Annotated in this window: 95 protein-coding genes and 1 tRNA gene (1 of these 96 running past the window's edge); 63 read left to right on the top strand and 33 right to left on the bottom strand. The window is 40.8% G+C overall.

Going from position 1 to position 115343, the window contains the following annotated elements:
• The 3 genes from nadE to B2O97_RS23600 all read left to right on the top strand — a co-directional run.
• Positions 1–210, top strand: the 3' portion of a protein-coding gene (nadE, locus tag B2O97_RS23610) for an NAD(+) synthase (RefSeq protein WP_070569592.1). Its footprint begins 573 nt before the window's first position; 210 of the gene's 783 nt are visible here — the last part of the coding sequence; its start codon lies beyond the left edge, outside the window; the stop codon is at positions 208–210.
• Between the two features lie 154 nt (positions 211–364).
• Positions 365–1291, top strand: coding sequence for a hypothetical protein (locus tag B2O97_RS23605; RefSeq protein WP_201303504.1), 927 nt, complete (start codon positions 365–367; stop codon positions 1289–1291).
• Positions 1292–1294: 3 nt separating this feature from the next.
• A complete protein-coding gene (locus tag B2O97_RS23600) occupies positions 1295–1999 on the top strand; it encodes an NUDIX hydrolase (RefSeq protein WP_070569595.1) in 705 nt (234 codons plus the stop codon).
• Between the two features lie 136 nt (positions 2000–2135).
• On the opposite strand, the gene B2O97_RS23595 is transcribed toward B2O97_RS23600, so the two are convergent.
• Both B2O97_RS23595 and B2O97_RS23590 read right to left on the bottom strand, forming a co-directional pair.
• Complete coding sequence (locus tag B2O97_RS23595; RefSeq protein WP_139145084.1) at positions 2136–2696, bottom strand: hypothetical protein; 561 nt, start codon at positions 2694–2696, stop codon at positions 2136–2138.
• A 60-nt stretch (positions 2697–2756) separates the two neighbouring features.
• On the bottom strand, positions 2757–3314 hold the full coding sequence (locus B2O97_RS23590; protein WP_070569602.1) for a hypothetical protein: 558 nt from the start codon (positions 3312–3314) through the stop codon (positions 2757–2759).
• A 174-nt stretch (positions 3315–3488) separates the two neighbouring features.
• On the opposite strand from B2O97_RS23590, the gene B2O97_RS23585 reads away from it, so the two are divergent.
• Genes B2O97_RS23585 through B2O97_RS23570 form a run of 4 tightly spaced genes read left to right on the top strand, consistent with a single transcriptional unit; the run spans position 3489 to position 8766 of the window.
• Positions 3489–5966, top strand: a complete 2478-nt coding sequence (locus B2O97_RS23585) for an SEL1-like repeat protein (protein WP_070569605.1) — start codon at positions 3489–3491, stop codon at positions 5964–5966.
• A 19-nt stretch (positions 5967–5985) separates the two neighbouring features.
• The gene (locus tag B2O97_RS23580; RefSeq protein ID WP_070569609.1) at positions 5986–7164 is read left to right on the top strand and encodes a WG repeat-containing protein; all 1179 of its coding nucleotides are present in this window, start codon (positions 5986–5988) and stop codon (positions 7162–7164) included.
• Positions 7165–7200: 36 nt separating this feature from the next.
• Positions 7201–8535, top strand: coding sequence for a tetratricopeptide repeat protein (locus B2O97_RS23575; RefSeq protein ID WP_286768269.1), 1335 nt, complete (start codon positions 7201–7203; stop codon positions 8533–8535).
• A gap of 3 nt (positions 8536–8538) precedes the next feature.
• Positions 8539–8766, top strand: a complete 228-nt coding sequence (locus tag B2O97_RS23570) for a hypothetical protein (RefSeq protein WP_070569618.1) — start codon at positions 8539–8541, stop codon at positions 8764–8766.
• 78 nt (positions 8767–8844) lie between these two features.
• Here B2O97_RS23570 and B2O97_RS23565 read toward each other — a convergent pair whose 3' ends face one another.
• Positions 8845–9375: a YfiT family bacillithiol transferase gene (locus tag B2O97_RS23565; RefSeq protein ID WP_070569622.1), complete on the bottom strand. Its 531-nt coding sequence runs from the start codon at positions 9373–9375 to the stop codon at positions 8845–8847.
• A 201-nt stretch (positions 9376–9576) separates the two neighbouring features.
• Here B2O97_RS23565 and B2O97_RS23560 point away from each other — a divergent pair, with 201 nt between their 5' ends.
• Positions 9577–10242: a DUF2625 domain-containing protein gene (locus B2O97_RS23560; protein ID WP_070569625.1), complete on the top strand. Its 666-nt coding sequence runs from the start codon at positions 9577–9579 to the stop codon at positions 10240–10242.
• A 110-nt stretch (positions 10243–10352) separates the two neighbouring features.
• Here B2O97_RS23560 and B2O97_RS23555 read toward each other — a convergent pair whose 3' ends face one another.
• Together B2O97_RS23555 and B2O97_RS23550 are read right to left on the bottom strand one after the other, a co-directional pair.
• Positions 10353–11675 (bottom strand): NYN domain-containing protein, encoded by a 1323-nt coding sequence (locus B2O97_RS23555; RefSeq protein WP_070569629.1) that lies wholly within the window; start codon positions 11673–11675, stop codon positions 10353–10355.
• Positions 11676–12092: 417 nt separating this feature from the next.
• Positions 12093–12887 carry an AraC family transcriptional regulator gene (locus B2O97_RS23550; RefSeq protein ID WP_070569631.1) on the bottom strand — a complete coding sequence of 265 codons (795 nt, stop codon included), beginning with the start codon at positions 12885–12887 and terminating at the stop codon, positions 12093–12095.
• A 104-nt stretch (positions 12888–12991) separates the two neighbouring features.
• Here B2O97_RS23550 and B2O97_RS23545 point away from each other — a divergent pair, with 104 nt between their 5' ends.
• Complete coding sequence (locus B2O97_RS23545; RefSeq protein WP_201303505.1) at positions 12992–14203, top strand: CynX/NimT family MFS transporter; 1212 nt, start codon at positions 12992–12994, stop codon at positions 14201–14203.
• An 84-nt stretch (positions 14204–14287) separates the two neighbouring features.
• Here B2O97_RS23545 and B2O97_RS23540 read toward each other — a convergent pair whose 3' ends face one another.
• On the bottom strand, positions 14288–16147 hold the full coding sequence (locus B2O97_RS23540; protein WP_070569635.1) for a CocE/NonD family hydrolase: 1860 nt from the start codon (positions 16145–16147) through the stop codon (positions 14288–14290).
• A gap of 637 nt (positions 16148–16784) precedes the next feature.
• On the opposite strand from B2O97_RS23540, the gene B2O97_RS23535 reads away from it, so the two are divergent.
• The 6 genes from B2O97_RS23535 (at position 16785) to B2O97_RS23510 (ending at position 22526) form a co-directional block, all read left to right on the top strand.
• Positions 16785–18113, top strand: a complete 1329-nt coding sequence (locus B2O97_RS23535; RefSeq protein ID WP_070569637.1) for an inositol-3-phosphate synthase — start codon at positions 16785–16787, stop codon at positions 18111–18113.
• A gap of 167 nt (positions 18114–18280) precedes the next feature.
• Positions 18281–19006, top strand: a complete 726-nt coding sequence (locus B2O97_RS23530; RefSeq protein ID WP_236560164.1) for a nucleotidyltransferase family protein — start codon at positions 18281–18283, stop codon at positions 19004–19006.
• 13 nt (positions 19007–19019) lie between these two features.
• Positions 19020–19904 carry a hypothetical protein gene (locus B2O97_RS23525; RefSeq protein ID WP_231585333.1) on the top strand — a complete coding sequence of 295 codons (885 nt, stop codon included), beginning with the start codon at positions 19020–19022 and terminating at the stop codon, positions 19902–19904.
• Positions 19885–20835 carry a CDP-alcohol phosphatidyltransferase family protein gene (locus B2O97_RS23520; RefSeq protein WP_070569641.1) on the top strand — a complete coding sequence of 317 codons (951 nt, stop codon included), beginning with the start codon at positions 19885–19887 and terminating at the stop codon, positions 20833–20835. Before B2O97_RS23525 ends, B2O97_RS23520 begins: the two co-directional genes overlap by 20 nt.
• The gene (locus tag B2O97_RS23515; RefSeq protein WP_070569644.1) at positions 20828–21817 is read left to right on the top strand and encodes a lysylphosphatidylglycerol synthase transmembrane domain-containing protein; all 990 of its coding nucleotides are present in this window, start codon (positions 20828–20830) and stop codon (positions 21815–21817) included. Before B2O97_RS23520 ends, B2O97_RS23515 begins: the two co-directional genes overlap by 8 nt.
• A 1-nt stretch (position 21818) precedes the next feature.
• Positions 21819–22526, top strand: coding sequence for an HAD family hydrolase (locus tag B2O97_RS23510; protein WP_070569646.1), 708 nt, complete (start codon positions 21819–21821; stop codon positions 22524–22526).
• On the opposite strand, the gene B2O97_RS23505 is transcribed toward B2O97_RS23510, so the two are convergent.
• From B2O97_RS23505 to B2O97_RS23475, 7 genes are all read right to left on the bottom strand, one after another.
• Positions 22509–23399 (bottom strand): helix-turn-helix domain-containing protein, encoded by an 891-nt coding sequence (locus B2O97_RS23505; RefSeq protein WP_070569648.1) that lies wholly within the window; start codon positions 23397–23399, stop codon positions 22509–22511. The two genes, B2O97_RS23510 and B2O97_RS23505, sit on opposite strands and share 18 nt — an antisense overlap.
• A gap of 2 nt (positions 23400–23401) precedes the next feature.
• Positions 23402–24082, bottom strand: coding sequence for a M15 family metallopeptidase (locus B2O97_RS23500; protein ID WP_201303506.1), 681 nt, complete (start codon positions 24080–24082; stop codon positions 23402–23404).
• Positions 24083–24206: 124 nt separating this feature from the next.
• Positions 24207–26276 carry a polyphosphate kinase 1 gene (gene ppk1, locus B2O97_RS23495; RefSeq protein WP_046675796.1) on the bottom strand — a complete coding sequence of 690 codons (2070 nt, stop codon included), beginning with the start codon at positions 26274–26276 and terminating at the stop codon, positions 24207–24209.
• Between the two features lie 245 nt (positions 26277–26521).
• Entirely contained in the window at positions 26522–26899 is a 378-nt protein-coding gene (locus B2O97_RS23490) for a hypothetical protein (protein ID WP_070569650.1), read from the bottom strand.
• 10 nt (positions 26900–26909) lie between these two features.
• On the bottom strand, positions 26910–27488 hold the full coding sequence (locus tag B2O97_RS23485; RefSeq protein WP_070569652.1) for a DJ-1/PfpI family protein: 579 nt from the start codon (positions 27486–27488) through the stop codon (positions 26910–26912).
• A gap of 78 nt (positions 27489–27566) precedes the next feature.
• Positions 27567–28130, bottom strand: a complete 564-nt coding sequence (locus tag B2O97_RS23480) for an NADPH-dependent FMN reductase (protein ID WP_046675799.1) — start codon at positions 28128–28130, stop codon at positions 27567–27569.
• A gap of 188 nt (positions 28131–28318) precedes the next feature.
• Positions 28319–29266, bottom strand: a complete 948-nt coding sequence (locus tag B2O97_RS23475) for a 1-aminocyclopropane-1-carboxylate deaminase/D-cysteine desulfhydrase (protein ID WP_053003927.1) — start codon at positions 29264–29266, stop codon at positions 28319–28321.
• Between the two features lie 18 nt (positions 29267–29284).
• Between B2O97_RS23475 and B2O97_RS23470 the strand changes: the two genes are divergently transcribed.
• Together B2O97_RS23470 and B2O97_RS23465 are read left to right on the top strand one after the other, a co-directional pair.
• On the top strand, positions 29285–30331 hold the full coding sequence (locus B2O97_RS23470) for an RluA family pseudouridine synthase (protein WP_046675800.1): 1047 nt from the start codon (positions 29285–29287) through the stop codon (positions 30329–30331).
• 19 nt (positions 30332–30350) lie between these two features.
• Positions 30351–31217, top strand: coding sequence for an aminotransferase class IV (locus B2O97_RS23465; protein WP_046675801.1), 867 nt, complete (start codon positions 30351–30353; stop codon positions 31215–31217).
• Positions 31218–31250: 33 nt separating this feature from the next.
• Here B2O97_RS23465 and B2O97_RS23460 read toward each other — a convergent pair whose 3' ends face one another.
• Complete coding sequence (locus B2O97_RS23460) at positions 31251–31826, bottom strand: NADPH-dependent FMN reductase (RefSeq protein WP_070569655.1); 576 nt, start codon at positions 31824–31826, stop codon at positions 31251–31253.
• A gap of 209 nt (positions 31827–32035) precedes the next feature.
• On the opposite strand from B2O97_RS23460, the gene B2O97_RS23455 reads away from it, so the two are divergent.
• Together B2O97_RS23455 and B2O97_RS23450 are read left to right on the top strand one after the other, a co-directional pair.
• Positions 32036–32599 (top strand): hypothetical protein, encoded by a 564-nt coding sequence (locus B2O97_RS23455; protein ID WP_070569657.1) that lies wholly within the window; start codon positions 32036–32038, stop codon positions 32597–32599.
• A 268-nt stretch (positions 32600–32867) separates the two neighbouring features.
• A complete protein-coding gene (locus B2O97_RS23450) occupies positions 32868–33794 on the top strand; it encodes a polysaccharide deacetylase family protein (protein ID WP_070569659.1) in 927 nt (308 codons plus the stop codon).
• A gap of 85 nt (positions 33795–33879) precedes the next feature.
• Here the strand turns inward: B2O97_RS23450 and B2O97_RS23445 are convergent, their stop codons facing one another.
• On the bottom strand, positions 33880–34461 hold the full coding sequence (locus B2O97_RS23445; RefSeq protein WP_046675805.1) for a PhnA domain-containing protein: 582 nt from the start codon (positions 34459–34461) through the stop codon (positions 33880–33882).
• A gap of 279 nt (positions 34462–34740) precedes the next feature.
• Here B2O97_RS23445 and B2O97_RS23440 point away from each other — a divergent pair, with 279 nt between their 5' ends.
• Entirely contained in the window at positions 34741–35610 is an 870-nt protein-coding gene (locus B2O97_RS23440; protein WP_070569662.1) for a KPN_02809 family neutral zinc metallopeptidase, read from the top strand.
• Positions 35611–35759: 149 nt separating this feature from the next.
• Here the strand turns inward: B2O97_RS23440 and B2O97_RS23435 are convergent, their stop codons facing one another.
• Both B2O97_RS23435 and fabG read right to left on the bottom strand, forming a co-directional pair.
• Positions 35760–36740, bottom strand: a complete 981-nt coding sequence (locus tag B2O97_RS23435) for an acyl transferase (protein WP_070569664.1) — start codon at positions 36738–36740, stop codon at positions 35760–35762.
• Positions 36741–37014: 274 nt separating this feature from the next.
• Positions 37015–37758, bottom strand: a complete 744-nt coding sequence (fabG, locus tag B2O97_RS23430) for a 3-oxoacyl-[acyl-carrier-protein] reductase (protein ID WP_046675808.1) — start codon at positions 37756–37758, stop codon at positions 37015–37017.
• Between the two features lie 513 nt (positions 37759–38271).
• On the opposite strand from fabG, the gene B2O97_RS23425 reads away from it, so the two are divergent.
• The 3 genes from B2O97_RS23425 (at position 38272) to B2O97_RS23415 (ending at position 41670) form a co-directional block, all read left to right on the top strand.
• A complete protein-coding gene (locus B2O97_RS23425) occupies positions 38272–39771 on the top strand; it encodes a malate:quinone oxidoreductase (protein ID WP_070569666.1) in 1500 nt (499 codons plus the stop codon).
• 215 nt (positions 39772–39986) lie between these two features.
• A complete protein-coding gene (pnuC, locus tag B2O97_RS23420; RefSeq protein ID WP_070569668.1) occupies positions 39987–40604 on the top strand; it encodes a nicotinamide riboside transporter PnuC in 618 nt (205 codons plus the stop codon).
• Entirely contained in the window at positions 40591–41670 is a 1080-nt protein-coding gene (locus tag B2O97_RS23415) for a hypothetical protein (RefSeq protein ID WP_070569670.1), read from the top strand. The genes pnuC and B2O97_RS23415 overlap by 14 nt, the downstream gene beginning before the upstream one ends.
• A 45-nt stretch (positions 41671–41715) precedes the next feature.
• Here the strand turns inward: B2O97_RS23415 and B2O97_RS23410 are convergent.
• Both B2O97_RS23410 and xerD read right to left on the bottom strand, forming a co-directional pair.
• A tRNA-Arg gene (locus B2O97_RS23410) sits at positions 41716–41787 on the bottom strand.
• Positions 41788–42065: 278 nt separating this feature from the next.
• Complete coding sequence (xerD, locus tag B2O97_RS23405) at positions 42066–42968, bottom strand: site-specific tyrosine recombinase XerD (protein ID WP_070569672.1); 903 nt, start codon at positions 42966–42968, stop codon at positions 42066–42068.
• A gap of 244 nt (positions 42969–43212) precedes the next feature.
• Between xerD and B2O97_RS23400 the strand changes: the two genes are divergently transcribed.
• Positions 43213–46068 (top strand): M16 family metallopeptidase, encoded by a 2856-nt coding sequence (locus B2O97_RS23400; RefSeq protein WP_070569674.1) that lies wholly within the window; start codon positions 43213–43215, stop codon positions 46066–46068.
• A gap of 130 nt (positions 46069–46198) precedes the next feature.
• Here B2O97_RS23400 and B2O97_RS23395 read toward each other — a convergent pair whose 3' ends face one another.
• The gene (locus B2O97_RS23395) at positions 46199–47059 is read right to left on the bottom strand and encodes a sigma-70 family RNA polymerase sigma factor (protein WP_028068906.1); all 861 of its coding nucleotides are present in this window, start codon (positions 47057–47059) and stop codon (positions 46199–46201) included.
• A gap of 390 nt (positions 47060–47449) precedes the next feature.
• On the opposite strand from B2O97_RS23395, the gene B2O97_RS23390 reads away from it, so the two are divergent.
• Positions 47450–47671 carry a helix-turn-helix domain-containing protein gene (locus B2O97_RS23390; RefSeq protein WP_046675813.1) on the top strand — a complete coding sequence of 74 codons (222 nt, stop codon included), beginning with the start codon at positions 47450–47452 and terminating at the stop codon, positions 47669–47671.
• On the opposite strand, the gene fmt is transcribed toward B2O97_RS23390, so the two are convergent.
• Positions 47668–48585: a methionyl-tRNA formyltransferase gene (gene fmt, locus B2O97_RS23385; RefSeq protein ID WP_070569676.1), complete on the bottom strand. Its 918-nt coding sequence runs from the start codon at positions 48583–48585 to the stop codon at positions 47668–47670. The two genes, B2O97_RS23390 and fmt, sit on opposite strands and share 4 nt — an antisense overlap.
• 151 nt (positions 48586–48736) lie before the next feature.
• Here fmt and B2O97_RS23380 point away from each other — a divergent pair, with 151 nt between their 5' ends.
• The 12 genes from B2O97_RS23380 (at position 48737) to B2O97_RS23325 (ending at position 63777) form a co-directional block, all read left to right on the top strand.
• On the top strand, positions 48737–49954 hold the full coding sequence (locus B2O97_RS23380) for an ABC transporter permease (RefSeq protein WP_070569678.1): 1218 nt from the start codon (positions 48737–48739) through the stop codon (positions 49952–49954).
• 115 nt (positions 49955–50069) lie between these two features.
• Positions 50070–52193 carry a cation:proton antiporter gene (locus B2O97_RS23375; protein ID WP_070569680.1) on the top strand — a complete coding sequence of 708 codons (2124 nt, stop codon included), beginning with the start codon at positions 50070–50072 and terminating at the stop codon, positions 52191–52193.
• Between the two features lie 25 nt (positions 52194–52218).
• Positions 52219–53481, top strand: a complete 1263-nt coding sequence (gene icd, locus B2O97_RS23370; RefSeq protein ID WP_070569683.1) for an NADP-dependent isocitrate dehydrogenase — start codon at positions 52219–52221, stop codon at positions 53479–53481.
• Positions 53482–53536: 55 nt separating this feature from the next.
• Positions 53537–53794, top strand: a complete 258-nt coding sequence (locus B2O97_RS23365) for a hypothetical protein (protein WP_070569685.1) — start codon at positions 53537–53539, stop codon at positions 53792–53794.
• 186 nt (positions 53795–53980) lie between these two features.
• Positions 53981–55051: a 3-phosphoserine/phosphohydroxythreonine transaminase gene (serC, locus tag B2O97_RS23360; RefSeq protein WP_070569687.1), complete on the top strand. Its 1071-nt coding sequence runs from the start codon at positions 53981–53983 to the stop codon at positions 55049–55051.
• A 144-nt stretch (positions 55052–55195) separates the two neighbouring features.
• On the top strand, positions 55196–56143 hold the full coding sequence (locus B2O97_RS23355) for a D-2-hydroxyacid dehydrogenase (protein WP_286768268.1): 948 nt from the start codon (positions 55196–55198) through the stop codon (positions 56141–56143).
• A 124-nt stretch (positions 56144–56267) separates the two neighbouring features.
• Positions 56268–57581 (top strand): aspartate kinase, encoded by a 1314-nt coding sequence (locus B2O97_RS23350; RefSeq protein ID WP_046675821.1) that lies wholly within the window; start codon positions 56268–56270, stop codon positions 57579–57581.
• Positions 57582–57596: 15 nt separating this feature from the next.
• On the top strand, positions 57597–58757 hold the full coding sequence (gene lysA, locus B2O97_RS23345) for a diaminopimelate decarboxylase (RefSeq protein ID WP_070569692.1): 1161 nt from the start codon (positions 57597–57599) through the stop codon (positions 58755–58757).
• Positions 58758–58894: 137 nt separating this feature from the next.
• Positions 58895–59653, top strand: a complete 759-nt coding sequence (locus B2O97_RS23340; RefSeq protein WP_070569694.1) for a prolipoprotein diacylglyceryl transferase — start codon at positions 58895–58897, stop codon at positions 59651–59653.
• Positions 59654–59658: 5 nt separating this feature from the next.
• Positions 59659–59898, top strand: coding sequence for a hypothetical protein (locus B2O97_RS23335; protein WP_070569697.1), 240 nt, complete (start codon positions 59659–59661; stop codon positions 59896–59898).
• An 11-nt stretch (positions 59899–59909) separates the two neighbouring features.
• Entirely contained in the window at positions 59910–61313 is a 1404-nt protein-coding gene (locus B2O97_RS23330) for a radical SAM protein (protein ID WP_070569699.1), read from the top strand.
• A gap of 64 nt (positions 61314–61377) precedes the next feature.
• Entirely contained in the window at positions 61378–63777 is a 2400-nt protein-coding gene (locus B2O97_RS23325; RefSeq protein ID WP_070569701.1) for a mechanosensitive ion channel family protein, read from the top strand.
• A gap of 54 nt (positions 63778–63831) precedes the next feature.
• Here B2O97_RS23325 and B2O97_RS23320 read toward each other — a convergent pair whose 3' ends face one another.
• Positions 63832–64662, bottom strand: a complete 831-nt coding sequence (locus tag B2O97_RS23320) for a helix-turn-helix domain-containing protein (RefSeq protein ID WP_159332891.1) — start codon at positions 64660–64662, stop codon at positions 63832–63834.
• A gap of 108 nt (positions 64663–64770) precedes the next feature.
• Here B2O97_RS23320 and B2O97_RS23315 point away from each other — a divergent pair, with 108 nt between their 5' ends.
• Together B2O97_RS23315 and B2O97_RS23310 are read left to right on the top strand one after the other, a co-directional pair.
• A complete protein-coding gene (locus B2O97_RS23315) occupies positions 64771–65685 on the top strand; it encodes an AEC family transporter (protein WP_070569706.1) in 915 nt (304 codons plus the stop codon).
• A gap of 234 nt (positions 65686–65919) precedes the next feature.
• Positions 65920–66366 (top strand): DoxX family protein, encoded by a 447-nt coding sequence (locus B2O97_RS23310; RefSeq protein WP_070569708.1) that lies wholly within the window; start codon positions 65920–65922, stop codon positions 66364–66366.
• Between the two features lie 37 nt (positions 66367–66403).
• Here the strand turns inward: B2O97_RS23310 and purL are convergent, their stop codons facing one another.
• A complete protein-coding gene (gene purL / locus B2O97_RS23305) occupies positions 66404–70135 on the bottom strand; it encodes a phosphoribosylformylglycinamidine synthase (protein ID WP_070569710.1) in 3732 nt (1243 codons plus the stop codon).
• A gap of 150 nt (positions 70136–70285) precedes the next feature.
• Here purL and B2O97_RS23300 point away from each other — a divergent pair, with 150 nt between their 5' ends.
• The 5 genes from B2O97_RS23300 to rny all read left to right on the top strand — a co-directional run bounded on the left by B2O97_RS23300 (position 70286) and on the right by rny (position 75839).
• A complete protein-coding gene (locus B2O97_RS23300; RefSeq protein WP_139145085.1) occupies positions 70286–70630 on the top strand; it encodes a hypothetical protein in 345 nt (114 codons plus the stop codon).
• Positions 70631–70849: 219 nt separating this feature from the next.
• Positions 70850–73246 carry a phenylalanine--tRNA ligase subunit beta gene (gene pheT / locus B2O97_RS23295; protein WP_070569976.1) on the top strand — a complete coding sequence of 799 codons (2397 nt, stop codon included), beginning with the start codon at positions 70850–70852 and terminating at the stop codon, positions 73244–73246.
• Between the two features lie 40 nt (positions 73247–73286).
• Complete coding sequence (locus tag B2O97_RS23290) at positions 73287–73592, top strand: hypothetical protein (protein WP_046675830.1); 306 nt, start codon at positions 73287–73289, stop codon at positions 73590–73592.
• A gap of 54 nt (positions 73593–73646) precedes the next feature.
• Positions 73647–73937, top strand: a complete 291-nt coding sequence (locus B2O97_RS23285; protein WP_046675831.1) for a cell division protein ZapA — start codon at positions 73647–73649, stop codon at positions 73935–73937.
• Positions 73938–74285: 348 nt separating this feature from the next.
• Positions 74286–75839, top strand: a complete 1554-nt coding sequence (gene rny, locus B2O97_RS23280) for a ribonuclease Y (RefSeq protein ID WP_070569714.1) — start codon at positions 74286–74288, stop codon at positions 75837–75839.
• A 335-nt stretch (positions 75840–76174) separates the two neighbouring features.
• On the opposite strand, the gene B2O97_RS23275 is transcribed toward rny, so the two are convergent.
• Positions 76175–76825, bottom strand: a complete 651-nt coding sequence (locus B2O97_RS23275) for an HAD-IA family hydrolase (RefSeq protein ID WP_070569715.1) — start codon at positions 76823–76825, stop codon at positions 76175–76177.
• Between the two features lie 141 nt (positions 76826–76966).
• On the opposite strand from B2O97_RS23275, the gene B2O97_RS23270 reads away from it, so the two are divergent.
• Positions 76967–77494 carry an Mpo1-like protein gene (locus B2O97_RS23270; RefSeq protein WP_046675834.1) on the top strand — a complete coding sequence of 176 codons (528 nt, stop codon included), beginning with the start codon at positions 76967–76969 and terminating at the stop codon, positions 77492–77494.
• 164 nt (positions 77495–77658) lie between these two features.
• Here the strand turns inward: B2O97_RS23270 and B2O97_RS23265 are convergent, their stop codons facing one another.
• On the bottom strand, positions 77659–78984 hold the full coding sequence (locus B2O97_RS23265) for an ABC transporter permease (RefSeq protein WP_046675835.1): 1326 nt from the start codon (positions 78982–78984) through the stop codon (positions 77659–77661).
• A complete protein-coding gene (locus B2O97_RS23260; protein WP_070569720.1) occupies positions 78977–79912 on the bottom strand; it encodes an ABC transporter ATP-binding protein in 936 nt (311 codons plus the stop codon). Before B2O97_RS23260 ends, B2O97_RS23265 begins: the two co-directional genes overlap by 8 nt.
• A gap of 413 nt (positions 79913–80325) precedes the next feature.
• Between B2O97_RS23260 and yihA the strand changes: the two genes are divergently transcribed.
• The 3 genes from yihA to B2O97_RS23245 all read left to right on the top strand — a co-directional run bounded on the left by yihA (position 80326) and on the right by B2O97_RS23245 (position 83584).
• The gene (gene yihA, locus B2O97_RS23255) at positions 80326–80955 is read left to right on the top strand and encodes a ribosome biogenesis GTP-binding protein YihA/YsxC (RefSeq protein ID WP_046676372.1); all 630 of its coding nucleotides are present in this window, start codon (positions 80326–80328) and stop codon (positions 80953–80955) included.
• Positions 80956–80972: 17 nt separating this feature from the next.
• A complete protein-coding gene (locus B2O97_RS23250; protein WP_070569725.1) occupies positions 80973–81827 on the top strand; it encodes a UbiA-like polyprenyltransferase in 855 nt (284 codons plus the stop codon).
• A gap of 80 nt (positions 81828–81907) precedes the next feature.
• Positions 81908–83584, top strand: a complete 1677-nt coding sequence (locus B2O97_RS23245) for a PNGase F N-terminal domain-containing protein (RefSeq protein ID WP_070569727.1) — start codon at positions 81908–81910, stop codon at positions 83582–83584.
• A gap of 77 nt (positions 83585–83661) precedes the next feature.
• Here B2O97_RS23245 and B2O97_RS23240 read toward each other — a convergent pair whose 3' ends face one another.
• Positions 83662–84120: an Lrp/AsnC family transcriptional regulator gene (locus B2O97_RS23240; protein WP_046675839.1), complete on the bottom strand. Its 459-nt coding sequence runs from the start codon at positions 84118–84120 to the stop codon at positions 83662–83664.
• A gap of 160 nt (positions 84121–84280) precedes the next feature.
• Between B2O97_RS23240 and B2O97_RS23235 the strand changes: the two genes are divergently transcribed.
• Both B2O97_RS23235 and B2O97_RS23230 read left to right on the top strand, forming a co-directional pair.
• Positions 84281–85348 (top strand): PLP-dependent cysteine synthase family protein, encoded by a 1068-nt coding sequence (locus tag B2O97_RS23235; RefSeq protein WP_070569729.1) that lies wholly within the window; start codon positions 84281–84283, stop codon positions 85346–85348.
• Between the two features lie 99 nt (positions 85349–85447).
• Positions 85448–87130: a protein-disulfide reductase DsbD family protein gene (locus B2O97_RS23230; protein ID WP_286768267.1), complete on the top strand. Its 1683-nt coding sequence runs from the start codon at positions 85448–85450 to the stop codon at positions 87128–87130.
• 395 nt (positions 87131–87525) lie between these two features.
• Here the strand turns inward: B2O97_RS23230 and B2O97_RS23225 are convergent, their stop codons facing one another.
• Both B2O97_RS23225 and B2O97_RS23220 read right to left on the bottom strand, forming a co-directional pair.
• The gene (locus B2O97_RS23225) at positions 87526–90123 is read right to left on the bottom strand and encodes a DUF5686 and carboxypeptidase-like regulatory domain-containing protein (protein ID WP_286754418.1); all 2598 of its coding nucleotides are present in this window, start codon (positions 90121–90123) and stop codon (positions 87526–87528) included.
• Between the two features lie 301 nt (positions 90124–90424).
• The gene (locus tag B2O97_RS23220) at positions 90425–92104 is read right to left on the bottom strand and encodes an RluA family pseudouridine synthase (protein WP_286768266.1); all 1680 of its coding nucleotides are present in this window, start codon (positions 92102–92104) and stop codon (positions 90425–90427) included.
• Between the two features lie 335 nt (positions 92105–92439).
• Between B2O97_RS23220 and B2O97_RS23215 the strand changes: the two genes are divergently transcribed.
• The 9 genes from B2O97_RS23215 to B2O97_RS23175 all read left to right on the top strand — a co-directional run bounded on the left by B2O97_RS23215 (position 92440) and on the right by B2O97_RS23175 (position 105878).
• Positions 92440–92913, top strand: a complete 474-nt coding sequence (locus tag B2O97_RS23215) for a Dps family protein (protein WP_070569738.1) — start codon at positions 92440–92442, stop codon at positions 92911–92913.
• A 148-nt stretch (positions 92914–93061) separates the two neighbouring features.
• Positions 93062–95521, top strand: a complete 2460-nt coding sequence (locus tag B2O97_RS23210; protein WP_286768265.1) for a glycoside hydrolase family 31 protein — start codon at positions 93062–93064, stop codon at positions 95519–95521.
• 3 nt (positions 95522–95524) lie between these two features.
• On the top strand, positions 95525–97483 hold the full coding sequence (gene glgB, locus B2O97_RS23205; protein ID WP_286768264.1) for a 1,4-alpha-glucan branching protein GlgB: 1959 nt from the start codon (positions 95525–95527) through the stop codon (positions 97481–97483).
• Positions 97484–97518: 35 nt separating this feature from the next.
• Positions 97519–98931, top strand: coding sequence for a glycogen synthase (locus B2O97_RS23200; protein ID WP_286768263.1), 1413 nt, complete (start codon positions 97519–97521; stop codon positions 98929–98931).
• 6 nt (positions 98932–98937) lie between these two features.
• On the top strand, positions 98938–100221 hold the full coding sequence (locus tag B2O97_RS23195) for a glucose-1-phosphate adenylyltransferase (RefSeq protein ID WP_070569746.1): 1284 nt from the start codon (positions 98938–98940) through the stop codon (positions 100219–100221).
• Positions 100222–100385: 164 nt separating this feature from the next.
• Positions 100386–101147, top strand: coding sequence for a hypothetical protein (locus B2O97_RS23190; protein WP_139145087.1), 762 nt, complete (start codon positions 100386–100388; stop codon positions 101145–101147).
• A gap of 1 nt (position 101148) precedes the next feature.
• The gene (locus B2O97_RS23185; RefSeq protein ID WP_286768262.1) at positions 101149–101931 is read left to right on the top strand and encodes a zinc-dependent peptidase; all 783 of its coding nucleotides are present in this window, start codon (positions 101149–101151) and stop codon (positions 101929–101931) included.
• A gap of 129 nt (positions 101932–102060) precedes the next feature.
• Positions 102061–103842: a DUF4091 domain-containing protein gene (locus B2O97_RS23180; protein WP_286768261.1), complete on the top strand. Its 1782-nt coding sequence runs from the start codon at positions 102061–102063 to the stop codon at positions 103840–103842.
• 302 nt (positions 103843–104144) lie between these two features.
• Entirely contained in the window at positions 104145–105878 is a 1734-nt protein-coding gene (locus tag B2O97_RS23175; protein ID WP_070569752.1) for a thiamine pyrophosphate-dependent enzyme, read from the top strand.
• A 153-nt stretch (positions 105879–106031) separates the two neighbouring features.
• On the opposite strand, the gene B2O97_RS23170 is transcribed toward B2O97_RS23175, so the two are convergent.
• On the bottom strand, positions 106032–106220 hold the full coding sequence (locus B2O97_RS23170) for a hypothetical protein (RefSeq protein ID WP_112374468.1): 189 nt from the start codon (positions 106218–106220) through the stop codon (positions 106032–106034).
• Between the two features lie 266 nt (positions 106221–106486).
• On the opposite strand from B2O97_RS23170, the gene B2O97_RS23165 reads away from it, so the two are divergent.
• Positions 106487–106975 carry a hypothetical protein gene (locus tag B2O97_RS23165; protein ID WP_286768260.1) on the top strand — a complete coding sequence of 163 codons (489 nt, stop codon included), beginning with the start codon at positions 106487–106489 and terminating at the stop codon, positions 106973–106975.
• On the opposite strand, the gene B2O97_RS23160 is transcribed toward B2O97_RS23165, so the two are convergent.
• A complete protein-coding gene (locus B2O97_RS23160) occupies positions 106949–107341 on the bottom strand; it encodes a diacylglycerol kinase family protein (RefSeq protein WP_286768259.1) in 393 nt (130 codons plus the stop codon). The genes B2O97_RS23165 and B2O97_RS23160 overlap by 27 nt on opposite strands.
• Positions 107342–107545: 204 nt before the next feature.
• Here B2O97_RS23160 and B2O97_RS23155 point away from each other — a divergent pair, with 204 nt between their 5' ends.
• The gene (locus B2O97_RS23155; protein ID WP_286768258.1) at positions 107546–108724 is read left to right on the top strand and encodes a MalY/PatB family protein; all 1179 of its coding nucleotides are present in this window, start codon (positions 107546–107548) and stop codon (positions 108722–108724) included.
• 161 nt (positions 108725–108885) lie between these two features.
• On the opposite strand, the gene B2O97_RS23150 is transcribed toward B2O97_RS23155, so the two are convergent.
• Entirely contained in the window at positions 108886–111048 is a 2163-nt protein-coding gene (locus B2O97_RS23150; RefSeq protein ID WP_286768257.1) for a S46 family peptidase, read from the bottom strand.
• A gap of 226 nt (positions 111049–111274) precedes the next feature.
• Here B2O97_RS23150 and B2O97_RS23145 point away from each other — a divergent pair, with 226 nt between their 5' ends.
• Positions 111275–112213 carry a hydrogen peroxide-inducible genes activator gene (locus B2O97_RS23145; RefSeq protein WP_046675858.1) on the top strand — a complete coding sequence of 313 codons (939 nt, stop codon included), beginning with the start codon at positions 111275–111277 and terminating at the stop codon, positions 112211–112213.
• Positions 112214–112219: 6 nt separating this feature from the next.
• On the top strand, positions 112220–114019 hold the full coding sequence (locus B2O97_RS23140; RefSeq protein WP_201639395.1) for a chloride channel protein: 1800 nt from the start codon (positions 112220–112222) through the stop codon (positions 114017–114019).
• An 89-nt stretch (positions 114020–114108) separates the two neighbouring features.
• Here the strand turns inward: B2O97_RS23140 and B2O97_RS23135 are convergent, their stop codons facing one another.
• On the bottom strand, positions 114109–114699 hold the full coding sequence (locus tag B2O97_RS23135) for a riboflavin synthase (RefSeq protein ID WP_046675860.1): 591 nt from the start codon (positions 114697–114699) through the stop codon (positions 114109–114111).
• Positions 114700–115343: the final 644 nt, after the last annotated feature.

Here is a 115343-nt window from a genome sequence, read left to right as displayed (position 1 = left end):
GGGGTGCCCGAATCTATTCAGTATAAAAGTCCATCTGCTGGTCTTTGGGAGGGGCAGACCGATGAAGAGGAATTGGGTATGACCTATGCGCAAATCGATGGGTTTATTTTAAAAGGTACATCGGGCGATCCGGTTATAGACGAAATTATTCGTAAACGTATACAACAATCTGCCCACAAGTTTGCAGCGGTGCCTACATTCAAAGGTTAATTTTAAATGGTTCGAGAAGTCGACGCAAGCACTTCATAACAGGCAACAAGGGACAAAAAAGTACTATAGTGAAGATGATTTTTCACTGGAAGAAGGCTTTAATGGCTTCATCGTTCTGCGAAATGAAGGCTGCGTTGAAATAAATATAGATGTTATGAAACTGAATAACATAAAAACACAATTTGATCAGATTGTAGATGTCCAACAGATTGCCAGCGGCAAAAAGGATAATATTCCAAACATGTTGATGTTGGCACAGGAAGAAAATATACAGCCAGCAGCCTTGGATAAAAAACGAACCTTGCTATTGGCGATCGATGTCCAAAATGATTTTATGGAATCCATCGGTAGTCTTGCCGTCAACGGTTCAAAGGCCGATGTACAACGTCTGACGCAGTGGATGTACCGTAATATTGAGGCCTTAACGCAAGTCATGTGTAGTCTCGATTGTCACTCGATAAGGCAGATTTTCCATCCCGCTTGGTGGCTTGACAGTGCGGGAAATCATCCGGAGCGATTCACCGTTATTCGCCATGCCGATGTCCGCGATGGTATCTGGCGTGCTGCGAATGACCATACAGCCTTAGCGCTGGATTATCTCCAGCATTTGGAAGCTGAGGGAAAAAAACAATTGTGTATCTGGCCATACCATTGTCTGGAAGGGACTTCGGGGGCGCAGCTGGAGAGTCAATTTACCAATATGCTTTATTTTCACAGTGCAGCACGTCAGGTCAAACCGATATTGGTTTATAAGGGGCAAGATCCAAATACGGAAATGTACGGTATTATCAAAGCGGAATATGACGATAATAAATTCGTAAATCATGCTGTGCTCGATGCAATTCGCGATTACGATGCGATATACATCGCCGGTGAAGCTTCCAGTCATTGTGTTTTAGCATCAACCGTGCAGATTTTGGAATATTTTGAACAAGATCGAGCGATTACGTCACGAATCACCTTATTGATCGACTGTATGTCGCCCATCGCTGGATTTGAAGCGCAGACTTTACAGCAGTTTGAGGCTTTAAAGGAGAAGTATGGAATCCAGATCAAATTGTCAACCGAAGTAACTTTGTAGCAGATGACAGCCTCAGAAAAAAAATACACATATGATTACCCAAGACCTGCTGTTACGGTTGACTGTGTAATCTTCGGCTTTGATAAAAACCAGCTTAAGGTATTATTGACCAAACGGGCAATAGAGCCTTTCTTGGGAAAATGGGCATTTCCTGGCGGTTTTATTCAGGAAGATGAGAACGCCGACGACTGTGCGATTCGTAAACTGCAGGAGGAGGCCGGTCTCAAAGATATTTTCCTCGAACAGCTTTATACATTTTCAAACTTAGCTCGTGATCCGCGCGGAAGAGTCATTAGTATTGCCTATTATGCACTTGTCAGGCCCGATGCTTATACGTTGGAAGCAGGGGTTGATATCGATGCGGTGCAATGGTTTGGTATTGACGAAAAGTTGGATCTCGCTTTTGACCATAAACAGATCTTGAACACCGCCATACAACGGCTCAGGGGTAAAATTCGTTATCAACCAATCGGTTTTGAGCTCTTGCCCAAACAGTTTACGTTGCCCGATTTACACAATTTGTATGAAACCGTTCTGCAGCGGTCAATTGACCGTGGGAATTTTCGAAAAAAAATTCTCAGCATGGGTTTATTGATCGACCACAGCGATAAGCAAAAAGACCGGCGTGCCAGGGCTGCAAAGATCTATAGTTTTGACAGGGTAAAATATAAAGAACTTACTGAATCGGGGTTTTATTTTGAAGTATAGGTCTAAAGAACGGAGCAGGCAACCATGAAATTGGCTTCTGCCTGCTTTCATTGCTGTCTGGTCTTTTTAAGATCTTACGTTAATGTCCGGTGCAGCGCTGTCTTAATACACTAATTCAAGCTGAGTCGCGTTTGGGCTAACCCTGAAAATCACCACAATCATGGACTTCGAACTGATCGACTAAAGCTTTCTGTGTATAGTATTTTGCGACACGTTTATTTTTTAACAAAAGAGAATCCCCCTTAATTTTTAATTCGAAAATGGGCTCTTTCTCTATTTTCTTGAAGTAAAACTCATTATTTTTAGTCTTCATCGTGAGGCCGCTGTCACGAAAATTATAGGTGAAATCTTTGATTTGATAGATTTCATTGGAATCACAGACATTGACCAAAAGCAGTTGTTTTTTATTCATTTTGATTTCTGCAAGATCGCATGCATAACATATTCCTGAGAATTCGATGCCATACTTCTTAAAACTATCGTTGCTTTCCGGTCGAAGAATAGCAATAGGATACAGCTGTTTAAAGAGCGAAAGGTTATCATCGGATATGGATGTTAGCTCTTTTTGTTTCTTTATGGAGTCTATGCTGGCGGTGCTGCTGAATGCGGCAGCTGATTTTTTGGCTCCATTCTTTTGCTGGCAGCTGAAAAACAATACCATGCAGGACAGAAACATAGTCTTTAAGATTACCTTCATCGTTATTTTTCGCAATTATTGTTGTTACTCATAAACATATAGATTGAGAAACGGTTTTTGTTATTCAATCTCAACCCATTTTCTTTCGAAGTAGACGGTGCCTACCGGTGTATCGGTGGCGTCTATGATTTTCGCTGCTACAAAGTCGCCCTTTAGGCCAGCATATTTTAGTTTTAAACCTTTACTTTCTAAGTCGGAGGTATCATAGTATGCACCCAATTTGAGTTGAAATGGATTGTGTTCCACATCATTTGTAAAGATGGAAAACAAAAGCAACTTCGTAGCCTGTTTATCTGCCTCTTCGTATCCAAAGAAGCGATGATCGATACGTATATTGGCATGTAAGCGGATCATACTGTCTCGAGCACTTAAGTTTACATAAGCTTTGGTGATTTCGTCAGATTCCAGTACGCTTTGTGCATTTGCTTGGTCAATGCTATCCAGTTTGGAAGTTTTTAACGAGATACTTTTTTTGGGGGCAGTATCCTCGGCAGCTTTTTCCATGGCCTTGCTTGAACTTACAGGTGCTTCAGCTTGTTTTGGTTTTTCCTGACAAGCGATTTGTAACGCGAGGAGTGCTAATGCACTGCTATAATAACTGTATTTGAAATGATTCATTGTTCTTTCTGTTACAAAATCCAATCCAAAGTTGCCGAAAATAGGGGGAGAAAAAAATCCCTGTTTTCCGCTAATCGAAAAAATCGATAAATACGGTATTTTTACGGCATTCGCATGATTCTTGTCGTATGGAACGGATCAATGTGATACAACAAAAAACAGAAGAAATAAAGTATGGCACATCGTATTTATATTTATAATGTAAATCTCAGGACCAAAGAAACATATCCCACTTACCTGGCTGAATGGAATTATGAAATTCCCATCCTCATGCGGCCATTATTTTCCGCCAATATCCGTTCCAAAGGTTCTCAGCTTTATGCCAACAAGGAAGATGGGATCGCAAGACTTCGCTATTTTTATGCGTTGTTGGCTGATAGGTATCAATTGCATTATAAAAAAAGCTATTATGAGCCTGTCAACAACATGTTTGAATTTTTGGAAGCGCTACCTTTTGATACCTTGCAGATCGATGGACGCGATGTTTTTACAATGAATGCGGAAAAAGATGTGGAGCAAGCCAAAGATTGGGTGGAAGAAATTAAAATGCAAGCCTTATTGTTTGAACAAGCTGTCGAAGAACAGTCCTTAGATCCGCTTGACCCGCTTGTGAAAGCGTCTGGTTATACTTCTTTTTTAGATGCCCTTCAAACCGATTGGATTGATTATGGATTGGGTTTATGGGAAGAAGACGTTCTGAAAGAGCCAGACCCTGAAGTTTTTGAGGCAGTAGGAAAGCAGGGATTAAAGAATGCCAAGGGGGATATTTTGGTTGAGGCGATTTACGATGAAATATTCGAATTCAATGAACAGGGGATCGCTGTTGTTGAACGCGATGGCCTTTTTGGTTATGTTGATACGAGTGGCACTATACTAATTCCATGTCAATATGTGGAGGCCTTTGATGCCCGACATATCAATGGGAACAATTACGCTGAAGTGGAAGTGGCAGGGAAACGTGGGGTATTGCATATTGATACCAAACAGCTGAGCATACCTGCATTATATGATGAACTCGACTGGATCGCCTATGGCTTTTTAAATGCAAGACAGGGGGATAGCCACATGCTCCTTTCGGCTGAAGGACGATTGATTATTTCAGATCCCGCAGCCGAGTCGTTTATGTTTGACTATAACAAGTTGTTCTATAGCCGGCAAAAAGGAACGATAAAAAGGAAGTATTACCTAATGGATGGTCAGTTTTTAGGGACCTTTTTGGAAGGTAGCCTGGAGCCGCTAGCCAATCGCTATTTTTGGATTAAACCCAATAAGCTACAGTCAAAAATTGCCGTCATTCAACCCGATGGTAATATTTTGGATGAAGGAATTGACCGGATTATAGTGTTGGACGACTATCGAAGTATTGCGTATCTCAAAAATAAAAGATGGCAGATCTATTCGCTTGAACTAGGCTTATTCCGATTGGCTGATTTAACGATTGATCAGGTTCTAGTCGATCATATACAGCAGTACCGTAAAGATATCTTTGTCGTTGGTTGTGCCCAAGGACAGGGGATTTATGACGCTCATCGAGGGGAATGGTTACTTGAACCTGCTATTGCCTATCAAAAAATCGAACATTGCTTTTTGGATTTTATGCGCATACACTGTGCACAGGGTATGTACTGCTTCGATACGAAGCTTAACGTCCGTAGTGCGCTGTATGATTATATTTGTTCGCCTTTTCATTACCCAAGACCAGAAGCGGCCGAAGGTGAACTGTTGCTTTTATTCAAAGGGGATAAGTTGTTTAATTTGGATATAAATCGAAATGTTGTCGAGATTCCCGAAACAGCATATGGCTATTTGTATTCCGAGCGATACCAGCTCCGGGGGCGTGATCAAAGTTATTTTATACAGTTCTATCAGGCATGGATCAGGCGTAAGGGCGACGGCTACGAACAGTATTTTGACAATGAAACGCTGTTGGAAAATGGTAAGAAGCTGGAAGCGGAGGGAAAGATTTCAGATGCCATTCGACTGTTCAGCTTCGGAGCAGATCGGGGTAGTGCGGACTGTCAATATCTGCTTGGAAACATCTTTACGGATGATGACTACGAGGGGATGGACATCGAAAAAGGAAAGTCTTTTTATGAAAAGGCCATGGCTCATGATCATGCGCAGGCATGGAACAATTGGGGATTTTTATATGCCACAGGCCATGGTGTAGCTTTTGATGTATCTAAAGCCTTAAAGGCCTATCAAAAGTCTGCTGCGCTGGGGGAAGCGCAGGCCATGAGCAACCTGGGTAACTGGTATTACGAGGGTGAATATGTGGAACAAGATTATGCCTTAGCCCTAGATTATTTTAAACAAGCAGAGAAAGCGGGGATTTATAATGATGCTCAAATCGCAGAAATCTACTATCAAGGGCAAGATTATGCGAACTTATTGCGTTATTTGAAAAAGGATACAACCAATCAATTTTCTGCTATTTATTATGGGATTCTTTATGAGGAAGGCTTTGGTGTAAAGCAAAACTTACAAAAAGCGATCCGCTACTATGAAAAAGCCAATGAAAATAGCGTGTACGCCTATGCCGTTAATCGTTTGCTACAACTCTATGGAGCGCATGGAGCGGCTTCAGACGCGGATAAATACGGATTTTGGTTCAATTTTGCTAAAGAAAATGCTGTTGAAATTGATCAATAGTAAGGAAATTGCATAGAAAATGGCTCATCGCATATATATTTACAATACAGATAAGAAGGATCAAGATTACTTCCCTCATTATTTAGGAGAATGGAACTATGTGATTCCACCCCTTTTTTTACCCCTATTTGCTGCTAATCCGAAAGCAAAAGGTACCTTAGTTTACTCCGAAAAGGAACCGGGAGTCAGAAAGCTTCGTGCGTTGTATGATTTGCTCATTCATGAATATGGGTTAAATTCCGATGCGCTGGCCATGGCAGCTATCGGGAAACTGTTCGATTTTTTGGACGGTTTACCCTTCGATTATTTCCAGCTGAACGCAAGTGATGTATTTAACATGAGCGATGTTAAACATAGCCAACAGGCCAAAGATTTTGCAATTGAAATCCTTGAGAAGAATTTGCTCTATGAAAAAGCAATCGAAAAACAATCCTTAGCTGAGCTTGAGTTTATTTTGGTGTCCGCTGGTTATACTTCTTTTTTAGCGATGCTCGAACTGGAATGGAGCAACTATGGCTTAGGCTGGTGGAATAGAGACGCGATTGATCGTCTGGATAATCAATTTTTTGAAGATCAGGGGCTTTGGGGGATACGCAATGCAAAAGGGGAGGTGAAGGTCGAAGCTAGCTATCAGGAAATTGGTACTTTTGAGTGTGAAGGGATCGCAGTCATACAGAAAAATGAGCTGTTCGGTTATTTGAATAGGGGTGGAGAAGAAGCTATTTCCTGTGTTTATTCATCGGCGGCGCCAGCCCAATATGGAACCGGATCAACGGTTGGTAAGGTGAGCTTAGCTAAAAAATATGGATTAGTCAACGTCGGGAACGGAGAAATAATCATACCACTTGAATATGATGAACTCGAAGATTTTGCTTACGGTTATTATCAGGGGAAGAAAGATCAGCAATATTATATCATCGATGCTCAAGGCCAGCTGTTCAATGCTGCCGGTGCGGACAAACCGTTTGAAATTGATTATGATGGATTTATCTATCAAGAGATTGGGGGAAATAAACTGCGTCATTATTATTCCAATAGCGGTATTTTGCTTGGCGCTTTTGCCAGTAGTGCACTGAGCGAATTACTGTTTGATTTTTATGCAGTCAATTTGAATAATAAAAAGAAAAAATCAGTTTTGTCTCCCGATGGAACTATCTTGGTCAAAGATGTTGCTGTACTTAATGCCGGAAATGGCTGAAGCGCATTATTTTTTGCTGATTCCGGCGGCATCCGTTTGTATGACCTGGAAGCCCGCGCCTTTGTACTGCAAGATTTGGCAATTCGGTCCATTCAAGGGGGGACTGATTTTGGTAATGGCGCCTGGGATTGCTATATTATCGAAACAGCAACCGGGAGGGGAATTTATCAGGCTGCTGAAAAGGTGTGGCTGGTCCCGCTCTCAACGCACTATGTGAAAATTGTATATGCTGCTGTGATGGATTATTTTATTCTGAAAGACCATGCGGGAAGATATTACTATTTTGACGCAGTGGAAAGGACGCTCAGTTCCGCCTACGATTATGTTTGTGCAAGCGTTAATCACTATCAGGATCTGATGTTATTGCAAGGTGACCTGTTGTATAAAAAGGGCTACGATGGTGTGGAAGTAATTCAGGAAGATCAATATGGTCAGTTTCTGAAGAAGCTGGATCAATTGTCTGGAGAAGATTTTGAAATATGTAATCGTTTTTTTGAAGGGTGGAAGGCTGCGAAGGGCGATAATTTTGAATCCAGTTATGATAGTTATACGCTATATCATATGGCCCTGGACTGTTGCCGACAAGGCGATGTCGAAATGGCGATACGCTATTTTACCTTTTCTGCTGACCAGAATAATGAAAGCAGCATGCATGAATTGGGGAATATCTATACGGATACTGATAGCGAAGACAATCCTTTTTTAGATTTGGACAAAGGAATTCAATATTATGAACAAGCGGCCCAAAAAGATTATTCCGCTGCATGGAATGCAATCGGCTACCTCTTTCAGTATGGCATCGGCTATAAAAAAGACCTGGAAAAGTCATTTAATGCCTACATGAAAGGAGCAGAGTTGGGTAATGGCTATGCTTTGTCCAATTTAGGCTACTTTTATTCAAGTGGAACCTATGTCGAAGAAGATCTGGAAAAAGCCCTCAGCTATTATCAGAAAGCTGAATTAAAATTAGTTGAGAACAACAGCAATATAGCTTCTATCTATTACAGTTTGGAGGATTACGATCGTCTATTGGTTTATTTGAAAAGGGATAAAGAAAATAGTTATTCCAATATTTATTATGGATTGCTCTATGATCAGGGACTTAAATTTAAAAAGGACAGTAAAAAGGCGATCCACTATTTTGAACGAGCCAACGACTATGGTGTTTACGAAAGTGCCACTGCTCGCTTATTGGATTATTACAAGAATGATCCTACATTTAGAAATCAGGAAAAATATGTCCATTGGCTTGATTTTGCAAAAAACAATGAACTGGATATCGAACTGGATTTATTGCAATGGGATAATCAGTCTGAAGACTCAGGTGCTAGCTCGTCCTTTTTTGGCAAACTGTTTAAAAAGAAAAAGTAAATTATGTTATCATCAGCAAATATAGATTTTGGTGGCATTCTGATCGACTTGATCCTGATTGTTTTTTTTGGATTTGGAACACTTTATACGTTATCTGCAGGCATTGTTCATCGTGTAAAGAAGCAAACACGGACGGTAGGATATTATTTCCTATCCTTTGTGGTATCGGGTGTTATTGGACTGGTTGCCGCCGGATTGCTGGCCTTTATATGGGCGATGTCATTATCGTAAAGTGACGGCAATAGAGTAAATTTATCGCAATGATCTGTTGACTTTAAGTGAAATGATCATTGCGATATTTGATGCCCATCAATGGTTTTTAGCATTGACAATGTGCATCAGGTGGTGATTGCAATGCCAGGCATAGAGGCCAATATTGATCTTTAAAGAAATCAACCTTTTGGTCGCAGGATGAATAAAACCTCTTTCAAGCTGTTCGCCAGTCAGGCTTTTCAACAAAATAACCCAGCGTTCATGTAGACCTTCGAGCAATTTGATCGAGCTTTCTATTGGAATATTTTTTGCGTCGGGAAGCTCGGCCCACAATTTCTCCTCATATAATTTGATGGTTGGGTCTTCTTCTGTGAGGGCTAATTTAAAACGGACAAAGCTGTTCATGTGGCTGTCGGCGCAGTGATGAACGACCTGACGAATCGTCCAGCCTTCGGGACGGTAGCGTTTTTCCAGTACGTCGTCTGTTAGATCGCCGACTTCGGATTTTAACCGGGCCGGAAAGTCGGCAATTGTTTTGATCCAGTCATTCAACAGGGATTTGTTGATGACATCGGGTATCGCAAAGCGACCTATAGGGTATCTGAGTTTTTCTAATTCATGTTGCATGACTTAAAATTAGTTAAAATAGACACAAGGTTCCTAATCTTTAGGTGTATGTTTTCGAAGAATATTTTCTTCGATTTGCTCTTGGGTCTGCTGTAATTTGGATGCGATAAAGAATTATGGTAATTTCGGCACAATGAATAGCTGGATAGCGTTCGAATTCGACCGGTAGACTAGCTGGTCGCTGCATAAAACACATAGGAAATGAAAAGTCTAAAAGAACTGATTGATACAAGTAATTCAGGATGGAAGTTGGTAGAAAGTTGGATGAAAGAAGCGACGAATGCTTATGAAGTGCTTCCTCGAAACCCTAAGCGGGCTGATGAGGAACTTTTAAGGGCCCAAATTACCACAAAATCGCCTATGGGAGCCATTATTCATCAAACTGGTGGTATTTTAATCGATGGGGGCTGGTTACGTATTTTAGGCTCTGGCTCGTCGCAGTTGGACCGAGGGATTATGGAATGGAATAAAGGGAAAAGTTTTGACAAGGAAGGCGAAAAAGGTGGTTTTTTGCTGATTGCAGACGATGTTCTAGGTGGTTATTTCGCTATTAATGCTGGTGCGCTGGGAGATGCTATTGGACAGGTCTATTATTTCGCACAAGATACCTTACAATGGGAAAGTTTGGAATGTGGTTATTCAGATTTTGTTTTTTGGGCATTGAAAGGGGATATTAGACAGTTTTACGAAACATTTAAATGGAAAGACTGGAGCGAAGAGGTCAAACTCCTGAGCGGCAATCAAGTTTTTTCATTTTACCCTTTCCTGTGGACTGAAGAAGCACGCGATTTTCGTAAAGTGGATCGTAAGCCAATGGCCATCGATGAGAACTACCATTTTACGATGGAATTTGCTGGTGGACGCTAATTGTTATTTCAATACGACAAACCTCCTGCATAAGGCTTTAATACGATAATAGGACAATGTATTGTTGTCCTATTATCGTATGATACAGAAGATAATTCCGCTGAATGATATTAAACTGATTTATTTTGAAGGCTAAAGCTAACTTCGTTCAGTCTGACTATTTGTATTTGTATCCCCTCGGAAAGGCCAAGTTTGGTCGCCGCATCTTTTCCTAATTTAAGCACATGAAACCCTCTGCCGCGATAGGTAAAATTACATTCATATTCTCCAGCGTTGATCATAATCCTTAATTTTTGGGATTTGGTTGGGAATAGGGGTTTAAATTCTTTCGTGATCCGTATTTGCGATTTTTTTACGTCATCTGTAGTGATCTTGTTACCTTCAGAAGGAAACAACATGTTCGTGGGCGGAGTGTCAGCTGTAGGGGGGGGCGTTTCTGTTTTTTGTTCCTGAATTTCCTGAACTTTTGGAGCCTCGTTTTGTATCGGCTCAGAGTTTGTTTTATCCTGACGTTTCTTATCTTGCCGCCCTTTCTTTCTGGTGTTTTGATTTGCAGTTTTTTCCGTAGTTTCTGTAGAGGGTACGGAAGGAGTAGGAGTAGCAGGAGTTTTGTGCTCGGTGTCCACTGCTGTAGCTGGGCTGGCCATTGCTAAAGGCCGTTTAATAATATTACGGATGTAATAGTGTTTTATGCGCGATTTGTCGGTGTTTCGTTCCTCAATTTCAAAATCTTCTTTGTAAGCTTTGAAAAGATGAGACATCTTGTCGTATCCATAGTTGCGCGCATCAAAATCAGGCTTTCTTTTGTTGAAAAGACTTCCGATCTCACCCAGGAATGCCCAGCCATTTTCATCTGCAGTATCATCCACCGTGTCCTTTAAAAGTTCCAAAGTCTCCTCGTCCAATACGGCAATACTTGTTGGATTGTCAACGGGAGCAGGTTTGGGCTGATTTTGTTGCTTTTTCTTTGCGACCGTTTCTTTCTTTTGATTTTTCTCAAAAATTTCGACGTAGATGAACTTGTCGCAGGAGGCAATAAAGGGTTTGGGGGTCTTTTTCTCGCCGATACCGATGACCAGTTTACCGGATTCTCGAAGACGTGTAGCCAGTCGGGTGAAATCGCTGTCGCTGGATACAATACAAAACCCATCAACTCGGTCTGAATGCAGAATATCCATGGCATCAATAATTAATGCCGAGTCAGTAGAATTTTTGCCTTGTGTATAACTGTATTGTTGTATGGGGGTAATTGCATGGGTAAGGAGTTTATCCTTCCATTTTTCAACATATGGGTTGGTCCAGTCTCCGTAGATGCGTTTGATGGTCGGAATTCCATATCTTTTGACTTCATTCAAAATCTCTTCGATCTTTCGATAAGATACATTGTCCGCATCGATTAGTATTGCGATTTGCAAATCCCCATGTTCTGCCATATATGTTTAGATTATTTTTTCAATATAATATTTGAACTCTTTTCTATTCGCGTGACCTTTCTCATCCGAATATATTCGTTAAAAATACAGTATTGTTAAAGAATATCTTGAATTTTTTGAGAATTAATTTGAACGCTATTTTTTGAGAACATGCGATCAGCTGCTTTTGTTTGGGCCTAAAAGGGAAATTATTACGTTTGCGGAGTAGCGAAATGATTTGAGGGACGGTGAAAATAAATAAAAAAAGGTTTTCAAACGGGGAGAATGAAAACCTTAAATAACCAATTATAAACCTAAATTATGATGATACAAAGATAGTGTAAATATTACACCTGTGCAAATATTCGTTACTATTTTTTTTAAACGTCCTAAATTTTGTAGCTGCTTAGCTACAAACCGCCTGTAGCTACGCCAAAACTAGTCCATCATGAAGTGCGAAGGTCTATATTTCATCACCGCATAAAAGCTATTGGTAAATGCTTGGACGCTTTTATAACCGACTTTATACGCAATTTGAGAGATGGTGAATTGTTTTGTGCTCAAAAGCTCCAAACTCTTGATAATGAGAAGGAGCTGCTGATATTTTGCAAGCGTCATTCCGGTTTCTTTTTTAAAAAGGCGTTCAATAGTTCGGAGCGAAAGATTGGACAGCATGGCAATCTCGTCTAACGTGATGGCTTCTGTGTAATGGTCATGTAGGTGATTTAAGACCGTTTGAAGCCTGCTTTCATGCGGAAGGGTAATTTCTAAGTGGAGTAATTGTGAGCAGAAATAGGGGAGTTCATGGAGTAAAGCACCGAGGAAAACTCTTTCCTGTTCATTTTCTTCTCTCAATTTTGACCATTTTTCGGTATATAAAATCATTTCCCGTAATACTTTAGGCGCCGAAAATAGCTGTACCTGATTGAAAAACAAATGCTCTTGTGAGCTGTCAAATTGTGGGGGATCAAAAAAAAGGACTATAAGCTTAATGCGTTCCGAGTGGGAGTTGGTCTTATGTAATGCACCTGAAGGAATCCAAGCAACGTGATTTTGGGGGAGTAGGTACATTTTTCCTGCAACGGTAAGGTATTGAAAACCCTGCTCAACATAAATCAATTGACCTTTCCGATGACTGTGTAACTCGTCGTCGTGTATCCAGTTTTCTTCAAACCAGACATAGGTTGATTTCTGGATGCCTTCAATTATCAACGTATGATTTGTCTGATCCATGTCGTTTTAAATTAAATTAATGGCAAATTTAATTAAAATTCCATACATACCTTTGCAAGCATTCATTACGTGTATAGCTTAATTTACATGTATAGTGTGGTTTTATGATGAAAGAAAATATAAAAATATCCGCAGCTGTCTCTTGGACCTGGTTACCCATATTGGTTGTTGTTTTAGTCTCAACCAATCTGCGGTCGCCAATCACAGCCGTTGGCCCTGTACTGGGGCAAATCAGTGAAGATTTGCAATTAAATAGTTTTCAAAGCAGTCTATTGACGGCAATACCTCTTTTTATGTTTGCGAGCTGTTCTGTAGCAGTGAGCCGATATTCACATAAACTGGGCATGCACCGTTTTTTATTACTCGGTTTAATGGCGTTGAGTGTAGGAATTGTGCTTCGGATTTGGGGCAATATGCCAACGCTGTTTGTGGGGTCTTTTTTAATCGGACTTGGGATCTGTGTGGGCAATGTCGTTACGCCCGGTTATATAAAAACAAATTTTCCAAAGCAGATTGGACTGATGACAGGCATTTTTGCCGTAGCAATGAATCTGACCGCAGCTTTTGCTTCGGGGTTTAGTTTACGATTGGGCGAATGGACTGGTCTCGGGTGGCAGGGTTCCTTGGGGGTTTGGGTGATTTTAGCCTTGTTATCCCTTATCATTGTTTCCTTTGATGCTTTAAGCCGAAAGAAAGCACAGGGTATCACTGAAAATAGACCGGCGACAAGTGGAATCGGACATATCTTTAGGTCAAGATTAGCTTGGTATATCAGCTTATTTATGGGTATTCAGTCCTTAATTTACTACAGTTTGATTTCTTGGTTACCTAAAGTATTGGTCGATTATGGTATGCCAGCGGAGGATACGGGCTGGTTGCTTTTTTTGATCCAAATTGCCATGATTCCCATAATGTTTATTGGGCCTATTTTGGCACATCGGATGAAGGATCAGCGTCTAATGGCAGCGGCTGTTGCGATAGGCATGTTTGGAAGTATCTTTATATTTTGGCATTACAAACTTCAGGGAATTTATGTTGCCGCCATATTGTTGGGACTTTCCAATGGACTTTCTTTCAGTTTGTCTATTCTTTTCTTTACCCTGCGGGCGAGGTCAACGGCGAATGCGATTAAAATATCGGGCATGGCCCAGTCTGTTGGTTATCTGATTGCAGCTTTTGGCCCGCCGGTATTCGGTAAGCTGCACGAAATAGATGCTACCTGGAATTACTCCTTCTATTTTTTAGCGGGCAGTATCGTACTTTTATTGTTTGCAGGATGGAAGGCCGGGGAAGATAAGTATGTAGCGGAAGATTAAAGATAAGGCTACATCAGGCTCAGCTGTTTAGCTGATGTAGCCTTATTCAATTCGCTCTTAAACGCTATTATTCAAATTTAACTGTTAATCTTTGAGGACAGAAAATTCGATGTACGTGGCATTGTTCACATCGTGAAAAATACGTTGTGTGGCTTTACGGAAGTCAGCTTTGGTAGCTGTATAAGGCGCTAAAAACACCTGTGGATTTCGTTCTGCCAGCGGAAACCAGGAGTTTTGTACCTGAACCATAATGCGATGTCCTTTTTTGAACGTATGCGCAACATCTGGCATTTCAAAATTCACCTTTTCGACCATTCCTGGAGTCAGGGCCTGCGCTTTTTCAAAACCATTTCGGTATTTCCCGGCCATGATCTCACCACGTACCATCATCTGGTATCCAGCCATTGTTTTTCCTTGATAACTTGCTGCATCGTTCGGGTAAACATCAATCAGTTTGACAACATAATCTGCATCTGTACCTGTTGAAGAAACCTTAAGGAAATTTTTGATGGGGCCAACTATAGTCAGGTCTTCTGTCAACGGTTCCGTTTGATAAACCATGACATCAGGGCGACTAGCGGCGAAACGCTGATCATCTACCATATACTCTCGCGTTCGGTTTTGGATTAGCCCACCCTGGTGCGGAACCGGTTTATTGGGGTCAGTGACATATTCATCCCAAGAATCTGTACGTTGAACTTTGTCAAATCCAAGTTTCCCCTGAGGTTGGAAGTATAGTTTTTTTGTTTCTACATTTTTGGGTGGCCATTGTTCGAAATGTTTCCATTCATTGCTTCCAGAGACAAAAATGTTTGCTTCCGATGGTGCGAAGTTCCCTTCATCTTTTAGATAATATTTGAAAAAAGGCTGTTCAAATTGTTCCTGATAGGTAACGCTGGTTTTTTTCTCAAATTGGATATCACCTAAATAGTTTCCCTCTGCACGAACCCAGCCGCCATGATACCAAGGTCCCGCGACTAAAATCGAGTTGTTTTTTTTGCTTTTATCCTCAATCGATTGATAGGTCTTAAATGTTCCATAAGCATCTTCCGCGTCAAAGAAACCACCGACGACCATCACCGCTGGTTTTACCTCCTGTAAAGAATTGGTGATCACACGCGACTTCCAAAAATCATCATAGTCGGGATGTTTAAACAGGTCATTCCAAAACTGTACGGAGTCACCAAAATACTTTTCCTTCAGTTCCCGTGCTGTTCCGGCTTCTAAAAAGAAGTTGTATTTATCGGCTTCTTTAATCTGAATTTTGCTCTTGAATTGATCTGGGGTGATGGGTTTTGGACGCGGGACACCAAAGGTTGACATGAAGGTGAATGCATCCTGAAGAAACAGTACGCCATTATGGTGGAAGTCATCGCCGATATACCAGTCTGTTACCGGAGCTTGTGGGGAGACCGCTTTCAAGCTCGGGTGCGTTTTGACCAATCCAACGGTAGAATAGAAGCCTGGATAGGAGATCCCATAGAGTCCGGCTTTGCCATTATAGTTTTTGAGATTTTTCTGTAGCCATTCAAGCGCATCATAGGTATCTGTACTTTCATCGATGGCTTTTTTGTCTTTGCTGTAGGTGGTCGGACGTACATCTTCAAATTCACCTTCGCTCATCCACTTTCCCCGCACATCTTGGTAGACGAAAATATAGCCTTCACGCATCATCGTCGGAAAGTTGCCCAGGCTTTTTTTGTATTCGTTTTGTCCATAAGGAGAAACCGTGTAGGGCGTTCTATTGAGCAAAACTGGATATTTCTTCGATTTGTCTTTTGGACTGTAGATCGCAGTAAATAATTTTTTCCCATCTCGCATGGGGATTGCTACTTCGGTCTTTTCATAATGATCTCTAACATAAGCCGAGTCGGCAGCGGTTTGAGCATGTAACTGGCTTGCGCTTAAAAGCGCCAAAGTTAGGCACGAAATTGTATTTTTCATTCAGATAATTATTTGTTCAGTACATTCTTTGGTGTAAAACTCTACTTTACACTTGGTTTCGTTCGTTGCAATGTTATGGATACTCTTATGCACCTTAGGCTATAGGGGATACCGTTAAATTTGTCATCGCGCTACCGATTGGCAGAGCATTTATCCAATAACAATGCGCAGGTCAAATGCTGTTGGTTTATAAATTGAACGATAGACTCATTGCCTGTATTTAGATTTTAGGCTAAAGTTAGTGCTACTAAAACCATTTTCCAATTTTATTGTCATATTTATGGGAAATAGAAAAAGAAAAATTGACCAATTTTTAAGAAAGAAAAACTTTTTTTGGATTGAATTTGGATTAGTTTTCGAATCTTGATATATTGAGTAAAATTAAGGACAATTGTTTTTTGGGTTAACAACTTTAGCTAAAAACGTTAAATTCCAGTTAGATGGACTAGTAGAATACTAAATAATAATTCATTTTCGGATTATTTCTTAAGGTTTCGAATAGGCTTCGTATCGCTATTTGTCACGATTTTATAAATTAAGTGCGGGGTGGTATGAAATATGTTTTTTTAAGCTAATTTTAAGAATTATTTTATCATAATACATCAATTAAATAACAATTTAAGTATATAGAATTAATATGGGACAACAAGTGAAAGATGCCAATGGAAAATTGGGTATTCTTATTCCGGGATTAGGTGCTGTGGCTACAACATTAATCGCTGGTGTGGCATCTATAAACAAAGGTTTTTCAAAACCAATCGGATCTGTTTCTCAATTGAGCAGAATCCGTCTGGGTAAACGCACTGAGAACAGAAATCCATTAATTAAAGATTTCGTCCCTTTAGCAAAACTGGAAGATGTTGTTTTTGGTGGCTGGGACGTATACGAAGATAACGTATATGAGGCTGCATCAAAAGCACAGGTATTGGAGCAAGGTCAATTGGATGCTGTTAAGGCTGAATTGGAGGCTATCCAACCGATGAAAGCTGTGTTTGACCGTAATTTTGTGAAAAATTTGGACGGAACGCACATCAAATCTGAAAAAACTCGCCGTGAATTGGCAGATGCTGTACAACGTGATATTCGTGAATTCAAAGAGAAAAACGGATTAGACCGTATTGTCTTGGTATGGTGTGGATCTACTGAGCGTTATATTGAGACAAACGAAGCTTTTTCAACCTTAGCTAAATTAGAGGAAGCGTTAGATAATGATGATCAACGTATTCCACCGAGTATGATCTATTGTTATGCGGCATTGAAAGAGGGCGCTCCGTATGTCAATGGTGCACCAAATTTAACATGTGACGTTCCAGCGATTGTTGAGTTGGCGCATGAAAATGGTGTAGCAATTGCAGGTAAAGATTTTAAAACAGGTCAAACATTGATGAAAACAATTGTGGCACCTGGTCTTCAAGCGAGAGCTTTGGGTGTTGAAGGTTGGTTTTCGACGAATATCTTAGGTAACCGTGACGGATTAGTATTGGATGATCCTGAAAATTTCAAAACAAAAGAAGTGTCTAAATTATCGGTATTGGAAGAAATTCTAGATGCGAAAAAGAACCCTGAGTTATACGGTGACCTTTACCATAAAGTACGTATCAACTATTATCCTCCACACGGTGATAATAAAGAATCTTGGGACAACATCGATATTTTCGGTTGGTTGGGCTACAAAATGCAGATTAAAATCAATTTCTTATGCCGCGATTCAATTTTAGCAGCACCGGTTGCCTTGGATTTGGCTTTGTTTATTGACTTGGCGCAACGTGCAGGCATGTCGGGTATTCAAGAGTGGTTGTCATTCTACTTGAAGTCGCCTCAAACAGCTCCAGGATTGCCTCCTGAACACGATATCTTCAAACAATTGATGAAATTGCAAAATACATTGCGTCACATTATGGGTGAAGATTTAATCACACATTTAGGACTGGATTATTACCAGGAGCTAGTCGATAGTATTCAATAAGCTAACTTAATAAGAGCGGGGAAACAATTGTCTAAAAACAGTTTTTCCCCTTTTTCTTCAACATCTTTACGGTATTGAAGATTTGTGATATAACCCTCTGTAGACTTTTGCGCTTACGAACGCTGAGATAGTGACGGGGGTTTTGCTTTTTTATAAATGATTTTATTTTGCAATTAGAAGAAATGGAATTTGCAATTATAGCAGCGGGAGAAGGTTCTCGATTGCGAAAAGAGGGGTTCAATTTACCGAAACCCTTGCTACCATTACATGGAGTTCCATTAATTGAACGATTGATTCGCATGTTTGTTAAAGAAGGAGCGCAACGAGTTCATGTTATTATCAATAAACAATCTCCGGAGCTGAAATTGTTTTTGGAAAAAACGACGTTTGAATTACCTATTGTGCTTATAGAGGAAGATACTGCAAGTTCATTGCATAGTTTTGCCTTGCTTGTCAAAAACAACCCCGATTGGTCGTCCTGTTGTCTGACCACAACAGATACGGTTTTTAGGCCACATGAATTTCATGCCTATTTAGAAGCATTTCAGCAACATCAACAGGCCGATGCTTTTATGGCTGTAACTCCTTTTGTTGACGATGAGAGTCCGCTCTATGTGAACACCAATTCGCAGCTTCGGGTGGAAGCTTTTTTGGATACGGCAACCGCCAAAACGAAGTACGTTTCTGGGGGAATTTACTGCTTTCGTCAGGCGGCGATGGACTGTGCGTTGAGCTCCGTCGAAGCAGGTAATTCCAGAATGCGTAATTTTCAGCGTGCTCTATTGGAAAACGATTTACAAGTAGAAGCATTTGTATTTGAAAAGGTGGTCGATATTGATCATTTAAAAGATCGTGTTGTCGCAGAACAATTTTTGAGTGAGGAGGTTAGTTAGTAAAATGAGCGATATGATTTCTATTTTAGGCGTAACTCGAAAAAATCGCTTTTCACCCAACCATGTGGGGAATGATGCCGCCATATTCAATGAAGTAGTTTTAAAACTGACTGAAAAAGGTGCCTCGGTAGAGCTTTGTAACGAGGATGAATTTTTGTCTTCAGCATCCGTGAAGCAGGATAATATTCTGACTATGGGGAGAACAAAGACTTTAGTGAAAAAGTTGCAATCTCTTCAAAATAATGGGGTCAATGTTTTGAATTCTGGATTTGGAATTGAAAATTGCTTTCGGAAAAATATGACCCTTAAGCTTTTGGAAGGTGGAGTTCCTTATCCGAAAAGTATCGTGATCTCTACGGTTGCCGATATTCAATCTATTTTTGAGAAACTGAAAGGAAAGGGTGTGTGGATCAAACGTGGCGACTTTCACGCCATTCATAAAGAAGATGTTACTTTTGCCGCTAGTCTGAAAGAAGCGCAACATATCTTGAATGAATATGCGCTCCGCGGGATTAAAGAGGCGGTGATTTCTGAACATCTTGCCGGAGACCTACTAAAATTTTATGCGGTGCGGGGAACGGATTTCTTTTTTTATTTTTACCCCTATGAACACAATCATCACAAATATGATTTGTATGAACAAATTAATGATGAGGTCGTACACTTTCCTTTTGATCTCGACAAACTAAAAGAAGTCGCCAATCGTGCGGCAGAAGTCCTGGATGTACATATCTACGGCGGCGACGTGATTATTGATGCAAATGGAGACTTCCATATTATTGACTTAAATGACTGGCCAAGTTTTGCGCCTTGTCGGGCAGAGGCTGCAGAGGCCATTGCTCAAATGGTTTACCATAAATTTACTGAAAAGAACCACAATGCAGAAAGAACAAGTTAATGTAATCGAAGAAGATAATTTGAGTGCATTCGAACAATCTTTAAAATCTAATGATACCGAGGAACGAATTGATATTTGGTTTTATCGACCTATAGGTTATCGCATTGCGCAAGTCTGTGCAAAAATTGGTATTACACCCAACGCTGTAACCATTATTAGTATTTTCTTTGGCGTTGCGGCGGGTATTTTATTCTATTACCCGGCGTTATGGATTAATGTGATCGGCATGCTTTTATTGGTTTTTGCCAATTCTCTAGATAGTGCCGATGGACAGCTGGCCAGAATGACGGACAATAAAAGTCGCTTTGGTCGTATCTTGGATGGTTTTGCTGGCGATTTTTGGTTTGCTTCTATTCATATTGCGATCTGTTTACGCAGTATTAACGAGGGGTGGCCACAATGGCTATGGGTATTTTGTGTGCTTGCAGGTGTATCGCATATGCTTCAGTCAGCAATGGCTGATTATTATCGTAACGTGCATTTGTATTTTATTAAAGGTAAAGCTGGAAGTGAGCTGGACAATACACGTGATTTGAAAGTTGACTACGATGCCTTGTCCTGGCGCAAGAATTTTTTCAGCAAATTTGTGTTAAATGGCTATATGGGCTATACACGAAACCAGGAAAAGCTTTCGCCAAAACTGCAAAAGCTACTGCGCCTAGTGAAAAGTCGCTATAAAGACGAATTGCCAAAACAATTAATGGTCGACTTTAGAACTCAAAATAAACCATTGATGAAGTATACAAATATTGTACAGTTCAATACAAGGGTGATTTTCCTATTTGTTTGGTTGTTTATCGGCCAACCTTGGATTTACTTTTTCTTTGACATGTTTGTCCTAAATCCGATATTGATCTATATGTGTAACCGACAAGAAAAGGTAAGTGGCTATTTTGTTGATAAATTAACAAATGATCCAACCTATGGGTAGCAAAATCTATAAAGTGCTCTTTATGCTGATCGGTATAGGTACACTGGCCTATATGATTCATGCAATGGGAATTGATGAGATTTGGAACAACCTTGAAAATATTGGCTGGTGGTTTCTGCCTGTACTTGGTAGCTGGGCAGTACTCTACTGGATGAATGCTATGGCATTTAAGGCAATTATTCAGGAACCGGAATTGCCACAGACAAACGTCCCTTTTTGGAAGGTCTTACAATTGACAATATCGGGGTATGCCATCAATTATATAACACCATTTGTTGCGTTAGGAGGGGAGCCTTATCGTATTATGGAGCTTAAAAACTATGTCGGTGGTTCGAAGGCAGGTTCATCTGTGCTGTTATACGGTGTCATGCACATCCTATCGCATATTTTATTTTGGGTCGCTTCTGTTTTTCTAATTCTTTGGTTTGTGCCTGCTAGCACGATGGTCAATGTGGCCTGTGCTGCGATTTTTGTAATGGCTATCATCTGTACTTGGCTATTTACAAAATTTTATAAGAAGGGAATTACCGTTTCACTATTGAAAGCCTTGTCTAAACTGCCTTTGGTAGGCAAGAAAGTGGGTGATGTACTGGATACGAAATATGAAACTTTGAATGACGTCGATCAACAGGTGAAAAACCTCTTTCAAAATCGTCGTGATCGTTTCTATACGGCGCTTTTTTGGGAATTTGTAGCACGCGTTGTAGGCTGTTTTGAGATTTATTTTATTGGTTTGGCTTTAGATATCAATATTGATTTTATTGATGCTATGATCATTAGCTCAGGATCTTCCCTATTTGCCAATCTTGTTTTTTTCTTTCCAATGCAGTTGGGAACCCGGGAAGGTGGATTGGCAATGGCCGTAATGAGTATAGGATTGCCTGCGAAAGTCGGTATTTTTATGGGTGTTGTGACACGAATTAGGGAAATTGTGTGGATTATGATCGGTTTGGGGTGGATGAGTTTAGTAAAAAGGAAATAACATGGATAAGTTTAATATTAAAGGAATTATTTTTGATTATGGTGGAACCTTAGACACCAATGGCGGCCACTGGGGAGCTGTTATCTGGTCGGGTTATGAAAAATATCAGGTTCCCGTAAATTTGAACGCTTTTCAGGAGGCCTATACCTACGCGGAACGTCAGATGGCTTTACAACCTATTATTAAACCGCAGTTTAATTTTTTGGAAGTGCTTGAAGCAAAGCTCAATGTGCAATTTGATTATCTTATTGCTGCAGGGTACGACTTAGACCGATCATTAGCGCATAGAATAGCCTTTGACGGTTATTCATTGGCGAAGAATACGGTTGAAGAGGTAAAACCACTGTTAAATTCACTCCATGAAAAATATCCGATTGTCATGGTTTCCAATTTTTATGGTAATTTAAAATCGGTCCTTGATGATTTTGGGATTCTATCTTATTTTCAGGAAGTTGTGGAGTCGGCTGTCGTCGGTGTGCGCAAACCTGATCCTGCCATTTATGCCTTAGGTGTAACTAAAATAGGACTTCCTGCACAAGAGGTATTGGTGGTGGGTGATTCCTATAGTAAAGATATGGTACCTGCCAAAGCGGTTGGCTGCCAAACCTTATGGTTGAAAGGGCAGACTTGGGGCGAGGATAAATTGCAGGATACTGGAGCTGCAGACCAGCAATTTACAAGCATCTTCGATTTAATCGACTTTGTTTAAGTAGAGATTCTGACGAAATTCTTTAGGCGAGATTCCAACATTTCGCTTAAAGAATTTACCAAAAAAAGATTGATCCGAGAAATGTAATTTCACTGCAATTTCTCCGATGGGAAGCCCCTGGCAAAGTAATGATTTTGCTTCCTCCACTAAAACGTTCTGAATAAGTTCTATTGCTGATTTTCCAGTTAGTTCCTTGGTAATTACGGATAGATGTTTCGCTGTGATGCCGAGTTCCATCGCATAAAATTGCACCATGTGTTCTTTATGAAACGACTTTTTTAATAGCAAATGGAAATTGGCCAGAATCTCTCTTTTCCGGGAGGGAATAGCGGGTGTATTTCGCATATTTTGGCTTCCTAGACGGGCTATTTCACAAAATAATATTTCTGTTAATGACTTAATAATCTGATGTTTGAAAAGGTAGCTAGAGTCTTGTCGGTCGTAATGAATAAACTGTTTAAATAAGTTAGATAAGTTGATCGAATCTTGGTTCGATAGCGACCAGATGTAACTGTCACTTAAGGCAAGAGATTTTTTGGTGACCTCGAAGAAATCTTCTTGAAAATCCAGTTTGAAGCTAAAATCCAGCGTAAAGAAAATCAAATATACCTCACAATCCCAAGATTTGACGACCGAAGAGCCATTCACTCGGGAGGATGGATTGGTTAACAATAGGTGATTTTGCGCAACTTGTACCCGTTCATTATTAATCATGAAGGAAGTCTCACCTTTTTTTATTAAACAGAGCGAATAGAGGTCACCTTTTGTTAAAATCTGCTGCTGCTCGGAACTAAAGACAGGTTTCGATTTGTTGCCCTTAAAATGAAAGACATAAAAACCCTTGTTTTTGATGGGAGTTTCCTTTACAGACATGTTTATTTTACGATAAAATCAAAATAGGTTTTACGATAGGGTTCATCTTGCAAAGTGTAATGCCACCATTCCTTATCATAAGCTTTGAAGCCAAATTTAGCCATCGCTTCTTTTAAAATCTTCCGGTTTTCTTTCTGTTGGACGGTCAGATGCGCATAGTGATGATGGGAGACTGCGCCGAAAAAATCAAAAGGTCCACCCATATCAATCTCCTTATGATCTTTTAAGCTAATGAGCGTTAGATCGACTGTACTGCCACGGCTGTGGCCTGATTTGGAGGCAATAAAGCCTAGATTGAACAAGTTCTTCTTATTGATAAGCGGGTAGAATTCCCTTTTTGCGATAGTATCATTGGTGTTTAAGGACCATGTTTTAAAGTTGTCAACAGCACGTTGCGGACGGTAGGCATCGAATATTTTCAGGCCAAGACCTTTTTTATTTAAATGGTTCTCGACCTGTTGCAGTGCTAGCGCTGCGCGCTTCGTTAAAATAGCGACTGGTTTTTCATAACCTTGAATTGGCCTTCCGGTGAAGTTGTGGCTACCAAAATAACGCATTTCTAAACTTATTGTTGGAATAATGTCCTTGACGTATACAAAATCTGAAGGCATGGTCTTTTCCTGCGCACTGAGAGAAAGCGTGGAAAGGCTTAAGGCAAATATAAGACACAAGTTAAATTTCATGGAATGAAGATACAACTTGTGTCTTAATTAATATAATATAAAACGTTATTCTCGTTCGTAATGACAAGAATGATCTTGAATTCAGCTTATTGACCAATTTGTGCTCGTATTGATCAACAGCCCACTAATGATCCGCTAATTTTTTTCTCAGATAATTGTATATTTCAATCTGCGAACGGCATGGCGCCTTTTTATTCTCAACGTAATGATTGCTCAGTGAATTGTTGAGTATACGGGCCTTGACATTATCATTGAGCTGGATCTGAAGCATTTCTTTTAAATCTTCCTTGATTTTTTTACTTGTTATTTTGACCGCTGCTTCGATGCGATGATCCAAGTTTCTTGTCATCCAATCTGCCGAGGAAATAAATAGCTGCTCTCGGCCAGCGTTGTAGAAATACATCACACGTGCATGTTCCAAATACTCATCGACGATTGAAATGGCATTCATTTGCAATTTAAAGGTTTTTTGATTTGTTGCACAGTAGATTCCCCGGATGATAAGGTCTATTTTGACACCAGCTGTTGCGGCATCATAGAGCTTTTTAATCATTTCTTTATCGCTCAGTGAGTTTACCTTGACAATAATATATGCTTTTCGACCAGCCTTGGCTTCGGTAATCTCCTGATCGATGTAGTGTAGAAGTTCCCTGCGCATATCCGTTGGGCATATCAACAGACTTTTGCAATTTTTGATAATTTCAGCCGGATTTGACTTAGGACGTCTCAGGTAATTGAAAACCTTATTTATATCGGCAATAACATCCCTATTACTCGTTAATAGGCAGTAATCTCCGTATAATTTAGCCGTTTTTTCATTGATATTTCCTGTGCTGACAAAACCATACTGGATCGTTTTCATTCCAATACGTTTTTTGATGACGCATAGTTTTGCATGGACCTTTTTATTTGGGATACCGGTCAATACCTTGATGCCTTCCAGTTCAAGTTTCTCTTTCCAGTCCAAATTGTTTTCTTCATCAAATCTTGCCCGAAGTTCAAGCATCACGGTGACTTCCTTTCCATTGCGGGCCGCGTTAATCAGGGCATTTGCAATTTTTGAATTCGAGGCTAAGCGGTATGCCGTAATCTGGATGGTTTTCACATCTGGATCCATCGCTGCTTCACGAAGTAGATCAATGATCGGTCTAAACTCATGATAGGGGAAGGAGAGCAGCACATCTTTTTTCAATACAGTATCCGTTACACGTTCGTAGTTCTTGAAATAGGGGTGTGGAAAGGACGTCCGTTCCAAGGGCTGATTATAGGATTTAAACACATTGGGAAAATCCATGAAGTGTTTGAAGTTGTGTATTTTTTGTCCTGGAATGATGCTGTCTTTTTTTGAAAGGTTAAGTTTCTTGATCAGGAATTCTACCAATTTATGGTCCATCTCTTGATCAAAAATAAATCGGGTAGGTTTACCTTTTCTTCTGTTTTTTACCCCTTTGCTTATCTTTTCGACCAGCGTCGTGTTGATGTCATTGTCAATGTCAAATTCGGCGTCTTTTGTGACTTTAAATACATGTGCATTGAATACATCAAAACCGAAATAGGAGAATATCAGAGGAAGATTAAACTTGATAACATCCTCCAAAAGTATGATGTGTTTTTCATCTTTTGGCGATGGCAACTGGACGAAGCGTCCATTTTGACTGGTCGGGATTTCGATGAGTGCAAATTTGGTTTCGTACTGCCATTCCTGTTTTCCCATAGCAATGCCCAAATAAAGGCTCTTATCCCGAATATAAGGCATAGGCCGCACATCGTCCAATATCAGCGGAATGACGTTCGATTCTACGTCATCCTGATAATAGTCACTCACAAACTTCTGTTGTTCGGGGTTGAGTTCCTCACTGGTCTTAATATAGACATTTTGTTTGGCCATATCTTTTTGGATACGATTCCAGGTACTGTCAAATTTCTTTTGCTGCTTGATGACCCGGATATTGAGCTCTTCTAGGATAAGCTGAGGATCTTCATAGAAGGATTGATTGGCACTTTTATCTTTGAGGTCTATAGCCCGTTTTAGACCTGCAACACGCACGCGGAAAAATTCATCGAGGTTATTGGAAAATATACCTAAAAATTTGATTCTTAAGGGTAAAGGGACAGTCTCATCCGCAGCTTCCTGAAGTACTCTGCCATTAAAGCTCAACCAACTAACGTCTCTAGGAATAAATTTTTTCGCCATAGCTAAATATACGTAAATTTAAAAAGCAAAACTATAGCTCTGCAGGGGATAATCGAACTTTTTTGTGTTAAAGAATTATTAAGTTATTTTTTGTTGATGTATTTCGAGCGTCGTTTTAAGGTGCATTTTTGCCATCATTCTTCTTCCCTAGAAATAACCGCTACAAGGTAGAGCATAGCGTGGCAAAAAAAAATCCCCCAAAGTCTAGCAGACTTTGAGGGACATGTCATTATGTTTGATTTCGTCTATTTCTTCTTTCCGTACTTTTTGGAAATTTGAATAGCTTTGTATTTCGTCGTGTCAAAATGGGGTGTGTCAATTGATAAGCTTGTTGGATAAGGTGCACTTCGATCGAAGAAATACACCGTTGTTGTGCTTCCGTAATCATTGACAGGCATCAAGTCAAGACAGCCTGTATAATCTGCGTTCAACAGGTCACCTACTGTAACGGCATAGATGCGTATGATACCGCCTTTATTTTGTTCATTTCTGACGAAAGCGACTTCCTTAAAACCTCCCGGTAAACCTTCAATACTTTTCTGATTGAAGCTATCTTTTAAAATAAAACCCAGCAGCACTAAAATCGGTATGACCAAAAGCCATAACCTTTTATTCTTCTTCATTAAAAAACACTTAAATTGTAATAGTAATACCTAATAACTTATAAAACTCTTTTAAAATTGCCTGATGTCCTGGCCAAGCAGGAGAGGTGACCAAATTTCCGTCTACGACCGCTTGATCTGCAGGAATATTTTTCCATGTGCCGCCTGCTAATTCAATGTCTGGACCTACAGCAACATAGGCTGTCAATGTACGACCTGCGAGTACTTTTGCAGCTGTTAACACCTGGATACCATGACATATTGCCGCCACAGGTTTGTTGTGCTCAAAGAAGTGTTTCGTAATCTCCAAAACACGTTTGTTGAGTCGAATATATTCTGCCGATCGTCCGCCAGCAATATATAGACCGTCATAGTCTTCAACATTTACCTGGTCGAAATCTTTATTGATTGCGAAATTATGCCCGCGCAATTCTTTGTAGGTCTGATCACCAGTGAAATCATGTACTGCTGTGGGAACTACATCCCCGCTTTTGCGGTCTGGAGCAATTGCATCTACCGTTATCCCTATAGAACCCATTGCTTGAAATGGAACCATTGCTTCGTAGTCTTCTACAAAGTCTCCTACAAGTAGTAATATTTTTTTTGCCATATCAAAAAACCTCTTTTAATAGGTTTTCAATTTACATATTAAAAGAGGTTTTTACAATGATTATTTGTTAATCTTTTGTTAACCCTGAACGGATAATTTTTCGGCAAGTGCACGTTTTGTTTTACGTACTTTAGCTTCTAATTGACTTCTTAAAGTCGGGTCGATAATACCTTTACCTTCTTCAAAGTTTTTGTGGAATTCGGGAAGAGAAAAGGAATCTAATATATCGGCACCGTCCCAAGTGATTCGATTGACAGCAGTGTTCAAAACTGTGGCACCTCCCATTGGACCAGGGGCAGTAGCCAATAAGAAAACAGGTTTGCCGTTGAATAATTTACGGTTAGGAATCCGTGAAACCCAGTCAACGATATTTTTGTAAGCTGTGGTATAGGATCCATTATGTTCGGCCAAAGAAATCAACAGGAAATCTGCGGCATCCATTTTAGCTGCAAAGTCATGCGCTAATTGTGGAATGCCCAACTCGACTTCTTTGTCGTAAGAATAGATCGGCATTTCAAAATGGTTTAAGTCTAGCAATTCGATGGTATCGTCGGCTTCCTTGTAGTATTTTGAAGTACTTGTGACAAATGTTTTGTTGATTGAGTTTTTGTTGCTTGTGCCTGCAAATGCTAATATTTTCATCTTTATATCATTAATTTATGAGGTGCTGCATAGGGTTAAAAATACCCCATACTGGCCTCGCTGTTACCTTTGGAAAATCATGGTTTTCGCATGTTTTCGATTTGATTTATTTTTAAATCGGGTCAAACTTACAATATAATTGCTGAATAAATGTCAATCAAATGTCTCTGTGGGGTGTTCTGCTTTATTTATTGATGTAGATCAAGAAAATTAAAACGTTCGTACATGCCAAGTAGACCTGTAAGTCCGCCGGTATGTATTACGAGTACCTGATCGGCGGGGGTAAAGTAGTCCTTTTTGATCAGGTCATCCACGGCATAGAGCAATTTGCCGGTATAAGTAGGTTCAATCATTATTCCTGTGGATGCTATAAAATGTTGAACGAAGGCGAGCAAGTCGGCGTTGGATTTGGCATAACCACCAAAATGATAATCAAGGTGTAAAATAGGCGGGGGGATGTTGGGGTAAAGTTGATCGACTTCCGTTTGAATAAAGCCACCATTTTTTAAAACAGGAACGCCATGTACATGGGTAAATAGATCTCGTTTTTCGACAGCATTGCCTATTCCCGCTAATGTTGTTCCTGTACCACAGGCTGTAAAAATATGCTGATATTCATGTTGGAGTTCGTCAACGATTTCGGCGCAACCTTTCGCTCCGAGCATACCGTAACCGCCTTCATGTATATAGAATGTCGTCGGATCCTGACCAAAATAACGCTCGTATAAATTTTCTTTATTTCGGTAAGATTCGCGGTCGACGTAAATAAGCTGCATCCCAAAAAGACGACACATCGTTAAAACAGGGTTGTTAACCCCTTCTTCACCTCTAACAAAAGCAGTTGTTTTAAACTTGAAGGTAGCGCCGGCGCAAGCAGTAGCCAAAAGATGGTTGCTCCATGCCCCGCCAAATGTAACCAGATGGCTTTTCCCTAGCTGCACTGCTTCTTCCAGATTATATTTTAATTTTCGCCACTTATTGCCCGAAATAAACGGATGTATGAGGTCATCCCGCTTAAGCGTTACTTTAATATGCTTCTTCTCCCAGGCCGGAAGGCACAATTCAGTTTCGGGACTATGGATTTTGAACGGCAACATAACATTAAATGAAAACAAATTTAACGAAAATTGTTTCATTTGGTTTATTTTTGTAGCATGACAGAACAAATTGGATCGCAAGATCAGGAAGAACAGGAATTATTTGAGCATCTACGTATTGAGGTGGATAAGGGGCAAGCATTACTCCGCATTGATAAATATCTGATGAACAGGGTGGAAAATGCTACGCGGAGCAAAATTCAGCATGCTATTGAAGCTGGTTCTGTCATGGTTAACGGTAAGGAGATCAAGGCGAGCTATAAGGTTAGACCTGATGATGTGATTACATTGGTGCTACCTGATCCGCCACGGGATAACGAAGTTTATCCTGAAAACATTCCATTAGATATCAAATACGAGGATGACGATGTGTTGATCGTGAATAAGGAGGCGGGAATGGTCGTGCATCCAGGATATAATAATTATACAGGAACCTTGGTCAATGCATTAACGTATCATATACAGCAGCTGCCACAGCTACCTGGAAACTCCGATCGCCCGGGTTTAGTGCATCGAATCGATAAAGACACCTCCGGATTATTGGTCATTGCTAAAAATGAAAAATCAATGGCCTTTTTGGCAAAGCAGTTTTTCGATCACAGCATTACCCGTAAATATATTGCATTAGTTTGGGGAGATTTAAAAGAGGACGGAACAATCACAGGTTATATTGGACGTCATCTAAAAGACAGACGTATCATGGCGATGTATGATAGTGAAGACAAGGGGCGTTGGTCAGTGACACATTACCGAGTTTTGGAGCGACTGGGCTATGTTACCCTAATAGAATGTCAATTAGAAACGGGACGTACACATCAAATTCGTACGCATATGCAATCTATTGGTCATCCGCTATTTAATGATGCCATGTATGGTGGCGATAAGATTTTAAAAGGTACCGTGTTTTCAAAGTACAAGCAGTTTGTGGATAACTGTTTTTCATTGCTGCCGCGACAAGCACTTCATGCTCAAGTATTGGGATTTATTCATCCTTCTACAAAAGAAAATATGTATTTTGAGGTACCATATCCGGAAGATTTTCGTTTAGCTTTAGAAAAGTGGCGCGGATATGCGGCAAATTCAATGGCTATAGAACATGATTAAAATTTAGAACAAAATTAAGATGCCAACAAACTATATCAATTTCAATGGCAATGTAGTGCCGGAAGATCAGGAAATATTTAGCATTGAGAATAGAGGTTTTCGTTATGGGGACGGACTGTTCGAAACGATGTTGTATAAGGATGGTGATATCCGCTTTCTAAATTTTCATGTCGAGCGTTTACAAAAAGGAATGGAGTTGATTCATTTGGATGATGCAAACCTTTTCGATGCATTTTTTATTCGTTCGAGATCCGAAGAATTAATCCGTAAAAACAATATGTTGGGACAGCAGGTTCGTATCCGGTTGATCGTATTTAGATCTGGTGGCGGATTGTATAGTCCGACGAGTAATAAACCTGGTTTTGTTTTGCAGGTGCAGCGCATAGAACCTAATCTTCGCGATAAGAAGGTCGGTTTGATTGTAGGGCTGTACAATGAATTCAAAAAACCTTATAGCGATCTTTCAAAGATTAAATCTTTAAATGCGCAGATTTATGTGTTAGCTGGCATCTATAAAAAGAAAATGGCTTTTGATGATGTGTTAATTCTAAATCAGGAAGGTTACCTATGTGAATCCTTAATTTCAAATATCTTTGTCTATTATGAAAAGGTGCTTTATACACCAGCATTATCCGAAGGATGTATTGAAGGGGTGATGCGTCGGGTAGTCATGGACATGGCACAGGATGAAGGTATAGAAGTGGTGGAAGCACAGATAAGCCCCGAAATCATGAAACGGGCAGATGAGATTTTCTGTACCAATGCTGTACAGGGGGTACAATGGGTAATGGGCTATAAGCAAAAGCGCTATTTCAATAAGATATCGCGGATCTTACAGGAAAAATTACAGCATTGGAACTATGACCTCAGTGATGAACAAGACTAGTTTAATTTGATCATTCATACAAAAGGGCAGAACTTAATTCTGCCTTTTTGTATGAATGATTCGCTCAGCCCATTGCTCAAATGCTGTTTTAAAGCTGCGGAGAAAATCTTTGGTTTTTGCTAATTCCACTGTTCCACTTGGACCGATACAGCTGCCGATATCGCCCAGATAAGCTTCAGGTTGCTGCATCGTTGGGATATTGACGAAGACAAGTGATTGACGCAAATGATGGTTGGCCCCAAAGCCCCCATAAACTCCCGTTGATGAGGAAATTATTGCGCCAGGTTTACCATCCCATTTATTTTTTCCATAGGGTCTCGAACCCACGTCAATCGCATTCTTTAATACCGCCGGAATCGAACGGTTATACTCTGCGGTAACAAAAAGCACAGCATCCAAGGACGCGACCTCTTGACGGAAACGGGTATAGCTAGCCGGTGGGTTACCAGCATCGTCAAAATCCTGATTATATAAGGGGAGATCGCCGATATCAATCATGCGATAGCTAAATTTCGATTCCTCCTGGTCGAGGATAAACTGTGCGATCTTTTTATTGAAAGATTCCTTTCTCAAGCTGCCGACAAATATGCCTACGTTATATATACTCATGGTAATTATTCATTAAAGTCCTATCAATCTGAACAACGGATCCTTCAAAAAGGTTTGGGGTATTTTGTGAATTACACTATTTTCAACCTGTTCAAAATGAGGTTTTTATTGTTGCGTTAACAAAAATTAACATTTGAACATTAATCTTTTGCATACTGTTTGTTGTCGTATTGTAAAGAAGAAATTACAAACTAAGGGAGGAGCTACTTATGAAAAAATTGTTTTATGCGGCGGCGATCATTGCAGGCCTTTTTACGGCGGGAGCCGCACAGGCGCAAGTGAGTATCAGTGTCAATATTGGAAGTCAGCCTAGTTGGGGGCCAGCGGGTTATGATTACGCGCGTTATTATTATATGCCAGAATACAATATGTATTACGATGTACCCGCGAGATGTTACGTTTATTATGATAACGGCGGCTGGATAAGAAGAGCAAGTTTACCGAGACGATATAGACATTACGATTTTTATCGGGTGCATAAAGTAGTAATCAACGATCGCACACCTTGGCATCATCACGATCGCTACAGAAGCCGTTATGGCGGTTATCGGGGAAGGCAGGTCGCCATTCGAGACAGTCATCATGGTGGTGGATATTCATTTGCAAGCGAGCGTCGGGTAAGCCGCGAACATTCATGGGGTGAGCGTCGGGGATACGATAGAGGAAACGACCGCGGTTATGGACGAGGTCGCGAAGGTGGTCACGGGCGTGGCAATGATCAGGGACATGGACACGGGCGAGGTAACGGTCGTGGCGGAAGACATCGGGATTAATTGAGTAGCTGAATAACAGAATAAAAAAGGAATCTATATCAACATAGGTTCCTTTTTTTTGGCCGGAAATAACAGCTGGTCTGCTTTCGTAGCGCTGGAGGCATGCGAAATCATGACGCTTTGAGTGCCATGCACAATAAATTAAATAACATAACAGCTTTATTAATGAAAAATATATTAATTTTGCGCAACACGGGACTGAAATCAGCTTATTTTAGATGATTTTGAGTATTTGTGAAATAATTGTGATGGTAAGTTAATTTTTGTAATGAGAAAAGTAGTTAATTCGGGTGTTGTATGGGTAGGGTTAAGTATATCTATTTTGGGATTTTACTCCTGCAATCAAAGTGGGACAAATAAGGTGCAAAATGTGGGGGCTGTTGACTCTATGCCACCAAAAAAGGATAGTTTACTTGCCGTGCAGGATTCAATAAGTAAAGTAGATTCGCTACGGAAAGACACCATTACAAAAATGGAAGAAGATGTGGACTACAAAGGAGCTAAAGATACAACGGTATTGTTGACTGATACTGTTTCTCCACGATACATTTATCTCACTTTTGACGATGGACCCTTAAATGGAAGTCAGCACCTTGATTCCATTGCGACAGCAAAAGGCATTAAAATCAATGCTTTTCTGATTGGTAATCATGACAAGATGAGTAAGAAGTTACACGGCTTTACAGAACGTTATAAAAATAATCCATTAGTAGATTGTTACAACCACAGTTACTGGCATGCACATAATAAGTACAGTACGTTCTATTCGAATGCGCAGACGGCCTTTGAAGATTTTGAACTTGCTGAGCAATCGCTGGGCTTAACACATAAGATAGTGCGGCTGCCGGGACGAAATATCTGGTATATCGGAGACCGCAAAAAGGTTGATTTGAAAAGTGGGGCTTCGACGGCCGAGCTACTACACCAAAATGGTTATAAAGTAATTGGTTGGGATTGTGAGTGGAAGATTAATGGTGTTACAGGGAAACCGGACCTATCGGTGAATCAATTGTATACCCAAATGAAGAATTTACTCCGCAAAGGTACGTCTTATACAAAGAACAATGTTGTGCTCTTGACACATGACAATATGTACCAAACGAAAAAAGGGCAGCGGCTATTATCGGACTTGATCGATAGTCTCAAACAACATCCAAACTATCGTTTCGAATTTGTGCGGAATTATCCGCAATAGTGGCAACTAGTATCTATTTAAATAATTAAGGCTTAAACAGGAGTTCCCCAGTTTAAGCCTTAATTATTTAGACGAAAAGTCTATTTTAATTTTGTTTACGGAGATATTTGGTCAGAATCACGATGGTTTGACCTTCAATCTTTCCTTCAATTTGTTCGATATTGTCTGCTACAAGTCGAATATTCTTAACCACGGTACCTAAAGTCGCTTTTAAAGAGGAGCCTTTCACATCAAGCGTTTTTGTCAGAACAACAGTGTCGCCCTCCAATAGTCGTTGCCCGATGCTATCTTCATGAAATGAAACATAGCCGTCATTTTCATGGTCTCCAGTTTTCTTAGCTTCAGCTAGTGTCTCATCGTCTAAATAGAGAATATCCAATGCTTCAGACGCCCAACCTTCATTTTTTAGTCGGTTTAACATACGCCAGCATACAATTTGTACCGATGGGTTCTCGGACCACATTGCATTTGGAAGGAATTTCCAATCGTCCGGATTTAATTGCTCCGTTTTGTTGAGCTGATTGACCAATGTTTCTGAAATCAGTAAAGTATTGTCCAAATTTGATGTTATTTCCGGTGGTAATGTATAAGCAATTAAAGTGGCATCTTCGCCTGTCAGCTCACATTTTCCGCCAGCTCTCGCTTGTAATTGTTCTTCTAATTTCATGTCAATTTTTTTGAAAGCCCAAACTTAGCCAAATTTGTTTTGATGTACAATGACGAATATCACGACTTAGAGAAATAACTCCTGTTTTTGTCCCTTTAAAGCATTGTTTTTGCTAATGACTATCTTTTCTTACTGGTAAATTTATGATATGAGCGAGCTATAATGTAAATTGTAGCATGAGTTTTTTCTTCAAATAAATCTACTTCATGTAGAACATTGGTACCGAATTTGTGTTTATCCAACATTAGAAAAGATTATTAACTGTAATATAGAAATACTATGAAATGGCAAGGAGGTAAACAAAGTGGTAATTTTGAAGACCGCAGAGGAATGTCGGGGGGAGGAAAAATTGCTTTAGGAGGAATTGGTGGAATTATTGTTTTGGTCATTGGATTTTTGATGGGTGGAGATCCGAGTCAACTCTTACAGCAGGCTCAAAATATGGGGGCGCAAACCGAACAGTCCGGGCAGCCACGTGAGTTAAATCCTGAAGAAAAAAGGCTAACCGAATTCTCCTTGACTGTACTCCAAAGTACAGAGGATGTTTGGGCAAAGCTGTTTAAAGAGCAGATGCAGAAGAGTTATACGCCTACTACCCTTGTTTTTTATGATGGTGGTACACAAACGGATGGTTGTGGCATGGGACAGGCCTCTTACGGACCTTTTTATTGTCCTGGCGATCAAAAGATTTACCTGGATCTGAGCTTTAGTAAAGAACTGTCGGATAAATTCGGGGCGAAGGGAGAGTTCGCCATGGCGTATGTAATTGCCCATGAGGTTGGACACCATATCCAACAGTTGGTGGGTTTATTACCAAAGACCAATCAGGCCCGTGGGCAAATGAGTGAACGCGAAAATAACCGGATCTCTGTGATGACCGAACTGCAAGCTGATTTTTATGCTGGAGTATGGGCGCATTATCTCAATGAATATACCGATATAAAAATCGATTATAATGATATTATGGACGGTATGAAAGCTGCCGAAGCAGTGGGAGATGATAAATTACAGACAGAGGCACAGGGCTATGCTGTTCCTGAATCATTTACGCATGGTACGTCCGCTCAACGTATGGAATGGTTTAAAAAGGGATATGATTCGGGGGATATGCGATCGGGCAACACCTTTGAAGATCCGAGTCTGAAATAAAGATCATACTTCGAATGAAAAAACACCTGTTCACACATCATGAACAGGTGTTTTAATTTAATTGCCCTATGTGTTTCACCACCTACGCTTTCATTTATTTGGGAATATAAAGGATCATCACAAAACCCGTGCTGAATCATGTTGGATCATTATTGAACCAACAAATTACATCCCCTGATATCACTTTGGTCAAAACGTCCTAATATTTCAAAAGATCCATCTGGATATACTTTACCCAAATCCTGCGTGGCTATAAATGAACACGAGTAACGATTCGCAAGGTCGATAACGTTGATACCACCAGTTTTATTCATGGGAATTAGGCTCAATGGATCATTGGTGTCGCGAATCAAGATTTTCATCCATTTGGGAAGATGGAAAATTCCCTGACCTGAAGAATAACCTTGTGAGAGTAATTCTGTCATGCCATATTCCGAATGGATTCCATGGACGGAAAAGGCTTCTTCCAGGAGTTTATGGATTTCCTGTTTGACCATTTCCTTGCGCTTACCTTTCATTCCGCCAGTTTCCATAATAATCAGTTCAGGAAATTCAAAGGCGTATTGTTCAATGAAGTCGAGTAGGGCGTACGTTACGCCGAAAAGGATTGTTTTTGTGCCTTTATTTTTGAGCGCCACAAGTGTATCGTAAAGCTCTTGGTGGTTATAGAGAAAATAATTGCTTTCAGGCTGCTCACTTTGCTTCATGAGATCATCAATCATGTAGATTAAAGATGAACCGCTTCTTTCAAGGTATGAGGGTAGAAGGGCCAGTATGGCAATATGGCTCAGTGGCCCATAGAAGTCTTCAAAAATACGACGGAAAGTGCGTTCGTAAATACGGAGGTCAGCGACTAAATGTTTTGAGGTGACCATACCCGTTGTACCCGAACTCGAGAATACGATTTCAGCCTCCATTCCTTCAGCAATAACCTGTTGCGTCTTAAAAAATTCAATAGGCATAAAAGGAATATCCGTATAGTGCTGAATAAGGTCTTTTTCTCTGCCGAGGAGGCTGATATAGTCACGATAAACCTTACAATGCTGGCTCTGGAATTGGTAGGTATCTAAACAATGCTGATTAAAATCATCCTCGGTTTTAATTTCAAAAAAATCCTTCCAGTTCGCCATAGCATTTAAATTTGATCGACAAAATTAACGAAAATTTGTAAATATTGAAGGCGATCTATAGATTCCTTCTTATCAGAAGCCTATTGAAGATGTTTGGTATTATTAATAATACAGGTATGTGGAGACAGAAAATTCTGTAAACAGAAGGAGCAGTATAGTGTCTTTGTCCAGTATAACCGGATTAGAGGGGTAGATAGATCGGGATCGTCGTAAAACATAACTAGAGAACAGGCTTAGGTCAAGGTAAGAAAACTTGACCTAAGCCTGTTATTTTTTATAACATACCACCATCAACAGGAAGAACCTGTCCGGTTACGTATGCCGATAAGTCAGATGCTAAATAAAGACATGCATTGGCAACATCTTCTGGTTGGCCAGCACGTTTCAATGGAATTCCAGCTTCCCATCCTGCCACAACTTTAGGATCCAGTACATCTGTCATTTCGGTACGTATAAAGCCTGGAGCAACTACGTTTGCACGGATATTACGAGAACCTAATTCTTTAGCGACCGATTTTGTGAACCCAATGATACCAGCTTTTGATGCAGCATAATTTGCCTGACCAGCATTTCCTTGAACGCCAACAACGGATGACATATTGATAAATGAACCTTTACGGTTTTTCATCATAATTTTTGAAGCAGCTTTTGTAACGTTAAAGACAGATTTTAAGTTGACATTTAATACATCATCCCAATTCTCTTCGGTCATACGCATTAACAGGCCGTCTTTTGTGATACCAGCATTATTTACAACAATATCTAATCCGCCAAAATCAGCGACGATCGCATTGATCAATTGTTCTGCTTCTTCAAATTTTGAAGCGTCAGAGCGATAACCAATCACTTTGGTGCCAAAAGCCTGAAGCTCCTGCTCCAACGCCTGTCCTTTTTCGACAGAAGAAAGATACGTAAAAGCGACGTTAGCACCATGTTGTGCAAAGACTTCTGCAATTTTCCTTCCGATTCCTTTTGATGCTCCTGTTACTAAAGCAATTTTTCCTTCAAGTATTTTCATCTGTATAAGTTATTTGTTCTTCAATTAATTACACTATGGCATTTATGACCATTTTCCTCGTGCTTTCTTTCGCTCACAGCCCGTCTGATCTTGGAATTCAACACGATACATGAACTCGCTTCCATTAGGTTTATCTTGGTTATGCCACAGTGTTTGTGTTTTTCTCGATGCTATAGTATGAGCGAATAAATGATCTTATTTTTTAGCCATCGTGTACACTATTGCCTATCGACGTTCTGCAAAAATGTTAAAACTATATTATAACACAAAATCTTTCGATAAATAACGGTTTAAAATAGAAAAACATTGTGTGCTGACCCGGTGTTTATCTTGGAGTGGGGGAGTGTTTTAAGGTAACATTTTTAGAATTTTGCGGTAAGCGATTGCTCACTTAGGATTATTTTAATAAATCAATGGTATTTTTGAATAAGTGGTTCTAAAAAGTACAGTTTTTTGACAAAAGACTTGGACGTTTACCAAAAACTATATTAAATTTGCATCAATCACAAAAACATGAGCAAAAAATCAAATAAAGAAGTTGACGTTGTTCTGATCGGCGCCGGTATTATGAGTGCTACTTTGGGTACTCTAATCAATGAATTAAGCCCAGACGTTAATATTGAAATTCTTGAGCGTTTGGATGTTGTGGCTGCTGAAAGTTCTGACGCATGGAATAATGCTGGCACGGGTCACTCTGCTTTATGCGAGTTAAATTATACCCCCGAACAGAAAGATGGTTCTGTCAAGATTGATAAAGCAGTGAAAATTGCCGAGCAATTTGAAGTCTCTAAGCAATTTTGGTCCTACCTCGTTGATAAAGGCATTATTGCCCAACCTGAAAATTTTATCCGTAGTATTCCACACATGAGTGCGGTTTTTGGTGAAAAAGACGCTAAATTTCTAAAGACAAGATGGGAAACACTAACGACCCAAAACTTGTTCAAAGGGATGGAATATACCGAAGATACAGCATTGTTGAAATCGTGGATTCCATTGATGATGGAAGGACGTGCGGCAGACGAAAAAATCGCTGCGACAAAAATGGATCTGGGTACTGATGTAAATTTTGGGTCGTTGACACGTGATTTGATCGCTAATCTTGAAAATAAAGAAAATATTTCGATTTCCTTAAACCACGAAGTAATTGACATCGAACGTGAAGATGACGGTCGCTGGGAAGTGGAAGTCAAAGATTTAAAGACAGGAACAAAGCGAGAAATCAAGGCAAAATTTGTATTTATTGGAGCCGGTGGGCACTCGTTGTTATTGTTGGAAAAATCTGGAATACCCGAAGCGAAAGGCTATGGCGGATTCCCGGTGGGAGGCCAATGGCTGCGTTGTGTGAATGAAGAGATCATTAATACACACCATGCGAAGGTGTATGGTAAAGCTTCTGTCGGTGCGCCTCCAATGTCTGTACCGCACTTAGATACACGTTATATTGATGGCAAGCAAGCGTTATTGTTTGGACCATATGCAGGTTTCTCAACTAAATTCTTAAAACAGGGGTCTTACTTCGATTTACCGGCTTCTATCAAATTGTCCAATATCCGTCCGATGTTATCAGCCGGACTTGACAACTTACCGTTGACGAAGTATCTTATTACTGAAGTCATGAAGTCACCAAAAGATAAACTGGAGTCTTTAAAACAATTTATGCCTACAGCTAAATTGGAGGATTGGGTTATCGAGAAAGCAGGACAACGTGTTCAGGTCATCAAGAAAGATGAAAAGAAAGGTGGAATTTTAGAATTTGGTACAGAGGTCGTTTCGAGTGCCGATGGTTCTATTGCTGCGCTATTAGGAGCGTCTCCTGGAGCTTCGACGTCAGTGGCTATTATGATCAGCCTGTTGAAGAGATGTTTCCCTGAACGTGCCAAATCAGATGAATACCGTAAAAAACTACGTGAAATGATCCCTTCACACGGGAAATCATTGAACGATGATGCGCAACTTTGTAAAGAAACGCGTACGCGTACGCACAAAGCGTTGAAATTGATTGATATAGAATAATCAATTCGACAGAAAATATACTTATGGGGTGCTTGGAATGACCATGGTCATTCTCGGCTGAGATTATACCCAATAAAAGCGATTGTACCTCCTTGTACAATCGCTTTTATATACCTGATCCAGGTAATGCTGGCGTAGGGATTTAATTTCAATAAAAAATAGCCGTTTCTCTCCCATAGGTTTATTATGAATGACACGATATAATAAACAAGGCGATGACTTCTGAAACAATTTTCGAAGCTTTTGTAAAACAGATTCAACAGGCCACCATTGCGGAATGGTTGGGGGTATCTTTTGGTGTTTTACAAGTTTGGTTTTCCCGGCAAAATAAATCGATCAATTACATTTTTGGGATTATTGGTATCTTAATTTCTGTATACGTATTATTCCATGCGAAACTATATGCCGAAATATTGCTACATCTCTATTACTTGATCATGAGCATCTATGGCTGGATCTATTGGAAATATAGTCGTGATGTAGCTACGCCCATAACACACTGTGAGCCGAAAGAATGGTGGATAGTAGGTGGCATATGTGCTGTCGGTTTTCTGTTGTTTTATTTCGGATTGGTACACTTAACAGATTCTGATGTACCGCTTTGGGATTCTGCAGTTTCCTGTACAGCTTGGGCAGGGATGTGGTTATTGGCAAAGCGGAAGATAGAAAACTGGATATTGTTGAATATCAGTAATCTGATGGCAATTCCTTTACTGATCCATAAAGGGCTGTTTCTTTATTCGGGCTTGACGTTATTTTTATTTGTTATGGCATTTAGTGGGTATTTTAATTGGAGGAGAATAATACGTGAAGAAAGATATGCAATTCAATAGCGAAGATATCGCTATACTGAAAGATAATCAGGCAAAAGGAATTCAGCAGAAAACGTTGTCAGATGGACAACTGGATCTGATTTACCGTCGGAAGTGGTTTAAGATTTGGGTTCCCCGTGCATTAGGTGGATTGGGGTTAAGTGTACCTGAAGGACTCAGTTTATTGGCTGATCTGGCTTATTGGGATGGGGGATTAGCCTGGACAGTAACCTTATGTTCAGGAGCAAATCTGTTTGTCGGTTTTATTGATCCCCTTATAGGAAATCAAATTTTCGAAACGGATCGGGTTTGTTTCGGAGGTAGTGGACAGGCATCTGGTACTGCTACGCGTGAAGGGGACCACTATCGACTCCGTGGTTTCTGGAGATATGCTACCGGAGCGCCACATTTAACGCACTTCACATTAAATGCCGCAATTCAGGAGGCGGGAAAACCCGTTTTGGACGAAAAAGGTGAACCGCTGATAAAATCATTTTTTGTCGATCGGGATCATGTACTGATTCACTATGACTGGGATACATTTGGATTGGAAGCTACAGCTTCGCATTCTTTTTCGCTGGAAGACGTTCTCGTTGATAGCAGGCAGTCTTTTGAGATTGATGCGGCAAAAAGTACACGTCGCGAGCTGTTGTATCAATATCCCTTTATGCCTTTTGCGGAATTGACTTTACTGGCCAACTTTACGGGAATGTATAAGCGCTTTTTGGATTTAATCGAAAAACTATTTGTGTTAAAAAGCAATCAATCCAAATGGGAGAAGACTGAAAGTAAAGAAGCGTTTAGGGTACTCGATGAATTTCAGCAAGATTATGTTAATCGGAGGGAAGCAATCATGAATTTGGCCGCTCTTTCTTGGGAAAATCTTCACGATGGAAATGATAATGCAGCGATTTATGAACAGATAGGGATACAAAGTAGAGATTTTGTGGAATCTATCTTAACAAATACGATAAGACTCTATCCACACACCGGAATTTCGGGGGCCGCCATTGACCATGAAATCAATATCATCTTCCGGAATATTTTTACGGCTTCGCAACACAAGTTATTGCAAAAGAGCTTCTAAACAACAAAGACTATCCTAGGATAGTCTTTGTTGTTAAATAGGATGTGTTCCCGGCGGGGGTCGAACCCACATCGTCAGAACCGGAATCTGAAATTCTATCCATTGAACTACGGGAACGTCTGGCAAAGATATACTATTTTCTAGATCTTACAAACAATCTTTGTGATAAAATTATATCTTTTAGCAATCAATTTTTAAGGCATCTTATCGTCAGTATTTTAGCGTTTAGCTTTTGTCAATTCTCTATTTTTTTACGTCAATGCTATAATAGTTTCCATATATGCTTAGCATCGGGCGGGCAATGTGGAATGAGAGGAGGCTAGCACGATTGCCCCTGAATAAAGCAGTATAGTTCATTTGGATGGCCGAGCTGGCAAAAGGTGATCGGACATTCATCACGACCGTGGATGATATTGCGTAATAACGGAATGAAGGTAGTCCCTATCGATGTGTGTGTATATTTCGGTCGTGGTAATGCTTTCATGACCGAGCATATCTTGTACAGCTCTTAGATCTGCCCCGCCTTCCACTAAATGTGATGCAAAACTATGCCTAAAGGTATGTGGGCTGATGGTTTTTTGTAAACCGATTTTTAAGGCAAGTTCTTTGATGATCAAGAAGATCATGACCCGGGATAATGCGGCGCCTCTTCTGTTGAGGAATACAATATCTTCATTTCCGGCCTTAATCTTGATATGAGGTCTGATCGTTTCTAAGTAGATACGGAGGTGTTTAATGGCGTGTTGACCAATTGGAATGAGGCGTTCTTTGCTTCCCTTGCCCTCAACTTTGATAAATTCAACATCTAAAAAAAGGTTCGATATCTTGAGTGTGACAAGTTCGGAAACACGGAGACCGCATCCGTATAAGATTTCGATGATCGTTTTATTGCGCTCACCCTCGGGTGAAGAAAGATCGATTGCCGCGATCAATTGATCGATCTCATGTATGCTCAAAACGCTGGGCAGCTTGCGTGCCAAGCGTGGCGCCTGAAGAAGATCTGTCGGATTGTGGACGAATTCATGCTCGATCATCAAAAAGCTAAAGAAAGTCTTCAGGCCAGAGATCAGCCTGGATTGTGTGAAGGGTGAAATATTAAACTCCTGCAACCAAGCCAAAAACTCCTGTATATTTTTTCTCGTTACAGTATTTAAAACCAAATGATTGTCTTCGCAGTAGATCTGAAATTTGGATACGTCATTTAAGTAAGCATCAATTGAATTAACGCTTAAGCCTCTTTCGAACTTTAAGAATTGTTCGAATTCTTTTTTTATATCAGTCCAGTTTTCAAAATCCATTTGCAACAAAATTACAATTAACTGTTGTTCTTTTCGAAAGTTATTCTGTATTTTTAAGTGGAATTTTTACAGATTATAAGTGATACAAAGAGACGTTCCCTTATAGCGGGTCCCGATTCCTCCTTGGATAATGAAAAAAGTATTAATCTGTATTTTACGATTTATCGGGACAATTGATCTCCTGTTCCGTTTACCCTAATATAAAACAATTAGCAAAAATAACTGAAAAAAGACATTTTTTTGTATGAAATTCATTAAACCACTCGCATTAGCTTTTCTATTACCGGCTACGTTCTATATAGCAGAAGCAAAAATGCCAACCACATTAACTGCGGAAGCGCGCGCGATTCTATCCCAAGATAGTTTGGCGCTGAATCAAAAATTACCCTTCGACAATGAAGTCATCACAGGGAAACTGAAAAATGGATTTACATACTTTATTCGTAAAAATAGCGAGCCTAAAGGCCGTGTTACCATGTATTTGGGTATGAAGGCCGGCTCTATTCTAGAAAATGAAAAACAGCTTGGTTTGGCCCATTTTTTAGAACATATGAACTTCAATGGCCTGAAGCACTTTCCAAAGAATGAATTGGTTAACTACCTGCAGAAAGCGGGGGTTCGATTTGGATCGGACCTCAATGCCTATACCAGCTTTGACCAGACCGTTTATCAGCTGCCCATTCCTTCTGACGATCCTGAACTTTTAAAAAATGGTTTGCAGGTAATGCGCGATTGGGCTCAGGACGCTTTGTTGGATGGCGAAGAAATTGATAAAGAACGGGGTGTTATTCTCGAAGAAAAACGAGGTGGAAGAGGAGTACAGCAGCGTTTACAGGATCAATACTTTCCGATGTTGCTCAATGGTTCCCTTTACTCCAAGCGTTTGCCGATCGGAACTGAACAGATACTGAAAACATTTCCCTACACAGAAATACGCAAATTCCATGAAGACTGGTATCGCCCGGATTTACAGGCCCTGATCATCGTTGGAGATATTGATCCCAAGGAGATGGAAGAAAGGGTGAAAGTATTGTTTTCCGATATGAAAATGCCCAAAAAAGCGTTGGAGCGTAAAAAATATCGGGTCGATCTGTTAAACAAGAACCAGTTCTTGGCTATTTCAGATCCGGAACTGCCCTACACTGTTGCACAGATTTTGATCAAAAGCGAAAAAGAAAAGGTTTCCACGGTAGGAGATTACAGAAACGAGCTGTTGAAGAATGTGTTCAATCAGATGATCGCGGGGCGTTTTTCTGAATTGATGCAACAACCGAACCCTCCTTTTATGCAGGCAGGTGGAAGTATCAGCGATTTTGTTGCTAACCTTAATACTTTTTCATTGTTGGTGGTGCCTAAACCAGGCGAGTTGGAATCCGGATTTAAAGCGATGTTAACCGAATTTGAGCGCATTCAAAAATACGGTTTTACACAGACGGAGTTGGATCGTGCCATCGCCGATATGAAAAAGGGTAACGAGATGTCATTTATCGAGCGTGATAAAAAGAAGTCGGATAGCTATGTAAACCGTTATCTCAATTATTTTATTGATGATGAACCTGCTTTAAGTAATGAAAACGCTTATCGTTTGACAAAACAGCTGTTACCAACCTTGAAACTGTCGGAAGTGAATGGTTTGGTGAAAAAATATTATACCGATCTGAACCGCGATGTTTTAGTTATGGGGCCAGAAAAGGATAAGGCCAATTTACCCGCTGAGTCTACCGTGACGGGCTGGGTAAAGGCAGTGGAAGAGAGTCCCGTGACAGCATATGAAGATAAAGTTTCCAATCTTCCCTTGCTTTCAAAAGAGCCCGTAAAAGGCACTGTTGTATCGTCAAAAAGTATTGACGCCGTTCAAGCGAAAGAATTGATCTTAAGCAATGGTGTGAAAGTAATCTTAAAGCCTACGGACTTTAAAAATGATGAGATACAGATTATGGCGTATAGTCCGGGTGGAACATCAGGCTATAGTGATGCAGACTACTTCTCAGCCTCCAATGCGTCTTCTTTAATTGATGCAAGCGGCGTTGGACAAATGAACAACGTTGAGCTTACGAAGTATCTTTCAGGAAAAGATGTCTCCATCTCTCCGTATATCTCCGAACGTTACGAAGGTATTTCAGGTAGTACAGATAAAGAAGGCTTGAAGAATGCTTTTGAATTGATTTATGGTTATTTTACCGAGCCTCGATTGGATCAGGATATTTTCCAGAGTACCATGACCCGGGCAAAAGGATCTTTGGAAAATAGGTTGAGCAATCCAAATAATGTATTCTCGGATAAAGTGAAAGAAGTGCTTTATGGCAACAATGTCCGCCGGCAAAACCCAACGGTAGAAACGATCAATAAAATTGATCGGGAACGTGCTTTGGCAATTTACAAAGAACGATTTGCTGATGCTTCGGATTTTGTGTTTACAATTGTGGGGTCATTTGACGAGAATCAGATCAAGCCTTATTTAGAAACCTACCTGGCTTCATTGCCGGCCCTTAAAAGAGGAGAAAGCTACAAGGATTTAAATATTCTGGAGCCGAGCAAGGGCGAGCGCGTAGTTGTTCATAAAGGCAAAGAGGAGAAGGCAAGTACGCAATTGGCCTACTATGGGGACTATACCTATAATGAAACTGAAAATGTGAATATGGAAGCCTTGGAGAGTGTGTTGACGATCAAATTGTTGGAAAGACTCCGTGAAAAAGAAGGTGGAGTTTACGGCGTGGGCGCTCGGGCGAGTTTCAGTAAGCTGCCAAAAGCACGTTATGCTTTTTCCATTGGTTTTGGTTCGGCAGTAGATAAGGCTGATGCTTTAATCACTTCGGCCTTGGATGAAGTAAAAAAGATTCAGGAAAAAGGCCCCGAAAATGGAGATATCGAAAAGTTCCTAGCAGAACAACAGCGACAAAATGAGTTAAATCTTCGTGAAAATGGTTATTGGCTGAATTATATATCAAGTTCTTATCAGAATGATCTTGATCTTGCACGATATACACGTAGAATAGACAATTTGAAGAAGGTAACTTCGAAGTCGGTGCAGGATGTTGCCGGAAAATATTTGAAAAGAGATCGACTTTTTGAATTTATTTTGATGCCGGATTCTAAATAACAGGAGTCCTGGAAAACAGAAGGGTTGCCTGCGTAGTAGGCAACCCTTTTTTATTGGCTAAAAAATTAGGAACAAAAAATCCCAACCATTTCTGATTGGGATTGCCAAAATGTCTAATAAGTATCTCTTGTTAACCCAAATAGGATTTTAAGATTTTGCTTCTTGAAGTGTGTCTCAAACGTTGAAGAGCTTTATCTTTGATCTGACGAACGCGCTCACGTGTTAAATTGAATTTTTCTCCGATTTCCTCTAACGACAATTGGTGATTGGAACCTAAGCCAAAGAAAAGCACGATAATTTCACGTTCTCTTTCTGTTAATGTTGCCAATGATCGTTTGATTTCTTCTGACAGAGATTCATCAATCAAAGAACTGTCTGTGTCTGGATCATGGTTCTCCAAAACGTCCAAAAGTGTGTTTTCTTCACCTTGAACAAAGGGAGCATCCATAGATACGTGACGGCCAGAGTTGCTTAGCGTATCCGAAACCTTGTCTACTGTGGTTTCAAGGATATCCGCCAATTCTTCTGGAGATGGTTCCCGTTCGTATTCTTGTTCTAGTTTTGAGAAAGCCTTACTGATTTTGCTCAATGAACCAACTTGATTCAATGGCAGACGTACGATACGCGATTGTTCAGCAATTGCTTGAAGAATAGATTGGCGAATCCACCAAACGGCATAAGAAATGAATTTAAACCCCTTTGTTTCGTCAAAACGTTTAGCCGCTTTAATTAAGCCCAGGTTACCTTCATTGATTAAATCACCTAAGGTTAAACCTTGATTTTGATATTGTTTTGCTACTGATACTACGAAACGAAGGTTGGTTTTAGTCAATTTTTCCAAGGCAACTTGATCGCCTTCGCGGATACGCTGTGCTAATTCTACTTCTTCTTCTGCTGTAATTAAGTCTACTTTACCAATTTCGTGTAAGTATTTGTCCAAAGACTGTGACTCACGATTGGTGATAGATTGTGTAATTTTGAGCTGTCTCATTAATTTTTATTAATTCTCCTCTCTAAGAAATGTTTGCGAAAATACGAAAAATTTTTGAATTATTAATGGAAAATTGATTATCTAGCCACTCATATTTAATGAGTTAGGCTTTTTTGAGTTTCAATTTTTAATCATCAAAAACTATTCCATTTTAATATTTTTTTTTCCTCTTATCTGTTGCTGTAATATTCAACTGTTTGATATTTAAAGAGCTAAAAGGTTTAATTTTTTTTATTGTTCTAAACAATTTAACTCGTCGGCAGCTGATTTATTATGCACCATGCATTCCTCAAATTTATTTTAAAATGATAATTTTATGATAAAACAAAAAGATGGATCTTTTGTTTTATTAGTGACATTAAATAAATTTAAAAGAATAAAAATTATATTATGCCAATCTTAATTCACTTGGATAAAATAATGAAAGAGAAAAAGATGTCGCTTAACCAATTGAGTGACAACGTCGGAATTACCCTTTCCAATCTTTCAATCATCAAGAATCAAAAGGCGAAGGCATTGCGATTAGATACTCTTGAAGCGATATGCAAAGCGCTAGACTGCCAGCCTGGTGATCTGCTGCAATATTATGATGGTGGTGATGAAAAAGGTTAAAATCGATAGCCTTTTAAAAAATCGACTACATTCATTCTTTTTTTGCCTTCGAGTTGAAGGTCAGAAATGACAATATAGCCGTCTTGTGTCGCAATTTTTAAGAAACTTTTCTTGTCAGTTTCTACGGTGCCCGGTATTGTAGCTGTATGGGCAAGCTCTTTTTCTGTGCGATAGATTTTTAGTACCTTATCATTTAAGAGGGTAAATGCCGCTGGATAAGGGCTTAAACCGCGAATGAAGTTATAAACCTGCGCAGTGGGCTGATCCCAGTTTATTTTACAGTCTTCTTTGAAGATTTTTGGTGCGTGTTTGAGTGGCTCCGTGGTGAGAAGGACGTCTTGAGGTTTAGGCTGCAAAGTGCCGGCCTTCAATTGCTGGATGGTTTGAAGGAGCGTTTCTGCCCCAGCCACCATAAGGTTGTCGTGGAGATCGCCGGCATTGTCTGTTTCTTTGATGGTAACTTTTTTCGACAATAAGATGTTTCCCGTATCGATTTCGTGCTGTAGTAAAAATGTCGTTACGCCCGATTCTTTCTCGCCATTGATGATGGCATGATTTATCGGTGCTGCACCCCGATATTGTGGAAGGAGTGAGGCGTGAACGTTGATTGTTCCAAATTTAGGCATATTCCAGACGATCTCAGGTAGCATACGAAATGCGACCACAACCTGTAGGTCCGCCTGAAAACTTTTGAGGTCATTCAGAAATGCTTCATCGCGAAGTTTCACGGGTTGAAGAACTGGGATGTTATGTTGTCTAGCAAATATTTTCACCGCAGATTCATGTATTTTTTGTCCACGTCCTGCAGGTTTATCCGGTACAGTAACCACAGCGACAACTTGTTCGCCAGACTGAATCAGTGCTTCAAGTGAAGCTACAGCAAAATCGGGAGTACCCATGAAAATAATACGCATAATACTTGAAAATTTTTATAAAACTCTTTAAACCAGTGCAGGAGCCTCCTCGTTGAATAGCCTACTGAAAAACACCTAATAATTTGTCATTTCAGTTTTGTAAATAACAAATTTTTATAACTTTGCGAAGTTACATAAATATATTGAAAGCTTGAATTTTCCTTATTTTTTAGCAAATCGGATCGCATTTTCTGGAAAAAGAACGTTCTCAAAATTGATCGTTCGGGTGACTATTGGTGCCATTGCTCTTGCTATTGCAGCGATTATTATATCTATTGCGGTATTGCGCGGATTTAAGGGAGAGATTATCAGTAAGCAACGGAGTTTTTTTGCCGATGTATTGGTTTTACGTTACGACCTGAATAAGTCTTACGAAAATTCGCCCATAACACTTGCACCGGAGGTCCGCAAGTCCATATTGGCAATTCCTCAAGTCAATTCCATCAGTTCCTTTGCAACCAAGGCCGGAATCATCAATGTCAACAATGAAGTGGAAGGCGTGGTTCTCAAGGGTATCGATTCATTGTATAATCAGCAGCCGTTTCAAGGTATGCTGGTGGAAGGGAATATGATAGACTTTAAATCGGATAATGCCGATAATCAGATTTTAGTCTCTAAGTATCTCGCAGATCGATTGCTCTTAAAAGTCGGTGACGATTTTATTATGTATTTCGTGCAGGATCCTATACGCAAACGTAAATTTGTCATTAAGGGCATTTTTAATACAGGCTCTGAAGAATTAGATAAGGTCTATGTGATCGGGTCTCTCAATGTCATCCGCAAACTGAGCAACCTCGATGATCATGAGGTAGGGGGCTATGAGATTCGGATCAAAGATTTTAGTCAGCTCGAACGGACAACAAACAAGGTTGAAGATCTGTTGCCTATCGATATGCAGGCAATTAATATCAAGGATCAGGTTCCCGATATTTTTCAGTGGCTGGAACTGCTGGATATGAACACCAAAATCATTTTTATATTGATGACGGTCGTGGCTATTATCAATATGATTTCCGCCTTGCTGATCACCATTCTTGAGCGTACTTCAATGATCGGTATTTTAAAGGCGTTGGGGTATCACAATGCCGGAATTCGCCGCGTCTTCATGTACAGTGCCTTGTACCTGATCGGCCTCGGATTGTTAATCGGTAATCTTATTGGCCTCGGTTTTTACTTTTTTCAGGATTTTACCCATTTCTTTAAATTGGATGAGAAGACCTACTATATCTCCTATGTGGCCGTTCAACTTCAATGGTCTGATGTGATTCTTGTCAATTTGGCTGTTGTGTTTATCGGAATGATCTCTTTATTTATTCCGTCAATGCTAATTACCAAAATTAGTCCGATTAAAGCCATTTCTTTTAAGTAACGCTCTTTTTAGGCTTCGCTTTCTTTAAAAAATCGTATTTTTAGTGCTGTTAACTATTTTTCGAGCTGTATAGAAAAATAAGTATTTATATTTTACGGCTAGTATACAAGCACATATGAATAAAACTTTTGAGCATATTTCCCACGCCTTCGAAGCACCTTTACAAAATCCTGTACTTATATTTTCACTGGTACTTTTTATTATCCTGTTATCACCGATTGTACTGCGACCGATTAAGGTTCCGGGGATTATAGGATTAATTATATCCGGCGTTATTATTGGACCGCATGGACTAAATTGGCTGGAAAAAAACTCGGCCATAACGCTTTTTTCAACAATAGGCCTGCTCTATATCATGTTTATTGCCGGGCTCGAGTTGGACATGAATGAATTTAAAAAGACAAAAAATAAGAGCTTGCTCTTTGGCTTCTTGACATTCATCGTGCCGATCAGTATTGGCTATCCCGTTTGTCACTTTTTATTGGGTTACGGTGTTTTGCCGAGTTTGTTGATATCAAGCATGTTTGCTACCCATACGCTGGTTTCTTATCCCATCGTCAATAGCTATGGTATTTCAAAAATGGAGGCTGTTGCGATTACGATCGGTGGAACAATCCTGACCGATACGGCCGTGCTGATTATTCTTGCTGTAATTACTGGCGTTTCTCAGGGAAATATAGGTAATGAATTTTGGATTACCCTGACGATTTCCTTTGCTATCTTTCTGTTTATCATGTTTGGTGTTATTCCGAGGATCGCGAAATGGTTTTTTGAGCGCTTGGGGAGTGAGAAGACGTCCAATTATATCTTCGTTCTCTCGGTTGTGTTTTTTGCGGCCTTTCTAGCGGAAATTGCCGGCCTTGAGCCGATTATTGGGGCTTTCGTGGCCGGTCTGGCCCTCAATAAACTGATTCCACATTCTTCGGCTTTGATGAACCGGATCGAGTTTATCGGTAATGCGATTTTTATTCCTTTCTTCTTGATATCTGTGGGCATGATTGTCGATGTCAGCGTGATCTTGAAAGGGCCGCAGGCCCTTATTATTGCCGGAACACTGACCGTTGTGGCTATCGTCGGAAAATATGTGGCCGCCTGGCTGACACAGATTGTTTTTAAATACAGCCGTGGTCAACGTAACCTAATATTTGGTTTAAGTAGTGCACATGCTGCGGCAACACTGGCCGTTATTATGGTTGGACATAAGAACGGCATTATCGATGAGAATGTGCTTAATGGTACGATTCTGCTGATTTTGGTGACCTGCATTGTCGCCACGGTGGTGACGGGAAATGCCTCACGTAAAGTGGTTATGGATGGCGAACAGGACGAAGAACATACTGATGTGGTAAAGGAAAAAGATGAAAACATCTTGATTTCTATCGCTAATATGGATAATATGGAGCCGATTTTGGATTTTTCAACCTATATTAAAAGCAAGAAATGTTCCTATCCTGTCAATATTGTGTCCGTTGTGAAAGATAATGAACAGGCACAATTAAACATGTCTAAAGCACGGAAGAACCTGGACAATATGGTCAGGTATGCTTCGGGTAGTGAAACAAATGTGAATATAAGTGCTACAATAGATTTAAACATTGCCAGCGGGGTTGCGCGGTCGGCAAAAGAGGTTTCTGCCAATTGTATTGTTTTGGGCTGGCCAAGTGCGGCCAATTTTATGGATAAGTTTGTCGGGGAGAAAACGGAAAGTATTTTAAATAGAACCTCGGCTAATGTGATGTTATGTCATTTTAAAAAACCTTTTATTTCGAATAAGTCGATTGTCGTTTTTGCACCACCGATGTGCGAGGCGGAATTTGGTTTCGAATACTGGCTGGAGAAGGTGGTCAAGTTTGCCCAGGAATTATCCCTGTCCATCACTTTTGTGGTTGATACACGTTCTGCCGCTGCCATTGAAGAACATCTCGTCGAATTGAAAAATTCTGTTCCTGTCACATTCAAACATTACGACAACTGGGACAATTTACAGGGCCTTAAAGCGTTTAAGGAGGAGGATGCGATGTTTATTTTTGTGTCGGCTAGAAATGGAGAAGTTTCCTATCGGGATTCGCTGGATGGAGTAGCAAAGAAATTAGATCGTATTTATGCAAACGAAAATCTTGTTTTAGTGTTTCCTAGTAGAGTGGAAAATGCGCACATCGACGAATATGAAGATGTTGAAGCTGCACCAATCTTTAGAAAAATTAGCAAAGAAATCGGAAATATGTTTAATAAGGGATAGTTATTGTCCGTTAAAATTGAAGGTTATGTCAAATAAGATTACAATGTCAAGTGAAGGAACTTTACAGGTTCCAGATTTTCCAACAATTCCTTTTATTATCGGCGACGGCATTGGTCCTGACCTCTGGCATGCGGCAGTGCGTGTTTTTGATCAGGCGGTGGAGAAAGCGTACGGCGGACAACGGAAAATAACATGGAAGGAGGTGTTGGCAGGTGAGAAAGCTTTCAACGAAACAGGCGAATGGCTACCAAAAGATACGCTGAATGTATTAAAAGAGTACCTGGTTGGAATCAAAGGGCCGCTCACCACGCCAGTAGGCGGGGGAATCCGTTCGTTGAATGTTGCGTTGCGTAAGGATTTGGATCTCTATGTATGTCAACGCCCGACAAAATGGTTTGAGGGTGTACCTTCGCCAGTCAAACATCCCGAGTATGTGGATATGGTGATTTTTCGCGAAAATACCGAAGATATTTATGCTGGAATAGAGTTTCAGGCAGGAACAGCTGAAGCCAACAGATTCCAGGATTTCTTGCATGATGAGCTTGATATTGATTACAATTTCTCGGCCACGACAGGCGTCGGTGTCAAACTGGTTTCTGAAGAGGGATCCAAAAGATTAGTCCGTGCAGCAATAGAACATGCTATTGATCACAACTTGCCTTCCGTGACGATTGTTCACAAAGGAAATATCATGAAATTTACGGAGGGGGCTTTTAAGATTTGGGGTTATGAGGTTGCTGAAACGGAATTTGCCGACAAAACCTATACGTGGGGACAGTGGGAGCGAACGAAAGAAGAAAAGGGTGTGGAGGTTGCCAATCAAGAACAAAAAGTGGCCTTAGATTCCGGTAAAATTTTGATTAAAGACATGATTGCCGACAACTTTTTACAGCAGATCCTGCTGAATCCACGGGATTTTTCTGTTGTGGCAACGTTGAATCTGAACGGTGATTATATTTCTGATGCGCTGGCAGCAATGGTTGGCGGTATAGGGATCGCACCGGGTGCTAATATCAATTTTAAAACCGGGCACGCTGTCTTTGAAGCCACCCATGGTACTGCACCTCGCTTTGCAAATACCAATACCATGAATCCTTCATCGGTTATTTTAAGCGGTGTTATGCTATTCGAATACCTCGGCTGGACCGAAGCGGCGGCGGCAATTGTTAAGGCCTTAGGAGAAACGATATTGGCTAAGACTGTGACGGTGGATTTTTACAATTTGATGGATGATGCGACCTTGGTCAAAACAAGCGAATTTGCAGATCGAATTATTGAAAAAATATAAGAATTTTATTTTCTGAGATATTAAGCAGAAATTTGAATAAAATTTCTGCTTTTTTATGGATTACAATCAGCTGCCACTTTTTATAAAGGAATCGACCGTTTTTACGGAGAACGAAAAAATGAAGTTGGCTCAGGTCGACCGTTTACCCACGCCACAGGAGGTAGATGATATAACGAGTCTCCCTGAAATTTACGAATTGCTAAATGCCTTTATTGGTGATCAATCTTCTCGTAATACCCATCTTCAGCTCAAGGCTAAGGAGTATTTGCAAGATAATCAGGTAGATATGGCATGGAAAGTGTTGCTTATTTGATGTTTTTTGCATTGAATTAGCTGTTTGTTGTGCGATCTTTTTATTGAAATCATTTAGAATTTTATAAATTTTCAATAAAAAAACAGATTAGTTGAAAAATATATAATTTTATTTTACCTTTGGTTTTTAAACAACGGATTGCTTAGCTAGGGTTAAAAAATAGCAATCAAACAAACTATAACATCAATGAAACATAATTTTGGAGCAGGTCCATGTATTCTGCCAAAGGAAGTATTTCAACAAGCCTCAGAAGCTGTAATTGATTTTAACAACACCGGTTTATCAATTTTAGAGATCTCTCACCGTTCCAAAGAGTTTGAAGCAGTGATAGATGAAGCCACACAATTAGTACGCGAGTTATTGGCAGTACCTCAGGGATATTCGATTCTTTTCCTTCAAGGAGGGGCAAGTTTGCAATTTGCAATGGCGCCGTTGAATCTTTTACCTGAAGGCGGTAAGGCTGCTTATTTGGATACGGGTGTATGGGCTACAAAAGCATTAAAAGAAGCTAAAAAATTCGGTACAGTAGATGTTGTAGCTTCGTCGATTGATAAAAATTATTCCTATATCCCTAAGGGATATGCCATCCCAACAGATGCGGCATATTTTCATTATACAGCCAACAATACCATTTACGGTACGGAGGTTTTTGATAAACCCGAAACCGCTTTGCCAGTGGTTGTTGACATGTCTTCTGATATTTTTTCACGTGAGATCAACGTTGCTGACTATGATTTGATTTATGCTGGTGCTCAAAAAAATATGGGACCTGCAGGTGTTACACTCGTGATTGTTAAAGATGATATCTTAGGTAAATCAGGACGTATTCTTCCATCGATGTTGGATTATCAATTGCATATCAACGGTGGTTCAATGTACAATACACCACCGGTATATTCGATTTTTGTTTCGATGTTAAACCTTCGTTGGTTAAAAGCAAAAGGCGGTGTTTCGGTATTGGAACAAGAGAATATCATCAAAGCACGTGCTTTATACGATGAAATCGATCGCAACCCATTATTCAAAGGTACTGCTGCTGTAGAAGACCGTTCACGCATGAATGTTACTTTTGTGATGGATACACCAGAGTTGGAAGCTGAATTTTTGGCTTTGGCGAAAGAACGTAATTTGATTGGCATCAAAGGTCACCGTTCTGTCGGTGGATTTAGAGCTTCAATCTACAATGCTTTACCATTGAGCAGCGTAAATGCGTTGATTGATGCCATGAAAGAATTTGAGGACACGCATACAGCCTAAGGCTGCATGCATGTTGCTGAAATTTAACAGTTGACGAATAAATAATTAGTTAGATTACGAATTATAAAGGTCGTATCGTATTCACGGGATTGGATCTTCCAATGAGTTGAATGGTACTGCTACCTTTAAAAACGAATTATAAAGATGAAAATATTAGCGAATGACGGTATCGATCCACTAGGAAAAAAAATGCTGGAAGATGCCGGTCATAGTGTAGATACAACGCATATTCCACAAGAAGAGCTTCCAAAAAAGCTTCTTGCTTATGACGCAATCACGGTACGTAGCGCAACTAAAGTGCGTCAGGCCCTGATTGATGGCTGCCCTAATTTGAAAGTTATCGGCCGTGGTGGAGTAGGCATGGATAATATTGACGTAGAATATGCCCGTTCAAAAGGCATCGCTGTTGTCAATACCCCGGCGGCATCTTCGCTATCCGTTGCTGAGCTGGTGTTTGCTCACCTATTGAATGGTGTCCGCTTCTTATACGATGCCAACAGAAAAATGCCAGTTGAGGGCAACACAAAATTTGGCGCCCTTAAAAAAGCTTATGGTGCCGGTACGGAGCTTCGTGGTAAGACGATCGGTATCGTTGGATTTGGCCGTATCGGTCGTGAAGTTGCCAAAATCGCCATTGGTCTAGGGATGGATGTGGTTTATACGGATTTGTTCGAAGGACCAAAAGCGTTGACCATAACACTTTCAGGTGGTATCCAGGTTGACGTGCCTATTCAACAAGTGGAGATGGACGAGCTATTGAAAGTTTCAGATTTTATCTCTTTACACGTTCCATTTTTGGATAAACCAGCGATTGGAGCTGCGGAGTTCCCATTATTGAAAGATGGTGTAGGCTTAGTCAATGCTTCTAGAGGTGGCGTTATTGATGAGTTGGAATTGGTGAAAGCATTGGATTCGGGCAAGGTAGCATTTGCTGGTTTAGATGTATTCGACAACGAACCTACTCCACGTGAGGAGATTTTGAAACATCCGAAAATTTCATTGACGCCACATATTGGAGCGGCAACTAATGAAGCTCAAGAAAGAATCGGCGAAGAATTGGCCGGTCTACTGATCGAAAACTTGAAGAAGTAATTCTTCCGCATAACATATCAGATATGCGGCACAAAACTTTCATGATTTTGTGCCGCATTTTTTTAATATAAATTCATGAATTGCCTATATTGGCACACAGAAATTTAATAATTGTAACTTCAGTATGAAAGTTTTAAAATTTGGTGGTACTTCCGTGGGGAGTGCAGCACGTATCAAAGGGTTGTTGGATATTGTAAACCCTGCTGAACGTCAGATCGTCGTGTTGTCCGCAGTTGCTGGAACGACAAATGCTTTGGTTGAAATCGGTCAAGCTTACACAGCAGGTAAGAAGGACGAAGCTAAAGAGTTGGTCAAGAAGCATAAGGATAAGTACGAAGACCTTATTAAAGAACTTTTCAGTACTGAACAGGGATATAAAAATGGTAAAGAATTGATCGATTACCATTTTAACCTGATTTCTACCTTGGCCAACGAATTGTTTACACCCATCGAGGAGAAAGTTATTTTAGCACAAGGCGAATTGATGTCTACCGCTTTATGGCATTTTTACCTGAATGAAATTGGCGTAAAATCCGTGCTTTTGCCAGCCCTGGACTTTATGAAAATTGATGAAGACAATGAGCCTATGGTTGATTACATTGGCGAAAAGCTAAGCCATATTTTGGCCCAGAGTCCAGAAAATACCCTATTTATCACGCAAGGTTTTATTTGCCGTAATTCTTTTGGTGAAATTGATAATTTGCGCCGTGGAGGTTCAGATTATACGGCTTCCTTGATCGGGGCAGCAATCCGTGCCGAGGAAGTTCAGATCTGGACTGACATCGACGGGATGCACAACAATGATCCCCGTGTTGTCAAAGGAACCACACCGATTGCACATCTAAGCTTTGATGAAGCAGCGGAGCTGGCTTATTTTGGTGCTAAAATCTTACATCCACAATCGGTGTTCCCAGCGCAAAAATATAACGTTCCAGTTCGGTTGTTGAATACGATGGAACCCAATGCAAAAGGGACATTGATCAGTAAAGACGGTGCGCAGAAAGGTTGTATTCGTGCTATAGCAGCGAAAGACGGTATCACAGCAATTCATATCCATTCGTCGAGAATGCTACTTGCCTACGGTTTCCTGCGCCGTGTCTTTGAAATATTCGAGCGTTATAAAACACCAATCGATATGATCACAACTTCGGAAGTGGCGGTGTCTTTGACGATTGATGATACCACAAATTTGGCGGATATTATCAAAGAAGTGGAAGATTTTGGTTCAGTAACAGTGGATGGTGATCAGACCATTGTATGCGTTGTAGGGGATTTTGGTTTGAATAGCCATGGCTATGCCGCTCGCGTACTTGATGCTGTAAAACACCTTCCAGTTCGTATGATTTCGTATGGTGGTTCAGACTTTAACGTGTCAATTCTATTGAATTCAGATCATAAAACTGAAGCATTACGTTCATTGCACAATCGTTTATTTTAAGAATTAGGTTTTTATATGATAAATACAGGTATCGCGGCGAAGTTTGCAGAGAAAGAAACGCCGTTTTATTATTATGATCTGCATGTGTTAAACAAGACCCTGGAGGCTGCGCATGCTGCTTCGCACAAACGGGGATTTCATGTTCATTATGCATTAAAGGCCAATTTTAATGACGAGTTATTGAAGGCGATTCAAGCGGTCGGCTTTGGTGCGGATTGTGTGAGCGGCAATGAGGTGAAGAAAGCCATTGAATGTGGCTTTGATTCCAAAAAAGTTACTTTTGCAGGAGTTGGTAAATCCGATAAGGAAATCAATTACGCGCTCGATCAAAATATCTTCGCGTTTAATGTTGAATCCATTCAGGAGCTTGAGGTCATCAATGAGCTTGCCTCAAAGAAAGGTGTAAAAGCGAATGTAGCTTTACGGATCAATCCAAACGTGGATGCACATACCCATCATTATATTACAACAGGGCTTGATGAAAACAAATTTGGTGTGCCCAATGCCGATTTGGAAAAATGTGCAGCCGTGCTTAAAAAATGTGAGTCTATTGAATTGGTAGGTCTTCATTTTCACGTCGGTTCACAGATTACGGATATGACCGTATTCAAAAGCCTGTGTGTGAAAGTCAATGAATGGAAAAACTGGTTTGAAGAACGCGGTACACAAATCCGTGTATTGAATGTCGGTGGCGGATTGGGGATAGATTATAAAAATCCGGATGGGAATACAATTCCCGATTTTGAAGCCTATTTTGATATTTTCGACCGCTTCCTGGAGCGTACAGCACAGCAAGAAGTGCACTTTGAATTGGGACGGGCTTTGGTTGCGCAATGCGGAAGCTTGGTAAGCCGTGTCTTGTATGTCAAAAATGGTGTCAAGAAGAATTTCTTGGTATTGGATGCCGGAATGACTGAATTAATGCGCCCGGCCTTGTATCAGGCCTATCATAAAATTGAGAATATCAGTGCGGTGGACACTGTAGAATCCATTAACTATGATGTGGTTGGACCGATCTGTGAATCTTCAGATTGTTTTGGTAAGGAAGTGCCACTTCCGGTCTCAAAACGTGGCGACTTAATTGCCATTCGTTCTGCAGGCGCCTATGGCGAAGTGATGGCTTCGCGTTATAACCTCCGTGAGGAAATACGGTTTGTGTATAGCAATCAGCTTTAATAGCTGTCGTAAAATAATTATTCTTAAGCCAGTCCATTTCTCGGACTGGCTTTTTTTGTTTTTAAATGCTGGCGTCCTGTCTGCTTGGTGAGCAATTTTGTTTATCATTTTGTTGATCGTCTTTCGTATACTTGTTTATGCTTGTGCTAATTGAATTTCCGGTTACGATAGATTTGTTTGGAAAAACATTTCTCTTACATCCTTTTATGGAAGGGTTGGGGATGTTTATAGGGATGCGTTATTACCAACTGCTCAAGTGGAAGGATGAGGAAAGTTTAGGGCATACCAATTCACTTCTTATTGTTATTGCTGCCGGCTTAGGCGCTTTAATCGGCTCGCATATTATCGGGTCCCTCGAGCGTCCGGCTGAGTTGCTCAATGCGACACATAAATGGACCTACATCTGGGTGAATAATACGATAATCGGTGGTTTGGCAGGAGGTTTGGTTGCTGTAGAAGGGATGAAAAAGATCATGGGTAAAAAAGAAAGTACCGGGGATCGGATGGTCTTTCCTTTAATTACCGCAATTGTCATTGGCAGGATAGGATGTTTTTACACGGGTGTATTCGAGCAGACCTACGGTTTTCCCACTACCTCTCCATTGGGGATGTACTTGGGCGATGCCTACAAACGGCATCCAGTTGCGCTGTATGAAATCGCATTTTTGCTGCTTTTATTTGTAACGCTCCAACTTTTTAAACGACGATACAATTATCGAAATGGTGTGTTGTTTCAGCTTTTTATGCTTAGTTATTTTAGTTTTCGTTTCCTTTTGGACTTTATTAAGCCACGGGCAATTATACTTTTGGGGCTAAGTACCATACAAATTACCTGCATCGTGGTGATAATTTATTATATTTATTTATTAAAAAATGAACGTTTAATCAAAAAATAGGAATCATGTATTTGCTTGAAGGATCATTTGGATCGGAAAGTACCGCGATGTTGGGACTTTTTCTTCTTACTATAGGTGCTATTGTGATTGGCATTGCACTTTTGGTTATTATTATCGGCTCGATTATTAAAGCAGGTAATAAGGAGTCGAAGTTTAATGTCAATCCCTGGCTTAAATTATTGTTGGGCGGAATTGGAGCAATGCTGGCAGGGGGGCTTGCCTGCGGACTTACCTTTATGAACTAGAAATCAGAACGATGCCAGTAAGAAACTATACGTACTACGATTATACCATTAGCCTATGTCCAACATGCCTTTCGCGTGTGGGTGCCAAGATTATTATCGAGGATGAACAGGTATTTATGACCAAAAACTGTCCCAATCATGGTTTTTTCAAAACGCTGATTGCGACGGATGTTGACTATTATAAGAACATTCGGAATTATAATAAAGCCTCCGAAACACCGTTGAAATTTGACAATGAAGTACATTATGGCTGCCCATACGATTGCGGTTTATGTGTAGATCACGAGCAGCATAGCTGCCTGTCCATTGTTGAGGTGACCGACCGTTGTAATTTGACCTGCCCAACTTGTTACGCCATGTCGTCGCCCCACTACGGACGACATCGCTCGCTGGAAGAGATTGAACAGATGTTTGACAAAATCGTCGAAAGTGAGGGTGAACCGGATGTTGTTCAGATCAGCGGTGGAGAGCCAACCATACACCCTGATTTTTTTAAGATTTTAGACATTGCGAAGACAAAACCTATTAAGCATCTCATGCTCAATACGAATGGTATCCGAATTGCCAATGATCCTGGTTTTGCTGAGCAACTCGCCACCTATGCGCCTGAATTTGAAATCTATCTCCAGTTTGATTCTTTTCGCCCATCCGTGCTCGAAAAGTTTCGGGGCAAAGATCTCACGGATGTCCGAAAAAAGGCCATTGACAAATTAAATGCGCTCAATCTGAGTACAACATTGGTTGTGGTCTTAGAAAAGGGAACCAATGATGATGAAATTGGTAAAATCTTGGAGTACGCTTTACAACAGCGATGTGTACGCGGGGTAACTTTTCAACCGGTGGAAATTGCCGGGCGAAATGCGACCGATGCACAGCAGCATAAAATGACACTGACCGAGGTGCGTCAGGAAATTCTGAATCAATATTCCCTATTGGATCCACATGATATTATTCCTGTTCCTTGTAATCCTGATGCGTTGGCGATGGGTTATATCCTGAAGATAGGCGATGAGCGGATACCCTTGACCCGGCATATTGATCCGGCTATTTTATTAAATAACCAATCGCGCAATACCATTGTCTATGAACAGGACAAAGGTGTTCAGATGCAATTGCTGGATATATTTAGTACCGGAATTTCGGTGGATAAGGTAAAGCCAAAAGTAAACCAGTTACTTTGCTGTTTGCCAGAAGTGTGCGCACCTGATCTTGATTACGACAATCTTTTCCGCATTATCATTATGAATTTTATGGATGCCTACGATTTTGATGTTCGTGCTGTTAAGAAATCTTGTGTCCACATCGTCAATAAAGACTTGAAGTTGATTCCTTTTGAGACGATGAATTTATTTTATCGTGATGATAAAATAAAACGGCTGGAAGAACTAAAACTCTCCGATGCTATTCGATTTTAACAGGAGATAAGTTATTTTTGTCGGAGAAAAACCTTTGGTCCTTTCTTTGCAATTTGTAGTTTCCATGGCATTTGACTACCTGTTGCCAGGAAAGAAAGTCAACAAAATTAGAAGTATGAAATTGGGCATTGTTAAGCGTTTTATTTTTGTCTTAAGTCTCTTGACTTTTCAGCTGCACGGATTTGCACAGGACTCCGTTCAGGTTCGGAAGAATCAGATAGGCGATCGCACGGCGAGCCATAGCAGCCTAAGTAGACGGTCGAATGTGGATTCGACGCGGGTTGGAAATGACTCACTGCGGAATGAGCTACGAAATGATCTGCGCAAAGTAAATCTAAACTTTTTATCCAATATTCGTACGGCTTCCATGGCCGAGCTTATCGCGCAGCTGAATGAAAAATCCAATGGCTACTTGACAACGAATGCTGGATCGGCTAAAGATAGTATTGCTTTAATAAAAAATAGTATCCATGAAGAAATCAGCCAGTTGAAGTCAATTAAAGGCAGTATCAGCAATTATTCCAATAGCCTCAATGTGACAGCAGATCAGATCAAGACGCTGATCAACCGCTATGATATCAGTGCCAATAATCACAGTAGAGCGTATCAATATCTCGACAATGCGCAGCTTAAACTAGCTGCAAAACAAGATTCGCTGGAAGCGATCAATCGGACGATTGATGAACTTATAGCTAAAAATCAACGTCATCTGATTCGGATTGAAACCGTTCACGAAATAAAAAGCGGAAACAAAAAAGCCGATTCCGTGACCGCTAAAAGTTCGATATGGAAAGCCAATACGGCAGCCATCTCTAAAGATGTGATCTTAAATAATATCCGGAGTAATTACAGTAACAATAAGTCGATAGACAAATATGTGAATCGGACAGATTGGGCGAGCCGTATCCTGTTGATTGTACTGGGATTGGGGTATTGCTACTGGATTGTACGGGTGTCTTATATCCTTCGGCAAAATGATCCTGAACATAAACTTGCGATTGATGCGATCGTTGGGAAAACCATTATTTTTCTCCTGACACTGTTGCCTTTTGTAAACTTCTTTACACCAAGTTTCATTTTGCAGGCTTCCCAATTGGTCATCATGTTAATCTTCATGTTTTTGCTCAGGCATCGCATGAGTGGATTGCAGCGTAAAATTGCCATTATCCTTATTGTATTCTATATCCTGGATGTATTTGTCAATATGATCGTAAGCGATGACCTGTTTTTACGTATCGTTTGTATTGCCTTCAATTTGATTGCTTTAGGATTGGTCAGTTATACGAAACGGCGTATAAAGAATGCGGATAGTCCGGGTTATATCAGTAATTTTATTTATGTAATTTTTGCTATACTCAACGTGACCGCAATTACACTGAATATTATCGGGCATGTGGAGCATTCACGTAGTTTTAGTATTGCCTGTGCTGTGGGGCTGGTGCAGTCTTTTACACTGCAGTATTTTTCGGATATGATTAAGGCGGATGTCCGCAATCAGTTTAAAAAAGATCGGCTGACTTCCGGTTTTTGGATGCGTTTCAACGAGCAGCGCACCTTGGCTATCATCACCGAAATTCTGCGTATTGTCTGTGTGCTTTTGGCGATCATTGTGCTGGCAAATAACTTACAGTTTATTGAAAGTTTATTGGCATTGAGCGAAACATTCTTCGGAAAAGTACGCAGCATCGGCAGCATCTCTTTTACCTTAGGAAATCTTGGTGTAGCGGTTTTACTGCTGTTGGTGGCCAATTGGTTTCAGAAAAATATTAGTTTGATCGTTCTTGGTGGTGAAGACGGTCAGCTCAGCCAGGTCTATAATCAGAAGATGACCTTATTTCCGCTCTTTCGCTTGGCCATTATTCTGATCGGTTTCTTTATGGCCATCTCGGCCCTGGGTATGAGTTTGGACAAACTTACGGTCGTGATTGGCGCATTGAGTGTTGGTATCGGACTCGGCATGCAGAATATCATCAATAATTTTGTCTCGGGCATAATTTTGGTTTTTGATAAGCCGTTTCGCGTTGGTGATCAAATTGAGCTTGCCGACAAAAAAGGGCGCGTCAAGGAAATCGGTATACGCGCCAGTGTTTTAAAAACAGGTGATGGTGCAGATGTCATTATTCCAAATGGTGATTTGCTGTCGGGAAGGGTTGTCAATTGGACCTTATCCCAAGAATACAGCAAGACAAGTTTTGTTCTCCATATCGATCGGAAAGCAGATTTGGACCAAGCCAAACAATGGATCAAAGACGCTATGGAAAGTAGTGACCATTTTATCAAGGATAGAGATAGCGGAATCAGTATACAGGACATCAGTGCTGAGATGATTTACCTGAGTGTTTCCGGCTGGGTAAATTTTGCTGCCAATGCTTCTGCCTTTAAAAATGATGTCTTACTTGTATTGTATAAGAAGTTTGAAGCTGAGGGCTTGAAGTTTTATAGCGTCATTCCACCCAAGATTTAGCCCATTCAATTGCAATTTTTCCGCGTATACAGGGTGTATTATCTGGAAAGCCTACTATTTAGTCCGCTGAGTTCGATAATGTAAAGGACTAAATCCCCGGGCGCGTTTGTAGAAATGGGAAAGATGGCTCTCGTCAGTAAATCCGAGTTCTGCAGCAATTTGTTTCAAGGTATAATCTTTGGATTTAAGTCTGTTCTCGATGAGTTCGATCCGGTAGGTATTGATATACGCTCTTAAACTGCTGCCGAAGTTCTTCTTAAAGTAGGTCCCAAAATAGGATGGGGCAATATTGAATTTCTGAGCCAGTAGGCTGACCTGAAGTTGTTCGGGCGAAAAAATATGCTGATGAATGTAAGCCGAAATCGATCGGTCAACATATAGTTCATGCTGCTGGGGTATACGTTGCGTCTCTGCTATTTCTTTGAAGAGCCCAAAGATCGCGACGAGTTGGTCAAATAGCCAGTCCGAATGCTCGCGGACTGTGGTATGACTATACAGTCGGACCGCTTCCAGGATATGAGTGTAAATCAGGCGATAATGCTCGTCCATATCCAATTGGCGTTCCTTTAATCCCCTGTCGTTCATCAGCTCCATAATCCAGGCATAGCGCTTTTGATTGCGTTTATTCTGCAGGAAGTAGGTATCTGTAAATAAAATAAACAGAAAATGTGTCTTTTCTTCAATGTTAAAATAATGCTTGTCTGCCGGACTAATTAAGAATACATCACCACGTTCATAGTTCAGTTCAAATCTGTTGATCACATGGGTTCCTTTGCCTGAACGAATATAAACAAGCTCATAATAATTCTGTTCATGTGGAGGTAAATGAAAGCTATCCTCAATAAATTCACTGATCCGCAAAGGCTCAAACTGTTTTTTGCGCATTATTCTCCTGATTATATATCCGTAAATGTACATAAAAATAATGTATTTGTACATGTTATTGCCTGCTGTACTATTGCACCTTTGTGTCGTATAAAATGGTAATAAAACATGGTCAATTTTATAATGATTGCATTTTGCATCGCGGCAGGGATGCTGTTAAAGCGAACAAATTTAATTCATTCCGAAGCACATAAAGGGATCAATACCTGGATTCTTTATTTTGCCCTTCCAGCGGTGTCTTTCAAATATATTCCGAAGATTGTATGGTCATCGCAATTACTGTTTCCGGTGTTTTCGGCAATCCTCGTTTGGGCAGGTAGTTGGTTATTTATGGAAATGTACTGTAGGCGTAAAAACTATAAACAGCGTTCGCGCAGTAGTTTGGAATTGGCCGCTGGTTATAGCAATACGTCCTTTATTGGCTTTCCATTGATCATCGCCTATTTTGGCGAAGCCCAGTTGCCGATTGCGATTATTTGCGACCAAACCACATTTATTCTACTTTCTACAGCTGGACTTATCAATGCACTGCGAGCGAATGCCCAAGATGGCGAGGCGATCGATGTCAAATTTATGCTTCGAAAGTTAGTCAGCTTTCCACCCCTGATCGGTTGTATAACAGCCTTAATGCTGTCGCAATTGGTTGATCTTTCGGTTGCCGAGCCTTTTTTTGATAGGCTGGTGGCGACCGTTGGACCCTTGGCCTTATTTTCTATTGGTTTACAGTTGAAGTTTGATGGCTGGCGACAACAGATTTCGCAGATCAGTACAGCGATGAGTTATAAATTGATTCTTGCCCCAGCATTGGTATTATTATTTGCTTTACTACTTGGTGTAAAGGGCGCTGTTGCGCGGATTAGTATATTCGAAGCGGCTATGCCAACCTTGGTAACCTCAGGGATCATTGCCGAGCAATACCATCTGAATACCAAATTGGTCAATCTGGTGATCGGTTTTAGTATCGTTGTGGGGCTGCTGACAACCGCGTTTTGGGATTTTGTCATTCGATTTTTTTTCTCCTAATTTATGGTTGCATTGATTGATTGATTGATTGATTGATTGATTGATTGATTGATTGATTGATTTTGGAAACAGCGTGAGGCCTCATTTGCCAACGATTGGTTTGAGCAGAAGTGTTGCGTAGGAGTGGGCTGTCTTCACTTCGTAACATTTTGATAGTGAATCATCTCATACAAACAACTTTTTTACTGTTCAATTGTTATTAGGCTATAACCATCTATAAAAAGGAGGTATGTTATGAACCTGATACACAAAATTGAGCATTGGGGCGATGCACATCACCCACAATGGATCGATTACCTAAGAATAGCCTTAGGGATCGTTATTTTTGCCAAAGGTGTAAGTTTCGTAAATGATAGGGACGTTGTTCAACACATGATTGAGCAAAGTAGTTTCCACTTATCATCATGGGGTGCGGTTCACTATGTGGTTTTTACCCATTTGGTAGGCGGGCTGTTCCTTATCTTAGGTTTTCAAACCCGTTTAGCCTCATTACTATTATTTCCGGAATTGGTAGGGGCTGTATTTTTTGTTAATATCACCCACGGGTTTAGTTATTTGAATTCCGAATTGTGGCTTTCTATAGTCGTATTCTTTTTGCTGATCTTTTTTATGGTCATGGGCTCTGGAAAATACTCCCTAGATCAAATGATGAACAAACCAGGATACAAAAGGGATATCTAAAAAAAACTCCTTCATACATGAAGGAGTTTTTCTTTTTTTATTTGCCTTGCTCGTCAATCCATTGACGTGCATTAACGAATGCTTCAATCCAAGGAGAAACTTCGTCCTGACGACCTTTTGGATAATTTGCCCAATGCCATTGGAACACCGAACGCTCAATATGTGGCATCGTAGCCAAGTGGCGTCCAGTCTTATCGCAGACCATTGCTGTATTATAGTCCGAACCATTTGGGTTATGCGGATATTGCTCATAAGCATATTTTGCCACGATATTGTATTGCTCTTCCGCATACGGAAGGTTGAATTTTCCTTCCCCGTGTGAAATCCAAACCCCTAAGGTACTTCCCGCTAGTGTCGATAACATGACCGAATTGTTTTCCTGAACTTTTACAGACACAAAGTTTGACTCGTGTTTCCCTGAAGTATTGTGTAGCATTTTTCCATGGATTTCATGCTCAGGATTGATCATTTCAAGTTCCATAAATAACTGACATCCATTACAGATACCAACCGAAAGTGTATCCGGACGAGCAAAGAAGTCGGTTAAGGCTTTTTTCGCTTTTTCATTGTAAAGGAAAGCACCGGCCCAACCTTTTGCCGAACCCAATACATCTGAGTTCGAGAAGCCTCCGACGGCACCGATAAATTGGATGTCTTCCAATGTCTCACGACCAGTGATCAAATCGGTCATGTGAACATCTTTCACATCAAAGCCTGCCAAGAACATGGCATTTGCCATTTCGCGTTCGGAGTTGGAACCTTTCTCACGAAGGATTGCCGCTTTCGGACGTGCTTTAGTTCCGTCGATTTTTGGTTTCTTACCATCAAATTGACTTGGGAAAGTAAAGGCTAGGGGTTGGTGTTTATAATTATCAAAACGTTGTTGTGCAGTTCCATTTTTAGATTGCTTGGAATCCAAAAGGAAGGATGTCGTAAACCATCCATCACGTGTTGCTGCTACATCAAAGCTGAATACCGCTTCTTGATTTTTAATTGTTACTGTATTACCTTCGATCACCTGACCAATTTTAACCGCGTCTACACCGGCATCTTTCACGATCGCTTCAAATGCAGCGTCGTCTTTCGCTTGAAGGACAAGTGCAATATTCTCATTAAAGAAGGCTTTTACGCTATCCGATTCATGTAATGCCGAAAGGTCATAATTGGCACCAAGATTAACATCGGCAAAGGTCATTTCCAATAAGGTTGTAATCAAGCCACCCGAGCCTACATCGTGACCAGCTTCGATCTGTCCTTCGTGAATTAATTGCTGTACGGTATTGAATGCTGTTTTAAAGTAAGCAGCATCTTGAATGGTCGGTACTTCAGTACCTAATTTATTGATGATTTGTGCAAATGACGAACCCCCTAATTTGAACTGATCTTTTGATAAGTTGATGTAATAGATCGATCCGGCTGTTTTGTTTAGCACAGGTTCAACCACTTTGGTGATATCAGTACAGTTTCCTGCGGCAGAAATGATCAATGTGCCAGGGGCAATGACGTTTTCGCCGTTTGGATATTTTTGCTTCATCGACAAAGAATCTTTTCCCGTGGGGATATTGATTCCCAATGCAATGGCAAAATCCGAGCATGCTTTAACAGCTTGGTATAAGCGGGCATCTTCACCCTCATTATTGGCTGCCCACATCCAGTTGGCCGATAGGGAGATTCCTGCAAGACCATTTTTGATTGGGGCAAATACGATGTTGGAAAGCGATTCCGCAATAGCCGTTCTGCTTGCCGCAGCCGGATCCACTAAGGCAGCCACAGGGGAGTGACCTATTGTTGTCGCAATACCTTCTTTACCTTTATAATCCAATGCCATGACACCGACGTTATTCAACGGCAATTGCAATGGACCCGCACATTGTTGTTTGGCAACACGGCCACCAACACAACGGTCTACTTTATTGGTTAACCAATCTTTGGAAGCAACCGCTTCCAGTTGTAATACTTGGTTTAAGTAGCTTGGAATATTAGCTGCATCATAAGCAAGATCAGCGTAGTTACGAACTACGGTTTTATCGCGCATGAAAGTTTTTGGCGATGAGCCAAAGAAATCTTCAAGGGCGTAATCCATTGGTTTTTCACCCGTACTTTTTGATTCGAAAATAAAGTGGTGGTCGCCAGTGACATCACCTACGGTGTACATTGGTGCACGTTCGCGATCGGCAACACGTTTTAAGGTGTCAATATCATCTTCGGCGATCACAAGTCCCATACGTTCTTGCGATTCATTACCGATAATTTCTTTTGCGGATAGTGTAGGATCGCCTACAGGAAGTGCATCCAGGTCAATCAAGCCGCCGGTCTCTTCAACAAGTTCAGATAAACAGTTTAAGTGGCCACCTGCACCATGATCGTGGATAGACACAATAGGGTTATGATCAGACTCTACTAAGCCACGAACAGCATTCGCTGCACGTTTTTGCATTTCGGGATTGGAACGTTGAATGGCATTAAGCTCAATTCCAGAACCAAATGCCCCTGTATCTGCAGAAGATACAGCAGCGCCACCCATTCCGATGCGGTAATTTTCTCCACCTAGGATAACAACTTTATCGCCAGTTTTCGGCGTATGTTTTTTCGCTTGATCCAGTTTTCCATAACCAACACCACCCGCTTGCATAATGACTTTGTCGTAACCAAGTTTACGGCCATCCTCTTCATGTTCGAAGGTCAATACAGAACCTGTAATTAAGGGCTGACCAAACTTATTACCGAAGTCAGAAGCACCATTGGAAGCTTTAATCAGGATGTCAACCGGGGTCTGGTACAACCATTGACGCTCTTGCATCGCATTTTCCCATGGCCGCGTTTTGTTGAGTTCCTTTGCCGGTTCAGTAACTGTTCCTGCCTGAAGGTCCAATTTATTTTGTTCCAATCGCGAATAAGCAGTCATGTATACGGCAGTACCCGCCAATGGAATCGCTCCTTGGCCACCGGCCATACGGTCGCGGATTTCACCACCTGACCCAGTTGCAGCACCCGAAAATGGTTCTACAGTAGTCGGGAAATTGTGTGTTTCAGCTTTTACGGATAAAACCGAATCAAATGCTTTCTCTTCGTAAAAGTCAGGTTTGTCGGCCGATTTAGGTGCAAATTGTGTGACACGTGGACCTTTGACAAAGGCAACGTTATCTTTATAAGCAGAAACAATCTCGTTCGGATTGGTTTCAGAAGTCTTTTTAATTAATTTAAAGAGGGAAGTGGGTTGCTCTTCGCCATCAATGATAAAGGTACCATTGAAAATCTTGTGTCTACAGTGTTCAGAGTTTGCTTGTGAAAAAGCGAATACTTCCGAGTCTGTAAGCAGACGACCCAATTTGGTCGAAAGGTTATTGAGGTAATCTACTTCTTCTGGATTTAGCGCTAGGCCCTCAGATTTGTTGTAGGCCTCGATGTCTTGAATTTCCAATATCGGTTCAGGTGTAATGTTGACGGTATACATGTCCTGTGTCAACATACTGAACTTTTGGGAAATCATTGGATCGAAGTCATTGAAATCCGCTGGTACCGGTTGAAATTCTTCTATACGAACAATTCCTGCAATTCCCATATTTTGCGTGATTTCTACTGCATTGGTACTCCAGGGAGTAACCATCGCGGCGCGGGGTCCTACAAAGTAATGGTTAAGGTTTTGGTCGTCTAGTTTTTTGGCGTTGCCGAATAGCCAGTTGAGTTTAGTAATGTCTTCTTGTGATAAAGAGTTTACGCTTTGAACACCATATACAGTGTTCGATGGGTTCTCAAAGAAATGAATCATTATAAATGTTTGTTTTGAACGTTCTTCAAATTAAAGCACAAAGTTACATATTATTTTTATGGAAATGACTGGATTTTTGATTAAAAAATAGGTCTTTAAGATTGGACATAAAAAGGATAAAAATTGGTACAATTTGATAAGGCTTTTTTTATGAAATTGTGTCGGGCTTGCTTATTCAAGAGCGGAGTGTATATGCCTAAAGTCCGTTTAATTCCCTTTAAATCCGCTCAAGTCCGTACGCTATTCGGCAACGGATCAGGATTGCTTCGGGAACGGCTCGGGACAGCTTCGAGACAGCTTCGAGACAGCTTCGGCTGGGCTTCGACTGGGCTTCGGGAAAGATTCGGGTCCGCTTCGGCAAGGAGCCGAACAACGGCCGAACAGCAGGCGAAGCAATCCCGACCATGTTCAGGCCATGTCCCGAAGCTGCCCCAAACCAAGGCCAACGATGTGCCGACTAAAGCCCAAAGCACCTTGTCCATGCGGAAAACCTGAAAAAGCATAAGCAATAGCGCAAGAAAAACGCCCTGTGGCAAGTCGGTTTGTTCGCCGAAGCCCAACAACCCCTTAGACCATATGGTAATTTGTCATACAGCCGGTGAGGATAGGGGCTGCCAGCTATCTTCAAATTCAGGACTTCCGGCGATGATCGGCAAATTGACGTTGGATATAAACTCAAATTTATCTAAGTTTGTGCATCAAATCAGATTCGAGATGAATATTTCATATAATTGGTTAAAACAACACGTTAATATAGATTCGACACCGGAGGAACTATCACTGATCTTAACAAATACAGGATTGGAAGTAGAAGCTTTGGACGTCGTGCAGAGTATCCCAGGTGGATTGGACGGTTTGGTTGTTGGTGAAGTGAAAACTTGTGAACAGCATCCTAATGCCGATAAATTAAGAGTAACCACTGTTGATGTCGGTGGACCGGAGTTATTGCACATTGTATGTGGTGCACCAAACTGTCGTACAGGATTGAAAGTTATTGTTGCTACAGTAGGTACTACTTGCCATCCGCTTACCGGAGAGCCTTTTAAAATTACCAAATCTAAAATTCGTGGTGAAGTTTCCGAAGGTATGTTATGTGGAGAAGATGAAATCGGTTTGGGTACATCTCATGCCGGCATCGTTGAATTACCAGCTGACGTTGCAGTGGGGACCTTAGTGAAAGATCATTTCAATATCCAGGATGATTACCGTTATGAAATTGGCTTAACACCAAACCGTGCAGATGCTGCTTCGCATTTAGGTGTTGCAAGAGATATTGCGGCACATTTTCGTACACACGTGTTAAAGGCAGATGTTTCTGCATTTAAGGCTGCTGAGGCGGAGGGAACGACAGTGGTCGTTGCAGACGCACAGGCAAGCCCACGTTATAGCGGTATCAATATTACCGGTGTTCGCGTTGGCGAATCTCCCGATTGGTTAAAAGAGAAATTAAATGTTATCGGTGTTCGTCCGATCAATAATATTGTCGATGTTACCAATTATATACTACACGATTTAGGTCAGCCACTGCATGCTTTTGATGCTGATAAAATTGCGGGAAATAAAGTCATTGTTCGTTTGGCGACTGAGGGTGAAAAATTTGTTACGCTGGATGGTGTGGAGCGTACCTTGTCTGCAGAGGACTTGGTGATTGCTGATGCAGAAAAACCAATGTGTATTGCGGGTGTTTTCGGTGGAGCACATTCGGGTGTATCAGCCGAAACGACCAATGTATTTTTGGAGTCGGCCTATTTCAATGCTGTTTCTGTACGGAAGACCTCCAAAAGACATGGCTTAAAAACAGATGCCTCTTTCCGTTTCGAACGTGGTACCGATCCGAATATTACGGTTGAAGCCTTGAAGCGCGCAGCGTTATTGATTCAGGAAATTGCGGGTGGAACGATTTCATCGACGCTAAAAGATGAGTATCCCGTGGTGATTAACCCGTTTTCATTTCACGTGAGCTATGCGAATGTGGTTCGTTTGATCGGTCAGGCGATCCCAAATGAAGAAATTAAATCCATTATTGTCGCTCTTGGCATTGAAGTCGCTTCAGAAACTGAAACAGGACTTGATGTGTTGGTGCCTGCATACCGCGTTGATGTCACACGCGAGGTAGACGTTGTGGAAGAAGTGTTGCGGATTTATGGTTATAACAATATCGAGTTGAAGTCACAAATTAAGGCCTCTTTAAATACGGTTGAGAAGCCGGATAAGGAAGTTGTCTTAAATCAATTGGCTGATCTGCTCATCGCCAATGGGTTTCGTGAAATTCTGTCCAACTCCCTAACGAAGCTGGATTATGCGGATGATAGCGAAACGGCGGTCAAATTGTATAATCCATTGAGCTCGGATTTGGATACAATGCGTCAAAATATGGTTTTTTCTGTTTTGAGTGCGATTGAATATAACCAAAAACGAAGAAACTTTGACCTGAAGTTCTTCGAATTCGGTAAAACTTATGCGCTGGATGGTGAAGGCTATAAAGAAACGCAGCATCTGGCTTTTGCCATGGCAGGTAAAAATGAAGCTGAGCAATGGAACAGCAAAAAAGACGCGGTTAATTTCTATAACCTTAAAGCGGCTGTAGATACGCTTATCAAACGCTTGAAAATTGAAGGAATTCAGATACAAGATGCTACAAGTACACATTTCGCCTATGGTTTGAACTATATGAAAGGGCAGAAATGTTTAGTTTCTTTTGGTGCAATCGCGAACGCAGATTTGAAAAAAGCAGATGTTGAAGGTCAGGTTTTCTTTGCTGATTTTGACTGGGATGTTTTGATGAAAATTATTCGTAAGAATAGCATTCAATACAAAGAAGTTTCCAAATTCCCGGCTGTGCGCAGAGATTTGTCGCTCTTGATCGATGAAAATGTGAGCTTCGATAAGCTACAATTTGTTGCTCAAAAGACCGAACGCAAGCTTTTGAAGGAGGTAAATGTGTTTGATGTGTATAAAGGTGATAAAATTCCGGAAGGGAAAAAGTCTTATGCTCTGAGCTTTATCTTGCAGGATGAAGAAAAAACACTTACGGATAAGCAAATTGATGCGATAGTTCAAAAATTAATTGTTAATTTTGAGAAGGAACTAGGTGCGGAAGTGCGTGGTTAACGAGAGATACAACATTAATTGGTAATATTCAATTTATACTATGGCAACATTGTCTTCACAAATGAATCTGATCGTTGAGAAAACGAAAAATTTAATTCAATTGTGCGAAGTCTTGCAAGAAGAAAATGATTTGCTTAAATTAGAGGTACAATCCTTAAAAGTGGCTTTCGATGCGAGCAACGATAAGAGCAAGCAGTTGGAAGAGAAGGTCAAAGCGTTGGCAGTTGCCCGCACGTTAGATTCTGAAACGGATAAGGAAGCAATTAATGAAAAAATACTTGACACAAAACAAAAAATTAACGATTTTGTGCGGGAAATAGACAAATGTATTAGTTTGTTGAAATAGTTGGGAGAAGTGTTATCGGATTCAAACTAATACAACGTTAAAAAGCTCAAAGAAATGGGAGAGATTTCCATAAAAATAAATATCGCAGATCGTGTTTATCCCCTTCGGGTGGAGAGCGCGGAAGAAGAAGTAATTCGACATGCTGCGAAATTGATAAATGAAAAAGTAAAGGAATTGCAGGAAAACTATACTGTGAGAGATAAGCAGGATTTGTTGTCCATGTGTGTATTGCAATTTGCGACGCGTATGCTTAATGCAGAGCGGCAGTCCCAAAACCACGAAGTGGGCTTGGAAAATTCAGTACAGGAACTTGATCAGTTGTTGACGGATTTCTTTAAAAAATAAATTTACGTTCTTTATATTTAGAGCTTAAACGACGAATTTGCCGCAATTAAATTCGGGTTGTCACTATTTTAAACTTAACGCTTCAATATTACAGGCGCAAAAAGATATAGGCCATTTTGCGAAAGCCATCTGGGTCATAATCTAAGCCTAATTATGTAATCACGAAGTTTAATAATACATGAGACCTGTTTAAATTTAATTGCGGTTTTTTTTTGTCATGAAGTCTTATGAGCTTATCAGGCTCGCCACATTGGTGCATACCAAAGAAGGGGAATAGGACGATTCATGATTTTACTGGAATTTGAATATAATTAATAAAAACAAACATAATAATACAATTATACATACATGGACATCGCAATTTATAGCATAATTTCTCTGATTGTTGGTGTTGTTATAGGTCGTTATCTATTGGTTTTGTTGTTTAAAAAGCAAGAACAGGAAGCCAAGGATAAGGTAAATAGCATACTGAAAGATGCAGAGCAGGAAGGGGAACACATTAAAAAGAAACGCCTGTTAGAGGCCAAAGAAAAGTTCCTTCAATTAAAATCTGAACATGAAAAGGAAGTCAATCAACGTAACAATGCCATCAACCAGAAGGAAAATACGTTAAGACAAAAAGAGCAGTCAATTAACCAAAAATTGGAAAACATCAACCGCGACAAGCAGGACGTGGATACCAAGAAAAAGCAATTGGATAAATTGGTTGAACTGAATGAAAAGAAATCCGAGGAAGTAGAAGCGTTAAAATTGCAACAGATTAAGCAATTGGAAAGCATCGCTGGCGTAACTGCCGACGAAGCAAAAAATCAATTGGTGGATTCGTTGCGTGAAGAAGCCCGCTCACAAGCCATGATTCAAATCAAAGATATTGTGGATGAGGCAAAATTGACAGCGACTAAAGAGGCGAAAAAGGTTGTTATACAGACGATTCAACGCACCGCTACGGAATCTGCGATCGAAAATACCGTTTCAATTTTCAATATTGAAAATGATGAAATTAAAGGTCGTATTATTGGTCGCGAAGGTCGTAATATTCGTGCATTGGAAGCTGCAACGGGCGTAGAGATCATCGTAGATGATACACCTGAAGCAATTATCCTATCCGGTTTCGATCCTGTACGTCGGGAAATCGCACGTTTAGCTTTACACCGTTTGGTAACCGATGGACGTATCCACCCGGCACGTATTGAGGAAGTTGTTGCAAAAACACGGACGCAAATTGAGGATGAAATTGTTGAAATCGGTGAACGTACAGCGATCGATTTGGGGATCCATGGTTTGCACCCCGAATTGATTCGTATGGTAGGGCGTATGCGTTACCGTTCATCTTACGGACAGAATCTTTTACAGCACTCGCGTGAGGTTGCTAATTTTGCTGCGACAATGGCTGCAGAACTGGGCCTGAATGTTAAACATGCGAAACGTGCTGGATTACTTCACGATATTGGTAAAGTGCCTGATGACAATCCAGAGTTGCCACACGCTATTTTAGGTATGCAACTTGCAGAGAAATACAAGGAACACCCTGATGTATGTAACGCAATTGGTGCTCACCATGATGAGATCGAAATGACGGCTTTAATATCTCCGGTTGTTCAAGCTTGTGATGCGATTTCTGGCGCACGCCCGGGCGCACGCCGTGAGGTTGTAGAAAGTTATATCAAGCGCTTAAAAGAGCTGGAAGACTTGGCTTTATCGTATCCTGGGGTTGAGAAGACCTTCGCGATACAAGCTGGTCGTGAACTACGTGTCATCGTGGAGAGTGAGAAGGTCTCTGATGCGCAGTCGGAAATACTCGCTGCTGATATCTCTAACCGTATCCAAACGGAAATGACGTATCCAGGGCAAATTAAAGTAACTGTTATCCGTGAGACAAGATCGGTGTCTTACGCAAAATAGATCCTAAGGATCCATCATAAAAAAAGCTCCAATCAAAATGATTGGAGCTTTTTTTATGGAATTCTACAGCTTTCGCTCAACAGGATGATTTCAGTTATTCAAGGTGTTTGGGTATTGACTTGAACTGTTCTCAATAAACTTGGCCTGAGTAGAATTAGCCTGAATTGACTTGTGTCTTGCCTGGCGAATGGACTTGAATTGGTGTCAATAGACTGTATTGGAATTGATCTGAATAGACCAGACTTGAATAGACTGAACTTGAATAGACTAGACTTGAATCAAGTTGACCTAAATGGACTCAACCTAAATTGTCTTTAATTTAGGATCCCTATTTTTTAATTGAAAAATTCGATCAGGTCAGGCACTGTCTGGATGAGATAGGTCGGTGACTCCTGCTCGAGTTCGGCTTGGCTACCATAGCCATACAGTACGCCAACAGCATCCATGGCAGTTTCCCTTGCGCCAATCAGATCATGTTTACGATCGCCGATCATGAGGCATTCCTGTGGATTTGTTAGTTTGGCCTTTTCCATGACATATTGGATGACGCTGGTTTTGGTCGGTCTGGAATCGTCCAAAGCGCTTCCACCCGCAAAATCAAAATAGGTATTTATTTCAAAGTGTTGTAATATTTTGTGGGCGAATATTTCGGGTTTGGAGGTCGCCAGATAGATGCTGTACCCTTTTGTTTTCAGGAGCGTTAAAAGCTCGGGTATGCGATCAAACAGGATGTTCTCGTACAGTCCTATGGCTGAAAAGCGCTCCCGATATTTTTCTACACAGGCAATTGCTTCGCTTTCCCCAAATCCAAAGGTATGTATGAAAGAATCTTTAAGGGGCGGACCGATCAAGGGTTTGAGGCTATTCAGATCGGCTGTATGGATGCCTTTGGACTCCAAGGCATAGGCAATACATTTTGTAATCCCTTCTGCAGGGTCGGTCAGGGTTCCGTCCAGATCGAATAAGATATGTTTGTAAGACTTCATGCTGCAATATTACGGAATAGAATAGGAGTAAGCGAGTTTGTTTGCCCTGAAAGCAGATAATGACCTACGGCAGACCAAAAAATAGGGAATATTATCATTTTTAAGACCTAAGGCATGCTCAATATTTGTTAAATTTGCCGAATGAAACAAAAGAAGAAAGTTCAAGAAGTCGAACCTTTACGTCCCGTAGATAAGTATTTTGCGGAGCTGGATGCTAATTTTCAGGATCCGACCAACCGCCTGATTCAGGCCATCTTTTTACCATTATTATTTTTTGGTATCATGGGCTGCATCTGGATGATTCCATTTCCACAGTTCGAATTCTTGGTCAAACTCAATTGGCATACCTTTTTGAATTGGGGCTCTTTCTTCATCGCTATTGTCATTTATTATTATTTAAAGCTGTCTGCAACCTTGTCCTATGCGATATTATTCTCGATCGGGGGTATGAGTTTCTTTATCGTGCAACTGGAATACGCACAGAAGAACGGTGGCCCGGCTGTCATCTGGGTGTGTTTGGGAATCGCATTGCTATCTATTGTCGCGCTGTTTATCGGTAAGGGAAAGGAAAAGAAGAAAATCACAGGACAACAGTTTCTGCAGTTTTTACTTGTCGGACCGATATGGCTGTGGCATTTTGTCTTTAAAAAATTGAAATTAAGATATTAATTGAGCTGTCCTTAGGAGCTGATCGCATTGCATCTGATCGCATCCTAATCGGGGGCTTAAAAGAACGGGGCCAAATTGCTTGCAATTTGGCCCCGTTCTTTTAGTTGAGCGCTGACATAGATCGGGGATATCCGACAGCCATGCGTAATTAGTTCAGTACATAACTAACTTTTGTAATTGAACCATTTGATGATTTCTTTGAGATTTGCCTTTTTTCCATAGATCAAAATCCCGACGCGGTAGATACGTGCAGCGACCCAGGTTACCAATAAAAAGGTCAGTATGAGCAAGGTCAACGAGGTCAGGATCTGCCATAGGGGTACACCAAAAGGTATGCGAACGAGCATGGCGATCGGTGAGGTGAATGGAATAAAGCTCAACCATGTTGCAATCGGTCCATTGGGATCATTGATAATGACGCCGAAAGAAAGAATATAGGTCAATAGCAAGGGCATGGTAATGGGCATGGAAAACTGATTGGCCTCTGTTTCGTTGTCGACAGCTGAGCCTGCAGCGGCGAAAATAGCACTATACAATAGGTATCCGGCAATAAAAAACAGAAAGAAGAAAATGATGACCTCCGTGAAATTAAAGCTTTGGATCGACGTAAGGATCGAAGCGGAATCATTCTGGGCCATAGCTTTTGATACGGTACTCATATTACCCGCTCCAGGTTGGCTAGCGGCTACTTCCTGCATATCCTGCGGATTGACAAACAGTAGCGTTGCTGTGATAAATAAGCCCCCGGTAAGCACAAGCCACATCACAAATTGGGTCAGTCCAACCATACCGATTCCAACAATTTTACCCATCATGAGCTGAAAGGGCTTGACCGAGGAAATAATAACTTCGATGATACGATTGCTCTTTTCTTCGATAATACCACGCATTACCTGGGCACCATAAAGAAACAGGGATAGATAGACTAAGATAGCCAAAGCGACACCAAGGCCCATTGCAATGGCCGTGTTGCTGTTCTTTTCTTCGCCGTCGGCTGTTATTTCTTTTGCATCGATGCTGACTTTCGGCTTAATGGACTGGATAATCTGCAGGTCAATTCCCTTGGCTTTATATTCCTTTTCACGGATGATCTCTTCCAGCTGTCCGCTAATGATCTCCTGTATGACAAAGCTGGTCTTGCCACTGGTAATGAGTTCGGCTCTTTGGCTTGTTAAAATATCTTTTGGGATATAAAGGATCGACTGTTTTCCTTCACTTTGGGTCAGCTGCGCTTTTTGTGCCTGGAGATCCAGTTTACTGATTGTATAACTTACATTTTTATTGCTTTGCAGTTTTCCCGCAAAGTCGCCTTGTTCATCTAAAATAAAGACTTCGGTGTGTGAATCTTTAAAGCTCTTTTTTGTCAGATAAAACATGCCTGCATACAATGCAAAAAAGAACAATGGCACGGCAAAAGTCATGACAATAAAAGATTTTTTCTTGACACGGGATAGGTATTCCCGTTGAATGATAAGTAGTATTTTATGCATGATCTTGAGATAGGGGTGAGACTTGTGTAACTTTTTGAATGAAAATATCCGCCATAGAGGGAACGATTTCGATCAACTGGTTGAGCTGTATTTGGGCTAAGAAACGCATTAAGACATTATTGATATGAATATTGTTATTTAGCTGAATTGTAGTGTTGTATGTTTTGTCGTGCTTTGTGGACGTGATGACTTTAAATAGGCTGTCTTCGGATAGAAGAAAATTATCTTCATTGGCTGTATATTCCAATCGATAGGTTTGATTTCGGTATTCTTTTTTAATCGCCTGTACGGAACCATCGAGTATTTTCTTGGATCGGTTGATGAGGGCGATATTATCGCAAAGCTCTTCCACAGTCTCCATACGGTGTGTGGAGAATATAATGGTCGCCCCCTCTTGATTCAATCGGAGAATCTGTTCTTTTATGATATTGGCATTGACGGGATCAAATCCCGAAAAGGGTTCATCCAAGATAATCAATTGTGGTTGGTGGATGACCGTGGCGACAAATTGTACTTTCTGCTGCATACCTTTACTGAGATCTTCAATTTTTTTGTCCAACCAGGATGTGATGTCCAGGCGCTGGCACCAATCTTGGATGCGTGCTAGGGCTTCTCGCTTGGAAAGTCCTTTAAGTTGCGCCAAATACAACATTTGATCGCCGATTTTCATTTTTTTGTACAGCCCCCGCTCTTCGGGTAAATAGCCGATTTGTGCAATATGCTGTGGACCCAGCGCTTCGCCATTAAACAAAATCTCACCGGAATCGGGCGCGGTAATTTGGTTAATAATACGGATCAGGGACGTTTTTCCAGCCCCGTTTGGCCCCAATAGTCCGAAAATTTTACCCTTTGGGATTTGAATGGATACGTCGTCCAATGCACGGTGATTGGCGTAATCTTTGGTGACATGATTGATTTCGAGTAACATCTATTTTAAGGTTTAATTAATTCGTTCTTTGAGTTTGTTAGAAATATTCCTTTTTTCCCAAAGACTGACGTTTATTTATGTGATTAGTATCTTGAGCAGCTGAATTGTTACAGCAGCTCCGAAAAATTTCTTGTTTGGTGATGCTTCCATTTTACCTACTGGACTTCTTATTACAAGATTTATTTTTTTTATGGCATGCAGGACTTCTTTTATTTGGCTAATAAGACGTATACCCAACCGCATAGTGCATCTTCGGAATGCGCTCAGTTGTTTGATGAATCGTTTGAAGTGAAAGTTAAAAATAATTGGGGACATTTTAGTCCCTGGCCAATTAAATAGGAGACGGAGCTTTTTTATGGAATAGAAGCGGTACACATCTTGTCAAAGGGATTCATTTAACGTACCTTTGTTCCATGGAAGTGAAAAAAGCCGAATTCGTGTGCAGTAACACGAGAGTTGACAAATTACCTGCACCCAATTTGCCGGAGTATGCGTTTATCGGACGTTCAAATGTCGGTAAATCATCGTTGATCAATGCAATGACCAACAAGAAAGGACTTGCCAAGACCTCCCAAAAGCCTGGTAAGACTCAGTTGATCAATCATTTTATCATCGACGATACCTGGTATCTGGTGGATTTGCCGGGTTATGGTTTTGCCAAAGCCTCTAAAACAAGTCGCACGGAATGGGAGAAGTTCATCCGTAGGTATCTTACCCATCGGGACAATTTGCAATGTGTTTTTGTATTGGTAGATAGCCGTCATGAACCACAGAAGATAGACTTGGATTTTTGCTATTGGTTGGGCGAATGTGGTTTACCCTTTATGTTGGTTTTTACCAAGGCAGACAAGCAATCGACTGTCAAATCCGATGTGAATATTGCGAAATTTAAAAAATCATTGCTTCAATGGTTTGAAGAGGTGCCGCCGATTTTCCTAACTTCAGCAGAAAAGAAAATGGGGCATGAGCCTATTTTAGAGGCTATCGATGAAGTTAACGGCCGATTTGTTCGCCCTGAACCCGAAGGAAACGAACAATTTTAGCTAGATCTTAAGTTCAGATGAAAAAATACTTGTCCTTAGTTTTATTTGCCCATAGTGTATTTGCATTACCATTTGCCTTCATCGGTTTCTTTTTGGCATTGCATACAACGGACTACACCTTTTCGTGGAAATTATTGGTTTTGATGCTCGTGTGTATGGTAACGGCCCGTAATGCCGCTATGGCATTCAATCGTTATTTGGATCGCGATATTGATGCCATTAATCCGCGAACGGCCATGCGTGATATTCCTGCCGGAAAAATTTCTGCTAAAAATGCATTGATTTTTACGTTAGTAAATTGCCTTATTTTTATCGCAGCGACGTATTTTATCAATTCTCTTTGCTTTATGTTGTCGCCCATTGCACTTTTTGTTGTGCTTTTTTACTCCTATACGAAGCGCATAACACCCTTATGCCATCTTGTATTGGGAGCAGGGCTAGGATTGGCTCCAATAGGTGCATATATGGTTATTACAGGACAGTTTGCGACTGTTCCGGTACTTTATGGCTTCGCAGTGTTGACCTGGGTGAGCGGCTTCGATATTATTTACGCGTTGCAGGATGAAGCATTTGATCGGGCCAATCAGCTGAATTCTATACCCGTTTGGTTGGGAACGAAGGGAGCCATGCGCGTTTCGGAAGGTCTGCACGTGTTTTCTTTTATATTTATTTTAATACCAGCATTTTTGATGCTGGTAGGTTGGATTTATTATTTAGGTGTGGCCTTTTACGGAGCCTTGCTGATTTACCAGCATACCCTGTTTTCATCGACTAATTTAAGTCGGGTCAATCGTGACTTTATGACAACCAATGGTTATGCCTCGGTGATTTTTGCGGTATTCTACCTCTTGGATATCTGGTTGATCAAATAAACGTTTTAGCATAAAATAAGAAAGGCTTTAGGAATTCCTAAAGCCTTTCTTATTTTTGCATCTAAACCAATACACATGCTATGAAGAAAAGTATTCTTTTTACCTCTATTTTATGTTTGTCATTGTCGTCGCAGGCGCAAAAGCTGTCGAGTTATGTCATTCAATATAACCAAAGTTTCAATGGGAATACAGCTGCCAATCAAAATGCCATCCTCGTCTATGCCAATGAAAAGGAGACTTTTGTCAGTTCAGCGAAGGAAATGCAGGGACAGTTGGCGCCGCCATACGAACGGGTTGTGGTGGAGCGTTCCGGAGGCAATGCCTTACTTAAAATTGCTAAACTCAAAGATGGATCAATCATTCTAACCAAAGATTCGCTCGCGCTTTCGAAGCAAAAGTTTAACACGACAAACGAGACTAAAACAATCTTGGGCTATCCCTGCAAAAAAGTAGAGACCAGCATCAATTCCAATAAAATAGAAGTTTGGTATACCGATAAATTAGGGGTAAAAGGTGCACCCACGGAACTTGGTCAGGATCTTGGTTTGGTACTTGAGGTAATCCGCAATGGGAATACACGGACTTTTGCCACCAAAGTAGAAAAGGTCAAGACGATACCGGATCAACTGCGGCTAAAAGGAAATGAAAAATTGTACGATGAACTCTCGTATAAAGATCTGATCTGGAAAAATCGTTTTATCCAAATACCTATTTTTCGGAAGGAGCGTATACGTTTTGCGGATGATGTAAAGTCGGATTCTGTTTTGCGTTTTGCCAATGGGACTGTTTTGGTAAAAAAGGTGAAAATCCCAAAAATAAAGACTAGCGATAATGTATTTGTGCAGTTGGTCGAACAATCGAAAGGTGATGCCTACGATCGCACCGGGTCAGTTTTTATCATCCCGACCAACAAAGCGCAGAGCTTTTTGGATGGCATGAAAAATGGTATGGGTACCCTGCCTAAGTACGAAAATGGAAATGGTAAAGCTTATCAAGGCGTTGTAAAAACTGCATCTTTTGAACCTATTGTTGAATTGATGCGTTTCTTTACACCCTTTGGTGTTAAGCAGTTTAACTATCTTCAGTTAAAGGATAAGGTTTGGCAAGATTCGGTGCTGTACCGTCAGGACGTAACGGAACTGGCTGGTCTGTTGAGCGAGCAGGAAATCTATGTAGGCGCCTTCATTGGCAATTATGATAAAAATGGACATGAGGTGAGTGTGGAGCTGACGGTGCATCCGGGTTTCGATGCCGAGTCAAAAGGTAGTCTGAAAAAGACGATGTCTTTATTCACCACAACCAACGTTATGGAAATGGGCGGCCAGGAGTATGGATCTATGTTTGATAAGGAGAAAGGTCTTACTGTTTCGTTTCATTTGGACCAGGACGCTAAAAACGTGCAATTACGCTACATTACCACAGGGCATGGAGGCTGGGGCAATGGTGATGAGTTTGTGCCGAAGGAAAACCGCATTTTCCTAGACAATTCATTACGCTTTAAATACACGCCGTGGCGTAATGATTGTGGCTCGTACCGTTTGTCAAACCCAGCTTCAGGCAATTTTGCCACAGGTCTGTCTTCATCCGATCTAAGCCGCTCCAATTGGTGCCCGGGTACAGTAACACCACCAATCTACATTGATCTGGGGGATTTAAAAGCAGGTGACCATACGATGCAGGTGCAGATTCCACAGGGAGCTCCTGAAGGAACAAGTTTTAGTAGCTGGAATGTGACAGGAACCTTGTTGTTCGATTAATTAGTTTTTCATTGCTGTCATATGCAATAATGCTATTGCATATGACAGCAATATTCCTTGGGTTTTTAAGACAAAGATTAAAGGGGGTAGGCCGTCTCGCTTTTTGTCTCCGATAATACAAAGTAGGTCTGTACGGTATTTACTTGCGGTAGTACGGCCAGTCGATGCCGCAGAAAAATATGATAAGCATCCATATCTTTGGTTGCGATACGTAACATAAAGTCGTAAGAACCCGCCATTTGGTAGCATTCCATCACCTCGGGAAATTTAGCTACCTCTTTTTCGAATTCATTCAACACTTCAAAAGTATGCGCCTTGAGAAAGACCTGAGAAAAGGAAATTAACCCAATGCCTATCTTGTGGCGGTCCAAAATTGCCACCGTTTTTTTGATGTAGCCCAACCGCTTTAGCTTTCTAACGCGTTCGTGAACAGCAGCGATAGATTTGTTAAGTTCAAAGGATAGCGCTTTATTGCTCATGGAGGCATCTTGTTGTAGGAGGCGTAATAATTTTACATCTATTTCATCCAATTCCATAATCTGAATATTTTCGGTACGGTTGTAAAAATACGCTATTGTTCTGAATTATTTATTGGTTTTTATATCTTTTAATTTAATTTTTATTGAAATTATAGTGATGTGTTGAATATTATCTTGTCGATGGTCAATTTTGCAACAGAATAATCATTTATAAGAAATGGCTGAACAAGAATTATTAAGTGCGTGTTTGTCACCTGCATTGGACAAGAGATTCAAACATCTGTGGAGATTGGTCGGAAATACACCGATGTTGGAACTACAGTATACTTACAAAGGTAAACCCGGACGAATTTTCGTGAAATGTGAGAACTACAATCTGACTGGTAGCATTAAGGATCGGATGGCGCTTTATATTTTATACAAAGCGTATATGAATTGTCAGATCCGGCCGAGTGATGTTGTCATTGAAGCCACAAGTGGCAACACAGGGATTGCCTTTTCAGCAATCGGTAAAGCACTTGGTCATCAGGTAAAGATTATTATGCCCAATTGGTTGAGTAAGGAGCGTACCGATATTATTCGCAGCATGGGTGCCGATATACAGCTGATAAGCAAAGAAGAAGGTGGTTTTTTAGGAAGTATTCGTTTAAGTGAAGAGCTTGCTGCAAAGGGCGGTGTTTTTCTTCCACGCCAATTCGAGAATCAATATAATGCCGAAGCGCATGAGAAAACCACCGGTTACGAGATTGTAAAGCAACTGGAGGAACAGGGCTTAGTTGCTGATTCTTTTGTTGCTGGTGTGGGAACTGGTGGTACGGTCATGGGTGTGGGTAGAAGCTTAAGAAAGGTAAACCCAAATGTCCGCGTCCATCCGCTAGAACCGGCAGAAAGTCCAACCTTAACTACAGGGCATAAGGTAGGTTCACACCGTATTCAGGGAATATCTGATGAGTTTATTCCTGCCATTGTGGATTTGGATGAACTCGATACGGTCGTATGTGCCAACGATGGCGACTCCATTATCATGGCGCAGAAGCTATCGCGCCAATTGGGATTGGCTGTTGGAATCTCTTCGGGAGCAAATGTAATCGGAGCGATTAAATTACAGCAGGAGCTGGGCGATGAAGCTGTCGTGGTGACCTTACTTTGTGATGATAACAAAAAATACCTAAGTACCGATTTGGTGAAAGAGGAGCCGGTAAAAGAAGGGTATCTTTCTACGGACGTTGATTTCTCGGGTTTTCAACCGATCTGCAGATTGGCAAATCCGGTATTTGGTGCTTAAAAAGATTTAGTTTCATATGTTTATAGTTAACTCGGGGAGTCTCTAGCTCCTCGGGTTTCATTTATTCAAAAACCAATTTATACCTAAGAATAACACAACATGAAAGTCAATTTTAAATTATTAATCCTTTTGTTGTTGTTGGTTGCGCCTGTGGCAATGTTTGCCCAAGCGGATACAACAAACACGTTGGAGGGGCTTGAGTTTACGGATGGTACGATAAGTCCCGATTCACTGTCCTTTGAGGAGTCTCCAGATACCGCTACCGTAAAAGCCGATTCCGCCCAGATGAAATCGGTAGCTGGGACAATCGTAGACAAAGCTGGGGCAGAAGGCAAAAAATCGCTGTGGAGTATCTTTATTGCGGGCCTTTTAGGCGGTTTTGCCGCTTTATTGATGCCTTGTATTTTTCCGATGTTACCGCTGACGGTGAGTTATTTTACCAAACAGGCGGGGAGTCGTGCCAGTGGTATTAGTAAAGCCCTGTTATATGGATTATTTATTATTGTGATTTATGTGGCTCTGGGGATGATTATCACGATCGCATTCGGGTCTGATGCACTCAATGCACTTTCCACCAACGGTATCTTCAACTTCATTTTCTTTTTGTTGTTGGTGGGCTTTGCGGCATCTTTTTTTGGTGCTTTTGAAATTACCTTGCCAAGCTCCTTTGTCAATAAAATGGATGCCAAATCGGATAAAGGTGGATTAGTGGGGTTGTTCTTTATGGCCTTCAGTTTGTCCTTGGTTTCATTTTCTTGTACGGGACCGATTATAGGGACACTGTTGGTTGAGGCAGCTTCGAAAGGCGAGAGATTGGGTCCAGCAGTTGGGATGCTGGGATTCTCCATTGCCCTGGCCATTCCTTTTGGTTTGTTCGCGATGTTTCCTTCGATGCTTAAATCCTTGCCGAAATCTGGCGGTTGGCTGAATAGTGTAAAAGTCGTTTTAGGCTTTTTGGAACTCGCTTTAGCGTTGAAATTTTTATCCAATGTCGACCTAGCTTACCACTGGAACTTGTTGGATAGAGAGGTGTTCCTGTCGCTATGGATTGCTATTTTTGCGTTGATGGGGCTATACCTGATTGGCAAGATCAAGTTCTCCCATGATAGTGAGCTGAAATTCCTGTCTGTTCCTCGAACTATTTTGGCCATTGTTGTTTTTTCTTTTGTGGTCTATATGGTGCCAGGTTTATGGGGAGCGCCTTTAAAATCAATTTCCGCTTTTTTACCGCCATCGGCAACACAAGATTTTGATCTTTCTTCGGGTGTAAGTGCCGGAGCTGTTGCGCATTCAGATGGAAAGGTGAAAAAATATGCTGAAATTTTTCATGAAAGAGGCACGCCAAAAGGATTTGATCCTTATTATGATTACGACCAGGCATTAGCTACTGCTAAAGAATTAAACAAGCCCGTATTAATCGATTTTACGGGTTGGAATTGTGTCAATTGTCGTAAAATGGAAGCGAATGTTTGGACAGACCAAGCTGTGGCCAAATTATTAAAAGAAGAGTTTGTTATGGCTGAACTTTTTGTGGACGATAAGACCGAGCTGGCTGCCAACGAACAATTTGTTTCCAAATATAGTGGCAAAAAGATCAATACAATCGGTAAAAAAAACAGCGATTTTCAAGCTGCTACATTTGATAGCAATTCACAACCGCTGTATGTAATTGTCGATCCGACGGGCAAAAAACTGGTGCCTCAGCGCGGTGCCAACTACAATGTAGAAGAGTACAAGGCATTCCTACAAAGTGGCGTGGATGCATTTAAACATAAAAACTAACCATCGTCATATGCTAATTTTATCCTCCTTTTACTATGCAAGGGGGATTTTTTTGTTCATAAGCCATCGGTTTTTGTGTCTGCAGGCCTGATGCAGTGGGGCTTTCCTCGTATCGTGTTCGTACCAGCTTCGGAAGGCGACAATCTTGCAATAAATATTGACCAGCCCCTGACCAGGTAATTCCTGGTCAGGGGCTGGTCGGAATCTGATCAACATCTGTACAACATCTGTTGTATCTCCGAATAAGGTACGAAGCAGGTACGAAGCTTTCCCCGCTATTTCGTCCAGAAATTGTTGGCGGGGGAGCCGATGTTGCGGAAGCCTAGAGCAAAAAAAGAAGCCCCGTCATTTATATGAACAGGGCTTCAAATTATACTATAAATTTATGGAAACTATTAGAAGTCAAATCTGACCCGCGCACGAATACCCCAAGCTGGTGCATCGACGTGATCAAGATAATTTAGACGTTTTACGTAGTCCACGCGTAATATTTTAAAAATGTTGGATAGACCGATACTGGCTTCCATATAAGGTTCTGAACCGAAGGTATAAGAACTCTGTACACCTTCTGCATTGTGCTGCCAAGTGAATACCTTTGAGCCATAGTTAGGATCGTCAGGATTGTTTTCCTTGCGCAGTCCGCCATATACACCTTTGAAGCTAAATACTTCACGTAATTTAAGCTTTTTGATCAATGGAATTTTATTCAACAGAAAACCGTTCATGTAATACTGCACGTTCAATGAGGCATTGTGGTCACTAACAAACTCCAGGAAGTTCATTAAGTTATACGAGTTCAATTGATAAGCATAGGTCTGATTGGCACGATGGATTGTCAAGAAAGGGAATGGGATCTCTTTACCTGCAATATAGTTGCCTTCAGCTGTTACGTCAGCAAATCCAAATTGACTAAAATAAAAGCGTTTGAATGCACCAACATTAAAGTTGTGATAATTGTATTCACCTTTAGCCAATCCTTTGATTCCAGCAGTATAATTGAACGTGAAGATCGGATATTGATTGAATATAGGTGTCCGGTAAATCTTGCCTTGATAGAACTCTTCATGTGGAGCATATCTGAAATTTACGGATACTTCTGTCGAGTTCAATTCATTAAACAGTCTACTTTCATTGTTGGCATCTACCATCTGGTAGGTAAGGCTTCCAGCAGGTGTTTGTCTGTTGATATTGAATGCCGCGCCAATAGCCAAGTGGTTTAAAAATTCTTTTTTATACTCTAAGCCGTAATTTGTCTCATAGATGTAACGGTCATTATCACCGCGTTTGAAAGACAGCAAGAAGTTGTCTTCCTGAATAAATTCCAGTTTTTGTCCTGGAATCTTCGTATCCTTTTTATAAGAGGCCCTGATGTAGTGCATTGGGAAGGAGTAGACCGATTTGTTGTTAAATGCGTAGGTACCGCTGAAAAAGTATTTCCATTTCTGATCTTTAAAACCATAGGCCGCATACGATTCAGCATAGAAACGCTTGCTTAGCGCTTCTGTTGTACGTCCGCCGACACGTAAACGGAAACCTTCTACGGGATTAAAGCTATAGAATGTATTGACTGGACCGATCTCAACTGGGCCGGCCTGTTTGTATCCTGACAGCAATAAGGCAGCGATATCCATGAACGAACGGAATGAAGGGATCTTTTGTAAGGTATCAATATTATGATAAATATTCAGTTCGTTTTGCGCAAGGACAAGCGGACGTTGTGTTTCAAACAATGTTTTAATCGCTTTCTTATTTTCTACATTATAGGCAATGACCGTAGATGGACCATCATAGGTACTATCAGGACGCTGAATGCCGACTTTGTAATTGTTGTAATCAACTGTACGACTTCCGCGGATCCCCATGCCTTTTTCCGTTAAAGAAAAATCGATACCCAGGGTACTTGTTTTTAGGTAGAAGCGACTTTTGCTGTCTTTCTCAAATTTAAGCTGTATCTGAAGGTCACGTACAAAGTTTAGATTGATATCATCGGCCACAGTCATATTGGCGCCCTGCACTGCATAATTGCCGTCTAGCGTCACATACAGTTGACCTTTAAATAACATGTCGGCCTTGTTGCGTGGAAAGAAGCTTAATTCGACCAACCAGGGTTGAACAGTCTTAATGGTATCCGTTATAAAAAACTTATAAAAAGTAGGAGCGGAATTAGCAATTGGACTTAAAAACTGATTGGTAACCAATGAAATGTTGTTGTCGTAAATATCAACTTGTTCGTACAGTTTATTGAAGTAGGCTGTCAGACCATCATTATCAATAAATCTAGGGTCAAATTGTGCCCGTTGGTCACCAAGGATATACTGTTTGGTTTTGCTTGGATCTTTACGGTAATATACCTTGGACATTTTTTCTTCAATAAAGGCAGGCAAAACATATTTGTTGGCTGTTTTAGCGGAGTCGTCCGTTTCAAAAAGAAATTGATAGTTTTTGAATATTTTTTTATTGACGAATTTCTCCGAAAGATTGCTCAGTCCTAAAGACATCTTCTCATACTGGTCAAATTCAGCATATTGTTGTCCTGAAAGTCTATTTTTCTCCTTATTCTCGATGACTTTTCGGATCAGTGCGACAGCAGGATTATCTTTGTTGCTGTATTTTTTCTTTGTGGCCTTGACAACAACTTCTTCCAGCATGTTGTCCTGTTGATCCATCAGAATTTCTTTTGTTTGCGTTGCATCATTCGTAACAAAAGCGTCTTTGCTGTCATACCCAATGTAACTTGCTCTGATTTTTACATACGATGTTGGAAAGACAAGTTTAAATTCACCATTTGCATTGGTCGACGTCGTGGTTCCAGCAGAAGCCGGAGCGCCAACGACGGCTACGGTAGCATAGGGTATAGGATTCTTGGTCTTTGCATCTTTAACTGTACCGGTTACGGTCTTGTTTTGGGCAAAAGCCATGGACACCGTTAGTACGAGCGTTATCGAAAGAAAGAGTTTAGTTATGAAGGTTGTTGCGTCTATTTTAGCTCTCATTATATTGCTATAATCTTGAAAATTCAAAATTGTTTTCCTGTTTCTACTTTATTTTTGACTTTATAGGTATTAAAATCAAAAAATCAGTGAACAAAGGAAACAAAAAATTAAGAATAATTAAAATTTTATTGTAATGTAATAAAGGAAAGTAGTTGAATTACATTTGTTTGTAAGTCTTTGTTTGTGAGTTGTTTATGTTGAATTATTGATTTGGGTCAATAATTTTCACATTACATTTTGACTTGGCGATGATTTTCCGCTACTTTATTTACTGACTTTTGTAACGATATAGTCAGCGCTATTAAAAATCTGGCTCGATTTCGAAGGTCATTTCTTTTTTGAAACGAGGGTGTATAAAGGTAATTGAAGCGGCATGAAGGTGTAATCTATTAGCTTTTTTGCCATAGAGATCGTCACCAACAATAGGTGTATTTAGCCCATTGGGGTGCACCGCATGCATGCGAAGCTGGTGGGTTCGGCCAGTCAAGGGATAAAACCTGACCCTCGTTTGATTATTCTCTATCGCAATTTTTTCCCATTTTGTCTGCGCTGGCTTGCCATAGGTGTAGCAGACCATTTGTCGGGGTCTATCATCCAGATCGACGCGAAGAGGGAGGTCGATCAAGCCGGATGGAGCTTCGATAATACCATCAAGTAAGGCAATGTATGTTTTTTTGATGGTATGCTGAATAAATTGATCCTGAATAAATTTATGCGCTTCTTTGTTTTTGGCAACAACCAATAGGCCGGATGTCGACATATCCAGGCGGTGGATAATAATCGGGCCTGCTTTTGGATAACGTTGAAGAATACGGTTGTAGACCGAATCCTTGACATATATTCCTGGTACAGAAAGAAATTCTGCTGGTTTGTTGATGATGATAATATCTTCATCCTCATAAATTTGAGGAAGTGCGATATCCAAGGTCGTTTCCTGCTGCATGGGATTCGGATCTACGACCAAGCCTTGGAGCATATACCCTAAAATCGGTTCACATTTTTTGCGGCATGCCGGATAGTAGTTTTTGTGCCTGCGTATTTCAGATGCAGGGGAGCAGCCCCACCAAAATTCGGCCAAAGCTAGGGGTGTTAACTGGTTTTCATATGCATATTGCAGCAGTTTTGGCGCAGCGCATTCCCCCGATCCCGCAGGCGGAGTTATCGTGTCAAATTCATGGAATATGTCGACGACATTCTTGCGTTGCCCTTTTGCATTGCGAAAATTATATTGTTCGAAAAGCTGTTTTTGCAGATTGCCTGAGCGTGTTTTGCGTTCCTCTTTTAGCGCGGTAATCGTAGATAGCAATTGTTGTAAATGGTTACTCTCTGTTTCCAGAGCCAAATGCATGTCATATTGAAAGCGCTGAAGCTGTTGTTTGTCTTTTAAACTCTGGCTCCGCATGTCTTCCATCAATAATTCATATTCCGCATCGGATAAACTGACCTTCAGTTTTGTACGGGTTTCTTTTCGTTCCTTCTTTTGGATTCTTAATTTCGATTTTAGCTCATCGAGCGACTTATCCCATTCATTTTTTAACCGGTCAAGATTACGCTGCGTGTCTGCTAGCTCTTCACTATTTTCAAGCCTTTCTATTTTGCGGTTCAGTGCATTGAGATGCACCTCTTCGTTTAGAAAAAAACTGTTTTCTTCCAACATATCGAATATTGGCGGTACAAAATAGCGGTGTTTGTTGCTTCCGGCCAGTTTTCCCGAAACAGCGGCAAGGTAGCCAAGCTCATTGTGTTGGTTTCTGACAACCAGCACACCGAACATTTTTCCAATAGCGAGGCCCTCCATGGCGCTGTCCAGGCCAAAATTGTGGGTCCAGTCCTCTTGTGTTTCGATGTAATATTGAAGTTCTTTTGCGGCGGTTACGGCAAGGGGGTGCGGTTCATAGCAAAATGGGAAGGTAAATCGTGTTGGAAGTTCAATCGCTGAAATATCCTGTTTGAATTTGTGAAAATAGGTATTGTTGTCCATGTTGTCCGCAGCTTTCCCTCAAAATAAAGATGTCTGCAAAAATACAACATTATGTGCTTTAAATAATAGCTTGATCGATTTTTGTTTAAAATGTTTCGTTCATAAGGTACAATCTAGGTCTTATCTGTTTCTACAAAGAACACTGTCGGTGCAGCCTTCGCTTTTCATTTTTCAGTCTAGCAAACGCTTTGCAGTAATACGAAATGTAAGTCTGGTTTGGTATAGTGGGGTGAGGTAATTGTTGTGAATTTGACTGGCTTTTATTTGGTTTTTACCGCATTTTTGGGTAAATTTAACTAAGCATTTAAAACATATAGTTAACAAAAGATTATAATATGAAAACTTCAATTGGAATTAAAGATGCGGACTTGAAAAAAGTTGCAAAGTTGCTAAATGTGCTGTTGGCAGATGAACACATTGTCTACATGAAGACGCGTAACGCGCATTGGAATGTGGAAGGTGCGGATTTTCATGCTGCTCACTTATTTTTGGAATCACAATACGATGAACTAGCTGAAGTGATCGATGAAGTAGCAGAACGTGTACGTACTTTAGGGCATTATGCGGTAGGTACCTTTGATAAATATTTGAAATTGACTCGTTTAACGGAGTCTACTTCAGAAAAAACCGACAGTCAGTCCTATTACAAAGAATTGTTGGCTGACCATGAAGCTATAGCGATGTCAATTCGTGCCGACATTTCTGTGGTTGAAGGCACTTCGGATAATGGTACGGAGGACTTTTTGGTTGGACTATTGGAAAAGCATGAAAAGATGGCCTGGATGCTTCGTGCGCATTTTGTTAAGTAAGCTGTAGAAGTTTATCCACAGGTATTGAAAAAAATCCCGTCTATCCCAATAGGCGGGATTTTTTTTTGTGTTTTGTTGTCAGCGCAGGATTAATTTTCTATCTTAAAGAGGAATTAAGCCTTCAGAAACTTTTTAACATATTACAATTATGCTTGAAGACGACAACCTAAATCAAACCACACTACATGAGGAGGAAAATGATGGTACTTTGGAGAGTATGCATCATGTGAATAATCCGGTATTGGATTTACCGAAAATTGAAAAGAAATACCTTGAAACGATAGTAGCCCACAATCAAAACGATAAGTCTTATTATTTTTCTGACGGCAAAGCCAAGGTAGAAATTAAGATCGTCACGGATGAGATCGTGCGAGTACGGCTGGCTCCACAAGGGACTTTTTTGGAGGATTTTTCGTATGCCTTGGCCAAGAAAGATCACCGCGTCAGTATACATCAATGCAAGGAAGAGGCAGATCATTATCTGGTGCATACGAATACTATTTCCTGTAAGATCAATAAGAATGATTTTTTGATTTCTTTTTCTGATCGCTCGGGTAAACTGTTCAATGCAGATTTGGCTCCGATGCACTGGGAGGAAAACCCTGATTTTGGAGGCTATTATGTATATAGCACAAAAGTGGCCTTTGAAAATGAAGCTTTTTATGGACTGGGGGACAAGGCCACTAAATTGAACCTGAGAGGTAAAAGACTTAAAAACTGGAATTCAGACACTTATGCTTTTGCTTACGATCAGGATCCACTTTATAAAACTATTCCGTTTTATATTGGTTTAAAAGATGGTGAAGCCTACGGTATATTCTTTGACAATACCTTTAAAACGTATTTTGATTTCGCCGCGGAAGATCCGGGAAAAACAAGCTTTTGGTCCGAAGGAGGGGAACTGCAGTACTACTACATCCATGGTCCACATATTATCGACGTCATCCGTCGCTATCATACGCTGACAGGTACACATTACCTGCCACCGCTGTGGGCAATTGGTTACCATCAGTGTCGCTGGAGTTATTATCCCGAAGCGAATGTCCGGAAGGTTGCTGAGGAGTTTCGGAAGCGACAGATCCCCTGTGATGCGATTTATCTTGATATCGATTACATGGAAGGATACCGCTGTTTTACCTGGAACAAGCAGTATTTTCCCAATCCTAAGAATATGATCAGCGATTTGGCCAATGATGGCTTTAAAACGGTGGTGATGATCGACCCGGGCATCAAGGTTGATGAGAACTACTGGGTGTTCAGGGAAGGAAAGGAAAATAGGTATTTCTGTCGCCGCGGGGATGATTATTTTATGGAAGGATTTGTGTGGCCGGGACGTTGTCAATTTCCTGATTTTACCAATCCGGAGGTTCGTCAATGGTGGGGCACCTTATATCAGGGCCTTGTGGAAGATGGCGTGGCTGGCTTCTGGAACGATATGAATGAACCGGCCGTATTTGGCCGCGGAACATTCCCCGACGATGTACGTCACCAATATGACGGGCATCGGGGTTCGCATCGTAAGGCACATAATATCTACGGCATGCAGATGGTCCGGGCAACCTATGATGGTTTAAAGAAATTGTATAAAAATAAACGGCCATTTACCATCACCCGAGCGGCTTATGCGGGAACACAACGCTATTCTTCGGTCTGGACCGGCGATAATTTGGCGAGTTGGGAACATCTCAAGTTGGGAACCTTGCAGTTACAGCGTTTGTCGACTTCGGGCATGTCCTTTTGTGGAACGGATATTGGTGGGTTTACGGGTGAACCCGACGGTGAGTTATTTACGCGATGGATGCAATTTGGCGTTTTCTCGCCTTTTATGCGTGTGCATTCCGCTGGCGATACCCGCGACCGGGAGCCCTGGAGTTTTGGGGAGGATTGGGAAAAGATCAATCGGAAATTTATCGAACTCCGTTATAAGTTGTTGCCGTATATCTATACCTGTTTTTGGGAGCAAACGAAGTATGGTTTTCCCATATTACGTCCGATTTCCATGGTCGAACAGCATATACCGACCAATTGGCAACGTGAGGAGGAATTCTGTTTTGGGGATAAAATATTGGTATCCCCAGTATTGCAGCCGGGACAAAAAAGCAAGATTGTCTATCTGCCTGAAGGTACTTGGTTTTATTATTTCAATAATGAAACCTACGTGGGCGGTAAAGAACATACTGTTCCTACGCCGATTGATGAGATGCCGATTTTCATTCGTGGGGGATCTGTTATCCCCGAATATCCAGTGATGCAATATACTGGTGAAAAGAAAATTGAGGAGCTGCAGCTCAATGTTTACTTCGCTGAAGGTGTAACCCGTTCGTATGTGTATTCGGATCATGGCGACACCTTTGCCTATGAGCAGGATATTTATCTTGAAAAATGCTTTACCGTATCGGGGCTCAAAGAATCCCTGTCGATTAAACAGACGCAAGATGGGCTTTTTACGGAGCGGTATGAGGAATATAAATTACAGTTAATCGGCTTGCCTTTTCAGGTTAAGAAGGTGAAGACTGATGGTATTGAGACAAAAGTACAAGTAGATGATAAGGGGCGGTATTGGATTAATGTCGCACGAGAATTTGATAACATATTGATAGAAGGTTAAAACATGACCAATGAAGTAATTCCGCATAGTCTATTTTCTGAATTTGATGTCGCCTTATTCCAGTCGGGTAAGCACTTCAAATTATACGAAAAGTTCGGTTCACACGAGCTGGAAGTCAATGGTGAAAAAGGCGTTTATTTTGCGGTTTGGGCTCCAAATGCAAAATCGGTCTTTGTAACCGGCAACTTCAATTTTTGGGATAAAGCGCGTCACGCGCTCTATGTGCGCTGGGATGGTAGCGGAATCTGGGAGGGATTTATTCCGGGGCTTGGCAATGGGGAGGCGTATAAGTATGTTATTGAGACTTATACTGGCGAACAACTTGAAAAAGGAGACCCCTTTGCTTTTCAGTGGGAGATCGCGCCAAAGACTGCTTCCATTGTTCATTCGACCTGGTTCGAGTGGCAGGATAAGCAATGGATGCAGGAAAGGGCTGTTAAAAACAGGCTGGATCAACCATGGTCTGTCTATGAAGTGCATTTAGGATCTTGGTCGCGGGATCCCGAAAGTCCGGATACTTTGCTCAACTACCGCGAAATCGCTGTGGCGCTCGTATCCTATGTGAAGGAAATGAATTTTACCCATGTAGAATTTATGCCCCTGATGGAACATCCCTATTACCCTTCTTGGGGATACCAGATAACGGGCTATTTTGCTGCGAGTTCACGCTACGGATCGGCACAAGATCTCATGTATCTGATTGAGGAGCTGCATGCCGCCGGGATAGGTGTATTGTTGGATTGGGTTCCTTCGCATTTTCCAGGTGACGCACATGGTCTTTATCGTTTTGACGGTACGAGCTTATACGAGCATGAAGATCCCCGTAAAGGGTTTCATCCCGATTGGCAATCCTATATTTTCAACTACGGACGTAATGAAGTGCGTTCTTTTTTGATCAGTAATGCATTTTATTGGTTGGATCGTTTTCATATCGATGGACTTCGGGTCGATGCGGTTGCTTCTATGCTCTATTTGGATTATAGTCGAAACGCAGGCGAGTGGATTGCCAATGAGTTTGGTGGAAATGAGAATCTTGAAGCGGTACAATTTTTAAAAGAACTGAATGAGGCCGTTTACGGACATTTCCCACATGTGCAGACCATCGCGGAAGAATCGACTTCCTGGCCGGGTGTCAGTCGCCCAACCTATGCTGGTGGATTGGGGTTTGGAATGAAATGGATGATGGGCTGGATGCATGACACATTGGATTATTTTAAAGAGGATCCGATTAATCGCAGCTATCATCATGATCGACTGACCTTTGCGACAGTATATGCTTTCCATGAAAATTTTATGCTACCGCTGTCACATGATGAGGTTGTCTACGGAAAGCATTCATTAATTTATAAGATGCCGGGCGATGAATGGCAAAAGTTTGCCAACCTGCGGGCATTGTATCTCTTTATGTATACTTTTTCGGGAACAAAATTGCTGTTTATGGGCGGAGAATTTGGGCAGACTTCGGAGTGGAATGTAAACCAATCGCTTGATTGGCATCTTTTGGAATTTGCGCCACACCAGGGTATGAAGCAATTTGTAGCCGACCTGAATACGATTTATAGGAGCCAACCAAGTCTTTACCAGAAGGCTTCTGACGCTTCGGGCTTTGAATGGATAGATGCTGGTGATCGTGAAAATTCGGTTGTGGTCTATTGGCGAAAGGGATTTGACGCCTGGGATGATACGGTTGTTGTACTTAACTTAACGCCTGTTGTTCGGGAACATTTCCGTATTGGTTTACCTTACGCTGGTGAATGGGAAGTGCTGTTGAATTCGGATGATTTGACCTATTTCGGTTCTGGAATACATCAGCTGCTCATTCATAGTGAACACCTGCATTGGATGAACCAGGTACAGTCTGCTCAAGTTCATTTACCTCCGCTTGGCGGATATATTTTGAAAAGGAAGAGAGCGGTAAAGGAAGTCAATCCCATTAAACAAGGCGAGCGTATCCCTGTATAAAATCTTGTTATTAAATCTCATGCTGTAAAAGAAGAATGAACGTATTTCACTTGAGTGTAGAATGTTATCCCGTGGCCAAAGTAGGTGGTCTCGCGGATGTCGTGGGCGCGCTGCCCAAATACCAAACCAAACTGGGATGGGAGGCAACGGTTGTCATGCCTTGGTATGATCGTCCTTTTGTTAGGGATCATGCTTTTAGCCTAGTTCATGAAGGTACTTTTTATCAAGGATCTGAATTGCTGCGCTACAGTGTTTATAAGGAAGATCATCAGGTACTTGGATTTGAGCTCTACCTGATTAAGATTCCAGGTAAACTCGATCGGCAGGAGGTATATTGTTATCCGGATGAAGGCGAGCAGTTTATCGCCTTTCAACATGCTGTTTTGGCGTGGTTTAAGGATAAAAATATAGTACCTGATATTGTGCATTGCCATGATCATCATGTCGGCTTAATGCCTTTTTTGATGAGGTATAGCAATGACTATAACTTTCTTGCCGACGTTAAAACGGTGGCCACCGTCCACAATGGGCAGTATCAGGGCTGGACACATTGGAGTAAAGCTATTCTGTTGCCCGCTTTCGATAGCTGGAAATGGGGACTATTGGACTGGGATGGTTTAATTAATCCGCTTGCAGCCCTCATCAAATGTTGCGATGCGTACACAACGGTCTCCGAAGGTTATCTGGAAGAGCTTTATGTGGAAGCAAATGGTTTGCAGCAGCTGTTTTATGATGAGCGAAATAAATCTGTCGGTATTGTCAATGGAATTGACTGGGAAATCTGGGATCCTAAAATTGATTATACCTTGCTAGAAAATTACGATGCTGTACAAGCTTTTTCCGGAAAGTTGAAAAATAAGGAGGCTTTGGCGAAGCAGTATAAAATCAATCCAGATCGACCGTTACTTGTTTTTATCGGCCGATTTGCAACAGAAAAAGGAGCGGATTTACTTCCGGAGATAATTTTGGATTTGACGGAGAAATATCACGATAGATTAAGTATATTTATACTGGGTGCCGGAGACCCAGCGATCCAGTCACGTGTGAAATCACTCGTCGATGATGGAATTGATAATTTTGATGTGTTCTTTGGTTATGATGAAAATCTGGCCCATTGGCTTTATGCCAGTGCGGATTTTCTTTTAATGCCTTCCCGTGTTGAGCCCTGTGGACTTAATCAGCTCTATGCTATGAAGTACGGTACATTGCCGATCGTGCATCAGGTGGGGGGATTAAAAGATACGGTAATCGATCTGAAAAATGATGGCTACGGTATAGGTTTTGATAGTCTGACAATCACTGAAATTAGTGCAGCGATTGTTCGGGCTATAAATTTTTACGATAGTAAAAAGCAGTTTGAGGAGAATCAACGTAAAATGATGCAGTTGGATTTTTCTTGGGATAAATCTGCAGCGAAGTATATAAGTCTATATAACCAATTAATGTAATTTGATATGTCACGTCATAATGTAGTAGCTATCGTCTTGGGCGGAGGAAGGGGCTCACGTCTGTATCCATTGACCGATCAACGGTCTAAGCCAGCAGTTCCCATTGCCGGGAAATATCGCTTGGTGGACATTCCCATCTCGAATTGTCTTAATTCGGGTTTTAACAAGATTTTTGTGTTGACACAATTCAATTCTTCGTCACTCAACTCCCACATTAAGAATACCTACAACTTTAGTATTTTTAGTAAGGGCTTTGTCGATATCTTGGCTGCTGAACAGACCAATGATGGCGATAAATGGTTCGAGGGTACGGCAGATGCGGTACGCCGATCGTTTCGGAAGCTGGCTAGCATTGATTATGACTATGTACTGATTTTATCGGGAGATCAGCTGTATCAAATGGATTTTGATGCGCTGGTTGACTTTCACGTCGAAAACGAAGGCGACCTGACCATTGCCACTATACCAGTAAACGCCAAAGATGCCACCGGTTTTGGTATACTGAAATCGGATGAAAAGAATCATATTACCTCTTTTATCGAGAAGCCGAATAGCGAGCAGCTGGTAGACTGGAGTTCAGAAGTGAGCGATCATTTAAAGGGTGAGGGCAGAGAATTTCTGGCCTCTATGGGTATTTATGTTTTTTCAAAAGGCGTCCTGAAACGTATGCTTGAAGAGAATCGCGGAATGGATTTTGGTAAAGAAATTATTCCCGATGCCATTGATACAAGTCGGGTGCTTAGCTATCAATTTGAGGGCTATTGGACAGACATCGGTACCATAGGGTCTTTCTATGAAGCCAACATTGGTTTGACCGATAATATTCCGGCCTTCAATCTGTTTGATAAAAATACGGTTTTCACCCGTCCAAGGATGTTGCCGCCTTCTAAGATTTCGGGTACAACATTAATCAATTCGGTCATTTCGGATGGCTGTATTATCCAAGCTGATAAGATAGACCGTTCCGTCGTGGGCGTTCGTTCTCGGATTGGTACAGGATCTGTTGTGCGCGGTACTTATATGATGGGATCAGATTATTATGAGGATCTCGTCGATATGGAGGAAGCAAAGCGTAAAAATATACCTGTGGTCGGTGTTGGAGAACGGTGTTATATTGAGAATGCTATTTTGGATAAAAATTGTCGTATCGGCAACGATGTCCGGATCAATGGTGGACCTCATTTGCTGAACGCCAATCACCCCACCTATACCATTTGTGACGGCATTGTTGTTATCAAAAAAAATGCTGTAATTCCAAATGGAACAACAATAGGATTGACAAGCTTATAAAATTTATAGAACAAGGGAGATAATATATTGTTATCATTTCATGTTATTCATATAAAAGTATCTTGAAAAGTAATTACCTGAAGTCAAATTTTGCCTTATACAGGCAAATTAACGTCAGATGGTATTGTCTTTGCTAGCAAAGAATAGATATTATAATGAATAGTATGCGATTGAGACAGATTATCTCCCTTTGTTTTGTGTTGTTTGTTCTTTTGGGCTGCCAAACGTCATTGATGGTTCAAGGTACAGGTGTCTTGCGTGATGCCTCACGAAAATTCGAGCTTCGCCATGGCGATCGATCAGTCGTTTATATTCCAATGCGGCATCTGGGTACGCGGGTGTACTATGATCAAATTCAGCGCGCTGTAGATTCCCTCCAACGTTCGGGCTATGTTGTTTTTTATGAAAGTATCGCCTATCAGGTGGATAGTGCGGCACAACGTGATCTGTATGACCGCAAATTTAGAAAACTTACAGGCAATCGGCTCGGGCTGCAGCAATGTATTGAAATACCGGGCGATACCTCCCGGGTTCTTCGGGCGCCCATGTACCGTAAACTGGGGCAACGAATCATCAGTCAGCCCGATTATTCCTTTTTCCTGGTGAATTATGAAACGGCGGTGAATGCGGATATTCCCAAAAATAAATTGCTTGACGAGTTTGAATACCTATATGGTACGATCAAACTGGATGATTGTGATTACAAAACACCGCTCCAAGAACCTTATTCCTGTAAACCGATCAAAGCAGCCTTAAAGAACAAATTTGATAAAGAATTTGTCATGAAAAAAAGGGAAGAAAACCTGGCATCATTAGTTGCTGACGCCCCACAGCAAAAGATTTTAATCTTATTCGGAACCTCACATTTTAAAGGCTTTTTGCGTAATTTGCAGGCTCGGGATCCCAAATGGATACAGATCAACTAATATGTTAGGAAAACTATTTATTATACTGCTTATACCAGTAACCATTTATGTTGTTTATTACCTGTTAAATCGTACGGCCAAAAACAGCAAAGCCATTAAACGTGTATTAAGCGATGAAGGAAAGGAAATTCTGGAAAAAGAAGTTGCCTATTACCGCAATCTGTCCGATGCGGATAAAATGGAATTTGAAACCCGCTGTTTAAAATTTTTGGATACAGTCAAAATTGAAGGTGTGGGCGTAGCGGTTGAGCTGAAAGATTATATGATGATTGCCGCCAGTGCAATTATCCCAATATTTGCCTTTAAGAAATGGACTTATCCCAATTTGACCAATATTATGGTTTATCCTTCCCAGTTCAATACAGCGTATGAATTTGAAGGCCATGCTGACCGAAATATAATGGGAATGGTAGGTGAGGGAGCCATGAACGGACAAATGATATTGTCCAAATCGGCATTGGAGTATGGTTTTAGGAACCCAAAAGATGGACAGAATACAGCGATACATGAATTTGTACACTTGATCGATAAAACCGATGGTACTGTGGATGGCATTCCAACACATCTGATGGATAAAGCTTCAGTCATTCCTTTTATGAATCTGATACGGGAAGAGATTGCCAAAATAAAGGCGAATAAATCTGATATTGATGTCTATGGCATGACCAAACCAGCCGAGTTTTTTGCAGTTGCGTCTGAATATTTCTTTGAGGACCCAGCGAAATTCAAGACCCATCATCCTGAACTGTATAAAGCACTTTCTGAAATTTTTGAACAAAGTTAGTTATAGATAAATAAAATTTTACTATTTTTAAGGCAAACAGAAGTTGTTTGCCTTTTTTCTGCGAGCACCCTGCTCCTGGGCTGGAAAGAAGATCATCGCTTCGCTAAAGTTTTGTTAATTATAACTGTTATGCCTAAAACTACAATTTATTCTTCTATTGCCCTGGCTTGTATGCTATTTTGCGGCAGTAATCCGGGATTTTCCCAGCAGCGTTTTGCTACAGGGACAACATTTACTGAAATGGCCGATCCGACAAAGGATACTTTATCCAACTGGTCGAATGTTAAAGCCGGCCTACATGCTTCGTTTGTATCGATAGACAAACGTTATCCCAAATCTGTCAATCCAAATCTGACAACACAACGTACGGCGACTGTAGATGCCTGGAAAGGTGAACAAGTATCGGCGCAAGTATTGTTATGGACCAGTGCTGCCACAGCGCATGTCGCTGTATCAGCAAGTGAATTAAAATCTACAACAGGCAAGGTGATTGGCAGCGATGCGGTACAAGCGCGTTTTGTTCGTTATGTCATGACTGATGAATTTGCAAGTGGCTGTGGCCATCGTAAGCCAGAAGATTTTAAAGCTTCTCTTTCGGCAGATATGTTGGATGATCTCAAAAGCTATGAACTTGAAGCGAAGAAAGTCCGTCCTGTATGGATTACCGTAAAGGTTCCCAAGGAAGCTGCAGCTGGACAATATAAAACGACAATTTCGGTTCAGCAAAATGGCAAGGTGAAAGAGCAATTACAGCTTATCGTCAATGTTCAAAATCATGTGCTGCCGCCATCGTCGCAGTGGACTTATCATTTGGACCAATGGCAGCATCCTTCTGCTGTGGCTCGGGTCAATAATGTGAAGATGTGGAGCGATGAACATTTTGAAGCGTTGAAGCCGACCATGAAACAGCTTGCAGCTGCTGGGCAAAAAGTGATTACAGCGACTTTAAATAAGGATGCGTGGAACGTACAGACCTATGATCCCTATGCGGATATGATCACCTGGAAGAAAGCAAAAGACGGTTCCTGGGCTTATGATTATTCTGTTTTTGATCGATGGGTAAACTTTATGATGGATCTAGGGGTCAACAAACAGATCAATTGCTATTCGCTTTTACCATGGAACAACGAGGTACATTATTTCGATGAGAGCAAAAATGAACTGGTCAATGTGATTGCAAAACCCGGTACAGCAATATTTGAGGAGCTATGGACGCCTTTCTTAAAGGATTTTAGTAAGCATATTAACGCAAAGGGCTGGTTAAAGATTACCAATATTGCGATGGATGAAAGAGGCCGGGAAGAAATGGATCCAGCGATCGCCTTATTGGAAAAAGTAGCGCCCGAATTTGGTGTTGCATTTGCTGATAATCACAAAAGCTACCAACGCTATCATAAGAGTACAGATATCAGCGTCGCCGCTGGCGATCCTTTTGATCAGAACGATCTTATTGAGCGACGTAAAAAAGGATATATCACGACATTTTATGTGTGCTGTTCGGACGAATTTCCAAATCAATTTACGTTCTCGGATCCAGCAGAATCCACCTATATGGCTTGGTATGCGCTGGCGGCAGGTTTCGATGGGGCACTGCGTTGGGCATTCAACTCCTGGGTGAAGGATCCACTGCATGATTCAAGGTTCCGTACGTGGCCGGCAGGAGACACCTATATCGCTTATCCGCAAGGAAGAAGCTCTATCCGTTACGAGCGTATGTTGGAAGGTATTCAGGATTATACCAAAGTCGGCATTCTGAAAGCCAAGTTGGAGAAGTCAAAAGATCAAGCCAACCTAGCGAAGCTAAATGCAAAAATTGCAAAATTAAATACCGCAAAACGCTATGCGGACTGGAATAAAGATCTCAATGATGCAAAGCGTTTTGTCGATGAATTGTCGCGACAAATCAACTAAGGATTTATCCAAGCTATCATTTTAAAAAAGCTGTTTCAATGAATTTGAAACAGCTTTTTTTGTTGAATACAATTTCTTTTTATTTCAAGTATAGCGAATTGTTGGCTTTAATTTGAGCTCAGTGTATACCTGCTCCCAATTGAGGCTGTTATTGCACATTCGACCAGATTATACGCTTGGGAAACGACAGACCTGTTCAGCTAATGTCCCAAACCATTACGCTACATTATTGTTGTTATTAAATAGCGGCAATATAATTTGCACGATGCCGCTATCACAAAATCTTAAATTATAGTATAAGTATGAAAAATGTAGCACACCAGATTGTGGGTCTTTTAAAGGATGCGGGAATTCAGCGTATTTATGCCGTAACGGGCGATAGTTTAAATTTTTTCAACGAAGCTGTTCATGCAGATGGAACGATGCAATGGATACATGTCAGGCATGAGGAAGTGGGGGCATTTGCTGCAACGGCAGAAGCTGATTTGCACGGGATCGCCTGTTGTGCGGGAAGCAGTGGGCCAGGGCATGTGCATCTGATCAATGGTGTTTATGAAGCACACAAGACACGTGTACCCATGCTTGTGATCGCATCAACATGTGCTACCTACGAATTTGGAACCGATTATTTTCAAGAAACCAATCCAATCAAACTGTTTGATGATTGTTCTTGCTACAACCAAATGATCACTCGGCCGGAGCAGGTGCAACGTATGGTGCAAAATGCATTACAACAGGCTATCTCTAAACGGGATGTTGCAGTTATCGGCCTACCTGGTGACGTATCAGAAATGGAAGCGGTTCAAATGAATACTTCAACGAAGGTGTTTTTTACTGAGCCGCAAATTAGACCTTCGGAGATGGAAATTGGGCGATTGGCACAATATATCAATCAGGCAGAAAAGATAACCTTGTTCTGTGGTGTGGGCGCCAAGAAAGCACAGCAGCAAATCGTAGCGTTATCACAAAAGATCCATGCGCCAGTTGGTTATTCATTTAAAGCAAAGTTGGATATTCAACGCGACAATCCCAATGAAATCGGGATGACAGGACTTCTAGGAATGGCTTCGGCTTTTCAAAGTATGCATCATTCCGATCTTATTTTACTTTTAGGGACTGATTTTCCTTATAAGGATTTTATACCGACCAACAAAACTATTATCCAGATTGATATTGAAGGTGAAAAGCTAGGGCGCAGATCCATCGTAGACTATGGGCTTGTTGGCGATATTGAACATACCTTAAAAGCGGTATTGCCCTTTGTAGAAGCGCGTTCGGATACGAAATTTCTGGAGAAGCAGCTTGCTTCTTATGAAAAGGTCAAGGAAGATCTCATGACGTATGTGGAGGATTCAGGCAGCGAATGCGCAATACAGCCAGAATTTGTCGCTCATACCATTGATCAGAAAGCCAATGATGATGCGATTTTCTTGCTTGATACCGGGATGTGCTGTGTTTGGGGAGCACGTTATATTAATCAGCGAAAGGATCGAATCATGCTGGGGTCTTTCAATCATGGGTCTATGGCTAATGCCATGCCAATGGCTATTGGAGCTGCATTGACACATCCTGAGCGCCAGGTTATTGCTTTTTGTGGCGATGGAGGCCTATCCATGTTGTTGGGGGATCTGGCAACAATAAAACAATATAACTTACCGATCAAAATCATCGTCTTCAACAATCGTGCACTTGGTATGGTTAAATTGGAGATGCAGGTATCAGGTCTTAAAGATCAGGAAACTAATATGGTCAATCCAGATTTTGCGATGATCGCCCAGGCGATGGGCATACGTGCATTTACGGTGACTCAACCCCAGGAGGTGGATGGTGTTATCCATGAGGCTTTTGGGATTGTCGATGAGCCTGTCCTAATTGATCTATATACCAATCCCAATGCATTGGCTATGCCACCCAAGATATCCTTCAGTCAAATGAAAGGGATGACAGAAAGTATGGCAAAATTAATGTTGTCGGGTAATTTCGAAGAGGTGTGGGATACCATTAAGTCGAACTATAAACATTTGAAATCGCTTTGATCCCTTGTGACGGCGAATTATTGAATATATTTAAAGCCCCTAGAAGCATAAAGCAGAGGGGCTTATTTTGTGTTAAAAGTGACTTGAATGTGTGGCGGTCAGACCATAAGAGGCTGATCGGCGGATAGTCGAAATTTGAAGGAAAATGTTATCTCAACATTGACGTTGAACAAACCAAAGGCTTTTAAGTAATTCTTCTTTACAGCGTCTGAGTTTTTCAATTTTGGATTCGGAAGGAATCGTAACTTGCTCTTTAACAATAATAGCCAAGTCTGTTTCAATGGACAATTTTGTGAGTGATGTACATCCACTATCAAATTTCTTAAAGCTTACATCTTTCATACTAATATTGGTTAAGAATTCCTGAATTTTATAATGTACAATTTACTAATAAAAATTAGCTTTACAATAAGCCTACGATAATTTTATTGTTACTAAATTGTTTATTTTTAATAGCTTATATCGTGCTAAAATAGTAGACTGCTATCTAACTTATAAACAATATTCGCTTGCTTTTTGTTTTTTGAATTTGAAAATTTTAAATGGTAGTTATTTAAAACAAAAATTCTTTTGAATTGCTATCTATACGATCAAACAAAAAATAGACGATGAGAATAATCAATTTCGGATTTATAGCGTTGCTGTGTTGTGCGGGCTGCCATCAGGAACAAAAAAAACAAGTTACTTCATCGAAACGCAATGATACTGTTCAAACTACTCAACCGTTGGATACCGCGGGGTTTCTTAGTGGAAAGAGTACATATCAGTACCTTAAAAATGGCGATACCATTTCACTGTCAATCACTGTTGATGGAGAAAAGGTGCATGGTGATCTTAGCTATGCCTGGAAGGAAAAAGATCGTAATAGCGGACACATTGATGGGCTATTGAAGGCGGGGATTTTAACGGCCGATTATACTTTTTCTTCTGAAGGACAAGAATCGGTCCGTCAGGTGATATTTAAATTATCTAAAGCTCGTGCAATGGAAGGTTATGGTGCGATGGAGGAGAAAGCTGGAAAAATGTCTTTTGTTGATCCGAAGAAGATTGCATTTGATGAGAAATTCGCGTTAGAAAATGTAACGAAGGGCCAATGAGATCAGCTTGGGGGTAAAAATTAATAGGCCGATCAATAGCGCGGTGATGCTGCTTATCATCACTGCCGTTGCGGCGACATCTTTCATCTTTTTGATGTTTGGGTTATGTTCTGGACAGATAAAGTCAGCCATATTTTCCAATGCAGTATTTAACAACTCACAGACGAATACAAAACCAATGGCAAAGAGTACAGCAATCCATTCGTGGGTACTGATGTGAAGCACAACGGATAGCAGTATGGCCATAATGGCCGCTATACAATGCACCCTGAAATTATGTTCTTCCTGCCAGGCTGTTTTCAACCCACTGAAAGCATAGTGAAAACTCTTTAATCTGGCACGGAATGAAAAGTTGTTTTTGGCCATAGTTGTCATGCTATTTTCTGTAAAGATAGCGCTTTCTGCTTATCCAGGTATACTGGATTTTTTTATTGCATGTTGTCTATGATGTCCGTCGAGTTTTGTTATGTATATTAGCCTTCACTAGGTAATTTATCGTGCGATCTGAACCCCCTTTTACTTTATCATATTTTTTTTGCAAATGCCTCCTAATTTTAATTAAATTGCTGTATGATCTATAATTTTGACAAAACGATTGTTCGTCGTGGTACCGATTCGGTCAAATGGAATCAACACGATTATGCCGATTTGATTCCACTCTGGGTTGCGGATATGGACTTTCCAGCAGCACAACCAGTCGTGGATGCACTTGCGCAACGGGTTCAACATGCGGTATATGGTTATGCTACGATTCCAGCTGCTTTTTACAGCGCAGTGATGAGCTGGTCCTCACAGCGGCATAAATTTGTACTTCAACCGGAATGGATACTTCCAGTTATCGGTGTGGTACCGGCGCTTTCGGCTTTGGTAAGCGCATTGACATCACCCGGAGATAAGGTTTTGGTGCAAGAGCCTGTATATCATTGTTTTTTTTCTTCCATAGAACGCAATCAAGCCCAGGTGGTTTCCAATGACCTGATTTATCGTAATGGCGAGTATACGATCGATTTTGAGGATTTTGAGCATAAAGCAAGTGATCCGAAAGTCAAGTTATTTATTTTATGTAGCCCACATAACCCGGCTGGGCGAGTTTGGACCCGAGCTGAGCTTGAACGTCTTGGTGAAATCTGTTTGCGACACCAAGTTTTAGTCATTTCGGATGAAATTCACTGCGATCTGGTATTTGAAGGCTATACACATATTCCTTTTGGAAGTATCAGTGCAGCCTTTTTGGCGAATTCGATTACCTGTGTAGCACCGAGTAAAACCTTTAATTTGGCGGGATTGCAGGTCGCTACAGTTCTCGTGGCCGATCCTGAACTCAAGAGGAAGGTGCAACAGGCTTTCTTAGCTAATGAGATCAGTAGCATAAGCCCCTTTGCCATTACGGGCTTGATCGCTGCGTATGAGTGGGGCTGGGAATGGTTGGATCAGGCTTTAAGCTACATCCATGCAAATTATCTGTATTTGAAAGGCTTTATGAACGAACATCTGCCTGCTTTGCATGTGCTTCCTTTGGAGGGTACTTATCTGGTATGGGTAGATTGCGCCGCTTTGGGGATTTCAAGTCGAAAATTGGGAAAGCTCTTATTGGATGAAGCGCATGTGCAGGTGAATGTAGGTGCGATGTACGGGAAGGGGAGTGATGACTTTATTCGCCTCAACATTGCTTGTTCGAGGGAGGTATTGACAACAGGCTTGTTGCGTTTGAAGACTGTTTTCTCTTCTTTGCTCCAAGGGGCAAAATAGTAAGCGAAGCTATTCTGAGTTAGATGAATAGGTTCTGATTTACGGTGATTCTCCGTTCATAGTGGCATGCCGCCGGGCGAATCGGAAATAGCGTGGTGAACAAAAAAAAGCCGCTGCATCTCTCGATGCAGCGGCTTTCTTGCGCCTTGTTTTAGACCAGATTAGATACCCATTTCTTTCAGGATAAAATGCGCGTTGTCAATTTTATCGGCAACCCAGAGGACATAACGAATGTCGACTCCGATGGATCTGCTGTAACTCTCGTTCCAAGCGAAATCATTAATTGTTGCGTCGTAAGCACGGTCAAAATTTACACCGATTAATTCACCATTGGCATTCATTATTGGAGATCCTGAATTTCCACCTGTAGTATCCATATCATATAAGATATTAACCGGCACGGATCCCAGGTCTTTTTGAAGATACGGACCAAAATTTTTGTTGAGGTAAGCTGTTTTGATTTCTTGTGGATAGTCAAATTCTGCTAAACCAAGATTTCCTTTTTGAATAATCCCTTCGATTGTTGTAAACGGTTTCATATAGGTTGCGTCAGCAGGCGAGTAGCCTTTGATGTGCCCGTAAGTCAGACGTAAGGTTGAATTTGCATCAGGAATAAAGTTCTTGGCCTGAAAAATTTCCTTAACGGCGACATAATCGCCCATTAATTTGTTCAGTACCCCTTCACGTCTTTTTTGCTCTGCGGCGAAATCGACAATGTCATTGTTCAGCTTACTCTGGAAATCCAATAATTTGTCGTCAAATTTTTGCAGTGCATCGGCATTGGCCAATACGGTATTTAGCATGTAATTTTGATCGCCAAGTTTACTGTTCTGAATAATCTCTGTTGCAAATTCTTGTGCAGTAGCCGTATTAAATTGCAATTTCTGAATGGAGGCCAATTGATTTTTACCTTGGAATGCAATGGCATCTTCCAACATTCGGGAGAAAATACGCTGATCAGCTTGCTTATTGTAGCTTTCGTAAGTTTCTTTAAGTGCTGTTTTTAACTTTTCAATATTTAAATCGAAAAGCTGTTTGGCCATCTGGGATGATTTTTCCTTGGCTAAGTTGGTTTTCAGAACGTTTAGGTCGCGAGCTACTTTCAATAAGCTTGTGCTGTTGTAAATATTGTTGATCCAAAGTTCTTTCAGGGCATCTTGATCACTGAGCTGATAATAGGCATCAATATCAGCGAGTAGACTTCCATATTTGTTTTTCAATTCGGGTTTACTTAAGATAAACGCTGCCAGTGCTTCGTCTTCTTGTTTTTTTGTCGATAGCAAGTCGATTCCTCGTAAGCCCTTGAGTTTACCACGATAGTTTTTCAATACATTCGCATTACGTTTTATGCGTGTTGCCAAGGACAGGGCGATATCGGTATTGTCTTTTCCTGCTTCCTCCATCTGTTTATTTTGGAAATCATACAGGTTGGATACGTAAGGCAAAAGATATTCCTGTTGATATTGAATATATTGTGCTGGTCTGTGTCGGAATGTTTTTCCGGGATAACCAAGGATAAAGGTGAAATCATTTTCCCGTACCCCATTTGGATTGACTTTAAGGTGTTTTTTGGGCTGGTAAGGAACGTTATCTTTAGAATAAGGTGCAGATTTTCCGTTTTTGCCGATATAAGCTCTCAGAAAGGAATAATCTCCCGTGTGGCGTGGCCATACCCAGTTATCGGTCTCTCCACCAAATTCACCGATGTTTTGACGCGGAATATAAACCAAACGAACGTCTTCAATTGTTTTATAACGGAATAGGACATAACTTTTGCCGATAAACATTTCCGATACTTCAGCTTTAATCGTCGGATCTTCCTTTTCAGCTTGTTTAACCAGTTCTTGTTGTTTACGTTTGATCGTATTGATACGCTCCACTGGATCGCTGATGTTAGCGACAGCATTTAATATTTTAGCGGAAACATCCTCATAAGAATCGGTAATTCTTATTTTTAATCCTTTTGCCTCAATTTCCTGCTCTTGATTTTGTGCGACAAAACCGTTTTTTAGGTAATTGTTGATTGCTGTACTCGCAAGTTGAACGGCAGAAAAAGCACAATGATGATTGGTAATAATCAGACCACGGTTTGAGACAAACGATCCGGTACATCCACTGACTTGAACCAGAGCATCTACCAGTCCGACCTGACCAGGATTGTAGATGTCTCTCTCACTGATCTTTAATCCAGCTTTCTTCAATCCAGCTCTATTTAATTCGCTCAATGGAAACATTCCCTCATCAGGATTTGCCTTGCTATAAGGACTGTTTGCCATGGTTAAGAATAAAGCTAGTGCAATTGTCGTACGATTTATAAACTTCATAGGATTTTAACTATCAACTGTTGTAAATCTCCAAATTTAAGAAAAGCATTTCGATGAAATCGATTTTTTATGTGAACTAATGTAACAATAGTGGATATACAGGATCTTTTTGGCAAGGTATTTATTGTATAATCAGCAGGCCAAATACCCCTGTTGACTTTAATTGTAAAGGATTTGACATTGGTTTACGACAGGAATCGTAATTTTGTGCTTTAAAGATAGTAAGATGACCTTAATCCAATTGGAATATATTATAGCTGTTGATACCTACCGAAGTTTTGTTGCAGCTGCAGAAAAATGTTTTGTCACGCAACCTACGTTGAGCATGCAAATACAAAAACTTGAAGAGTCTTTAGGGGCAAAAATCTTTGACCGGAGCCGTCAGCCTGTTGTTCCTACAGAAATCGGCGAGAAAATTATTCTTCAAGCTCGAATGGTATTGACGGAAAGCCGAAAAATCAATGAGATTGTACAGGATAAAAAAGGGGAAATTGAGGGCACGCTAAGGGTCGGTGTTATCCCGACAATCGCACCATATTTACTTCCGAATGTGCTGACCACATTTATGGAAAAATATCCAAAGCTACAATTGCAGATATGGGAATACACGACAGAACGGATTGTGCATGAATTGAAGGTCGGACTTTTGGACTGTGGTGTGCTATCTACTCCTTTAAATGACCCTGGGATTTTGGAGTCGCCTTTATTTTACGAAAATTTTGTCGCCTATATATCCGTCAATAGCCCCCTGTTTCCGAAAAAAATACTGAGTGGCGATGATATTGCCGATGATAAACTTTGGTTGCTCAATGAGGGGCATTGTATGCGTGGGCAGGTACTTAATATTTGTCACCACAAACACAATCAAGATCTTACAGGAAGATTTGAATATAACACCGGTAGCGTAGAGACCTTAAAACGTATGGTCGATATCAACGATGGCATCACCATATTGCCTGAATTGTCGATTTGGGATTATTCCGACGAACAATTGGATCGTATCCGTTATTTCAAATCACCAGAACCGGTACGCGAGATATCATTGGTGACCACACAGAACTATGTGAAGAGACAGGCCATCCAGGCGCTGGAAAGAGAAATATTGGCCGTAGTACCCGATAAATTCAAAACAAAAAAGAAGAAGGAAGTGTTGAGCTTTCAATAGAACGATATGGGAAACCTCAAAAGACGTTTTTTTAAAAAAATAGACCAGATCAATCAATGGCGGATGAAGAAAGTTTCGAATCGGAACTTTATCATTATACTCGCATTTTTGGTTGGAATTGTCGGTGGTATTATGGCATCTGTACTGAAAAGATTAACCCATTTTATTGCAACGACTATACAAGATGATATCGACTGGAAAGTAAAATACTCAGTTTACTTAATTTTTCCATTGATCGGAATATTGCTCAGCGTGTTTTTTGTTCGCAAATTTCTAAAAGGGAAGAAGATGGAACATGGGATTACACCCATTATCTATGCCATCAGTCGGAAAGGCAGCCGATTGGATCCCAGTAATATTTATTCTCAGGTAGTGACCTCAGCTATAACCGTTGGCTTTGGCGGTTCCTGTGGTTTGGAAGCACCAGTTGCTTTGGGCGGGTCTTCTATCGGTTCTAATATCGCCCGTTTTTTTGGACTGCAGTATAAGGAAGTTACCATGTTATTGGCTTGCGGTGCAGCAGCAGGAATTTCAGGTGCATTCAACAGCCCTTTGGCCGGAATGATCTTTGCCATCGAGATTTTGCTTCCAGAATTTTCAATTCCCGTGTTCATTCCTTTGCTGATCTCATCAGCATTGGCTTCTGTTGTCTCTCGTGTGCTTTATAATGAACCCTTATTCAGTACATTCAATTCCGACTGGCAGGTTTCGGCCTTGGTATTTTACCTCTTGTTGGCCGTGTTGATTGGGCTTTATACGATTTACTTTGCACGTGTTTCCAGAAGTGTGGGTAAATGGTTTTCTAAGATTAAGAATCCCTATAATAAAGTCTGGGTCAGTGGAATTGCTTTAGGTCTGATGATTTTTGTATTCCCGGCACTGTATGGCGAGGGCTATATTACCATTCAGCAGATTCTGAATGGTCAGTTTAACTCGATTGTTAAGAACAGTTTGTTTTCAGACTATAAAGATATGGGATTAGTCGTCCTGGGTTATACGATATTGACTTTATTTGGAAAGTCCCTTGCCGCATTATTTACTTTAAATGGCGGTGGAAATGGTGGTGTATTTGGACCAAGTTTAGTCATGGGCGGATTATTAGGATTTGCATTTTCGTATGGTGTAAACTTAACCGGAATAGCCGAGTTAAATGTGCCAAATTTTGTGGTAGCGGGGATGGCCGGTGCGTTGAGCGGCATTATGCATGCGCCGTTGACGGGCATATTTTTGATTGCTGAAGTGACCGGAGGTTATACGTTAATGGTTCCATTGATGTTGGTTTGTTCCATTTCTTATTTGATTAATCGAGCCGTGCTAAAGCATTCCATTTACACCAAGGTATTGGCCGAGTCCGGCGATCTGATTTCTTATGAAGATAAGGATCGATCCGTGTTAAGTATGATGCGGATTAAATATGTATTGGAAACTAATTTTGTGATCTTACGCCCTGACGAAACACCAAAAGGTCGACAAACAGACATCATCCATAGTAAACGCAATATCTTTCCCGTGGTTGATTATGAGGGCAAATTTATGGGACTTCTTTATAGTGAGTTTCTATTTTCAGTCTTATTGGGCGAAGTGGATGGGGGAGATACCACCTTTGAGAAATTAGCGCAGAAGCCAAATGATACCGTTGGGATCAACGAAAACATGGAAATCGTGATGGCTAAAATGAATAAGGACGATACGTGGATACTTCCGGTTTTAGGGGACGAAAATAAATATATGGGCTTTGTTTCCAAATCGAGTGTATTCAATAAATATCGCGCATTACTGATCCGTCAGGGGCACTATTTGGAATAAATCAAGTAGACAGTTAGGACCCGAAATAAAGCGTGTAAGGATGAACTTCCTTGGATTACCTTTAAACCCAAGGAAGAACAGTGAATTTTTTAAGCGCGCAAAGCCATTATCTTCGTGACATATTTCCCGATGATATCAAACTCCAAGTTGACTGTGCTCCCCACTTCAACCTGCTGCAAGTTGGTATGCTCTAACGTATATGGAATGATGGCAACGGAGAACTGATCGTCTTTAGAATCGACTACTGTCAAGCTAATACCATTTACGGTAATGGATCCTTTTTCTACGGTGATATTTTGTTTGGAAACATCATATTGAAAGGTGAAAATAAAACTACCATTTTCATCTTTCTTTTGGATACAACGCGCAGTCTGATCTACATGTCCCTGAACGATATGTCCATCAAATCTTCCGCCTGCCAAAGTACAGCGTTCCAGATTGATCAGATCGCCCACCTTTAACTGAGCCAGATTTGTCTTCTGTAGGGTTTCGTCAATTGCTGTCACTTTATGGAGATCATTGTTTAATCCTACTACAGTAAGACAAACGCCATTATGACTAACGCTTTGGTCTATTTTAAGTTCATTGGAAATAGCAGAACTGACGTAAAAATGGATATTACTTTTCTCCTGTTCGATATTTTCTATTTTTCCTAAGGTTTCTATGATTCCAGTAAACATGTTATTTTATTTTTGATTGTTTCCAAAGTTACTAAATAAAAAAATGAAATATGATTGTTAAGGTCGCACAAATACTGTCGCGATAAGTCAGGCGTATGCTAGTTGAAACTGGACTTGATGTTCAAACTAGCAGGATCGTTATAGCGATTGTTAAAAGGATCTTTAAAAAGGGCAATCCATCATTTCGGACCCTGTTTATGCATCCAATTGAACCTGTAAAGAATAAGAGTGCTTGATAAAACGAAGCAAAGGAGTGCTCCCTTATTACATAGTAAATTTAAATAATGCACGAGTTAAATACTGTGGTTGGGAGGCGCTGAGCGAAGCTACCAAAAAAAAAGCTTGTTGAAAAATGCAAAAAGATTGTAGTGTACATTGTACACTTACTATTCCTTTTGTGATTGCTATGCTAAAACAAATTTATGGGAGTTGAAAAAAAATATAACAAAATTTTTGTTTATATCATTTGAAGCACTATCTTTGTCCTAGGTTTAGGTTGATTGCCTCTTACAAAGAGGTATTTATAAAAGCTTAGCAGGTCGCCCGACCGAATGCTAAGCTTTTTTTTGTTTCTAGTTTTTTAAAATTATTGCTTTCTTAGTTTACTGATAAACAGTTGTTTGGGATCATACCGAAAGTTTGGG

Source organism: Sphingobacterium sp. UBA865 (assembly GCF_002295765.1).
Taxonomy (GTDB): domain Bacteria; phylum Bacteroidota; class Bacteroidia; order Sphingobacteriales; family Sphingobacteriaceae; genus Sphingobacterium; species Sphingobacterium multivorum.
This window is presented reverse-complemented; position numbering and strand designations above follow the sequence as displayed.

Coding starts and splice junctions, on each gene's coding strand:
- B2O97_RS23290 (WP_046675830.1), top strand. CDS start 73,287: ATGGCAACATTGTCTTCACAAATGAATCTGATCGTTGAGAAAACGAAA.
- B2O97_RS23455 (WP_070569657.1), top strand. CDS start 32,036: ATGAAAAAATTGTTTTATGCGGCGGCGATCATTGCAGGCCTTTTTACG.
- yihA (WP_046676372.1), top strand. CDS start 80,326: ATGGAAGTGAAAAAAGCCGAATTCGTGTGCAGTAACACGAGAGTTGAC.
- B2O97_RS23165 (WP_286768260.1), top strand. CDS start 106,487: ATGAGAATAATCAATTTCGGATTTATAGCGTTGCTGTGTTGTGCGGGC.
- B2O97_RS23600 (WP_070569595.1), top strand. CDS start 1,295: ATGACAGCCTCAGAAAAAAAATACACATATGATTACCCAAGACCTGCT.
- B2O97_RS23245 (WP_070569727.1), top strand. CDS start 81,908: ATGAAGAAAAGTATTCTTTTTACCTCTATTTTATGTTTGTCATTGTCG.
- B2O97_RS23400 (WP_070569674.1), top strand. CDS start 43,213: ATGAAATTCATTAAACCACTCGCATTAGCTTTTCTATTACCGGCTACG.
- B2O97_RS23475 (WP_053003927.1), bottom strand. CDS start 29,266: ATGAAACAATTTTCGTTAAATTTGTTTTCATTTAATGTTATGTTGCCG.
- B2O97_RS23220 (WP_286768266.1), bottom strand. CDS start 92,104: ATGGACAACAATACCTATTTTCACAAATTCAAACAGGATATTTCAGCG.
- B2O97_RS23265 (WP_046675835.1), bottom strand. CDS start 78,984: ATGCATAAAATACTACTTATCATTCAACGGGAATACCTATCCCGTGTC.
- pheT (WP_070569976.1), top strand. CDS start 70,850: ATGAATATTTCATATAATTGGTTAAAACAACACGTTAATATAGATTCG.
- B2O97_RS23325 (WP_070569701.1), top strand. CDS start 61,378: ATGGCATTTGACTACCTGTTGCCAGGAAAGAAAGTCAACAAAATTAGA.
- B2O97_RS23155 (WP_286768258.1), top strand. CDS start 107,546: ATGATCTATAATTTTGACAAAACGATTGTTCGTCGTGGTACCGATTCG.
- B2O97_RS23435 (WP_070569664.1), bottom strand. CDS start 36,740: ATGGCGAACTGGAAGGATTTTTTTGAAATTAAAACCGAGGATGATTTT.
- B2O97_RS23500 (WP_201303506.1), bottom strand. CDS start 24,082: ATGAAATTTAACTTGTGTCTTATATTTGCCTTAAGCCTTTCCACGCTT.
- B2O97_RS23350 (WP_046675821.1), top strand. CDS start 56,268: ATGAAAGTTTTAAAATTTGGTGGTACTTCCGTGGGGAGTGCAGCACGT.
- B2O97_RS23285 (WP_046675831.1), top strand. CDS start 73,647: ATGGGAGAGATTTCCATAAAAATAAATATCGCAGATCGTGTTTATCCC.
- B2O97_RS23235 (WP_070569729.1), top strand. CDS start 84,281: ATGGCTGAACAAGAATTATTAAGTGCGTGTTTGTCACCTGCATTGGAC.
- B2O97_RS23335 (WP_070569697.1), top strand. CDS start 59,659: ATGTATTTGCTTGAAGGATCATTTGGATCGGAAAGTACCGCGATGTTG.
- B2O97_RS23140 (WP_201639395.1), top strand. CDS start 112,220: ATGGGAAACCTCAAAAGACGTTTTTTTAAAAAAATAGACCAGATCAAT.
- B2O97_RS23520 (WP_070569641.1), top strand. CDS start 19,885: ATGCAGAAAGAACAAGTTAATGTAATCGAAGAAGATAATTTGAGTGCA.
- B2O97_RS23210 (WP_286768265.1), top strand. CDS start 93,062: ATGCTTGAAGACGACAACCTAAATCAAACCACACTACATGAGGAGGAA.
- rny (WP_070569714.1), top strand. CDS start 74,286: ATGGACATCGCAATTTATAGCATAATTTCTCTGATTGTTGGTGTTGTT.
- B2O97_RS23355 (WP_286768268.1), top strand. CDS start 55,196: ATGAAAATATTAGCGAATGACGGTATCGATCCACTAGGAAAAAAAATG.
- B2O97_RS23145 (WP_046675858.1), top strand. CDS start 111,275: ATGACCTTAATCCAATTGGAATATATTATAGCTGTTGATACCTACCGA.
- pnuC (WP_070569668.1), top strand. CDS start 39,987: ATGACTTCTGAAACAATTTTCGAAGCTTTTGTAAAACAGATTCAACAG.
- B2O97_RS23270 (WP_046675834.1), top strand. CDS start 76,967: ATGAAACAAAAGAAGAAAGTTCAAGAAGTCGAACCTTTACGTCCCGTA.
- B2O97_RS23240 (WP_046675839.1), bottom strand. CDS start 84,120: ATGGAATTGGATGAAATAGATGTAAAATTATTACGCCTCCTACAACAA.
- B2O97_RS23605 (WP_201303504.1), top strand. CDS start 365: ATGAAACTGAATAACATAAAAACACAATTTGATCAGATTGTAGATGTC.
- B2O97_RS23525 (WP_231585333.1), top strand. CDS start 19,020: ATGATTTCTATTTTAGGCGTAACTCGAAAAAATCGCTTTTCACCCAAC.
- B2O97_RS23275 (WP_070569715.1), bottom strand. CDS start 76,825: ATGAAGTCTTACAAACATATCTTATTCGATCTGGACGGAACCCTGACC.
- B2O97_RS23195 (WP_070569746.1), top strand. CDS start 98,938: ATGTCACGTCATAATGTAGTAGCTATCGTCTTGGGCGGAGGAAGGGGC.
- B2O97_RS23135 (WP_046675860.1), bottom strand. CDS start 114,699: ATGTTTACTGGAATCATAGAAACCTTAGGAAAAATAGAAAATATCGAA.
- B2O97_RS23340 (WP_070569694.1), top strand. CDS start 58,895: ATGCTTGTGCTAATTGAATTTCCGGTTACGATAGATTTGTTTGGAAAA.
- B2O97_RS23515 (WP_070569644.1), top strand. CDS start 20,828: ATGGGTAGCAAAATCTATAAAGTGCTCTTTATGCTGATCGGTATAGGT.
- glgB (WP_286768264.1), top strand. CDS start 95,525: ATGACCAATGAAGTAATTCCGCATAGTCTATTTTCTGAATTTGATGTC.
- B2O97_RS23450 (WP_070569659.1), top strand. CDS start 32,868: ATGAGAAAAGTAGTTAATTCGGGTGTTGTATGGGTAGGGTTAAGTATA.
- fabG (WP_046675808.1), bottom strand. CDS start 37,758: ATGAAAATACTTGAAGGAAAAATTGCTTTAGTAACAGGAGCATCAAAA.
- B2O97_RS23190 (WP_139145087.1), top strand. CDS start 100,386: ATGCGATTGAGACAGATTATCTCCCTTTGTTTTGTGTTGTTTGTTCTT.
- B2O97_RS23540 (WP_070569635.1), bottom strand. CDS start 16,147: ATGAAAAATACAATTTCGTGCCTAACTTTGGCGCTTTTAAGCGCAAGC.
- B2O97_RS23150 (WP_286768257.1), bottom strand. CDS start 111,048: ATGAAGTTTATAAATCGTACGACAATTGCACTAGCTTTATTCTTAACC.
- B2O97_RS23330 (WP_070569699.1), top strand. CDS start 59,910: ATGCCAGTAAGAAACTATACGTACTACGATTATACCATTAGCCTATGT.
- B2O97_RS23175 (WP_070569752.1), top strand. CDS start 104,145: ATGAAAAATGTAGCACACCAGATTGTGGGTCTTTTAAAGGATGCGGGA.
- xerD (WP_070569672.1), bottom strand. CDS start 42,968: ATGGATTTTGAAAACTGGACTGATATAAAAAAAGAATTCGAACAATTC.
- B2O97_RS23555 (WP_070569629.1), bottom strand. CDS start 11,675: ATGGCAGAACATGGGGATTTGCAAATCGCAATACTAATCGATGCGGAC.
- serC (WP_070569687.1), top strand. CDS start 53,981: ATGAAACATAATTTTGGAGCAGGTCCATGTATTCTGCCAAAGGAAGTA.
- B2O97_RS23315 (WP_070569706.1), top strand. CDS start 64,771: ATGGTCAATTTTATAATGATTGCATTTTGCATCGCGGCAGGGATGCTG.
- B2O97_RS23560 (WP_070569625.1), top strand. CDS start 9,577: ATGAAAAGTCTAAAAGAACTGATTGATACAAGTAATTCAGGATGGAAG.
- B2O97_RS23375 (WP_070569680.1), top strand. CDS start 50,070: ATGAATAAAACTTTTGAGCATATTTCCCACGCCTTCGAAGCACCTTTA.
- B2O97_RS23440 (WP_070569662.1), top strand. CDS start 34,741: ATGAAATGGCAAGGAGGTAAACAAAGTGGTAATTTTGAAGACCGCAGA.
- B2O97_RS23365 (WP_070569685.1), top strand. CDS start 53,537: ATGGATTACAATCAGCTGCCACTTTTTATAAAGGAATCGACCGTTTTT.
- ppk1 (WP_046675796.1), bottom strand. CDS start 26,276: ATGGCGAAAAAATTTATTCCTAGAGACGTTAGTTGGTTGAGCTTTAAT.
- B2O97_RS23505 (WP_070569648.1), bottom strand. CDS start 23,399: ATGTCTGTAAAGGAAACTCCCATCAAAAACAAGGGTTTTTATGTCTTT.
- B2O97_RS23225 (WP_286754418.1), bottom strand. CDS start 90,123: ATGAGAGCTAAAATAGACGCAACAACCTTCATAACTAAACTCTTTCTT.
- B2O97_RS23580 (WP_070569609.1), top strand. CDS start 5,986: ATGGCTCATCGCATATATATTTACAATACAGATAAGAAGGATCAAGAT.
- B2O97_RS23535 (WP_070569637.1), top strand. CDS start 16,785: ATGGGACAACAAGTGAAAGATGCCAATGGAAAATTGGGTATTCTTATT.
- B2O97_RS23170 (WP_112374468.1), bottom strand. CDS start 106,220: ATGAAAGATGTAAGCTTTAAGAAATTTGATAGTGGATGTACATCACTC.
- B2O97_RS23545 (WP_201303505.1), top strand. CDS start 12,992: ATGATGAAAGAAAATATAAAAATATCCGCAGCTGTCTCTTGGACCTGG.
- B2O97_RS23565 (WP_070569622.1), bottom strand. CDS start 9,375: ATGCAACATGAATTAGAAAAACTCAGATACCCTATAGGTCGCTTTGCG.
- B2O97_RS23510 (WP_070569646.1), top strand. CDS start 21,819: ATGGATAAGTTTAATATTAAAGGAATTATTTTTGATTATGGTGGAACC.
- B2O97_RS23570 (WP_070569618.1), top strand. CDS start 8,539: ATGTTATCATCAGCAAATATAGATTTTGGTGGCATTCTGATCGACTTG.
- B2O97_RS23460 (WP_070569655.1), bottom strand. CDS start 31,826: ATGAGTATATATAACGTAGGCATATTTGTCGGCAGCTTGAGAAAGGAA.
- icd (WP_070569683.1), top strand. CDS start 52,219: ATGTCAAATAAGATTACAATGTCAAGTGAAGGAACTTTACAGGTTCCA.
- B2O97_RS23260 (WP_070569720.1), bottom strand. CDS start 79,912: ATGTTACTCGAAATCAATCATGTCACCAAAGATTACGCCAATCACCGT.
- B2O97_RS23470 (WP_046675800.1), top strand. CDS start 29,285: ATGACAGAACAAATTGGATCGCAAGATCAGGAAGAACAGGAATTATTT.
- B2O97_RS23200 (WP_286768263.1), top strand. CDS start 97,519: ATGAACGTATTTCACTTGAGTGTAGAATGTTATCCCGTGGCCAAAGTA.
- B2O97_RS23300 (WP_139145085.1), top strand. CDS start 70,286: ATGAAATTGTGTCGGGCTTGCTTATTCAAGAGCGGAGTGTATATGCCT.
- B2O97_RS23590 (WP_070569602.1), bottom strand. CDS start 3,314: ATGAATCATTTCAAATACAGTTATTATAGCAGTGCATTAGCACTCCTC.
- B2O97_RS23595 (WP_139145084.1), bottom strand. CDS start 2,696: ATGAAGGTAATCTTAAAGACTATGTTTCTGTCCTGCATGGTATTGTTT.
- B2O97_RS23250 (WP_070569725.1), top strand. CDS start 80,973: ATGAAAAAATACTTGTCCTTAGTTTTATTTGCCCATAGTGTATTTGCA.
- B2O97_RS23490 (WP_070569650.1), bottom strand. CDS start 26,899: ATGAAGAAGAATAAAAGGTTATGGCTTTTGGTCATACCGATTTTAGTG.
- fmt (WP_070569676.1), bottom strand. CDS start 48,585: ATGCGTATTATTTTCATGGGTACTCCCGATTTTGCTGTAGCTTCACTT.
- B2O97_RS23160 (WP_286768259.1), bottom strand. CDS start 107,341: ATGGCCAAAAACAACTTTTCATTCCGTGCCAGATTAAAGAGTTTTCAC.
- B2O97_RS23395 (WP_028068906.1), bottom strand. CDS start 47,059: ATGAGACAGCTCAAAATTACACAATCTATCACCAATCGTGAGTCACAG.
- B2O97_RS23425 (WP_070569666.1), top strand. CDS start 38,272: ATGAGCAAAAAATCAAATAAAGAAGTTGACGTTGTTCTGATCGGCGCC.
- B2O97_RS23215 (WP_070569738.1), top strand. CDS start 92,440: ATGAAAACTTCAATTGGAATTAAAGATGCGGACTTGAAAAAAGTTGCA.
- B2O97_RS23550 (WP_070569631.1), bottom strand. CDS start 12,887: ATGGATCAGACAAATCATACGTTGATAATTGAAGGCATCCAGAAATCA.
- B2O97_RS23485 (WP_070569652.1), bottom strand. CDS start 27,488: ATGGCAAAAAAAATATTACTACTTGTAGGAGACTTTGTAGAAGACTAC.
- B2O97_RS23585 (WP_070569605.1), top strand. CDS start 3,489: ATGGCACATCGTATTTATATTTATAATGTAAATCTCAGGACCAAAGAA.
- B2O97_RS23480 (WP_046675799.1), bottom strand. CDS start 28,130: ATGAAAATATTAGCATTTGCAGGCACAAGCAACAAAAACTCAATCAAC.
- B2O97_RS23310 (WP_070569708.1), top strand. CDS start 65,920: ATGAACCTGATACACAAAATTGAGCATTGGGGCGATGCACATCACCCA.
- B2O97_RS23185 (WP_286768262.1), top strand. CDS start 101,149: ATGTTAGGAAAACTATTTATTATACTGCTTATACCAGTAACCATTTAT.
- B2O97_RS23415 (WP_070569670.1), top strand. CDS start 40,591: ATGCAATTCAATAGCGAAGATATCGCTATACTGAAAGATAATCAGGCA.
- B2O97_RS23230 (WP_286768267.1), top strand. CDS start 85,448: ATGAAAGTCAATTTTAAATTATTAATCCTTTTGTTGTTGTTGGTTGCG.
- B2O97_RS23390 (WP_046675813.1), top strand. CDS start 47,450: ATGCCAATCTTAATTCACTTGGATAAAATAATGAAAGAGAAAAAGATG.
- B2O97_RS23465 (WP_046675801.1), top strand. CDS start 30,351: ATGCCAACAAACTATATCAATTTCAATGGCAATGTAGTGCCGGAAGAT.
- B2O97_RS23320 (WP_159332891.1), bottom strand. CDS start 64,662: ATGCGCAAAAAACAGTTTGAGCCTTTGCGGATCAGTGAATTTATTGAG.
- B2O97_RS23180 (WP_286768261.1), top strand. CDS start 102,061: ATGCCTAAAACTACAATTTATTCTTCTATTGCCCTGGCTTGTATGCTA.
- lysA (WP_070569692.1), top strand. CDS start 57,597: ATGATAAATACAGGTATCGCGGCGAAGTTTGCAGAGAAAGAAACGCCG.
- purL (WP_070569710.1), bottom strand. CDS start 70,135: ATGATTCATTTCTTTGAGAACCCATCGAACACTGTATATGGTGTTCAA.
- B2O97_RS23445 (WP_046675805.1), bottom strand. CDS start 34,461: ATGAAATTAGAAGAACAATTACAAGCGAGAGCTGGCGGAAAATGTGAG.